Origin of the sequence: Aquimarina algiphila (genome assembly GCF_007489275.1) — a bacterium.
In the GTDB taxonomy this organism is placed as follows: domain Bacteria; phylum Bacteroidota; class Bacteroidia; order Flavobacteriales; family Flavobacteriaceae; genus Aquimarina; species Aquimarina algiphila.
Map to the genome: position 1 here is coordinate 1 of NZ_VLNR01000011.1, position 115,343 is coordinate 115,343.

General features: G+C 33.1%; 102 protein-coding genes, 1 tRNA gene and 1 pseudogene (1 of these 104 running past the window's edge). 56 read left to right on the forward strand and 48 right to left on the reverse strand.

What is annotated here, in order from left to right:
* The 11 genes and pseudogenes from FOF46_RS32505 to FOF46_RS06875 all read left to right on the forward strand — a co-directional run.
* A pseudogene (locus tag FOF46_RS32505) lies at positions 1-108 on the forward strand (IS982 family transposase); the annotation flags it as partial.
* 124 nt (positions 109-232) lie between these two features.
* Positions 233-1,297 carry a hypothetical protein gene (locus FOF46_RS06830; RefSeq protein ID WP_143915934.1) on the forward strand — a complete coding sequence of 355 codons (1,065 nt, stop codon included), beginning with the start codon at positions 233-235 and terminating at the stop codon, positions 1,295-1,297.
* Positions 1,298-1,406: 109 nt separating this feature from the next.
* Positions 1,407-2,072 (forward strand): hypothetical protein, encoded by a 666-nt coding sequence (locus FOF46_RS06835; RefSeq protein ID WP_208746760.1) that lies wholly within the window; start codon positions 1,407-1,409, stop codon positions 2,070-2,072.
* Between the two features lie 13 nt (positions 2,073-2,085).
* On the forward strand, positions 2,086-4,152 hold the full coding sequence (locus FOF46_RS06840; protein ID WP_143915936.1) for a flotillin family protein: 2,067 nt from the start codon (positions 2,086-2,088) through the stop codon (positions 4,150-4,152).
* 153 nt (positions 4,153-4,305) lie between these two features.
* The gene (locus FOF46_RS06845; protein WP_109435685.1) at positions 4,306-4,575 is read left to right on the forward strand and encodes a hypothetical protein; all 270 of its coding nucleotides are present in this window, start codon (positions 4,306-4,308) and stop codon (positions 4,573-4,575) included.
* Between the two features lie 4 nt (positions 4,576-4,579).
* Positions 4,580-4,882 (forward strand): hypothetical protein, encoded by a 303-nt coding sequence (locus FOF46_RS06850; protein WP_143915937.1) that lies wholly within the window; start codon positions 4,580-4,582, stop codon positions 4,880-4,882.
* An 18-nt stretch (positions 4,883-4,900) separates the two neighbouring features.
* The gene (locus tag FOF46_RS06855; RefSeq protein WP_109435687.1) at positions 4,901-5,263 is read left to right on the forward strand and encodes a hypothetical protein; all 363 of its coding nucleotides are present in this window, start codon (positions 4,901-4,903) and stop codon (positions 5,261-5,263) included.
* Positions 5,264-5,284: 21 nt separating this feature from the next.
* Positions 5,285-10,192, forward strand: coding sequence for a DNA repair ATPase (locus FOF46_RS06860; protein ID WP_143915938.1), 4,908 nt, complete (start codon positions 5,285-5,287; stop codon positions 10,190-10,192).
* A 47-nt stretch (positions 10,193-10,239) separates the two neighbouring features.
* A complete protein-coding gene (locus tag FOF46_RS06865) occupies positions 10,240-10,833 on the forward strand; it encodes a hypothetical protein (protein ID WP_143915939.1) in 594 nt (197 codons plus the stop codon).
* A 110-nt stretch (positions 10,834-10,943) separates the two neighbouring features.
* Positions 10,944-11,435 (forward strand): MarR family winged helix-turn-helix transcriptional regulator, encoded by a 492-nt coding sequence (locus FOF46_RS06870; RefSeq protein ID WP_143915940.1) that lies wholly within the window; start codon positions 10,944-10,946, stop codon positions 11,433-11,435.
* On the forward strand, positions 11,432-11,905 hold the full coding sequence (locus tag FOF46_RS06875) for a GNAT family N-acetyltransferase (protein ID WP_109435691.1): 474 nt from the start codon (positions 11,432-11,434) through the stop codon (positions 11,903-11,905). The genes FOF46_RS06870 and FOF46_RS06875 overlap by 4 nt, the downstream gene beginning before the upstream one ends.
* Positions 11,906-11,962: 57 nt before the next feature.
* Here the strand turns inward: FOF46_RS06875 and FOF46_RS06880 are convergent, their stop codons facing one another.
* Positions 11,963-12,802, reverse strand: a complete 840-nt coding sequence (locus FOF46_RS06880) for a carbohydrate-binding protein (protein WP_143915941.1) — start codon at positions 12,800-12,802, stop codon at positions 11,963-11,965.
* Positions 12,803-13,430: 628 nt separating this feature from the next.
* On the opposite strand from FOF46_RS06880, the gene FOF46_RS06885 reads away from it, so the two are divergent.
* From FOF46_RS06885 to FOF46_RS06935, 13 genes are all read left to right on the forward strand, one after another.
* Positions 13,431-14,219, forward strand: a complete 789-nt coding sequence (locus tag FOF46_RS06885; protein ID WP_143915942.1) for an AraC family transcriptional regulator — start codon at positions 13,431-13,433, stop codon at positions 14,217-14,219.
* An 82-nt stretch (positions 14,220-14,301) separates the two neighbouring features.
* Positions 14,302-14,469, forward strand: a complete 168-nt coding sequence (locus FOF46_RS31410; RefSeq protein WP_167571762.1) for a hypothetical protein — start codon at positions 14,302-14,304, stop codon at positions 14,467-14,469.
* A 35-nt stretch (positions 14,470-14,504) separates the two neighbouring features.
* Complete coding sequence (locus FOF46_RS31415; protein ID WP_167571763.1) at positions 14,505-14,675, forward strand: hypothetical protein; 171 nt, start codon at positions 14,505-14,507, stop codon at positions 14,673-14,675.
* An 81-nt stretch (positions 14,676-14,756) separates the two neighbouring features.
* Positions 14,757-15,776 (forward strand): grasp-with-spasm system ATP-grasp peptide maturase, encoded by a 1,020-nt coding sequence (gene gwsG / locus FOF46_RS06890; RefSeq protein ID WP_143915943.1) that lies wholly within the window; start codon positions 14,757-14,759, stop codon positions 15,774-15,776.
* Between the two features lies 1 nt (position 15,777).
* Positions 15,778-15,984: a hypothetical protein gene (locus tag FOF46_RS06895; RefSeq protein WP_143915944.1), complete on the forward strand. Its 207-nt coding sequence runs from the start codon at positions 15,778-15,780 to the stop codon at positions 15,982-15,984.
* Positions 15,981-17,000 (forward strand): grasp-with-spasm system SPASM domain peptide maturase, encoded by a 1,020-nt coding sequence (gene gwsS, locus FOF46_RS06900; protein ID WP_143915945.1) that lies wholly within the window; start codon positions 15,981-15,983, stop codon positions 16,998-17,000. Before FOF46_RS06895 ends, gwsS begins: the two co-directional genes overlap by 4 nt.
* An 8-nt stretch (positions 17,001-17,008) precedes the next feature.
* On the forward strand, positions 17,009-19,204 hold the full coding sequence (locus FOF46_RS06905; protein WP_143915946.1) for a peptidase domain-containing ABC transporter: 2,196 nt from the start codon (positions 17,009-17,011) through the stop codon (positions 19,202-19,204).
* A 440-nt stretch (positions 19,205-19,644) separates the two neighbouring features.
* Positions 19,645-20,343, forward strand: a complete 699-nt coding sequence (locus FOF46_RS06910) for a hypothetical protein (RefSeq protein WP_143915947.1) — start codon at positions 19,645-19,647, stop codon at positions 20,341-20,343.
* Between the two features lie 328 nt (positions 20,344-20,671).
* Positions 20,672-21,007: a hypothetical protein gene (locus FOF46_RS06915; protein WP_143915948.1), complete on the forward strand. Its 336-nt coding sequence runs from the start codon at positions 20,672-20,674 to the stop codon at positions 21,005-21,007.
* The gene (locus tag FOF46_RS06920) at positions 20,980-21,774 is read left to right on the forward strand and encodes a sensor histidine kinase (protein WP_143915949.1); all 795 of its coding nucleotides are present in this window, start codon (positions 20,980-20,982) and stop codon (positions 21,772-21,774) included. The genes FOF46_RS06915 and FOF46_RS06920 overlap by 28 nt, the downstream gene beginning before the upstream one ends.
* Before the next feature lie 179 nt (positions 21,775-21,953).
* Positions 21,954-22,592 (forward strand): response regulator transcription factor, encoded by a 639-nt coding sequence (locus FOF46_RS06925; RefSeq protein ID WP_109435696.1) that lies wholly within the window; start codon positions 21,954-21,956, stop codon positions 22,590-22,592.
* Between the two features lie 536 nt (positions 22,593-23,128).
* A complete protein-coding gene (gene rpoN / locus FOF46_RS06930; protein WP_143915950.1) occupies positions 23,129-24,589 on the forward strand; it encodes an RNA polymerase factor sigma-54 in 1,461 nt (486 codons plus the stop codon).
* The gene (locus FOF46_RS06935; protein WP_109435698.1) at positions 24,589-25,194 is read left to right on the forward strand and encodes a hypothetical protein; all 606 of its coding nucleotides are present in this window, start codon (positions 24,589-24,591) and stop codon (positions 25,192-25,194) included. Before rpoN ends, FOF46_RS06935 begins: the two co-directional genes overlap by 1 nt.
* On the opposite strand, the gene FOF46_RS06940 is transcribed toward FOF46_RS06935, so the two are convergent.
* The 11 genes from FOF46_RS06940 to FOF46_RS06990 all read right to left on the reverse strand — a co-directional run bounded on the left by FOF46_RS06940 (position 25,189) and on the right by FOF46_RS06990 (position 32,456).
* Positions 25,189-25,896, reverse strand: a complete 708-nt coding sequence (locus tag FOF46_RS06940; protein ID WP_109435699.1) for a porin family protein — start codon at positions 25,894-25,896, stop codon at positions 25,189-25,191. The genes FOF46_RS06935 and FOF46_RS06940 overlap by 6 nt on opposite strands.
* A gap of 123 nt (positions 25,897-26,019) precedes the next feature.
* Positions 26,020-26,499 (reverse strand): ExbD/TolR family protein, encoded by a 480-nt coding sequence (locus tag FOF46_RS06945; RefSeq protein ID WP_143915951.1) that lies wholly within the window; start codon positions 26,497-26,499, stop codon positions 26,020-26,022.
* A gap of 19 nt (positions 26,500-26,518) precedes the next feature.
* Positions 26,519-27,127, reverse strand: coding sequence for an ExbD/TolR family protein (locus tag FOF46_RS06950; protein ID WP_143915952.1), 609 nt, complete (start codon positions 27,125-27,127; stop codon positions 26,519-26,521).
* Positions 27,128-27,465: 338 nt separating this feature from the next.
* A complete protein-coding gene (locus tag FOF46_RS06955) occupies positions 27,466-27,948 on the reverse strand; it encodes an ExbD/TolR family protein (protein WP_109435702.1) in 483 nt (160 codons plus the stop codon).
* A gap of 22 nt (positions 27,949-27,970) precedes the next feature.
* Positions 27,971-28,579, reverse strand: a complete 609-nt coding sequence (locus FOF46_RS06960; RefSeq protein WP_109435703.1) for an ExbD/TolR family protein — start codon at positions 28,577-28,579, stop codon at positions 27,971-27,973.
* A gap of 2 nt (positions 28,580-28,581) precedes the next feature.
* Positions 28,582-29,055, reverse strand: a complete 474-nt coding sequence (locus FOF46_RS06965) for a hypothetical protein (RefSeq protein WP_109435704.1) — start codon at positions 29,053-29,055, stop codon at positions 28,582-28,584.
* 126 nt (positions 29,056-29,181) lie between these two features.
* Positions 29,182-29,985 (reverse strand): MotA/TolQ/ExbB proton channel family protein, encoded by an 804-nt coding sequence (locus FOF46_RS06970; RefSeq protein WP_109435705.1) that lies wholly within the window; start codon positions 29,983-29,985, stop codon positions 29,182-29,184.
* Between the two features lie 82 nt (positions 29,986-30,067).
* Positions 30,068-30,155, reverse strand: a tRNA-Ser gene (locus FOF46_RS06975).
* A gap of 67 nt (positions 30,156-30,222) precedes the next feature.
* A complete protein-coding gene (locus tag FOF46_RS06980; protein ID WP_143915953.1) occupies positions 30,223-31,257 on the reverse strand; it encodes an asparaginase in 1,035 nt (344 codons plus the stop codon).
* 40 nt (positions 31,258-31,297) lie between these two features.
* Entirely contained in the window at positions 31,298-32,086 is a 789-nt protein-coding gene (locus tag FOF46_RS06985) for a TatD family hydrolase (RefSeq protein WP_143915954.1), read from the reverse strand.
* An 82-nt stretch (positions 32,087-32,168) separates the two neighbouring features.
* A complete protein-coding gene (locus FOF46_RS06990; RefSeq protein ID WP_167571765.1) occupies positions 32,169-32,456 on the reverse strand; it encodes a hypothetical protein in 288 nt (95 codons plus the stop codon).
* Positions 32,457-32,808: 352 nt separating this feature from the next.
* Between FOF46_RS06990 and FOF46_RS06995 the strand changes: the two genes are divergently transcribed.
* From FOF46_RS06995 to FOF46_RS07020, 6 genes are all read left to right on the forward strand, one after another.
* Positions 32,809-33,246 carry a retropepsin-like aspartic protease gene (locus FOF46_RS06995; RefSeq protein ID WP_109435708.1) on the forward strand — a complete coding sequence of 146 codons (438 nt, stop codon included), beginning with the start codon at positions 32,809-32,811 and terminating at the stop codon, positions 33,244-33,246.
* Between the two features lie 419 nt (positions 33,247-33,665).
* A complete protein-coding gene (locus FOF46_RS07000) occupies positions 33,666-34,259 on the forward strand; it encodes a phage tail protein (protein WP_109435709.1) in 594 nt (197 codons plus the stop codon).
* Between the two features lie 115 nt (positions 34,260-34,374).
* On the forward strand, positions 34,375-34,965 hold the full coding sequence (locus FOF46_RS07005; protein ID WP_143915955.1) for an ABC transporter substrate-binding protein: 591 nt from the start codon (positions 34,375-34,377) through the stop codon (positions 34,963-34,965).
* A 5-nt stretch (positions 34,966-34,970) separates the two neighbouring features.
* Positions 34,971-35,552 carry an ABC transporter substrate-binding protein gene (locus tag FOF46_RS07010; RefSeq protein ID WP_244299586.1) on the forward strand — a complete coding sequence of 194 codons (582 nt, stop codon included), beginning with the start codon at positions 34,971-34,973 and terminating at the stop codon, positions 35,550-35,552.
* A gap of 88 nt (positions 35,553-35,640) precedes the next feature.
* The gene (locus tag FOF46_RS07015; RefSeq protein WP_143915957.1) at positions 35,641-40,395 is read left to right on the forward strand and encodes an Ig-like domain-containing protein; all 4,755 of its coding nucleotides are present in this window, start codon (positions 35,641-35,643) and stop codon (positions 40,393-40,395) included.
* 59 nt (positions 40,396-40,454) lie between these two features.
* The gene (locus FOF46_RS07020; RefSeq protein WP_143915958.1) at positions 40,455-41,339 is read left to right on the forward strand and encodes a PorP/SprF family type IX secretion system membrane protein; all 885 of its coding nucleotides are present in this window, start codon (positions 40,455-40,457) and stop codon (positions 41,337-41,339) included.
* A gap of 132 nt (positions 41,340-41,471) precedes the next feature.
* Here FOF46_RS07020 and FOF46_RS07025 read toward each other — a convergent pair whose 3' ends face one another.
* Positions 41,472-42,725, reverse strand: coding sequence for an ABC transporter permease (locus FOF46_RS07025; protein WP_109435713.1), 1,254 nt, complete (start codon positions 42,723-42,725; stop codon positions 41,472-41,474).
* A gap of 151 nt (positions 42,726-42,876) precedes the next feature.
* Here FOF46_RS07025 and purH point away from each other — a divergent pair, with 151 nt between their 5' ends.
* From purH to rodA, 6 genes are all read left to right on the forward strand, one after another.
* Positions 42,877-44,409, forward strand: a complete 1,533-nt coding sequence (gene purH, locus FOF46_RS07030; protein WP_109435714.1) for a bifunctional phosphoribosylaminoimidazolecarboxamide formyltransferase/IMP cyclohydrolase — start codon at positions 42,877-42,879, stop codon at positions 44,407-44,409.
* A 44-nt stretch (positions 44,410-44,453) separates the two neighbouring features.
* Positions 44,454-45,482 (forward strand): rod shape-determining protein, encoded by a 1,029-nt coding sequence (locus FOF46_RS07035; RefSeq protein WP_103069858.1) that lies wholly within the window; start codon positions 44,454-44,456, stop codon positions 45,480-45,482.
* A gap of 135 nt (positions 45,483-45,617) precedes the next feature.
* On the forward strand, positions 45,618-46,430 hold the full coding sequence (gene mreC / locus FOF46_RS07040; RefSeq protein WP_109435716.1) for a rod shape-determining protein MreC: 813 nt from the start codon (positions 45,618-45,620) through the stop codon (positions 46,428-46,430).
* 4 nt (positions 46,431-46,434) lie between these two features.
* Positions 46,435-46,941: a rod shape-determining protein MreD gene (gene mreD, locus FOF46_RS07045; RefSeq protein ID WP_109435717.1), complete on the forward strand. Its 507-nt coding sequence runs from the start codon at positions 46,435-46,437 to the stop codon at positions 46,939-46,941.
* A complete protein-coding gene (gene mrdA / locus FOF46_RS07050; protein ID WP_143915959.1) occupies positions 46,938-48,809 on the forward strand; it encodes a penicillin-binding protein 2 in 1,872 nt (623 codons plus the stop codon). Before mreD ends, mrdA begins: the two co-directional genes overlap by 4 nt.
* Entirely contained in the window at positions 48,809-50,062 is a 1,254-nt protein-coding gene (rodA, locus tag FOF46_RS07055; protein ID WP_109435719.1) for a rod shape-determining protein RodA, read from the forward strand. Before mrdA ends, rodA begins: the two co-directional genes overlap by 1 nt.
* Here the strand turns inward: rodA and FOF46_RS07060 are convergent, their stop codons facing one another.
* Positions 50,063-50,857 carry a DNA/RNA non-specific endonuclease gene (locus FOF46_RS07060; RefSeq protein ID WP_143915960.1) on the reverse strand — a complete coding sequence of 265 codons (795 nt, stop codon included), beginning with the start codon at positions 50,855-50,857 and terminating at the stop codon, positions 50,063-50,065. It abuts the gene before it with no gap.
* Positions 50,858-51,315: 458 nt separating this feature from the next.
* Between FOF46_RS07060 and FOF46_RS07065 the strand changes: the two genes are divergently transcribed.
* The 4 genes from FOF46_RS07065 (at position 51,316) to FOF46_RS07075 (ending at position 53,672) form a co-directional block, all read left to right on the forward strand.
* The gene (locus tag FOF46_RS07065) at positions 51,316-52,905 is read left to right on the forward strand and encodes a vitamin K epoxide reductase family protein (RefSeq protein ID WP_143915961.1); all 1,590 of its coding nucleotides are present in this window, start codon (positions 51,316-51,318) and stop codon (positions 52,903-52,905) included.
* A 48-nt stretch (positions 52,906-52,953) separates the two neighbouring features.
* Positions 52,954-53,160 carry a hypothetical protein gene (locus FOF46_RS07070; RefSeq protein ID WP_109435722.1) on the forward strand — a complete coding sequence of 69 codons (207 nt, stop codon included), beginning with the start codon at positions 52,954-52,956 and terminating at the stop codon, positions 53,158-53,160.
* A 102-nt stretch (positions 53,161-53,262) separates the two neighbouring features.
* Positions 53,263-53,430 carry a hypothetical protein gene (locus FOF46_RS31420; RefSeq protein ID WP_160114110.1) on the forward strand — a complete coding sequence of 56 codons (168 nt, stop codon included), beginning with the start codon at positions 53,263-53,265 and terminating at the stop codon, positions 53,428-53,430.
* Positions 53,431-53,468: 38 nt separating this feature from the next.
* A complete protein-coding gene (locus tag FOF46_RS07075) occupies positions 53,469-53,672 on the forward strand; it encodes a hypothetical protein (RefSeq protein WP_109435723.1) in 204 nt (67 codons plus the stop codon).
* Positions 53,673-53,750: 78 nt separating this feature from the next.
* Here FOF46_RS07075 and FOF46_RS31425 read toward each other — a convergent pair whose 3' ends face one another.
* The gene (locus tag FOF46_RS31425; RefSeq protein WP_160114111.1) at positions 53,751-53,912 is read right to left on the reverse strand and encodes a hypothetical protein; all 162 of its coding nucleotides are present in this window, start codon (positions 53,910-53,912) and stop codon (positions 53,751-53,753) included.
* A 111-nt stretch (positions 53,913-54,023) separates the two neighbouring features.
* Positions 54,024-55,724, reverse strand: a complete 1,701-nt coding sequence (locus FOF46_RS07080) for an AraC family transcriptional regulator (RefSeq protein ID WP_143915962.1) — start codon at positions 55,722-55,724, stop codon at positions 54,024-54,026.
* Between the two features lie 302 nt (positions 55,725-56,026).
* On the opposite strand from FOF46_RS07080, the gene FOF46_RS31430 reads away from it, so the two are divergent.
* Entirely contained in the window at positions 56,027-56,194 is a 168-nt protein-coding gene (locus FOF46_RS31430) for a hypothetical protein (RefSeq protein ID WP_160114112.1), read from the forward strand.
* 172 nt (positions 56,195-56,366) lie between these two features.
* Here the strand turns inward: FOF46_RS31430 and FOF46_RS07085 are convergent, their stop codons facing one another.
* Together FOF46_RS07085 and FOF46_RS07090 are read right to left on the reverse strand one after the other, a co-directional pair.
* Entirely contained in the window at positions 56,367-57,479 is a 1,113-nt protein-coding gene (locus FOF46_RS07085; RefSeq protein ID WP_143915963.1) for an ABC transporter permease, read from the reverse strand.
* 7 nt (positions 57,480-57,486) lie between these two features.
* Positions 57,487-59,622, reverse strand: coding sequence for a carboxy terminal-processing peptidase (locus tag FOF46_RS07090; RefSeq protein WP_109435726.1), 2,136 nt, complete (start codon positions 59,620-59,622; stop codon positions 57,487-57,489).
* A gap of 261 nt (positions 59,623-59,883) precedes the next feature.
* On the opposite strand from FOF46_RS07090, the gene surE reads away from it, so the two are divergent.
* From surE to FOF46_RS07110, 4 genes are all read left to right on the forward strand, one after another.
* Positions 59,884-60,666 carry a 5'/3'-nucleotidase SurE gene (surE, locus tag FOF46_RS07095; RefSeq protein WP_109435727.1) on the forward strand — a complete coding sequence of 261 codons (783 nt, stop codon included), beginning with the start codon at positions 59,884-59,886 and terminating at the stop codon, positions 60,664-60,666.
* A complete protein-coding gene (locus FOF46_RS07100; RefSeq protein WP_109435728.1) occupies positions 60,659-60,955 on the forward strand; it encodes a hypothetical protein in 297 nt (98 codons plus the stop codon). The genes surE and FOF46_RS07100 overlap by 8 nt, the downstream gene beginning before the upstream one ends.
* An 89-nt stretch (positions 60,956-61,044) precedes the next feature.
* Positions 61,045-62,157, forward strand: a complete 1,113-nt coding sequence (gene lpxB / locus FOF46_RS07105) for a lipid-A-disaccharide synthase (RefSeq protein ID WP_143915964.1) — start codon at positions 61,045-61,047, stop codon at positions 62,155-62,157.
* Between the two features lie 10 nt (positions 62,158-62,167).
* Complete coding sequence (locus tag FOF46_RS07110; protein ID WP_143915965.1) at positions 62,168-62,752, forward strand: C40 family peptidase; 585 nt, start codon at positions 62,168-62,170, stop codon at positions 62,750-62,752.
* Between the two features lie 12 nt (positions 62,753-62,764).
* Here the strand turns inward: FOF46_RS07110 and FOF46_RS07115 are convergent, their stop codons facing one another.
* Together FOF46_RS07115 and FOF46_RS07120 are read right to left on the reverse strand one after the other, a co-directional pair.
* A complete protein-coding gene (locus FOF46_RS07115) occupies positions 62,765-63,826 on the reverse strand; it encodes a bifunctional transcriptional activator/DNA repair enzyme AdaA (protein WP_143915966.1) in 1,062 nt (353 codons plus the stop codon).
* 1 nt (position 63,827) lies between these two features.
* Positions 63,828-64,583 (reverse strand): isocitrate lyase/PEP mutase family protein, encoded by a 756-nt coding sequence (locus FOF46_RS07120; protein WP_143915967.1) that lies wholly within the window; start codon positions 64,581-64,583, stop codon positions 63,828-63,830.
* A 160-nt stretch (positions 64,584-64,743) separates the two neighbouring features.
* Here FOF46_RS07120 and FOF46_RS07125 point away from each other — a divergent pair, with 160 nt between their 5' ends.
* On the forward strand, positions 64,744-66,792 hold the full coding sequence (locus FOF46_RS07125; protein ID WP_167571766.1) for a ComEC/Rec2 family competence protein: 2,049 nt from the start codon (positions 64,744-64,746) through the stop codon (positions 66,790-66,792).
* Positions 66,793-66,804: 12 nt separating this feature from the next.
* Here the strand turns inward: FOF46_RS07125 and FOF46_RS07130 are convergent, their stop codons facing one another.
* The 7 genes from FOF46_RS07130 to FOF46_RS07160 form a co-directional block, all read right to left on the reverse strand.
* Complete coding sequence (locus FOF46_RS07130) at positions 66,805-68,592, reverse strand: flavin monoamine oxidase family protein (RefSeq protein WP_143915969.1); 1,788 nt, start codon at positions 68,590-68,592, stop codon at positions 66,805-66,807.
* Between the two features lie 261 nt (positions 68,593-68,853).
* Complete coding sequence (locus tag FOF46_RS32945) at positions 68,854-69,084, reverse strand: hypothetical protein (RefSeq protein WP_167571767.1); 231 nt, start codon at positions 69,082-69,084, stop codon at positions 68,854-68,856.
* A gap of 4 nt (positions 69,085-69,088) precedes the next feature.
* Positions 69,089-70,129 (reverse strand): serine hydrolase domain-containing protein, encoded by a 1,041-nt coding sequence (locus tag FOF46_RS07140; RefSeq protein ID WP_143915971.1) that lies wholly within the window; start codon positions 70,127-70,129, stop codon positions 69,089-69,091.
* Positions 70,130-70,418: 289 nt separating this feature from the next.
* Positions 70,419-70,958, reverse strand: coding sequence for a thioredoxin family protein (locus FOF46_RS07145; RefSeq protein ID WP_143915972.1), 540 nt, complete (start codon positions 70,956-70,958; stop codon positions 70,419-70,421).
* Between the two features lie 95 nt (positions 70,959-71,053).
* Positions 71,054-72,619 carry a peptide MFS transporter gene (locus FOF46_RS07150; RefSeq protein WP_109435737.1) on the reverse strand — a complete coding sequence of 522 codons (1,566 nt, stop codon included), beginning with the start codon at positions 72,617-72,619 and terminating at the stop codon, positions 71,054-71,056.
* Between the two features lie 12 nt (positions 72,620-72,631).
* Complete coding sequence (locus tag FOF46_RS07155) at positions 72,632-74,023, reverse strand: peptide MFS transporter (RefSeq protein ID WP_143915973.1); 1,392 nt, start codon at positions 74,021-74,023, stop codon at positions 72,632-72,634.
* A gap of 17 nt (positions 74,024-74,040) precedes the next feature.
* The gene (locus tag FOF46_RS07160) at positions 74,041-76,212 is read right to left on the reverse strand and encodes a S9 family peptidase (protein ID WP_143915974.1); all 2,172 of its coding nucleotides are present in this window, start codon (positions 76,210-76,212) and stop codon (positions 74,041-74,043) included.
* Between the two features lie 249 nt (positions 76,213-76,461).
* On the opposite strand from FOF46_RS07160, the gene FOF46_RS07165 reads away from it, so the two are divergent.
* Positions 76,462-77,778 carry a hydroxymethylglutaryl-CoA reductase, degradative gene (locus FOF46_RS07165; RefSeq protein WP_143915975.1) on the forward strand — a complete coding sequence of 439 codons (1,317 nt, stop codon included), beginning with the start codon at positions 76,462-76,464 and terminating at the stop codon, positions 77,776-77,778.
* 93 nt (positions 77,779-77,871) lie between these two features.
* Entirely contained in the window at positions 77,872-78,795 is a 924-nt protein-coding gene (locus FOF46_RS07170) for a GYDIA family GHMP kinase (RefSeq protein WP_143915976.1), read from the forward strand.
* Between the two features lie 105 nt (positions 78,796-78,900).
* Here FOF46_RS07170 and FOF46_RS07175 read toward each other — a convergent pair whose 3' ends face one another.
* Both FOF46_RS07175 and FOF46_RS07180 read right to left on the reverse strand, forming a co-directional pair.
* Positions 78,901-79,698 carry an alpha-ketoglutarate-dependent dioxygenase AlkB gene (locus FOF46_RS07175; protein WP_143915977.1) on the reverse strand — a complete coding sequence of 266 codons (798 nt, stop codon included), beginning with the start codon at positions 79,696-79,698 and terminating at the stop codon, positions 78,901-78,903.
* Between the two features lie 23 nt (positions 79,699-79,721).
* The gene (locus FOF46_RS07180) at positions 79,722-80,954 is read right to left on the reverse strand and encodes a hypothetical protein (RefSeq protein ID WP_143915978.1); all 1,233 of its coding nucleotides are present in this window, start codon (positions 80,952-80,954) and stop codon (positions 79,722-79,724) included.
* A 277-nt stretch (positions 80,955-81,231) separates the two neighbouring features.
* On the opposite strand from FOF46_RS07180, the gene FOF46_RS07185 reads away from it, so the two are divergent.
* Both FOF46_RS07185 and FOF46_RS07190 read left to right on the forward strand, forming a co-directional pair.
* Positions 81,232-81,570, forward strand: coding sequence for a PadR family transcriptional regulator (locus FOF46_RS07185; RefSeq protein WP_109435744.1), 339 nt, complete (start codon positions 81,232-81,234; stop codon positions 81,568-81,570).
* A complete protein-coding gene (locus FOF46_RS07190; RefSeq protein ID WP_143915979.1) occupies positions 81,567-82,175 on the forward strand; it encodes a hypothetical protein in 609 nt (202 codons plus the stop codon). The genes FOF46_RS07185 and FOF46_RS07190 overlap by 4 nt, the downstream gene beginning before the upstream one ends.
* Before the next feature lie 31 nt (positions 82,176-82,206).
* Here the strand turns inward: FOF46_RS07190 and bshB1 are convergent, their stop codons facing one another.
* The 7 genes from bshB1 to FOF46_RS07225 form a co-directional block, all read right to left on the reverse strand.
* Entirely contained in the window at positions 82,207-82,923 is a 717-nt protein-coding gene (bshB1, locus tag FOF46_RS07195) for a bacillithiol biosynthesis deacetylase BshB1 (protein ID WP_143915980.1), read from the reverse strand.
* 97 nt (positions 82,924-83,020) lie between these two features.
* On the reverse strand, positions 83,021-83,902 hold the full coding sequence (locus FOF46_RS07200) for a helix-turn-helix domain-containing protein (RefSeq protein ID WP_143915981.1): 882 nt from the start codon (positions 83,900-83,902) through the stop codon (positions 83,021-83,023).
* Between the two features lie 115 nt (positions 83,903-84,017).
* A complete protein-coding gene (locus FOF46_RS07205) occupies positions 84,018-85,067 on the reverse strand; it encodes a flavin monoamine oxidase family protein (protein WP_143915982.1) in 1,050 nt (349 codons plus the stop codon).
* Positions 85,067-85,363, reverse strand: a complete 297-nt coding sequence (locus tag FOF46_RS07210; protein WP_244299583.1) for a carboxymuconolactone decarboxylase family protein — start codon at positions 85,361-85,363, stop codon at positions 85,067-85,069. The genes FOF46_RS07205 and FOF46_RS07210 overlap by 1 nt, the downstream gene beginning before the upstream one ends.
* A gap of 133 nt (positions 85,364-85,496) precedes the next feature.
* Positions 85,497-86,246, reverse strand: coding sequence for an SDR family NAD(P)-dependent oxidoreductase (locus FOF46_RS07215; RefSeq protein WP_109435750.1), 750 nt, complete (start codon positions 86,244-86,246; stop codon positions 85,497-85,499).
* A 289-nt stretch (positions 86,247-86,535) separates the two neighbouring features.
* A complete protein-coding gene (odhB, locus tag FOF46_RS07220) occupies positions 86,536-87,756 on the reverse strand; it encodes a 2-oxoglutarate dehydrogenase complex dihydrolipoyllysine-residue succinyltransferase (RefSeq protein ID WP_143915984.1) in 1,221 nt (406 codons plus the stop codon).
* A gap of 70 nt (positions 87,757-87,826) precedes the next feature.
* Positions 87,827-90,598 (reverse strand): 2-oxoglutarate dehydrogenase E1 component, encoded by a 2,772-nt coding sequence (locus FOF46_RS07225; protein WP_143915985.1) that lies wholly within the window; start codon positions 90,596-90,598, stop codon positions 87,827-87,829.
* 114 nt (positions 90,599-90,712) lie between these two features.
* Here FOF46_RS07225 and FOF46_RS07230 point away from each other — a divergent pair, with 114 nt between their 5' ends.
* Positions 90,713-91,252, forward strand: coding sequence for an alpha-ketoglutarate decarboxylase (locus tag FOF46_RS07230; protein WP_235010938.1), 540 nt, complete (start codon positions 90,713-90,715; stop codon positions 91,250-91,252).
* A gap of 56 nt (positions 91,253-91,308) precedes the next feature.
* On the opposite strand, the gene FOF46_RS07235 is transcribed toward FOF46_RS07230, so the two are convergent.
* Complete coding sequence (locus FOF46_RS07235) at positions 91,309-92,589, reverse strand: hypothetical protein (protein WP_143915986.1); 1,281 nt, start codon at positions 92,587-92,589, stop codon at positions 91,309-91,311.
* 523 nt (positions 92,590-93,112) lie between these two features.
* Here FOF46_RS07235 and FOF46_RS07240 point away from each other — a divergent pair.
* Complete coding sequence (locus tag FOF46_RS07240) at positions 93,113-93,511, forward strand: hypothetical protein (RefSeq protein ID WP_109435754.1); 399 nt, start codon at positions 93,113-93,115, stop codon at positions 93,509-93,511.
* Between the two features lie 18 nt (positions 93,512-93,529).
* Here FOF46_RS07240 and FOF46_RS07245 read toward each other — a convergent pair whose 3' ends face one another.
* Genes FOF46_RS07245 through FOF46_RS07255 form a run of 3 tightly spaced genes read right to left on the reverse strand, consistent with a single transcriptional unit; the run spans position 93,530 to position 95,491 of the window.
* A complete protein-coding gene (locus tag FOF46_RS07245) occupies positions 93,530-94,156 on the reverse strand; it encodes a hypothetical protein (protein ID WP_143915987.1) in 627 nt (208 codons plus the stop codon).
* A gap of 14 nt (positions 94,157-94,170) precedes the next feature.
* Positions 94,171-94,524: a hypothetical protein gene (locus FOF46_RS07250; protein WP_109435756.1), complete on the reverse strand. Its 354-nt coding sequence runs from the start codon at positions 94,522-94,524 to the stop codon at positions 94,171-94,173.
* Positions 94,517-95,491, reverse strand: coding sequence for a polyprenyl synthetase family protein (locus tag FOF46_RS07255; protein WP_143915988.1), 975 nt, complete (start codon positions 95,489-95,491; stop codon positions 94,517-94,519). Before FOF46_RS07255 ends, FOF46_RS07250 begins: the two co-directional genes overlap by 8 nt.
* Before the next feature lie 195 nt (positions 95,492-95,686).
* Between FOF46_RS07255 and FOF46_RS07260 the strand changes: the two genes are divergently transcribed.
* The 4 genes from FOF46_RS07260 to FOF46_RS07275 are packed head-to-tail and all read left to right on the forward strand — an operon-like array spanning position 95,687 to position 102,336.
* A complete protein-coding gene (locus FOF46_RS07260) occupies positions 95,687-96,286 on the forward strand; it encodes a TetR/AcrR family transcriptional regulator (RefSeq protein ID WP_109435758.1) in 600 nt (199 codons plus the stop codon).
* Between the two features lie 2 nt (positions 96,287-96,288).
* Positions 96,289-97,653: a TolC family protein gene (locus FOF46_RS07265; protein ID WP_109435759.1), complete on the forward strand. Its 1,365-nt coding sequence runs from the start codon at positions 96,289-96,291 to the stop codon at positions 97,651-97,653.
* 7 nt (positions 97,654-97,660) lie between these two features.
* Positions 97,661-98,827, forward strand: a complete 1,167-nt coding sequence (locus FOF46_RS07270) for an efflux RND transporter periplasmic adaptor subunit (protein WP_109435760.1) — start codon at positions 97,661-97,663, stop codon at positions 98,825-98,827.
* 8 nt (positions 98,828-98,835) lie between these two features.
* Positions 98,836-102,336, forward strand: a complete 3,501-nt coding sequence (locus FOF46_RS07275) for an efflux RND transporter permease subunit (protein ID WP_143915989.1) — start codon at positions 98,836-98,838, stop codon at positions 102,334-102,336.
* Positions 102,337-102,606: 270 nt separating this feature from the next.
* On the opposite strand, the gene FOF46_RS07280 is transcribed toward FOF46_RS07275, so the two are convergent.
* From FOF46_RS07280 to FOF46_RS07315, 8 genes are all read right to left on the reverse strand, one after another.
* On the reverse strand, positions 102,607-103,755 hold the full coding sequence (locus FOF46_RS07280; protein WP_143915990.1) for an IS4 family transposase: 1,149 nt from the start codon (positions 103,753-103,755) through the stop codon (positions 102,607-102,609).
* 83 nt (positions 103,756-103,838) lie between these two features.
* A complete protein-coding gene (locus FOF46_RS07285; protein WP_143915991.1) occupies positions 103,839-105,218 on the reverse strand; it encodes a protein kinase domain-containing protein in 1,380 nt (459 codons plus the stop codon).
* A 250-nt stretch (positions 105,219-105,468) separates the two neighbouring features.
* On the reverse strand, positions 105,469-106,872 hold the full coding sequence (locus FOF46_RS07290) for an ATP-binding protein (protein WP_143915992.1): 1,404 nt from the start codon (positions 106,870-106,872) through the stop codon (positions 105,469-105,471).
* A 209-nt stretch (positions 106,873-107,081) separates the two neighbouring features.
* Complete coding sequence (locus tag FOF46_RS07295) at positions 107,082-108,692, reverse strand: contractile injection system tape measure protein (protein ID WP_143915993.1); 1,611 nt, start codon at positions 108,690-108,692, stop codon at positions 107,082-107,084.
* Between the two features lie 11 nt (positions 108,693-108,703).
* On the reverse strand, positions 108,704-111,163 hold the full coding sequence (locus FOF46_RS07300) for a hypothetical protein (protein ID WP_143915994.1): 2,460 nt from the start codon (positions 111,161-111,163) through the stop codon (positions 108,704-108,706).
* A 69-nt stretch (positions 111,164-111,232) separates the two neighbouring features.
* The gene (locus tag FOF46_RS07305) at positions 111,233-112,339 is read right to left on the reverse strand and encodes a hypothetical protein (protein ID WP_143915995.1); all 1,107 of its coding nucleotides are present in this window, start codon (positions 112,337-112,339) and stop codon (positions 111,233-111,235) included.
* Positions 112,340-112,407: 68 nt separating this feature from the next.
* On the reverse strand, positions 112,408-113,493 hold the full coding sequence (locus FOF46_RS07310; RefSeq protein WP_143915996.1) for a phage baseplate protein: 1,086 nt from the start codon (positions 113,491-113,493) through the stop codon (positions 112,408-112,410).
* A gap of 180 nt (positions 113,494-113,673) precedes the next feature.
* Positions 113,674-115,343, reverse strand: the final stretch of a protein-coding gene (locus FOF46_RS07315; protein ID WP_143915997.1) for a baseplate J/gp47 family protein. Its footprint extends 2,530 nt past the window's final position; the window shows 1,670 of its 4,200 coding nt (coding positions 2,531-4,200); the start codon falls outside the window, past its right edge; it ends in the stop codon at positions 113,674-113,676.

Here is a 115,343-nt window from a genome sequence, read left to right on the forward strand (position 1 = left end):
TTTAAAAATAGAATCTTATCAAAGATCACAGCAATGACCATTATTCAATATATCAATAGGTTTGAATTCAACAGAAATATAAACAACCTAAAAATTAATATTAACTAAATGCACAACGGGTTATATATAAATCAATATAATCAACCTAATCTCAAAATCTGGGGAGATGTAGCAAAAGAAGAATGGGAATCGTTAAACTGCGGTTCTTGTCATAACTAAAAACTAAATAACAATGTATTTTGAAGGAATTATAACCATCGATCCGTCTCAAATTACCAAAATAAATTATGTTAAGCCAACTAAAGCTTTTAGAAAATTTTTACATAGCATAACATTAGGCTCTGTATCTGACAAAGAAGAACGTGAAACATTTACCGCAGTAGCTATTCTTCAACAAATTAATGCTTGCTTTAGAAATATCGGAGTAACTAATGTTATTAAAATTTCTCACGATGAGATTGATTTTTATCATGATAAAGAAGGGAAAGAAAATGATTTAAAACTGGCTTTAGATAAATATGAAATAGAGGTCAATGAAGCGATGTCAACTCATTTTTCTAAGCTTACTTTGGTTTTAGAACATAAAGATGAAACCTTTAAATATCTTTTTGAAATCAACATTAATAGAGATCATAAAATTGGAGTATATCCAATTGAAATTAAAGTTTCAGGACTTCTTAATAGGTTTGCAAAAAACAATCCTAAAGACGAAATCCAAAAAGTAGTAGAATATCAAGAAGTATTTGATCTATTTAAAAAACAAAAAAGTGAAGAATTTGAACGTTTTCTTGATGAAATAAAATTCGAACTTAAGCGGCAGATAGAAACAGATGATATTAAAATTTTCACAAAAACAAAATACGTTCTTCCTTCAAAGACAATTAACAAAGAAGGTCCTTTGCCAAAAAATCCAGAAAGAGGGGGTGTTTATGGAGGGTATTATGGTTTTAATGATTATCTATACTACAACTTGATTTGGTCTGATGTAATGCATCACTGCGGAAGTACAATTACTCATTCTCATTTTGAAAATGAAAACGGAGAGTTTCTAGGATATGCAGAGGAAATCAATGCTCAGGATTCTATTTTCAATAGTGATTTAAATGATCAAGAATCAGTAAATCAAACGCTTGAAGAAGACCCAATAATAGTAAACGAAGAGCCTGTTGAAGAATCTTCTGGCTGGTTTGATTCAGATAACTGGAGTTTTTTTGATTCTGATGATAGTTCCTCTGGTTGTAGTTCTTGTTCTTCTTGTTCTTCTTGTTCGAGTTGTTCTTCATGCGGAGGAGATTAGAAAATAGAGTTAAACATTATTTTAATAACAAACATAACTTAAATAGTAACCTTTGAAAGAACTTATAGACATAGCATTTTCATCAGTAAACATGGTATTAACCATCCTTATGATCTTATTGATCTTATATTGGTTATTCACTATGATTTCGGGAGTTGACTTTGATGTTGACGTGGATGTAGATATAGATATTGACATGGATACCGATCTTGACGTAGACACAGATGCAGGTATAGAAGGCGGGAATCTTGATTTTCAAGATATTGCTAATACTGAAGTCAATAAAGAAGATGTGGTAGGGAAAAAACGAAAACCACTGAAATGGTGGCAAATTGTACTGATCTATTTCAACTTTGTGGGACTTCCTTTTATGTTCACCTTTACATGCTGGATTTTTATATGGTGGTTGTGTACTGTAATAACTACAAGTCTAACTTCAACTTATAATAACAGTCTTGGTTATATCATTTTCTTGGCTGCAATTTTACCTTCTTTACTACTAACAAAGATATTTACAACTCCTTTTAAAGGGTTCTTTAAAAATTTAAATAAAGATGGTGATGCGCCAATTGATTTAATCGGACGAAAAGGAACTTTACAATCAACCATTTCTGGGAACAAACTTGGTTCTGCAGAAGTTATCGCAGAATCAAACCCACTTTCAATCTATGTTAAATCATTGAATGGAGAACAAATAAATTATCATCAAAAAATTCTGATCATAAAACAATCAGAAGATAAAAATTACTATTTCGTACAATCATATAACGATTAATTAACTTAAAACTATGAATACTATATTACCATTTATTGGAATTGGAATAGGCTTAATACTATTCTTGATTATTGTATACTTTGCGATCATCGCAATGTTCTATAAAAAAATCCCTCAAGGACAGGCTCTTGTAAGAACTGGGTTTAAGGGGACTAAAGTTGCTACAGATAAAGGGCTTTATGTTGTTCCTGTATTTCATAAAGTTGAAATCATGGATATTTCTGTAAAGAAAATTCAAATCGAAAGATTAGGAAATGACGGGCTTGTATGTAAAGACAACATGAGAGCTGATATCAAAGTAGCTTTCTTTGTAAGAGTAAATAGCGAAGTTGACTTCATCAAAAAAGTTGCACAAACTATTGGTTGTGAGCGTGCTTCAGATATCTCAACTTTAGAAGATCTTTTTGAAGCCAAATTCTCTGAAGCGTTAAAAACTGTTGGGAAAAAATTCGAATTTACTGAGCTTTATGAAGCCAGAAGAGAATTTAGAGATGAAATTGTAGATATTATCGGTACTGATCTTAATGGATATACATTAGAAGATTGTGCAATTGACTACCTAGAACAAACACCTGTAACATTCTTAAAATCAGATAATATATTAGATGCAGAAGGAATCAAAAAGATTACCGAATTAACTGCCGCTCAAAATATGAAATCTAACCTCATCAAACGAGATGAAGAAAAAGTAATTCGCAAACAAGATGTTGAAGCACGTGAAGCTATTTTAGAATTAGATAAGCAACTTGCTGAAAAAGAGGAGCAACAAAAACGCGAAATTGCCAATATCAAATCTCGTGAAGAGGCAGAAACCCTTAAGGTATCAGAAGAGGAACGTCTCAAATCTGAAACTGCTCGTATCGCAACTGAAGAAAAAGTAAAAGTTGCAGAAGAAAATATGCAGCGACAAATCATCGTTGCTTCTAAGAATAAAGAACGTACAGACGCTGTAGAAACAGAAAGAGTAGAAAAAGACAGAATGCTAGAGGCTACAGAACGCGAACGTATTGTAACCTTAGCTCAGATCGAAAAAGAAAAAGTAGTAGAAGTTGAGAAAAAGAACATCCAGGATGTGATTCGCGATAGAGTAACCCTAGAAAAAGGTGTGGTTGAAGAGCAAGAGAACATGAAAGATATTGAGGCTTTCAAAACTGCTGATCGTGAGAAACAAGTAAAAATTACCATTGCAGAAGCAAATGCAGAAGAAGCATTGATTAGAACAATCAAAGCTGCAGAAGCACAAAAAGAAGCCGCTAAGCAAAAAGCAGAAGAAATTAATATCGAAGCTCAAGCACAGAAAGAAGCTAGTGAAAAAGAAGCAGAAGCTCGTAAAACATTAGCTGAAGCACAAGCAAAAGAAGAAGCTACATTAGGTATGTCTGAAGCACAAGTAATGCATGCTAAAGCAGATGCGCATGAACGTGAAGGTCTTGTTGAAGCTACTATTATCGAGAAGAAAGCAAAAGCTGAAGCAGCAGGTATCTTAGCAAAAGCTGAAGCGATAAAAGAAGAAGGGCTAGCAGAAGCAGATGTAATCAAACAAAAAGCACTTGCAGATGCAGCAGGAATTGAAGAGAAAGCAGAAGCAATGAAGAAACTTGATGGTGTTGGTAAAGAACATGAGGAATTCAAGCTGCGTCTGGATAAAGAATTACAAGTTGACTTAGCTCATATCAATATCCAGAAAGAAATTGCCGATGCACAAGCAGAAGTAATAGGAGAAGCGCTTAAAGCAGCTAATATTGATATCGTTGGTGGTGAAACTATGTTCTTTGATCAGATAGTAGGTCAGATCACAAAAGCTAAAGGAATTGATAGATTGGTTCAGCATTCTGACAACATTCAGGATGTAAAGGATGCAATCTTAGGAAGCGAAGATGTAAAAGGTAATCTTTTAGAAAAAATAAAAGATTTTGCCACTCAATATGGAATCTCTTCTGAAGATATTAAAAATCTAACGATCGCCAATATATTAATGGATTTGAAACAAAAAACTACAGATCCATCAGAAAATGATTTATTCACAAATCTATTTAACCTTGCTAAAGGATTAGGGTTATCAGACAAAAAATTGAAATAAAAACTGAATAATACTCCTCCTTCTTTTTAATCAAGAAAGAGGAATTCAGAAACAATAGAATGAATATCATAACTACATTTTTAAACCCATAAAAGTCTTCCCATCCTGGGGAGACCTGGGATGGGATTTGTTTAACTTTTAATACGGTTTAATATGGGGTTTGGAGGATCAACAGCTGCGATGATTACATCGCTAAAAAATAATAGTAGAAGGAAAAAACGTGAAGCTTTTGATGGATGGACGAGTTCTGACAAAGAAAGCCAAGGAATTAAGACAGAACCTGTTTCTCAAGAAACTTTAGCAAAGATTCGTAAAAAGATGAGGAAACAGAATCGAGTGAATACCATAAAAGGTGTAATCATCATTTCGATAAGTATAGCGATAACAGCTTGGTTGTTTTTTAGGTTAACTTATAGAATGTAATCTTATGGGAGGATTTGGATCAGCTCAAGGAATGATTACTGCAATCAAAAACAACAATCGTAGAAAGAAAAGAGAAGCTTATGATGGATGGACTGAAAGTGACAAGGAAAGTCAAGGCATCAAAGTAGAACCCGTTTCAGAAAAAACTTTATCTGAAATAAGGAAGAAAATGAAAAAACAACAGCAAGTTACATTTATAAAAAATTTTATTATTGCAATAATTGGACTCATTGCTTTTTTCTTTTTCATACAATTAGTCTTCTTATATTTTGAAAATGACCCTGGAATTGGATGGAATCCATATTAACATATTAATCTTAGAAAAATGAATAAAAAATTTATAGGATTACTCACCGTATTATTAATAAGCATCAGTGCACTCGCATTAAATACGCATTTCAAAAAAAAGAAGTTAAATGCTAATGGCGTAATCGCAACGGCAGTGATCGAGAAGATAACATCAAATAAATACGAGAATGAGATAGGCACTCCTGTAGATAACATTCATATTACGTATAAGTACATCGTTCATACCAAAGAAATTGTAAAAACTCAGGAGATTCTTAGACACGAACATGATCAATATTTTGAGACCAATACCGTAGTCGGGGATTCGATTAGTATCAAATACGATACTAAAAACCCTAGTAATTCAAGGATTGAGAAAATTGCGCAATTATCAAACTAAAAGAAGAATTTTAGTACAACTATGCAAGAAGAAAACGCAAACAACATACAACTAGACGGGGGAACCTACGAGATTATCCAAAATCGTTTACAAAAACAAAAGGGTGAACTCCAAAATCGTCTAACACAGCTTAATGAAGCCCGTAAAGAAGTTTTTGGTAATGTAGAAACAAAGCTTATTGCCAATAATCGAATCAATACAGAACATAATTGTATTGCCCGAGACATTGTAACCATTGGTGAATATTGCCTTTTTGGGTACAATGTACATTTTGGACTTCGTACAGAGATTACGTTAGCAGATGTATTTAGTATATACACGTATACAAATGATCATTTTACTATTAAACCATTAGATCTCATAAACGATTCGATATTTATAGATGATTTTACTAATCTCTATAAATACTATCGTAATACCATATTTTCAAAATTTGCTATTGTTGGAAATTACTTGCATATGGTATTTCAACTTAGTGAAAGCGTTTCTGATATTAAAACCTTTAAATGGTTAATCAATGAAGGTAAACTTACCTATATTGATAACCGTAGCGAACATGAGTTTAAATTCCCAAGACAACATGAATTTAATTGGACCGAAGTTACTCGTGACATGCATCGTTATGGTACACATCCACATATCTCCATTCTTGATAAAGTATTCGTCGAAACTGTAGGAGGAGATTTAACCATTAAAATAGAAGACAATACTGATGATGGAAAAGGAATTTTGGATGAAGCTGTAGAGCATATAGACCAAACACTAGATGATGGTCAGTATCGATTTGCAGATATCGGAAACTTAATCGCTTTAGAAATTAAACCTTTTCAGGAAGCACCTCGCTATTTTGTATATAATCACAAAATGCAGGAAGTCAAAAAAATAAGTTGTATCAAAGATGCCTGTGTATTGCTTCCTGATGATCAAGGGATTATTTATCCTAATGGATATTACCTACAATCAGGTGAATTTAAATTATTTACTAATGAAGTAAATGATGTAAAATTTCAGGAAAAAATTAGTTCTCCTAATGGTGAAGATTTTCTTTATGTTTTTTACGAAAGTGAAAAAGGGTTATACACTCTTATGTCATACAATGTAATCGAACAAGAAGTAACAACCCCCATTATATGTAATGGTTTTACAATACTAGAACAAGGAGAATTATGCTATTTCAAAACAGAAGATGAACAAACCAAACATCATGTTATTCAGATATGGCAAACGCCTTTTATAAAAGGTAACACGATACCATCAGAACACACTGACACATTACTTTATAAGATTGGAAACAAAGACATTGTTAAAGCAATGGCAGAGAGCAATGCCCTAATTACTCTTCTTAACAAAGAAGATAATTATGATGGTTTGTATGATGATATTTCCAAATTTTCAAATGATATTGTCGACAGCTACTATTGGATTCGTGAGGATGACACGTTTAGGTTAGATATTCCTCTCGAAGAAATTAATGGCGCTGCCAATGCTGCAATTGATGAATTCGAAAAAGTAGTTCAGCTTAGAAGAACTGCAACAAATATCACCAAAGAAACTAAAGATAAAGCCGAAGGTATTTTTGGCAAAATCAAAAGCAGTTCTTTTAAATCCATTGATGACTTTGTCCTGGTATTATCACAACTACGTACCTTACGTGGCGAAGTAATAGGCTTGAATGACATTCGGTATGTAGATAAAGTATTTATCGAGAAATTAGAAGCTGAAATTGCAGAACAAACTGAAAAAATTTCACAACGATGCGTTCAGTTTTTACTAGACGATAAAGCACTACTACCCTATCATGCTCGTGTAAAAGAAAAACAGGAGTTATTAGAAAAGATTAAAAAAGTAATTGATGCCAAAAAATTAGAAGAAGAGGTAAATCAGATCGCTATCGACCTCGAAATGTTAATTGATATTGTTTCTAATTTACAGATTGAAGACACCTCCCATTCTACTAAAATTATTGATAACATCTCTTTGATTTTTGCTACAATAAATCAGCTTAAAGCAGGAATCAAAAACAAAATCAAATCTTTGGGTAGCAAAGAAGCTACTGCAGAATTCGCTGCACAACTCAAATTGGTAGATCAAAGTATTATCAACTATTTGGATATTGCCAATACTCCAGAAAAAACAGATGAACTGCTCAATAAAGTATCGGTTCAATTAGAAGATCTCGAAGGACGATTTGCCGATTTTGAAGAATTCATCACCCAGATTATTGAGAAAAGAGAAGAGGTATATAATGCCTTCGAAGCTCGTAAAAATGGTCTGATCGAAGCTCGAAACAAGAAAGCAGTTGCTTTAGAAAATGCTGCCAATCGAATTCTGAAAGGTGTAAATAAAAAAGCATTAAGCTTTGGTTCTGTTGTAGACATCAATGGGTATTTTGCATCAGATCTTATGATCAATAAATTGAGAGATATTGTTAATCAATTACAAAAACTAGATGATGTAGGTAAAGCAGAAGCTATTGAGACTGCTATAAAAGTAGCCAAAGAAGATGCTACGCGTAAACTTAAGGATAAGCAAGATCTATATGAAGATGGTGAGAATATCATCAAACTTGGAAAACATAAATTTGGAGTAAACAAACAACCTCTTGATCTAACTATTGTATATAGAGATGGTAGTTTGAATTATCATCTTACAGGAACCGATTTTTACCAGGAAATTACAAATGAAATCCTGTTAAAATCAAAAAAATACTGGGATCAGGAACTCATTTCTGAAAACCAAGAAGTTTACCGCGCTGCTTATCTGGCTTATAAAATATTCAAACATCATAATACTGTAGATTTAAATGCACTTAAATCTATGGACGATGAAGGACTATTAGCCCTTATAAAATCCGAAAGTAGTAAAAACTATGCAGAAGGGTATGTAAAAGGAGTTCATGATATAGATGCTGCCAAAATACTAAAGGTACTAGTGACCAAGGATCATGATTTAGGATTATTACGCTTTACACCCAATACACGAGCTTTTGCACAATATTTCTGGCATAGTTTAGAAACAGAAAAACAAAACTATTGGAATGAGACAATCAAAGCCTCTGGTGAAGTCCTGGCTATTTTTCCTGATAGCAATGAATATCATAAAGTACTTTCTCATTTAGAAAAAGAGATCAGAAATTCATTTTCTTCTTTTCTCGTTGGAATAGAAGGATATTCAGATAACATCTCTAATAAAGTTGCTGAGTATCTGTTTACAGAATTACAAAACGATCATACGTTCTGTATTAGTCAAACAGCAAATGAACTTTATGACACTTTTATTGCAGAATTGCAAAAGAAAAAGGGATTTACAAAACTAAAGAAAGCACTTCAGCTGGATACTAAACCTCGCTCAAATGGCAATGTGGATTGGAACAACAGAATCAATCTTGCCATACAGTGGGTAGCCTCATATCTAAAAACAAATCATCATACATATACGGAGTATAAACATGAGATCGTTTGTATTTTATTATTTAAAAATGAATCTACTTCAGAAGTGATTCATATGAACCCATCACAAACCATTACAGAATTAAATGGTAGTCATAGCTTAATTACAGATAATATTTTCGAATTTAATTATCATGATTTTATTTCAAAAATGGAACAATTTACAACTATTGAAGTTCCGGCCTTTGAAGCGTATAGAGAAGCAAAACACTCCGTTACCGAAATTCTAAAAGACGATCTTAAGCTCAATGAATTCAAACCAAAAGTACTTTCCTCTTTTGTAAGAAATAAATTAATTGACCAAGTATACTTACCACTATTTGGAGATAACTTATCCAAACAATTGGGAAGCGTTGGAGACAATAAGCGTACTGATCGAATGGGGATGTTATTACTAATATCACCTCCAGGATATGGTAAAACAACTTTAATGGAATATATGGCTAATCGACTGGGGTTAGTATTTATGAAAATCAATGGTCCGGCAATTGGTCATGAAGTAACTTCTGTAGATCCTATGGCAGCCAATAACGCTTCTGCAAGAGAAGAACTCAAAAAACTCAATCTAGCTTTTGAGATGGGTAATAATGTAATGTTATATCTAGATGACATACAGCATTGTAATCCCGAGTTTTTACAGAAGTTTATTTCTCTGGCAGATGGTACCAGAAAAATTGAAGGTGTCTACAACGGAAATCCTAAAACTTATGATTTAAGAAGTAAGAAATTTTGTGTCATTATGGCTGGGAATCCATATACAGAAAGTGGAGAAAAATTCCAGATTCCGGATATGTTAGCTAACCGAGCAGATATTTATAATCTAGGAGATATCATTGGAGATACAGCAGATCTTTTCAAATTAAGTTTGATAGAAAACGCTATGACTTCTAACCCTGTTTTACACCAATTAAGTAGTACATATTTTGAGGATATCTATCAATTAATAGAAATTGTTGAAACAGGTTCTCAGGAAGGTATAGAGCTTAAAGGTAATCATACAAAACAGGAAGTACAAGATTACTTATCTGTATTAGGAAAAGTGGTTACTATACGTAATACAGTGCTAAAAGTGAATGAAACGTATATTAAATCTGCTGCCATGGAAGATGCATATCGCATAGAACCTTCTTTTAAATTACAAGGATCATATCGTGATATGAGCAAACTTGTTGCCAAGGTAGTCCCAATTATGAATGAAAAAGAGCTACAGACTCTACTCCTATCTCATTATGAAAATGAATCTCAGACATTAACCAGTGCTGCAGAAGCCAATTTGTTAAAATATAAAGAAATGACCAGCACAATTTCTAAAGAAGAAACTACACGTTGGGAAACCATCAAGGAGGCTTTTGTTAAAAATAACAAACTCAAAGGTTTCGGAGATAAAAATGAAATGGCTCAGGTACTAGCTCAAATGATGCAATTTAGTGACCATCTAGCGGGGATACAAGAAGTATTAAAAAAGGGATTAGACAAGTAATCCAATTCATTATATTCGTTAAAACGCATTCATAAAATCACATTGAAATGAAAAAGAAAATTGATCCTAATCTATTAATAGCTATCGGAGTTCTTATTGCAAGTTTTTCTGCACTTTTTGTATATATGAGGCAAGCTAGTATTATGAGTAGGCAAACAGAAATTCTTCTAGAACAAACCAAAGCTAACGCCTGGCCCAGATTATCTGTCAATGCTCATCTAAATTGGTCAGATAAAAAACTAGAAACGTTACAGGTCAAAATCCATAATAAAGGCACAGGGCCTGCTATCATAGAAGGAGTAAGAGTTTTATATGATGGTAAGTATGTAACACATTGGCAAGATTTATTTTTAAAAACTAAAATTCCAGATTCTATTAGTAAAAGCATTTCGAATAAAAGTGTCAACAATTCTGTAATGTCAGCCAACGAAAATTTCTATTGGGTACAGTTTATTAATGATCCAAATCTAGCAAGTTGGATGTACAAAAATCGTCAAAAAATAACAATAGAAATTTGTTATAAGTCCGTTTTTAATGACTATTGGCTATTGCGAAAAGAAGGGTTCGATAACGATACGACTATACAAAAATTAGGTACTCAAGAATGTACTATACCATCAAATGAAGTTTTCAAAACATAAAGTTGTAGAGATTGCTTTACACCTAGTACAAAATTAGGATAATCCTACTCCTCTATTTTTAATATCAAAAAATATTTTATACTTTTACATAAGCACTTATATAAATACTTATGCAAGATCATTTGCAACAGTTTGGAGAATTAGGTTTAGGATCCAGGTTAAAGCGGTTAAGTGAATTTATGATGAAAGAGATTCAACTTGTATATACAACCTGTGGTATTGATTTTGACCCATATCTATTCCCTATATTCAAGGTGATTATTGATCAGGAAGTTGCAACTACAACAGATATTCAGGAAAAACTACAATACACACAACCTGCTATTACACAAGCCTTGAAGAAATTAATTGACAAAAAATTAGTTGATTATAAAATTGACTCATCAGATAAGCGAAAAAAGTTTTTTAGATTATCTAAAAAAGGAAAGGAAATGCATCAAAAAATGATTCCGCTATGGGTAGTGATCGATCAACAGATCAAATGGCTTACTGAAGGAAGTGCAATAAGCTTACTACATCACCTTACCCATCTCGAAAATCAATTACACATAAAATCACTAAGCAAACGAATTCTTGAAACGTATCAAAACAATTCTTTATGACTATTATAAAAGACATATCAATAATTCCATTTGACCCAAAATACGCAAAAGACTTTGCTAGTCTTAATGTAGAATGGCTAGAAAAGTATTTTGTGGTAGAACAACTTGATGTTGAATTATTAGAGCGATGCGAAGAAAACATTATCAATAAGGGCGGATATATTTTCTTTGCCAAAGTTGAAGAGGAAATTGCAGGAACTTTTTCTCTCATCAAAGTAGAAGATAACATATATGAATTAGGAAAAATGGCAGTCTCCCCAAAGTTTCAAGGTCATAAAATAGGACAACAACTACTACAATTTTGTATTCGTTTTTCAAAAGATCAGGGATGGTTAAAACTACTTTTATACTCAAACAGGATACTAGAGAATGCCATTTACATATATATAAAATACGGTTTTAAAGAAATTCCGATAGAAAAAAACCCGCTTTATAAACGAAGTAATATCAAAATGGAACTTACATTATAAGTAAAGTCCGTTTCATACCATTAAATTATGAAACGGACTTAGCAGTAAATCCCCTTTTTACCAATTATAAATCTTTTTGGTTACCGTATAATTCTTCCCATAATTATTATCCCAGTATTCCAGACCATTTACTCGGTAAACTATAGCATACTCAACAGTATCTATTGATTTATCTATTTGTACATTTCCTGTCCATCGCTCTATTCCAAAGTTATTTGGACTTTCGACTAGAAACAAGGGCCCATTATTCCAAAATGGTCTATATCCTAGTGAAAAATAACCTTGCGTCTGCCATCCGTCGGTAGTATATACAACTCCTACTTCCTTACTTGGCGCAAGATTTCTTATGTCTACGGTAACAAACATTGAATTTTGATCATAATATGGATTATAAGATACACTTACATAGTCTTTATCAACACTCACATTAAGATTAGGATCAGCAAAAAAATAACCCTCCTGAATGGACATAGCATAATTTTTTTCTCTATTGTTATCCCAATAAGTAGTACCATTTACCTCATATTTGATAACAAATTCATCATCATAAACTTGAGTTGAAGTACTGAGATTTCCAACCCATATCTCATTTTCATCATCAATATTGAAATCATAAGATAACTGGATTTCTTCCCAATTCCCATCTGTTTTTTTATGAAATACACTTACAGTTTTATCAAAACCTAGATTGGCTACTTTAACTGTAAATTTCTTTGAATATGTAGTAAACCCTCTATAATTACCATAAGCTGTCCATGCTTTGATCAAATGTACTGGGGTAATATCATCTTTTGCAGATATTCCTGATACTGTTCTCTCTTTATGTTCTATAAAATCATCTTCTGTTGCACAAGAGAAAATGATTAAACTCAGTAGTAAATAAAAATACTTTTTCATTTTAAATCGGTTTTTGGTTAATGTGTTTAAGTTTTCGAAAAATTTAGTATTCGATTATAAAGTCAAACTGAAGTACGTTAACAAGACCTTAACACACAATTTGCAGTCTGAGATTTAACTTTTTTTTTACCAAAAACGTTTTCGATGGAGTAAAGTTTTAACTCAAAATTAAGCTCAAAAAATAGGAATTATAGCATCCTTAAAAACATGAGATTATAATTTTTAAAATGATTTTAATAGCGAAATTTTTAGGCATTTGATCACGAAAATTATAGTAGTCATTTTTAATCAAAAATGTGTTACGAAAAGCTTTTCAGAGGTTTCTTTGAAAACTAAAGGACCTTTTTTTCGTGGATAATGGTATAGATATAAATATTCACAATAGTTTAACACCAATCTATTATTATAAAAAAAGACTTGTAAAAACAGGCAAATCATTAGAAGTGATCCTTAAAGGCATTAATAAATCTTACTTACTACTTCTTTATCTCTGTAATAGTTCTAAAATTCAATCGTATTATTTTATGCAGAAAATATTGGACGTTGATTTAATTATTTATGGCATTTAGAAAATCATAAAAAAAGTTAATATGTGTAACAAAACAATTGCGATCGACATAAACAAAGTATGAACGTAAAAAACCAAGATTCCTCCTTTGTTAAAAAAACAGGCAGTGAAAAATTAGAAGTATTATCAATAAAAGGACAATCATTGTCTTTTCCTAAACATTTTCATGAGTCATATTGTATTACGCTTGTACTTCAAGGGATACAATGCACAAAACTAGGGAGTAATACTATATTTACATCTCCAAATAATTTATCTATAATTAATCCTTATGAGGTGCATTCGAGTTCTTTTTTGCATCCGAATGCACATTTCTATACCATATACATAAGCCCTAAAACAATAGAATCTTACTCAAATAACTTGATACAATTTCAAAATGACCCAATATATGATATTGATCTAAACTCAACATTCATTGATATTATAAAGAAAATAAAAGTTAATGATGTAATCTCTACATCAAAAGTTTTAAATTACTTTATTGAAAATCTAATTAAATATAAAAAAACCATTAATACTAGTCCGACATTTACCATACCATGGCAAAATGTCTCGGATTTTATAAACAACAATCTAGAAAGTTCTATAAAAGTATCAGATCTCGCGACAATAGCAGGTATTAACAAATATAATTTTTCAAAACAATTTAAAAATACCTCTGGTATGTCCCCTATGCACTATATCCTAATGAAACGAGTTTTTGAAGCTAAGAAGAAAATTAAACCATCGACAAACCTTTCTCAACTCGCTTACGAGTATAATTTTGTAGACATGTCTCATTTCTCCAGGCATTTTAAACGCTTTGTCGGGCTTTCTCCTAAACAATACCAAAAAGTATTATTCTAACATTACCAAGATTGTACAAGTATTTATTGTTTTTTATAGTTTTCTTTAAAGAGAATTAGTATTAATTTAAATCATATACATCATGAAAAAACAAAAATCGATGGACTCGCTACTAAGCAGTCTAGAAAATCAAAAAGAAGCAGTTGTGCTAAATGAAGAAGGAAAATCTATACAATACTGGTGTGGTGTAGGGGCATATGCGGGTGATGAATTTGGAGGACATCCACCACAAGTACTTCCAAACCCTTAATCCTAATATTGTTTAATTTTTAAATCATACAAATTATGAAAAAACAAAAATCGATGGACTCGCTACTAAGCAGTCTAGAAAATCAAAAAGAAGCAGTTGTGCTAAATGAAGAAGGAAAATCTATACAATATTGGTGTGGTGTAGGGGCATATGCGGGTGATGACCTAGGAGGTTCTCCTCCTTATGTAATTGATCCAATCGGATAGATTTATTTATAAAAGTATAAAAATAAAAGCTGTTACTTAACTTAGTGTAACAGCTTTTACCATTCACCACAAATTCAATCAATGCATCTCATTTTTTCTGAACACCTAGACTTTTCTGTAAATAGAGTCATAGATTGGTTATCCTACTATAACCAACAGTATGATAAATACATAGGGCATTCAACTGTAGATGATCATTTTGCTTTTAATGACAAAATGATTACTATGAGTTTTGGTGGTACCGATAAAAAAGAATCATTTATTGTTAAAAATGACAACCAAGAAATTGATTTCGATTCTATATGGTTTAGAAGGCCTAGTAGTGATATCAGTCCATTTTTATTAGATTTTGAGCATAAAGCAACCTATCCCAAAGATTTTCTAGAATACACTATACAAAAAAGAATTAAGGTCTTTTGGGATTTTCTTGGATACAAATTAAAAGAAAAACTACATCAAGGTTCTTTTAATACCACAGGATTAAACAAGCCCATTGTTCTACAAGAAGCTCAAAATCTAGGACTAACCATACCCAAAACATTACTTACTAATGATAAAGAAGAACTCAAGAAATTCTTTGAGCAATGCAACAAAAAAATCATTACCAAATCAATAGATGGATTGATCCCACAGCATAAAGAAAAAATTACAGACAACAACAAACACCTGTTAGCCTATCAACTGACTACTCTTATAGACAATATAGAAAATACTCCTGCAACCTTTGCTCCATCTCTATTTCAGGAATGTATTGATAAAGAGTATGAGATCAGGACCATATTTCTTAATGGTACATTATATTCTGCTTGTATATTTAGCCAGCTTAATGAGCAAACCAAAATAGACATGCGTAACAGGGATGCAAACCACCCTACCCGATATATACCTTATCAATTAGATAACAAAATAGAAACCAGTATAATCAAACTCATGAATACCTTAAATCTTGATTATGGTGCCATTGATATTATAAAAGGGTTGGATGGACACTACTATTTTTTAGAAATTAATCCCGTGGGGCAATATGGGGACGTATCTTTACAATGCAATTACTATCTCAATAAAAAAATTGCAGAACACTTAATTAATGTGCAGCCTTGATATGAAAGACGAATCAAAGAAACATAAAGACTTTTTTAATATTCCAGAACATACCTCTATTCCTTTTGACTTACACTATATCTGTGTGTCTGAAAAAGAAAACACAGACGATATTAAAAAGTTTCATTACATGAAAAAATACAAATCAAAAGGTGTTATATTGGATTTTTATAAAAAAAACTCTAATATTCTAGAGATTGATATATGAGTACACAAGAAACTAATTTATTTTTTCTATTATTTCCTGCATGTATACCGATAAAAGGTGATCAATCCAGTATCATCATGGATCTTGATAGAGCATCTTATTTAGAAATTCCAAATTTATTATTTGACATACTCTCTAACGATCTTCAGAAAAAAGAGGTTAAAGAAATTAAGAGAATATATAAAAATGAGTATGATGACGGTATCGACAAATATTTTAACTTTTTGGCAGATAACGAATATGGTTTTTTCACCAAAACCCCTTCTCCTTTTAGAAAACCGAGTACCGAGTTTTATTCACCATATAAAATAATCTCATCAATACTAGAAATCGATAAAGATTCTAATTATAATATGTCAGAAGTTTTTAGGCAACTTGATACCCTATCATGTCAACTAATCCAAATCAGGATATACGATAGCTGCAATTTAGAAGAACTAGCTGTACATGTAGCAGTATTAAATGAAAGTTCTGTAAGAACAATTGAAATCTACATTCCTTATAATGATGACATTTTAGAAAAAGATCTGTTACATTTTATTCATCAATTTGATCGTGTACATCTTATCATCTATTCTTCTAAGATAAACAAGAAAGTTAAGATTTCGAGAAATTCAACACAAAAAATCATTTACACCTCAAATAAATTAACAAAACAATCTAAAGAGATATATGCTTTAAAATCATTTACTATTAGTCATCAAATGTATTATGAATCTTTACATTATAATACTGGATTATTTAGAAAAACATGTATCGACAGCAAAGGTAATATCAAGAACTATCTTTCTCATCAGGAAATATTCGGAAATGTAGCTCAAAATACTATTGAAGAAGTTGTTACCAAAGAGGTTTTTCAAGAAAAATATATACTACATAATGACCTAATCGAAAAATGTAAAGATTGCCAGTTTAGGCATATGTGTCTAAGCAATTCTGACATAAAATTTGACAATAATAAATATTACAAAGTAGACACTTGTGGTTTTGATCCATATACTAATTCCTGGAACTAATCTAGTACATGTCAAAAAAGTTCAAACATTACAGACAATTAAACATGATGGATTGCGGTGCCACGTGCATACGTATGATTGCAAAACATTATGGAAAGAATATTTCAATTAAAAAATTGCATGAGTTTACTGACACAACGAGAGTAGGTGTTAATATGCCCATGCTAGCAGAAGCAGCAGATAAAATCGGTTTTAGAACCATTGGTGTTAAAATAGACGCTGTGACTTTTTTTAATGAAGTACCTTTACCTTGCATAACATACTGGAACAAAGATCATTTTGTAGTAGTTTATAAGGTGACCAAACATTCAATTTATGTTGCAAACCCAGCCTCTACAACCATTCGTTATAGCAAAAAAGAATTTATCCAACATTGGATTGGTATTGATGCCAACGAAAAAACAAAAGAAGGATTAGCACTTATATTTCAGCCAACTCCAAGACTACATGAGACAGAAGAAGATATTGAGGATAACAAACAAAACTTCAGGTATCTATTTAAATACTTATTTGTACACAAAAAGTTTTTAGCACAATTAGTAATAGGAGTTATTACAGGAAGTGTAATTAGTCTTATTTTACCATTTTTAACCCAAAGTATTGTCGATATTGGGATTCGAAATCAAAATATAAATTTTATATATCTTGTATTATTAGCTCAAATATCTCTATTCATTGGTAAAATAAGTATCGAGATTATCAGGGGATGGATTTTATTGCACCTAAGTACCAGAATTAGCATATCCCTTATTTCTGATTTTTTCATAAAATTGATGAATCTTCCTATATACTTTTTTGACACCAAACAAACGGGAGACATTTTAGAACGCGTAAGTGATCATAAAAGAATTGAGAATTTGTTAACCAATTCACCATTATCTGCGCTCCTTGCCATTATTAATATTGTTGTTTTTGGGTCTATTCTGGCATATTATAGTCTAACTATATTTGGTGTTTTCTTTATTGGCAGTATATTATATTTTTTATGGATCTTACTTTTTTTCAAAAAAAGAAAAATCATAGATACCAGACATTTCTATTTAATGAGTCATGAAAATGAAAAAATCATAGAACTTATTAATGGAATGCAGGAAATTAAACTACATAATGCAGAAAGAGTAAAACGTTGGGGATGGGAGTTTATAAAAGTAAAGTTATTTAAAGTTGCTATTAAACGACTTTCACTCGAACAACTTATCAATATCGGCACCTCCCTAATTAATGAACTTAAAAATATAATCGTTGTATTTGTATCAGCAAAATTAGTGATTCAAGGTGATATTACTCTGGGGATGATGCTGTCTATAATGTATATAATAGGGCAACTTAATGGCCCATTACAAGAAATGCTAAAGAACAGTTATTCTGTACAAGATGCCAAAATAGCTTTAGAACGATTATATGAAATTCATAAACAACAGGATGAAATAAACATTAATCAAGAAAAAATAGATGTTACAGATATTAATCATGATTTACAAATTGAAAATTTATCTTTTACATATCCCGGTAAAAAAGAGCCAGTTCTCAAAAACATAAACCTTACTATCCCGACCAATAAAACCACTGCAATTGTTGGGGTAAGCGGAAGTGGAAAAACAACCTTAATAAAATTATTATTAAAATTTTATAATCCAAAAACCGGAAGAATATTATTAAAAGAGCAAAGTTTGGATCATATTTCTCAAAATTCCTGGAGAGATAAGTGCGGCGTAGTCATGCAAGATGGTTATATTTTTAATGATACCATTGCCAAAAACATTGCTATAGGACAGCAAGATATAGATAAGAAAAAACTAGCTCAGGCTGTTGAGATCGCAAATATCAAAAAATTCATAGAACAACTACCACAAACGTATAACACAAAAATCGGTAATGATGGAGTTGGATTAAGTGGTGGAGAAAAGCAGAGAATCTTAATCGCAAGAGCAGTATACAAAAATCCTGATCTTATGTTTTTTGATGAGGCGACCAGTGCCCTAGACACTAACAATGAACGTGTTATCGTAAAAAATTTGAATCTTTTTTTCCAAAACAAAACAGTTGTCATTATTGCACATCGGTTAAGCACTGTGAAAAATGCTGATCAAATTATCGTCCTGGATAAAGGGGAAGTAGCAGAAATTGGAAATCATGAACAACTCACCAAAATGAGAGGAAAATATTATAACTTGGTAAAAAACCAATTAGAACTTGGAGTCTAGTACAATTCTTTAATCTAGCTAAACAAATAGAGTAACTGCAACACAACAGTCAAATCCCTTTTTTAAAAAGGGGCAAAAACCCCTTTTTTCATGCATTCAAACTTACCCTTTATCATATCAAAAACCCGTTAAACATGTTTATTACCAGCCACTTGCGCTTATGTGGTTTTAACAAAATGCGTGTTTACTTTTTTAAAACTACAGAATAATAGTATTTTTATTTGCAGATAATACTTCTAAATGCATACGGGAGATATCAAAAAATTATCATTTTAGTAAAAATTGGAATTTAATAAAACTCTTTTATCTATACTAAACCAGTCAAAGTGTTGAACTGTGAATAAAGACGAAAACAAAAAAAGTAAACTATAATCAAAACAACCCTAATCAAATTTCTGGTAACTACCAGAGTCACGTAAACATCTTAAAACAACTAAAAAATGGACAGAAAAACCAATTCAATCGGATACCTTCCTGTAATCATTATCACAGCGATCATTACGGCAATCATTATGTATATCATATTATGTAAACTGAAGCCCGATCCACCAATTGTTGAAAAACCAGAAGAGATCATTTCTATTAAAGATGCTGTAGAACTTCATCTGAGTTATAGAAAAAATCGTTCTTGTATTATTAAAGCTTACGAAGGTCAAGACAGTACAATAACATCACTTTGTTCGACAAGAAGAAAACCTGACCCAAATTTTGTTCCTTCTTTAGCTTTTGATCTGGATAAAAAATTTCTGGAGCAATATATTGCATATGTTAATCAGATTACCCCCGATACTACTGATATTACAGGATATCGTTTGTATATTGGTAATTATCCTGATTCGACATACTTTAGAGACGGTAAACCAATACCAGACCGAAGAAGAAATACATTTTTTATCGCACCGACAACCTTAGTTGAAAACGAAACAAGAGGATTTACTTTTGTAGACAGAAACAACGATGGAGAACAAGAAATCCTTTTCCTGGAGGATGAACTTGAGTTAAGAACATCAACACCAAGTCAAAATCCTCCTAAAGCAAAGGTTAATACGGCAAGTTTCTTTTCGTTCACCAGTCAAGGTGGCGGTGATCAGAGTACTTTAGCAAATGAAATTGGAGGACATCCACCTAACGCACAATAATACGTCTAACATTATTATGAGCTACCTATTAGAATTAAGTATATTTATTTTATTTTTTCAATTAATTACAGCTTTAGTTGGGTCTATATACTTTTATAAATATAAAAAAACCTTTTTAAAATATTTTTTAATTTTCCTTTGGTATGTAGCTATTAATGACATAATCGGTTATATTTTAAATAATAATTCAATTGAAGTAGCTTGGCTATATAATATATACTATTTGATAGTTTTCAATTATCTAATGTTCCTTTTCAGGAATTATTTATCAAGTAATAAACATAAAAAATGGATAATAGTTCTAATTATTTTATACAACTTATCCATTTTGATAAATAGTTTTTTTGAAAACTATATTAACGAATATGCAACAATGCCATATATCATTGGCGCTAGTTTTGTAATCATTAGTATTATTTTTTATTATATAGATATCTTAAATTCAGAAAAAGTATTATATGTCCATAAAAACATCCTTTTTTGGATCAGTATTGGATTATTAATCTATTATTCAGGGAATATTCCTTTTAGAATTGTACGTAATTATGCTGGAGAACTTTTGAATGCCAAAGTTCAATTTTTAGTTCTTTGTATTTTATCTATAGTAATGAATCTTTGTTATATTAGAGGTTTTATATGGAGCAGCAAGAAACGGCAATATTAATAGCGAGTATTGTTCTTGTCGTAATCATTATTTTATTGATTGCATTATTTAGCATTTTTCAAAAAAGGAAGAATAGCTTGCTATTACAACAAAAAGAGGCTGAGAAAAAATTTGAGACCGCTATAGCAGAGACTCAAATCGAGATCAGAGAAGAAACCCTGCGAAACATTAGCTGGGAGTTACATGATAATATTGGCCAGCTACTCACGCTGGCCAAAATACAAGTAAATATAGCTCAGGATGATCCAGGCAAATTAGAAGAAGTTACCGAGACCATTACCAAAAGTCTCACCGAGTTACGGTCATTGTCAAAATTAATTAATCCAGATGCACTAAAAAGTCTTAGCCTCACAGAGGCCATAACGTTAGAAATAGAACGATTTAATCGCCTCCAGTTTATAAAAGCAACTATTACCAGCAATGAAGAAGTAGAGATTTTAGATGATAAAGTAGAGATTATTATTTTTAGAATCTTACAAGAGTTTTTTACCAATACGATAAAACATTCTAAAGCCTCTACCCTAGATGTTAACGTGAATTATGATGAGGAAAAAATAATTATACATGCAAAGGATGATGGCGTTGGTTTTGATAGTACAGATATGACCACCAGACAGGGCATTGGCCTATCTAATATGCAAAACCGAGGAAAATTAATAGACGCTAATGTTGCCTTAACTTCTGAAAAAAGAAAAGGAACAGCAATCACATTGACCTATCATTATAAAAAAGAAAGTTCGGCTACATTAGATGATGAAGTTGATTAACTTTGTAACAACAACAAATTGGTGTCATGCTGAACTTGTTTCAGCATCTCATAATGTGTTTCAAAATACTATTTTGTAGTTTGAGATCCTGAAACAAGTCCAGGGTGACAAGCAAATTATTATGTTTGCAGTAATTTGATTATTAAAATAATATAGAGCAAAGCAATACAACACAAGTCATGAAATACTCAGTAGTTATAGTAGAAGATCATATCTTACTATCTCAGGCACTATCTGGTTTAGTAAACGGATTTGCAAAATTTAAAATTTTATATATCTGTAAAAATGGGAAAGAACTTTTAACAAGGTTCAAAGATCCAAAAAACATTCCTGATATCGTTCTTATGGATATTAATATGCCCATTATGAATGGGATTGAAACTACAGCTGCCTTAAAAGAGCAATACCCACAAGTTAAGGTACTAGCTCTATCTGTAGAAGAAGATGAAAAAACCATTCTTAAAATGCTGAGAGCAGGAGCTAAAGGATACCTTTTAAAAGACACTGAAAAAAGCATCCTCGAAAATGCACTTGTCGAAGTACAAGAAACAGGATTCTACCACACCAAAGATGTTACTAATTTGTTATTGGGTTCACTAAATCCAAAAAAAGAAAATACTGTTGTACTTAAAGATCGAGAAGTAGAATTCATTAAGCATGCGTGTACAGAAAAAACATATAAAGAAATCGCAAATGATATGTGCTTAAGTCCTAAAACCATTGAAGGTTACCGAGATTCTATTTTTGAAAAACTAAACCTTAAAAACAGAACAGGTCTGGTTATTTATGCTATTAAAAGTAAATTATTTATTCCTTAGCATTTTCTTTTCACTCTACTTTATTGCCCCAACTCTTCGATTATGTGTGTATTGAACTTACCGAAGTGCTCAGGATCAAATAAAAGCTGGGGTTTACCATAATCATGATCTTGTATTGCAAGTTTTTTATTCAGTAGAAATCACCAAAAACAAGGCTATAAATAAACTATCTAAATATTTTTAGCACAATCCTATTCTATTTTATAAGGATTTGTAAATACAAAAAACTACCTTTATACATATTATAATTACTTTTGGCGCGTTTATTGATGAAAGCAAAAAAACAAACAGGAAAGCCAGAAAATTAATTCCTATAAGACCATAGTGCAAATAGCTACTGAACCTAATTTTCTGACGCTCTTGCTTATACCTTTTGTTGTTTGAATTTACTGGAAAAGAAAATTAAGATTTTTTACTTAAGTAAACTCAGAAGGCAAAGGGTGTCAATAGCTTTTTAAACGAACTAACCATCTTGTACTTCAATAAAAACAGTATACTTGTTTATTTTTGTAAGTATAAGAATATTGATATTTTTTATGCTAAAACAACAACTAAATTTTAAATTATCTCAGAAACTTTCTCCACAACAAATTCAGTTGATGAAGTTAATTCAACTTCCTACTCAAGCATTCGAACAACGTTTGAAGCAGGAAATGGAAGAAAACCCCGCTCTGGATGATAGTAAAGAAAAAGCAGATGAATATGAAGACACATTTAGCAATGAAAGTACGGGAGATGATGACTATGGTACCGAAAAAATTGAAGCAGAGATCAATGTAGATGAATACCTTAGTGATGATGAAATTCCAAGCTATAGACTAAGTACCAACAACTATAGCACAGATGATGAAGAAAAAAGTGTACCCTATGCTTCTGGAACATCTTTTCACCAACATCTTATTAATCAATTAAACACCTATAGATTTGATAATGAAGAAAGAGAAATAGCAGAATTTCTGGTAGGTAGCATAGACGAAAGTGGTTATATCAGAAGATCTTTATCTGATATCCTGGATGATCTTGCGTTTACACAAAATGTATATACAACTGAGGAAAAAATAGAAAGCATCTTACAAATTGTACATCAATTAGACCCTGCAGGAGTTGGTGCTCGTAATTTACAAGAATGCCTTTGGCTTCAGTTGGACAGAAAAGAAACAACTATACCTATAAAACTTGCGTCGAATATACTTAAAAAGGCATTTGATCATTTTAGCAAGAAACATTATGATAAACTTTTGGTGAAATTTGATATCACCGAAGATGATTTAAAAGATGCAATTGAAGAAATTGAACATCTCAATCCCAAGCCAGGAGGAGCATATGCAGGCAATAATCGCCTAATTGAACACGTAGTCCCTGATTTTACTATTAGAATTGTAGAAGGAGAATTAGAACTTACTTTAAATGGTCGTAATGCTCCAGAATTACATGTCTCAAGAGAGTACAACAACATGCTTCAAGGCTACAAAGCGAGTAAAGAAAAATCAAAATCACAAAAAGACGCAGTACTATTTATCAAACAAAAATTAGATGCTGCAAAATGGTTTATTGAGGCTGTAAAACAGAGGCAACAAACACTTTTTATTACCATGAGTGCAATAATGCACTATCAAAAAAGTTATTTCCTTAGTGGAGACGAACGAAATCTTAAGCCGATGATCTTAAAAGACATCGCAGATGAGATCGATATGGACGTAAGTACCGTTTCTAGAGTGGCAAACAGCAAATATGTTGATACCCCATATGGAACAAAACTTATCAAAGAATTCTTTTCTGAATCAATGACCAATGATCAAGGAGAAGAAGTCTCTACCAGAGAAATTAAAAAAATACTGGAAATAACTATAGGCGACGAAGACAAGAAAAAACCATTAACGGATGAAAAACTTGCCAAGATACTTAAGGAAAAGGGATATCCTATAGCCAGAAGAACTGTAGCTAAATACAGGGAGCAATTAGACATTCCCGTTGCCAGGCTAAGAAAGAAAATTTAATGAACTTTTTTCTAAGAAGCGTTTCATACATTTTACACCCATTATTGATGCCTCTAGTAGGCGCAATAATTTATTTTAAAACAGCTCCAAGGTTTTTTCCAGATGAGATTATTCGAGCCAAAGTCTTTGGTTTAGTCGTTCTTACGATCTTAATACCAATTGTATTATACTTTTTATTAAAAAGCCTAGGCACTATTAGCTCTATACATCTTGAAAATGTAAAACAACGTAAAATACCATTATTACTGCAATCTATTTTATTGATTGTAGTAATCAAAATGATCATTGATATTTACCACTATCCAGAACTGTATTTTTTCTTTTTGGGAATTTTGTTTTCGTCTTTAAGTGCTGTTTTTATGGTACTGTTCAACATTAAAGCAAGTTTACACATGATCGGAATAAGTGGAATTACTATGTTTACGATTACATTAAGTATTCATTTTGGAGTTAACTTAACACTACTCATTGCTGCTTTAATGATTTCTAATGGACTGGTTGCTACATCAAGGTTACACTGCAAAGCACACAGCAATCTAGAACTCATTCTAGGGTTTTTGATTGGTGTAATCCCTCAGCTCACTTTAGCCAACTTCTGGTTATAAAATATAAAACATCAAACCTATTTTAGCCGTATTGAACCCAACAGATTCTCCATTAACTACCGCATCATCATTAAACAATGTGTTTATACTGTAATAGAAGTGAAAATTGAAAGTATTCCATCCAAAAGTAAAAGTAGCTCCAATTCTCCATCGGTTTAACTCTTCAACTTTTGTTTGCTTTACCTCTCCAATAGCTCCCTTAAACCTTGATTGAAAAGAATACAAATATCCCATTCTAATGCCCGTATAAATTCTATAAAACTTGTGCGTTTCTGGCGTTGAAGTACGCCACCTAAACTCTAAAGGAGCTTCAACTAAATGTGTTGTAAATCTATTGGTACTAAAATCGATATCGTCCAGACTACTAAAAACACCTCGCTCTGTTTCCTCTTCTTCTCCTATAAATAAATCTTGATTATAAACATTTAACGAATACCCTAAACCCAAGCCAATTGCAATATTTCGTCTTTTATTTATTGGCATATCTCTGATAAATCCCAAATGAAGACCTCCTGAAAAACCTGACTGACTAATACCTCTGGGCTTATTTAACAGTAAATTATAAGTTACTCCTACGTAAAACTGATCTTCTCGATATAAGGAGTCTATTTCTATTTCTTGATCAGTATCCTGTTCTGTTTCTTGTCCTAAAGAAACAAACATACACGAGAAACAAATGACAAATACAAGTAATCTTTTCATAGAGTTTACTAAAATAAATCTATTTCTTTAAAAATTAGACAAACTTGATAAAAACAAGATCTAAATTATAAAAAACCCTGCCCAAAGACAGGGTTTTATTTTAAATTGAATACACTTCTTGTTTTATCGATTAAAATTATCTTTAGCTTCTCCTCTATTGGTAGTATAATTAATCTTAAGCGCCTGCACTTCTCTTAATTCCTTTTTTATATCCCCAACGAGTCCCATCTTTGTTTCTTTATCCACTTTTAAGGAGGTGATAAGAAAAGGAACCTCTCCTGGTCTTTTAAGAGCTCTTTCAGCCAAGATAAAAGCTTTTATATCCTTTATGTCGGCAAACTTGTCATTAAGCTGAATTCTTGCCTCAGACCCCATATCTCTATATCTTGAATTAGGCTTCCCTGCATAAATATTCATAATGAGCTTAGTATCCAATTTTTCAACTTGATCTGCGTAGGGTAACATATTTTGTATCATTAAAGTGTCATTGCGCATTACCGTTGCTACCATAAAGAAAAAGAGTAGCATAAAAACGATATCTGGTAATGAAGCTGTTGAAATTTCTGGTAATTGAGTGTTTTTCTTATTTTTAAATTTAGACATAACTATAAAAATTAGGTTATTACTGATTTCTTGGTTCTGCTTCAGAAAGTTTCTCTGGAAACATCGATTGAATCTTTTTAACCCGATCCCTTAATTCTTCCTTATTCCCAACATAACGTCCATCTTTTAAATTTTCTTCCATCTCTATAAATGAAACACCATACAATCGCTCTGCTTCTCGATTACGTAATTCTGTATAGGCGGATACTAATTCATTTTGTACCGCTATATAAGTCTCATAATTAGTTTCACGGCTATTAATAAGAGATATAATTGCTTTACTTGGGTGATCAGAAGATTCTATATCCTTATCCCCTTTACAATAGTCACATGCTAGGTCACCTGACCCACCTCCATTATCCAAAAATGCAATCGCTGCCTTCTTAAGGTCTTGAATTTCCATCAAATTACCTTCTACTGATAGTTGATTAAGTTGATTTAATTCAACTTGAAAAAGATTCTTTTTTTTGAATACAACTTCTGGAGAATCTTCGATCAAAGGAGGTAATTTTCTCATTATTCCATAATCTGTTTCTATAGTGGTAGAAACCAAAAAAAAGATGAGTAATAAAAATGCGATATCTGCCATAGATCCCGCATTAACACTAGGTGCTAATCTTCTTGCCATAATAAAAAATATTTAATTAATAATTACTTACAAAATCAGCAAACGGTGATTATAAGCGACAAGAAGTATGTAGAAGAAAAATGTAATCGAGCTGCAACTCTTTTATCTAAATATTCAATATCGCTTTTGGAAGGTTAGATATCGATTTTTATAAAAATTAAATCACAGTTATCACAAAATTTGGATCAATTGTCATGCCAACATTTTAGTAAGACTAAAAAAAGAAATATGGATTTATATATTTTTAAAGGACAAATATTAAGAAAAGCTTATAAACTAAAAAATCCCGCCAAAAGGCAGGATTTTTTTATCTAATTAGAATATTTTCTATAGCGCTTTTACCTTAGATTATCCGTTGCTTCACCAGTTCTGGTAGTGTAGTTAATCTTAAGTGCCTGAACATCTCTTAATTCGCTTTTGATATCTCCAACAAGTCCCATATTGGTCTCACCGTCAACTTTTAAAGCTGTTGTTAAAAAGGGAACTAATTCCTCTCTTTTTGATGCTCTTTCTGCCAAAATAAATGCTTTTATATCAGCTACTTCAGCAAATTTATCATTAAGCTGAATTCTTGCCTGAGTACCTGCACTTGCAGCATATCTCGAACTAGGCTTTCCAGCATAAATATACATTACCAAATCTTTTTTATCTAATTTTTCAATTTGATCTGCAACAGGTAATCTATTTTCTATCATCAATGTATTTTGACGCATTACCGTTGCAACCATAAAGAAAAATAATAACATAAATACAATATCTGGTAACGAAGCCGTAGAAATTGCAGGTAATTCACCGCCGCTTTTCTTTTTAAACTTAGACATAAGAATTTTGTTTTACGTTATATTATTTTTTTGGTTCTGCTTCTGAAAGTTTTTCAGGAAACATAAATTGTATCTTCTTGATATCTTCCTTTAACGTTTCTTTACTTCCAGTATAATTAACATCTTTTACATCTTTTTCCATTTGAACAAAAGATTTACCAAAAAGACGTTGAGCTTCTCTATTACGTAACGTTGTATATGCCGCTACCAATTCATTTTGAACTGCAATATATGTGGCATAGTTAGTTTCTCTATTATTACGCAATGAAATTACTGCTTTTGTTGGATTATCTGACGATGATGGATTTTTAGCTCCTTGACAGAATGTACATCCATCGGCTCCTTTTCCTCCACCATTATCCAAAAATGCAATTGCTGCTTCTCTAAGATCCTTCAACTCCATAGGAGCTTCCTCAACCAATAAGTCATTATTCTTATTCAATTCTACAACAAAAATATTTTTTTCCTTTAGAATTGGTGGCTCCACATTATCCTCTTGTGGAGGCGGAAGTTTACGGCTAATACCACTATCAGTTTCGATAGTTGTAGTAACCAGGAAGAATATAAGAAGTAAGAATGCAATATCTGCCATAGATCCTGCATTTACCTCTGGTGCTGCTCTTCTTGCCATAATTATTTACCTATTAATTTTTTAACACCCGAAAGAAACATTAATCCAACTGCAATCGCAGCCAAGAAATAAAATGTATACAATCCGGTTCCTACCCACTTAGATCCACTTGCAGAAAGTATTTCTCCATCTTTTAGCGGGGTTTCAACGCCATCAGCCAATACAAAACCAATTATTGCAATGACAACAAAAGCGACAATTCCTATTGCAGTATTTTTAAGACTTGATGGATTTTTGGCCATAGTCGAAAACACAGCAATTAAAGTAGCTATAATAGTGATAACAAAAACCACCAAAGTAAGCATATATAATGGAGTTACCGAAGGTGCTGCTATTTCTAAAGGAAGTTCTCTAGCTTCAGAAACACCATTTTCGTCCATTAAGGTGCCTATTGAACTACTCATAAGATACCAAAGGATTATCCCTAAGACTCCTACTCCTAGCACAACATATGATAATATTTTAGAAATTTTCATGTGTCTGTTTTTTTAAATTTAGAATACATATCATTAGTATTCCGTTAAACAATAATAATATATAAATAGATGTATAAAATCAATCCTTATACATAGAAGTTTTACACTCCTATTTCTATTATCTTATTATTTCTTGTTTTTGTAAGCTACTAGCATATCGATTAAAGTAATCGAAGCATCTTCCATATCATTTACTATTCTATCAATCTTAGCTACGATGTAGTTATAAAATATCTGAAGAATAATTGCCACAATAAGACCAAATACTGTTGTAAGAAGTGCTACTTTAATACCACCTGCTACAAGAGAAGGCTGCATATCACCAGCTGCTTCAATCTTATCAAAGGCTTGGATCATACCAATTACCGTTCCCATAAACCCAAGCATCGGAGCAAGAGCGATAAATAATGATACCCAAGATACGTTTTTCTCTAATTGTCCCATTTGAACACCACCATAAGCAACAACTGCTTTCTCTGCCGCATCAATACTTTCGTCTGCTCTATCAAGACCTTGATAGTAAATCGATGCAACAGGTCCTTTTGTATTTCTACAAACTTCTTTTGCTGCTTCAACACCACCACTATGTAATGCATCTTCTACATTTTGTTGTAATTTCTTAGTATTCGTTGTAGAAAGATTTAAAAAGATAATTCTTTCAATTGCTATCGCAAGACCTAAGATCAAACATAGAAGTACGATACCCATAAATCCTGGTCCACCTTCTATAAAACGCTTTTTAAGCTCTTGATGGAAGGATAATTCTTCAGCATCAGCAGATTCAGGTGCTTCTTGAATTGTTGTCGTAGTAAGAGGAGCAATTAATAATTGCACATTTGCCGTTAATAACTGGGCTGGTGCAGTAGAAGCTTGTAAGTTTCCAAAAGTCATAACTGCTGCGATTGCCAGAATAGAAAATAATCTTTTCATTGCGCTTATTCTTAATTTTAATTAGTTAAAGGGTTAAAGATATAAAAATAATATAAAATCTATCAAAAAATTAAATATATTGCAGAGAGGAAGGGATTCGAACCCTCGATACGCTTTTGACGTATACACACTTTCCAGGCGTGCGCCTTCGACCACTCGGCCACCTCTCTCTGGTTTCCCCTAAAATTAGGGATCGGCAAATAACAAAAAAAATGTTAACTACTAAAATTTGAGGCGTTAATTTTCAGACATTTCACCTCGTAGCGAAGTTTCATAAATGGTTTTGAGCACTTTAAGTGGTAATTTTTCTCCTAACAAATACATTAATTTTGCTACTGCAGCCTCTGTAGTAATGTCTTTTCCTGATATTACTCCGGCTTTTTTAAGCGCAACACTGGTATCATATTTCCCCATTTCAACACTTCCTCCTGCACATTGAGTAACATTAACTATCGGAACACCTCTTTTAATTGTTTCAGAAATAAGATGTATAAACCACTTTTTTGTAGTTGTATTTCCTGCTCCATACGTCTCTATAATTATCCCTTTTATGGTTTCTGAAGAAAAAATATCTTCAAGAATTCGTTCATTAATTCCTGGAAACATTTTTAGAATTAGAATATCATTATCAAAATGAGTGTGATACACCATTTTTTTTCGTCTGTTTACCGTTCTTAAAAAAGTAGTATTGACTTTAAGATGAACACCAGATTCTACCAACGCGGGATAGTTCATAGATTGAAAAGCTTCAAAATGCTCTGCATTTATCTTTGTAGTTCTATTAGCTCTAAGTAATTTATATTCGAAATAAAGTCCTACTTCTGTTATCACAGGTTTTCCTTTTTTCTGTAATGCAGAAATCTGAACCGCTGTGATCAGGTTCTCTTTAGCATCTGTTCTTAAATCTCCAATAGGCAATTGAGAACCTGTGAAAATAATTGGTTTTGTAAGGTTTTCAAACATAAAACTAATAGCAGAAGCTGTGTACGACATGGTATCACTACCATGAAGCACTACAAATCCATCATAGTTTTCATAATTCTCATTAATGACATCTCCAAGTTCTTTCCATCTATCAACATTCATATCAGATGAGTCAATAGGAGTAGAAAAACTAACGGTATCTATATTACAATCCAATTGCTTAAGCTCAGGGATGTTTAACAACAATTCATCAAAATCAAAAGCAATTAAAGCCCCTGTCTCGAAGTCCTTTATCATTCCGATAGTTCCTCCGGTATAAATAAGTAATATATTCGGTGACGTATTCATATAGCAAATGAACAAAATTTTTGATGATATTTAAATTTATCTAAACTCCAAATACATCTTTAGAATTTTTGGTAGTAATCTCTGCTATTTCTATGACAGGCTTCTCATATATACTCTGGAGTTTTTCGAGGACATTAATTATATAGGAACTCTCATTTCGTTTACCTCTATAAGGAGTAGGCGCCAAATATGGTGCATCAGTTTCTAATACGATATGATCCAAAGAGATCTGATTTAAAAATGTATCAATTTTACCATTTTTAAAAGTGACCACGCCTCCTATGCCTAATTTCATATTATACTCAATAGCACGACGAGCATCTTCTAAAGTTCCTGTAAAACAATGAAAAATCCCAAATAGATCATCCGATTTTTCTAACTCTAGTACTTCAAAAACTTCTTCAAATGCTTCTCTGCAATGTATAACGATGGGTAACTTATGCTTTTTTGCTAATTGGATTTGATATCTGAAGGCCTCTTGTTGCTCAGTTAAAAAGCTTTTATCCCAATACAAATCTATTCCTATCTCCCCTATTGCATAAAACTTTTTACCTTCTTTATTACTCAAACGGCTTTCAAGTTCTTTCTCAACATGTGCAAGCTCTTCTTTGTAACTCTCTTTTACATGAGTAGGATGTAAACCTGTCATTAGAAAAACATATTCTGGATATTTCTCTTCGACAGCATACATTGCTTTGGTATATGTAGAATCAATAGCGGGCACAAAGAAACGAGTCACTCCATTTCTTATGGCTCGTTGCATCATTTCATCTTGATCTTCATCAAAGGCTTCGCTATAAATATGTGTATGGGTATCGGTTAGTATCATGCGGCAAAAATAATTAAATTTTATGCGCATTAATTATTCTTTTTAGAATATTAATTGCTAATATCTAACCTACGAATATTTCTTAGTTCACACTAATAATACGCTCTAAAGGAATAACTGTAGATTGTTTCAGGATAACCGATTTTTCAGTTATTCCCCATACGGTAGTTTCTACTGCTTTAGAACCTTGGTCATCTGCAAAAATGATTTTTACTTTTTGGTGTTCTAGATTACCTAGACTCATTGCTCTTTTCAATTTATAACGTCGATCTTGTTTTTCTCTTTTACCCTTTAATACTTCTTCATGCGGGAAATGTAAAAATTGTATTTGCTCTTTTTCTATAGCTTGTATTTTATTATGCATTCTCATGACATGTGCTCTTTAAATTATTCTAAAAGTTTAGTAGCATTTTCTCAATAAAAATTACACTTCAGCACGTTACCAGTCCCAAAACACCATATAATTAACAAACTTTATGATATTTCAATAAAAACACAACACCTAGTAAAGAAACAAAAACCAGAAAACCTTATCTCAAACTGGCAAAACTTTAATCTAAATAAAATCACTTCACAGCTTTAGCATTTATTTTAAGCCTAAAATAATATCTCTATTATCTATAGTACAAGAATCTACATAAGTTCTAAACCAGCCATTTCCAGAGTTAACCTTATTTCTATTAATTATACTATTTTTACGGCAAGTTTCTTCAAAACAAAACATGAGTACACTCCGAAAATTTTTAACGCAAAAAGCATATCAACGAATCAAACTTGTTTTTACAAAAACAAATCATTTTGAAGTTAAAGCGATCCTAAATGGTATTGAAGGAAATTTCATAGTAGATACAGGAGCCTCTAATTCTTGTGTTGGATTTGAAGCTGTCGAGAAATTTAATCTTTTTGCTCAAGACAGCGATGTAAGAGCAGCTGGAGCTGGAGCTACAGACATGCTCACTCAACTTTCTCAAAAAAACTCAATACAAATAGGAAGTTGGTCCAAAAAAAGAGTATCTCTTGTTCTCTTTGATCTTAACCATGTCAATGCTGCACTTATAGCACATCATGCAGAACCGGTAGACGGTATTATCGGAGCAGATATTCTAAAAAGGGGTAAAGCTATTATTGATTACGAAAGAACTTGCATGTATTTGAAGTAAAAAACTAACATTATCATGTAATATATTTTATCAAATTTTCCTCTTCAAAAAATATAGTTGCAAAAAAACTCTGAGATTTCGGGTTTTAAACAAATATTACTTAAATTTAATAAATCAGATCTTGTTATTTCTAATGATAATAAGCAATTCATTTATATAATGAAATATGATGAAATATTTCTTAGCGTATTTCATCATTAAGTTTACTTACAGAAGTACCATTAGAAAATCAACTTACCCCAGAGATCTAAATTGAAGTTTTAATATTACTTATTACCAACACATCTGTCAAGACATACATGATACCTCAAATTTATTCTTTGTTAACTTTTGTCACGTTTTATAGAACAATAAACCGAAGTTAAAAGAATACAATCGTATCATATTCTAATGAATTATTAATTAAAACAATTAAAATTATGGAATTTTACCTTTCTCAGATCGTGTATTGGGCGTGCAATTTTGCGCCTAGAGCTTGGGCTTTTTGTGCTGGTGCACTACTCCCCATATCCAGCAACACCGCATTATTTTCACTTATAGGAACAACTTATGGCGGGGATGGCAGAACAACTTTTGCCTTACCTGATTTAAGAGGGCGAGCGCCTATTGGTTTTGGCAATGGGCCTGGCTTATCTGATTATCGATTAGGATCAAAAGGTGGTCAAGAAGTAGTAACCTTAAATATATTACAAATACCATCACATAATCATATTATCGATACTTCTGATCTGAATATTGCTGTACAAATGAGTGTAAATAGTGGTCAGGCAGATACACATACTCCTACTAGTGGCGTATCAATAGCCGCTCCTTATGATGCTAGTAATTTAGCTGAAATTTCGGGATATAATTCAACAACTCCAGATATACCCATAGCAGGTGCTATAGGTGCAATTACCGGAAATGCAACGACTCTAAATACGGGAGGAAGTCAATATCACGAAAACAGAATGCCATATCTAACATTGAATCCTTGTATTTGTATTCAAGGCCTTTTTCCTTCTAGAAGTTAAGCATTCGTATGAAAAGCAAGGTCTATTCCATTTCAGATAAGAACTTGTATTGCATATCACCTAGTGTGTTGTTTGAAAAAATAATCAAACAACATACTTTTTATCTTAAAAAATTATGAATCCTATCAAAATTGGTTTTCTAACTCCATACTCTAGCATTTATCCCAATTTCTTTCCTCATCTTGCTACAGGGTTCTATCTTGGTCTTGATCAAAAACCAGGAAGAAGAGCAGATATAGAATTAATACCTGAATTTGCAGGTTCGGGAGGAATACCTTCTGTAGTAGAGGCTACCAAGAAACTACTCAACTTTAGTAATGTTGATATCATTTCAGGAATGATTAGCTATCGATCTCTTCCCGACCTAATTCCACTTATTGATAGCAGAAAAAACGCTATAGGTTTCTTTTTTGACATGGGAGAAATGTTGCCTACTTTTGACTATCATAGCCCGAACATATTTTTTAACTCTCACCAATTATATCAAAGTCAATATGCATTAGGCTATTGGGCTCAAAAAGAATATAAAGCACCTGGATTTATAATTACACCTATATACAATTCGGGATACCAACTACACACCTCTTTTCAAGCAGGTGTTCGGGATGCTGGAGGTAACACTATTTTACAAGCTGTTATTCCTTATGACAACAACAATCCTCATCATCTTAATATTGAAGATATCTTAATATTGAAGATATCTTAGAAAAGATAAGAAAAGAAGCACCAGCATACGTACACGCACTCTTTGTTGGCCCTCAAGGCAACGAATTTCTGAACCTATGGAAATCAAAATCATGGACAAAAGATATCCCACTACTTGTTGCTGAAAACATGTTGTATCCCGATATGTTAGATGATGTAAAACATTTAGGATTAAATCTATATGGAGCCATGTTATGGAACCCGGATATAGAATATAAAATAAATAAACAATTCGTAAAAAAATTCAAACAAAACTCTGGTCAATCTCCTAATCTTTATGCACTACAAGGGTATGAAGCGGGACTTATGTTTAGAGAATTATTACATCCTCTAAAAAAACGACATTGGGATATTGTAAAGGAAAAATTACAAAACACAAATATTGAAGGGCCTAGGGGTGTCAAAAACTTCTGTTCCAAAAGAGGGTTCTTAACACCAGATATTGATATTGTAAAAACAAGAACAGATAGCTCAGGAATTTATAATACCGTCATCGCTATTGGAAAAAAAATGAACAGCAATGTAACAACAACTCTTCTTCAGGAAGAGATAGATTCTGGATGGGTAAATCCATATTTATGTATTTAGAATTAAAACAATGTTATAACACTATGAAATTTATCCAACACAAACTAATAACATAGTCTATACATATCGTCATTAAAACCTTTACCTAATGAAAAGAATAATACTTTTATGCTTCATATCCTTTAGCTTCTTTAATGTAGTTATAGCTTATGCACATAGTAAAAAAAATACGTTATCTATAAAAGAGACGAATCACACTACAGCTTTTGTTTCTGATTTTTTCTCAACATTAGATTTTGGAGCTGATCCAATAGATGCGTATACCATCACAAAAAAAATAAACGAGCTAAGTTACTATGTACCGACAACTCCTAGTACTCCAGGTACAGCAACTACATTTACAGGAACAGATTTTTTTCTAGAACCCTCTGCAGTAGCACTAAGCAACACTCAATTTGTAATAGCGTATAGGTCCTCTGCTTCTGGCACGCCTGGAGAAGCCATTGTAGGAACACTTTCTGGAAATGCGATCAGCTTTGGGAACAGAACACAATTTGCTAGTACCGTAGGCGCTACACATACTGCTATTTCTGCTATAAGTGCCACACAATTTATCGTTGCTTTTGAAGATGAACGCGGAGTTGCTGACGTAGGAGAAATGAGAATAGGCACGGTATCTGGTAATACTATTTCTTTTGGTAGCTCATTTGATTTTGCACCCGGAGATGTTGATGCAATAGAGATGGAGGCTTTATCTTCAAGCAGTCATATAGTAGTCTATCGAGATGTCGAGGATAGTAATCGCGGAAAAGCAAAAATAATTACAGTAAGTGGAGCAACGCTATCCTTTGGAACAGCAGCAACTTTTTTAACAGACGCAACGATCTGGACCGGTCTGGATGTATTGTCTCCTAGCACTTTTGTAGTTGTTTATCAGGCAACTACTGCTGGTTCTGAAGGAGGAGCCGTTATAGGGTCAGTCAGTGGATCAACCATTATTTTAGGTAGTGCAAACATTTTCGAAAGTAATTGTAGACAAGTTGATGTAGTAGCTATTTCATCCAATAAGTTTGTAGTTTCTTATGACGACGACGATGATGGAAATGGTTATGTACAGGTAGGATCCGTTAGTGGGACAACAATAACAGGATATGGAACACGCCAGCAATTAGTCACAACCGTGGGAGGAGTACGATTAGCTCCTTCCTCTTCTGATAAATTTATAGCTATGTATACTCCTACAAGCGGTACTGATCCAACATATGCTAAGGAAGGTGAAGTTATAGGAACAGATATTACATTAAGTGCTCAAGCAACTATACATAGCGGCAATAGCGACATTCAAGCTATGGAAGTTGTCCAACTTGATAATGGGAAACATATCTATATCTATCAAGATGAATCTAATGGTAGTGTAGGAAAAGCTATTTATGGCGAAGCTTCTTCACCTACTCCTACCCCAAATCTTACAGCTACCCTCACAGATGCTTTACTAATTGATAACATATCTAATGGATTAGTAAATCCAGGAGAGACACTAAGATATACCACAACTATTACAAATAGTGATGCAGATGCAACTGGAGTCAACTATACGATTTCTACAGATGCGTTAACTACATTGGTAGTTGGGTCTGTCACCACCACGCAAGGCACTGTGACTACAGGAAATACAGCAGGAGATACTTCTACCGCAATAAACATAGGCACTATTACAGATGGATCATCAGTAACCATAACATTTGACGTTATCGTAGAAACTCCCGTAGCAAGCCCAGCAACGATAAGCTTGCAAGGAACTATAAGTGGAACTAACTTCACAACATTTGACACTAATGATCCTGCTACCGTAGCTGCAGCAGACGCCACAGAGATTTCTTTTGATGGAGTTGCACCAACAGGATATTCGGTATCTATTAATCAAAGTCCAATCAATGCCGGAAACACCAATGCAGTGAGTTACACTTTCTCTGCTGCAGAAGTAGGGGCAACATACAACTACACCTTTAGTAGTTCTGGGGGAGCAGGAACAGTAACGGGATCAGGAACTGTGGCGAGTGCAACAGCAACAATATCAGGAATTAACCTAAGCGGCTTAGCAGACGGAACAATAACACTAAGTGTAACACTAACCGATGTAAATGGTAATACCGGTAGTGCTGCAACTGACACAGAAACTAAAGACACTCAAGCACCAACAGGATATACTGTAGTAATTGACCAAAGTCCTATCAATTCTGGAAATACCAATGCAGTGAGTTATACATTCTCTGCTGCAGAAGTAGGCGCAACATACAACTATACCTTTAGTAGTTCTGGGGGAGCAGGAACAGTAACAGGTTCAGGAACTGTGGCAAGTGCAGCAGCAACAATATCAGGAATTAACCTAAGCGGCTTAACAGACGGAACAATAACGCTAAGTGTAACACTAACCGATGTAAATGGAAATACTGGTAGTGCTGCAACTGACACAGAAACTAAAGAAACTGTAGCTCCAACAGGATATTCGGTATCTATTAATCAAAGTCCAATCAATGCCGGAAACACCAATGCAGTGAGTTACACTTTCTCTGCTGCAGAAGTAGGGGCAACATACAACTATACCTTTAGTAGTTCTGGGGGAGCAGGAACAGTAACAGGATCAGGAACTGTAGCAAGTGCAACAGCAACAATATCAGGAATTAACCTAAGTGGTTTAGCAGACGGAACAATAACACTAAGTGTAACACTAACCGATGTAAATGGAAATACTGGTAGTGCTGCAACTGACACAGAAACCAAAGAAACTGTAGCTCCAACGGGATATACCGTAGTAATTGATCAAAGTCCAATCAATTCTGGAAATACCAATGCAGTGAGTTATACATTTTCTGCTGCAGAAGTAGGCGCAACATACAACTACACCTTTAGCAGTTCTGGGGGAGCAGGAACAGTAACAGGTTCAGGAACTGTGGCAAGTGCAACAGCAACAATATCAGGAATTAACCTAAGCGGCTTAGCAGACGGAACAATAACATTAAGTGTAACACTAACCGATGTAAATGGAAATACTGGTAGTGCTGCAACTGATACAGAAACTAAAGAAACCGTAGCTCCAACGGGATATAGTGTAGCAATCGATCAAAGTCCAATCAATGCCGGAAATACCAATGCAGTGAGTTATACATTTTCCTCGGCAGAAGTAGGGGCAACATACAACTATACCTTTAGTAGTTCTGGGGGAGCAGGAACAGTAACAGGTTCAGGAACTGTGGCAAGTGCAACAGCAACAATATCAGGAATTAACCTAAGCGGCTTAGCAGACGGAACAATAACATTAAGCGTAACACTAACCGATGTAAATGGAAATACTGGTAGTGCTGCAACCGATACAGAAACCAAAGAAGCCCAACCACCATCTGGATATAGTGTAGCAATTGATCAAAGTCCAATCAATGCTGGAAACACCAATGCAGTGAGTTATACATTTTCTTCTGCAGAAGTAGGAGCAACATATAACTATACCTTTAGTAGTTCTGGGGGAGCAGGAACAGTAACAGGTTCAGGAACCGTAGCAAGTGCAACAGCAACAATATCAGGAATTAACCTAAGCAGCTTAGCAGATGGAACAATAACATTAAGCGTAACACTAACTGATGTAAGTGGTAATACTGGTAGCGCAGCTACTGATACAGAAACCAAAGATACCCAAGCACCAACAGGATATACTGTAGCAATCGACCAAAATCCTATCAATTTTGGAAATACCAATGCAGTGAGCTATACATTTGCCTCGGCAGAAGTAGGCACTACTTACGACTATACTTTTAGTACGTCGGGTGGAATAGAAACAATTACTGGATCTGGGACTATTGTTACAACCACTGATCAAATCACCGGTATAGATCTAAGCGGATTAAGCGATGGTACAGTTACTCTATTAGTTACACTCACAGACCCTGCAGGAAATGAAGGTCTGGAAACTATGGATACTGTAAACAAAAATGCTTTACCTCCAGCAGCTAGTATCGTCATAAGTGATACCGCACTAACCATAGGCGAAACCGCTATAATTACCATCACCTTTTCTGAGGCTGTGACAGGGTTCGACAATACAGATTTAGCTGCACCTAATGGAACACTTACTACAGTAACCTCTTCTGATGGAAATATTACATTTACAGCAACCTATACCCCCACAAGCGATATTGAAGATGATACTAACATCATTGTTCTCGATAATACCGGAGTAACTGATAGTGCTGGTAATACCGGAACAGGAACAACAGATTCTCTTAACTTTAGTATTGATCTAATACAACCTACAGTAACAGTAGAAATTGATAACAATCAATTAATGACAGGTGAGACTGCTACTGTAACCATTACTTTTTCTGAGGCAGTAACAGGCTTTGATAATACAGACTTAACAATACAAAATGGAGTTCTTACTGATGTAAGCTCTTTTGATGGTGACATTACTTTTACCGCAATTTTCACTCCAACTCAAGATATTCAAGATGACACCAATATCATTACTATTGATAACACAGGGTTTACAGATATAGCTGGAAATTCTGGCATAGGGACTACAGACTCAGTAATTTTTAGCATCAATACCTTGGCCCCACCAGCAACTACCTTAACTTTTAACAATGGGTTTTCACCTAATGGTGATGGAATAAATGATACTTGGGTCATCGAGGGATTAGAAAATTTCCCAAGTCATAAAATTCAACTTTTTAATAGGTCTGGAAATCGAATTTTTGAAGCAGTAGATTATCAAAACGATTGGAACGGGGAAGCCAAAGTTAGTTCATCATTTGGAAACGGAAGACTTCCTGCAGGTTCATATTATTATATTATTGAAACAGGTACAGCAGAAGTAGCTCCATTCACTGGTTGGATATACATCAATTACTAACTCTATTTAGGCTTGGAAAAAGTTCCAGCTTCCAACTATTAACTATAAAAGAAGGATCAATGAAAGATTTCAAATACAAATACATTTTAATACTACTACTATTCACTTCAATTTTGGGTTATACACAGCAAGACCCTCATTTTAGCTTATATAGATACAATATGAATATAATTACTCCTGCATATGCTGGTTCGAATGAGCATCTTGAAGCAGTTTTCTCAGTACGAAGTCAATGGATTGGAGTACAAGATGCTCCACAAACATTTAACTTTAATGTAAATTCTCCTATAGGTAAAAACGTTGGTGTTGGATTAACAATTGTAAATGATCGGGTTTTTGTATTAGATGAAACACATGTATATGCAGATTTTTCATATAAACTTAAAATAGCAGATAAATTAGACCTATATTCTGGTATAAAAGCAGGCGGATCTTTCTTAAAAATAGATCTCAATAAAGTCGGTATCACCGATGATCCATTATTTAGTGAAAATGTAAATACGTTTAACCCCAATGTTGGAGTAGGCTTTTACCTTAAAGGAGAAAAATATTATGTAACCCTTTCTGCTCCTGGAATCCTATCAAATGACAGGTTTGAAAAAGATGGTGTTAATCCAGTATCCGCTAGTGATGATCAGCAGTTTTTCTTAGGCGGAGGCTATACTTTTAATCTTACTAACGATTTTAAATTACAACCTTCTGTATTAACCAGAGCAGTAACAGGAGTTCCTCTTACTATTGACATGACCGCTTCTGCCTGGTATAAAGAAAGAATAGAACTAGGTACAAACTATAGAATAGACGAAAGTGTTACTATATTTTTAACCACCACTTTTATTGATAAAGCATTACAATTTGGATATGCTTATGAACATACTACAGCGAACACAGGATCCTTTAATAATGGAAGTCATGAAGTAATGCTAAAAGTTAGTTTGAACTAAAACAAATACTCCCAAGTCTTTATTGTTTAAAGAAATCAAAACAATATAATCATCGATCTAAATTCTCTTAAGTTTTAAAAGCTTTATGAGGATTTATAAGTACCCGGAAATCAAAAGTCATTTTATCAAAAATTACATCCCAGTTCTAATAGCTTCAACAGGATCTAGTTTTGAAGCAGATATCGCTGGTAAAATCCCAGCAACTAAACCAATCATGGTAGAAGAAAACATTCCCCAAAACACATTGGAGCCAGAAAGAATAAATTCAAAATCACCTGTAAATTGAGATGCAAAAATAGAAATCAACCACACCAACACAAGCCCTATTAAACCACCAAAAATAGCTAAAATAACAGCTTCAAATAAAAACTGAAATAGTATAAATCTTCTCTTAGCACCAAGTGCTTTTTGAATCCCTATAAGATTGGTACGTTCTTTTACACTCACAAACATAATATTCGCAATTCCAAACCCACCAACCAATAATGAAAACATCCCTATAAAACCTCCAATCTGGGACATTGTACCGGTGATATTATCTATAAAATCAGTAAATCCCTGTAGTTGATTTACAAAAAAGTTATCGATCTCATCAGGTTTCAATCCACGATATGTCCTCATTTTTTGTTTTAACCCTGCAACAAATTCGGGAACATCAATACCAGACTCTGGCTTAATAATAATTGCGGGGAAAGCAGATTTATTATTATCTCCATAGACTCTTCTTACCAAGTTGACCGGGAGAATAACCATAGTATCTTTACTATTCCCAAAAAGTCCCATTCCTTCTTTTTTTAGCACTCCGATTATAGTTATTTTTCTTCCGTATAGACGTACTTTCTTACCAATAGGATCTCCAGAACCAAATAAATTATTAGCAATTTCGTCTCCTATAACTGCCACAGGAGCACCAGATGCAGATTCTTGTTCATTATAAAATCTTCCTTTCACCACCTGTAATTCTTCTATTTCATAATAGTCACTTGTAACGGGTACAATTTCTACATTGCTAACATTATTATCTTCATATTTTACGGTCTCAGGAGCAACATTTAAAATAAAACTAGCTGCTTTCATGTCAGGTAAAGACCTATTTATATATTGATATTCTTCGAATGTTACATCAGGAAATTGTTCTCGTTTCCACTGCGGTATATCTGTTGGACCAAATGAGAAACGCATGAGGTAAATTGTACTATTATCCAGAGAGCTAATACTTCCTTTTATTTCCTGCTTCAAAGAATCTACTGCTGCTAACACTCCTATTATAGAAAATATCCCAATAGTTACACCCAACAACGAAAGAAATGTGCGTAACTTATTGTTTATAAGCGCACTAATAGCAAAATTAAAACTTTCTTTTAGTACTCTAAGGTAGATTAACATGCTCTATTTTTTGAACTAGATTTTAAATTATTTAAAGATAGGACGTTTTCCTTATATTTTTGTTACAATTTCTTTCAAACAATTACACATAATTGGTTGTCTAATTGATTACTAAATTGCTACTTTTGCGTTTTACTAACTAAATTTTCTCATGAGCAACACAAAAACTGCTAAATCTGCTTTGATTTCTGTATTCAGTAAAGATGGATTAGCACCTATCGTAAAAAAATTAGATGAACTTAATATTACCATTTATTCTACTGGTGGAACAGAAAAATTCATTAGAGATTTAGGAGTTAATGTTATACCTGTCGAGGATGTTACTTCGTACCCTTCTATTCTTGGGGGGAGAGTTAAAACGCTTCATCCAAAAGTTTTTGGAGGAATTCTTAATCGTCAAAATAACGATAGTGATGTTGCAGAACTGGAACAATATGAGATTCCTCAAATTGATATTGTTATCGTAGACTTATATCCTTTTGAAAAGACCGTAGCTTCTGGAGCTCCAGAACAAGATATTATTGAGAAAATAGATATTGGAGGAATTTCTCTAATTAGAGCAGCTGCCAAAAATTTTGCTGATGTTACTTGTGTTGCTTCTGTTGATGATTATTCAGAATTTTTGTCTGTTATTTCAGAAGGAAACGGAAATATTTCTATAGAAGATCGTAAACGTTTTGCTGCCAAAGCTTTTAATGTATCTTCTCACTATGACTCTGCAATATTTAATTATTTTAATAGTGATCATGAAATAGCTTCTCTTAAAATAAGTGAAACCAAAGGAAAAGTATTACGATATGGTGAAAACCCACATCAAAAAGGATTTTTCTTTGGGGATTTTGAAGCTATGTTCGACAAAGTACATGGTAAAGAATTATCGTATAACAACTTACTTGATGTAGACGCTGCAGTAAATCTAATGAATGAATTCAAAAATGACGCACCTACATTTGCAATATTAAAACATAATAATGCCTGTGGTTTAGCACAAAGAGAAACTATTCTTCAAGCTTATATTGATGCATTAGCAGGCGATCCTGTTTCTGCTTTTGGAGGAATCCTAATTAGTAATACCGAGATCGATAAAAACACTGCTGACGAAATTCATAAACTTTTCTGTGAAGTGGTGATCGCTCCTTCTTTTAGTGATGAAGCTATAGAAATACTTAAAGGAAAGAAAAATAGAATCATTTTAGTACAAAAAGAAATCGATTTACCAAAAATGCAAGTACGATCTTGTCTTAATGGTGCTTTGCTTCAAGACAAGGATCTTAAAACGGATGCCAAATCAGATTTGAGTACTGTAACAAAGACCGCTCCTACTTCTGATCAAATCGAAGATCTTCTTTTTGCCTCAAAAATCTGTAAACATACTAAATCAAATACTATAGTTTTTACTAAGGGTAAACAATTATTAGCAAGCGGAACAGGACAAACTTCTAGAGTTGATGCACTTAAGCAATCTATAGAAAAAGCAAAATCATTTAATTTTGATCTTAATGGTGCGGTAATGGCTAGTGATGCATTTTTCCCATTCCCTGATTGTGTAGAGATAGCAGACCATGCAGGCATAAAAGCTGTGATTCAACCAGGTGGTTCTATAAAGGATCAATTGAGCATTGAATACTGTGATCAAAACGGAATTGCAATGGTTATGACCGGAACACGCCATTTTAAACATTAATTTTATTACATTTACTGAATTTTAACCCCTTTTTTTGACTTTTTATGGGATTTTTTGACTTCTTTACCGAAGAGATTGCAATAGATTTAGGTACCGCTAACACATTAGTAATTCATAATGACAAAGTCGTAGTGGATAGTCCCTCTATTGTAGCCAGAGATATTATGACTGGTAAAATTATTGCTGCTGGAAAAGAGGCGGCTATGATGCAAGGAAAAACTCATGAGAATATCAAAACTATCCGACCATTAAAAGATGGAGTAATCGCAGATTTTGATGCCAGTGAGAAAATGATAAGTATGTTTATCAAAGATATCCCGGCATTAAAGAAAAAACTCTTTGCTCCTGCTCTGCGTATGGTAATCTGTATTCCTTCTGGGATTACTGAAGTAGAAATGCGAGCCGTAAAAGAAAGTGCAGAACGCGTAAATGGTAAAGAAGTATATCTTATTCATGAACCTATGGCTGCCGCAATTGGTATAGGAGTTGACATTATGCAACCTAAAGGAAATATGATTGTAGATATAGGAGGAGGTACAACAGAAATTGCTGTTATTGCTCTAGGAGGAATTGTTTGTGATAAATCTGTAAAGATTGCAGGGGATGTATTTACTAATGATATTATATATTACATGCGTACACAACATAATTTATATGTTGGGGAACGTACTGCTGAAAAAATAAAAATACAAATTGGTGCTGCTACAGAAGATCTTGAGTTACCACCAGAAGAAATGAATGTCCAAGGACGTGATCTACTCACAGGAAAACCAAAACAAGTTCAAATTTCTTTTAGAGAAATGGCTAAGGCACTAGATAAATCTATTTTACGAATCGAAGATGCAGTAATGGAAACTTTATCACAAACACCGCCAGAACTTGCAGCAGACATATACAATACAGGAATATATCTTGCCGGAGGAGGTTCTATGCTTCGAGGGCTGGATAAACGTTTATCACAAAAAACTGATTTACCTGTTTATATAGCAGAAGACCCATTAAGAGCAGTTGTAAGAGGAACAGGAATTACACTTAAAAATCTAAACAGGTATAAAAGTGTACTTATCAAATAGTATTTTTAAAAAAATATGACCTGAAATATACCTAAATTTCTGATTTTACGTTATCCTGCTTTAATATTTATTAAGTAAAGGCAAAAGCCACTTATAACAGTACGTTTAACTAAAGAGATTATCACACGCTAAAGTATGCAGCAGATTATTAATTTTTTAATAAAGAATAAACATTCTCTGCTATTTCTTTTGTTATTATTTTTATCCTTAGTCCTGACAATTCAATCTCATTCTTATCACAAAAGTAAGTTCGTAAGCTCTACGAATTTTTTAAGTGGAGGGTTATATGGCTGGCAACATTCGATAACTAATTATTTTGGACTAAAACAGGAAAACAAAAGATTACTAGAAGAAAATGAATGGCTACATAACCAGCTTAGTGCATTAGGTGTAGATTCTATTGTAAAACGAGAGATAGATACAATATCATTTGATAAACCTTATACGTATACCAAAGCCAGAGTAATCAAAAATGATTATAGTAAGATTGATAATTATATTCTTATTGATAAAGGAGAAAAAGATAGCATTTTTCCTGATATGGGAATAATAACAGATAAAGGTATCATAGGGATTGTAGAAAATACTTCAAAAAACTATAGTAGAGTCATCTCTATTCTTAATAGTAATTCCCGAATTAATGCTGGCTTAAAAAAATCTAATCAATATGGTTCTTTAACCTGGAATGGAAAAGATCCAAATATTGTACAATTAGAGACTATTCCGAGGCAAGCTATTTTTAAAGAAGGAGATACTATTATTACACATGGTCGTTCGACCATTTTCCCTAAAGGAATCGGAATTGGAACAATTTCAAACTACAAGTTAAATCAAAACAAAAGCTACTACTTAATCGATGTTAAACTATTTAATGACATGAGTAATATTGGTTTTGTATATGCCATAAAAAGTAGAGATATAGAAGAAATTAAAAGTTTAGAAAACTAAATTTATGAATAGGGATACACTATTACATATTGTGAGGTTTATAGTTTTAGTTTTGGTTCAGGTAACGATTCTAAACCATATTAATTTCTTAGGGTTCCTTAACCCTTATATTTATATTATTTTCATACTCCTTGCTCCTATAAACATCAACAAAAGTCTTTTCCTCGTTATAAGTTTCATATTAGGGTTAATCATAGATATGTTTGGAGATTCTGGAGGTGTACATGCAGCCGCTTGCCTTGTCATTGCATTTTTTAGACCAGTAGCATTGCGATCTGTTTTTGGGCTTAGTTACGAGTTCCAAACAGTAAAACTAAGTCAAGTTGGATTCGGAGAACGATTTGCCTATGTGATCCTGATGGTTTTAACACATCATATTGTACTTTTTTCATTAGAAATTTTTAACTTCTCTCACATACTATTGATCGTAAAAAAAACGTTATTCTCTAGTTTATTCACAATAGTGATTACCATGCTAGTTCTGGTGTTGTTTAGAAGAAATGATTCATGAGAAAGTTATTACTATACCTTATAATTGTAACTACCGGTGTTGTATTTATTGCAAGGCTTTTTTACTTGCAGATTTATAATACTTCGTTTGCTTCATTATCAGAAGATAATGCAATTAAAGTAATTTACGATTACCCTCAAAGAGGAGCAATCTATGACAGAAACGGAAGGTTACTTGTAACTAACCAACCATCATATGATGTAATGGTTATACCAAGAGAGTTAAAACCTTTTGACACATTAGAGTTTTGTTCTATTCTTAATATCAGTAAAGACAAGCTTATAAAAAGTCTTAAAAAAGCAAGAGTTTATTCTCCAAGGGTACCCTCAATAATTGTCCCTCAATTAACAAAAGATGAATATGCTTATCTGCAGGAAAAAATGCGGAAATTTGAAGGTTTTTATATTCAAAAACGTTCATTGCGAGATTACCAAACCGAAGATGCTGCAAATGTATTGGGTTATATAGGAGAGGTGAATGAAGCATTGATTCAGAAAAACCCTTATTATCTCTCAGGTGATCTTATAGGTATTGATGGTGTAGAAAAACAGTATGAAAATTATCTTAGAGGAGTTAAAGGAGTAAAGCGTATCCAAAAAGATAGGTTCAACAGAGATATGGGAGCTTACAAAGAAGGAAAATTTGATACCTTACCCGTAAACGGAAAAGATCTTACGGTTACTCTTGACACAAAACTTCAGGCATATGGGCGCTTGCTTATGAAAAATAAACGAGGAGGTATTGTGGCTCTCGAACCATCGACAGGAGAAATATTAGCTCTTGTTACAGCTCCAAGTTATAAACCTGAACTACTTGTAGGAAGAAAAAGATCTCCAAATTTTACTAAATTAGTGTATGACACTATTGCCATTCCTTTATTTGATAGAGGACTAAAAGCAGAATATCCACCTGGTTCACCATTCAAAACCATAAATGCATTAATAGGATTACAGGAAGATGTAATTGACACTAGAGAAAGTGTTTCTTGCAGAATGGGATATTATTATGGAAAAAGAGGTCAAAAACTAGGGTGTCATTCTCACAGGAGCCCTTTAAGCATGATTCCCGGAATTTCAAATTCTTGTAATGCGTATTTTGCTACAGTGTATAGAAGAATTATCGAAAAATATGACACCCCGCAGGAAGGTATAGATAATTGGAAAAAACATGTGCAAAGTTTTGGGTTAGGAAATTATCTGGGAAACGATTTACCAGCTGGGAGACCCGGTAAAGTACCTTCTTCTGAATATTATAATAAAATCTATCAATATCCAACTTATAAATGGTATGCTTCAGCAACATTATCTAATGCCATAGGACAGGGAGAAGTATTAGCAACTCCAATCCAGTTGGCTAATATGACTGCTGCAATTGCCAATAGAGGTTATTATTTCACTCCTCACATTATAAAAGCAATAGATGGTAAGCCCATAGAAAATGAAAACTATACTGTACCAAAAATTACAACAATTGACAAAGAGCATTTTGAACCTGTAATTGAAGGAATGTATCAAGTATATACTCAAGGTACTGCAAGTTCTTTACAAGTAGAAGGAATAGAAATTTGTGGAAAAACTGGTACTGCCGAAAATTTTACCAAAATAGACGGAAAAAAAACACAACTTACAGATCACTCTGTATTTATTGCATTCGCCCCTAAAAACAATCCTAAAATTGCAATTGCAGTCTTTGTAGAGAATGGATATTGGGGTGCTAGATATGCAGGAAAAATAGCTTCTTTAATGATAGAACAGCATATAAATGGTAGTATTACCAGAACTGATTTAGAAAAATGGCTTCTCACTCATAGTCTCGAAGAGGAATATGCAAAACCTTATAGTGGCGAACCTTTTAAAATTAATCAATAATGGCAAAATCCAGTGTAGCTGCTATAGATTGGATAACGGTCCTATTATTTTTACTTCTAGTTGGGTTTGGATGGGGAAATATCTATTCTGCATCTTATGAAAATGAAGCGTTCTCTTTTACAGATTTTTCTGAAGTATATGTAAAACAAGGGTATTGGATTTTACTTAGTATAGTTTTGATTGTTATTACTCAAGCGGTAGAAGTAAAATTTTATGAACGATTCGCCGGATTAATTTATGTAATATCCTTGCTCTCTCTTTTAGGTCTTTTTGTACTCGGTAAAAACATAAACGGCGCTACATCCTGGTATGCTTTTGGACCAGTTGGATTACAGCCTTCAGAATTTGCAAAGTCATGCACTGCTTTGGCATTAGCCAAATATTTAAGTGACATGCAAACCAATATTAATCTACTTGGACACCAGGTAAGAGCATTTTTGATTATAGCAATACCCGCTGTAATTATTATACCTCAACCTGACCCCGGAAGTGCATTAATATACGCTGCCTTTTTCTTTCCTTTATACAGAGAAGGGTTAGCTGCAATATATCTTATTGTAGGAGCTTCTGCTGCCGCATTATTCATTCTAACTCTGCTTTTTAATCCTATTTGGGTAGTGCTTGCTATCGCCACAGTTATGCTATTGATATTAATTAAAAATAGAAAACAAAAACCCAAATACTCAAGGTATCTCCTTACAATTATCGTAGTAACTGGCTTCTGTTTTTCTGTAAACTATATTTTCAATAATGTATTCGAACAACGACATAGAGATCGATTTAATATTGTATTAGGTAAGGAAGTAGATACAAAAGGAATTGGATATAACACCAACCAAAGTGAAATCGCAATAGGTAGTGGTGGCTGGGTTGGCAAAGGATGGAAAGAAGGAACGCAAACCAAAGGTGGTTTTGTACCAGAACAGCATACAGATTATATATTTAGCACGGTTGGAGAAGAATGGGGTTTCCTTGGAGCAACTTTGGTTATCATTTTGTTTATTTCATTATTAATTAGACTTATTCATTTAGCAGAAAGGCAAAAAACACAATTTAGCCGTGTGTACGGCTATAGTGTTATTGGTATCTTATTTATTCACTTTGCTATTAATGTTGGTATGGTTACAGGACTAATGCCAACCATTGGAATTCCCCTTCCATTTTTTAGCTATGGAGGATCGGGATTATGGGGATTCACCATTTTACTTTTTATTTTTATTAAACTAGACTCCAATAGAGTTAATGAGTGGTAATTAAAATTTCCAACCTTTTGTACCCGAAGAAGCTTCTAATTGATTTTCTATTTTATCATCTAACTGTGGAAAAAAATCTATTCCGGTTAGCTTTTCGATTTTATCAACCGGTACAACAAATTGCTTCAAAGATGTATTAGACTTCTTGTGAGGCATTAAAAAAGCAATCATTTTGGAGTTTTTTGCATTTTCCTTTAATATAACTTTGTAAAAATATCTTGGTACAGATACAGCTTCATAACCAATATCATCCAGATCATCAGATAACACTCCCCCAGTAACCACGTAGACTCCATCATATAGTTGCGCCCAATATCTAGTTTTTTGTTCTAAGGCATTCCATATACCGCTATTAAATTCACGATTCTGTGGACTCACATTTGAAGTAAAAAATGTTTCCTCAAAAGCTTCATAAGTAAATCTCCTGTCTCCTGCGGGGCATAAGTGCCCTCTTTCATAGCCAGATTTTTTATAATTACGCCAATCTGCAGAAGATGATCTCACTTTTTTATCCTGTTTGAAATATGGTCGTTTAAAATTGTTATCTGACAAATGTTCTTTTTTTAATTCGTAAGCAACCCACTCCGCCTGTTCGTGCTTTTCAGAATACGATAATGAATAGTGATCATGAGTTATTATAGCCCCTGTAGTAGATGTCGGTAAGTAAAAAAAACCATACTCAGATACACCATCTCCATTTTGTTCTGTCGTATACTCTCCTTCATACTGCTCGACGTAGTAAAATCCAATAGTAACAATAATAATTAATATAGGGTAAAGATATTTTCTTTTCAATGTTTTATTTTTTAAGAAGACAAAAATAGTAAAATGATTATGTCATGTCTTTTAATTACTTCTAAAAGTAGATTACACAATTACAATCAATACTATATTTATCTATTTTCCATAATATTAAAAGAATATTTCTTTTTTTATTGAAAACTTTAACACTAATGTTCTTCTTTTTTAATTAAGTCATAAAAAAACCAATTCAACCCTGATTTACAGATAGATAACCCAACGAATCAACCCTAAAACTATCCAAATTACGGATATACCATTGTATTTTTGAGCTATATACATATTGACATACCGTTTTTAAAGTTTTATTTTAGTGAAGTTAACTTTTGGAGGTCAACACCCAACGGAAATTAAATTATACCTAAATCAAACAGTTACCATTTCTAGTAATCAGATAACCTTCAGTAAATTAATTTTTTACAGTTCTTAAACAAATCATTTTTAAAAAGTCTATGAAAAATAATATCGAAAAAATTGTTGAAACCGTTTTGGTTCAAAATCGAATAGGCAACTATGAAAAAAAAGACTTAGAACTTCAGTTACAAATACACCCTAATTACCCAAGTTTTCAATCGATTACTGATACTCTAGATTATTTTGATATCGATAATATTGCGGTAGAAGTTCCTCTAGATGCTTTGGATCAACTACCAAAAAGTTTTGTAACTCTGGTTAAAACGGCAGAATCTTCTGAAGAAATTGTCACTGCTATTAAAAAAAATCAAAATATAGAAATTAAGCACAGTAGCTTAAAGAAAAAGAAATTTACTCTTGAAGAATTTAAAGAAATTTGGATTCCCAAGGTTATTGCTGTAGAATACAATTCAAAACAAAGTCTTTTATCCAATGGGTCGTTTCTTCAGAATCTTCTTGCAATAACATTAATCGCCGGTTTAGTTTTATTAGCTATCAGTAGAGTCTGGACAATTGATCAAATTCTTTTTCTGATTGTATCTCTTGTAGGTGTGACCTTTAGTTTTTTTGCACTTCGCGAAAGTTTAGGTATTCAATCTCAAACCATTCATCAGTTTTGTACTTCTGTTGGGAACACAAATTGTGGAGATGTCATAAATAATAACAGTGGTAAGCTCTTCAAGAATTTTTCACTTGCTGATGCTGGCATTGTATTTTTTAGCGCACTTACACTATATCAAATTTTTTATGGTTTCACCAGTGTATTGCTTATTCCAGCACTTGCAGGAATTCCATTTGTATTATATTCTATCTATTCTCAAGCTTTTATTATAAAAAAATGGTGTGCAATATGCCTTGCTATGGTAGCTGTTTCTATTGGATTAACAATAATAGCATTACGAAGCCTTCAGTTTGATATTGATATTTCTCAAATCTCAGGGTTTTTAATTGTTACTACATTATTTACTTCAATTTATTTATTTGCAAAGGAAAAAATGGTGGAAAACAAGACTTTTAAAGGTGACAATTTAAAGTTAAATCACTTCAAAAGAGATAGTCAGATTTTTAACCACTTACTCAGTCTTTCAGAAAAAATAGAAGATAATTCGACTATAGAAAACGAAATCGTATTAGGTAATCCAAATGCTCCATTTAAAATCATTAGTCTTACCAACCCTATGTGTGGATATTGTAAAGATGCGTTCGAAGCTTACACTCGTACTTTAAAGGCTATGGGAGATCAATTGCAGATCATTATTCGTTTAAATGTAAAAACTGATGATCTAGAAAATAAAGCAACGCAAATAGCCTTGATTCTTTTTGACATCTACCAAAACAAAGGAGCTGATGAATTTATAATAGCATACAACAATTGGTTTGCCGACAGAACACATAGCAAATGGATAAAAAAATATGGTCTTCCTGCAAAGAATCCAGGCTATATATCAGTTTTAGACAAACAATCAGAATGGGCAGAAAAAAACAACCTTTACTATACTCCCGCTTCACTAATAAATGACACAATTTATCCTAAAAAGTATAGCTATTCAGAGTTTTTTCATTTTATGAATATTATGATCGAAAATCATAATGATGTTATCGAAAACCAAGAACCTGTTGAAATTTAATATTTAATGTAGTGTATTCAATATAGTTTAACTTAAAATCAATATAATATGTTACCAAAAATTTTGAGATTAAAAAATGTTAGACAACTTAATAAAAACCAACAACGTACCATTAAAGGAGGATTCACCCTTCCTGGATCAGATGATTGTGGATGTATTGTAATGGGACCCAGAGGTTTCTTAGAAATTATAGCTGTATCATGCAGTAGCACTTGCCCAGACGGGACCGATCCCATTGGAGGATTAGGTTTTTGACCAAAACCAAATAAGATATTGTAAGATGAACCATAGCATGTCATTTTGAATATGATGATGATTGAATTTTGATAAATATGTTAATTCTTAAAACCTAAAATTATGAAAAGAATCAAAAAATTACATGGAGCCAAAGTGCTTTCAAAAAAAGATCAAAGTACTATTATTGGCAATGGTCTTGTTATCTGCTTGGTATTCTGCCCTACATATTGTGTATGTATAGGTGATCGATGTGAATATCGCGATGGAAGAAATTGCTCTGCTCTATAAAATTATTAGTTGAATCATAATCTTAAAACCAAAAACAGATGCTAAAGAAAATTTTAAATTTAACAGATACCAAGAAAATTGAAAAAAAAGATCAAAAATCAATTTCTGGAGGCCGGATTCCTACATTAAACAAATGTTATCCAAGTAGTGATCCAGAATGTTGTGGAACTGCTCAGTGGCAATGTGGTATTGGACCTCACAGTGGTGGGTTATTCAACGGTTATTCTTGTGACTGTTTTTAGAACTAAATTAAAATTAAAAAAGTCCAACTCTTATTCTTATTAAAGTTGGACTTTTTTTATAGTTAACGACGCTGTACTTTAGAGAATAGCTTCAAGCCAGCAAGGTATACTAGATCTTACAGGTTTTGTATCAGTTATTGTAGGACAACTTTTAGTGAACTCTTCTCCTCCCTTAATTGATGACATGTTATTTAATTTTGTTACCCTAAATTTTTCAATTCCTAATTTTGATTTTTTCATGTTGAGTTCTTTTTATAATTATATCATTTTAAAAGTACATAATTATTAAAAATGATAGATTACAAAAATCCAAAAGACTCTACGTTTTCAGGAATTCGTATCAAAAAACAACTACATTTCTTCATTAGTCATTTCTCCTATTTTCTTAACAAAATAAGAGGGATGAATTCCTGTGCTTTTATAAAAAGCTTTAGAAAAAGCTTGAGTAGTATTAAACCCAACTTCTGAACCTATTGCTTTAACAGTATAATTTCTAAATTTCCGATCCAATTTGAGTTTCTCTACAACACAATTGATTCTTAAATCATTAATATAATTGCTAAAGTTTTTATTTTTATATGTATTTATAATCTTGGATAGGTATTTAGAATTGGTATCAAACTGTTTTGACAGGTCATTAATAGTAATGCTTGGATTCAAAAACGCATCACTATTTTCAAATTGCTCCAATCGTTGTAAGACATCATTAACAATATCACTAGATATACCAATAGCCCCCGAATTTGCTGTAGTTTTCTCAGAATTATGTTCAATTTTCGAATTCATTACTTCATTAAATCGACGCTTTAATGTTTTTTGTCTTCTATAATAATAGATCAATCCCAATAGACTTACTCCCAAAAGTATTGAAACCAACATTAACTGATTAGAGACTTTTACATTCTTATTCTCTAATCCAGATATTACTCTTTCTTTTTCTTTTAACAACTTAGGCGTATCATATTCTCTTGCTAGCTTTTTACTTAGATATTTATAATTACTATATAGTATACTATCAACTTTTAGGAGTCTTTCAATATATAATAACTGATTTTTATCATCATTTTTAGATTTATAATAATTAATCAAAAACTCATAAGTTTCCCTAGATTTAGGATGAATATCGTTTGTGATATTAAATAAAGAATCTACTTTCTTAAAATTTACTATTGCACTGTCTATTTCTTCTTTTTCTAATAATGTTTTTGCATAATAATAGTAAGCCAATATTAAGTTCGGCCTATCTATTTTCATTCTAAAGTTTTTAATAACTTTAGAAATACTATCATATGAAACATCATATTTTTTTAGGTAATATTTATTAATCCCTTCATTTAATACAAAATCATAGTATTTTACATTATTTCCTGAAAACAGTGATTCTTCTATCCCTAATCTATTATAAAACGTGGCTGAATCATTCTTACCAACTTTAACATAACCATCTGCTAACGAAAGTAAAGTGATTAAATAATTGTTATTATCTTTTTCTTTAAAATTTCTTTCATTAGCATACATCCAACTTTTTTTAAAAATTTCAAGAGCTTCTTGATATTCTCCTACTCTACTTTTTAATAAACCTATACTGTATTCCGTTATATAATTAAGTCTAGGCAAACTATCTACATATAGTTTGGCTGTTAAAAAATTATCCAAAGATTTATCAAATTCTCTCTTTTCATAAAAATAAACACCTTTGTTTAAGAAACTCATTCCCAAAAATCTAGAGTTATTTATCTTCTTAGAAATTTTAATTATACTATCAGAATAAGAAAGAACATTATCATTATTCTCGTTAATAGTTGATAAAAAGAAAAAGCCATTTAAAATTTGAATTGTGTCTCTTTCTTTTTTGCCTTTTTTCAAGATAGCTATAGCATAAGAAGTAGACTTAATAGAATCTTGTATATTCTTTATTAGTGAATTTTGAAGTTGTTTGTATGTTTTATTACTTAAAGAATCTGACTCAACTTCTTTTTGAATTTCTTGTTTAGCATAAGACTGTAATCCAAGACACAATACAGCGATTATAATGGTAATCTCTTGTTTCATAAGCTAATCTTACATTGAATTTGAACTAGTAAACATGAATTAAAAAACCAACCTAGCTTATAGTCCTGAATTTGTGCAATTGTATAGAATATAAATATAATATTTTTTGATGTTAGGCTTCTTCAAAAAACAAAAATTACACCTTCATTATAAGCCAGAGTTTTATCACATAATATACTCATACGGATTCGCGGAATTCATAGTACGTTTTCATGAATGCTTATTTACTTCCTTTGTTTTACCCTTATCTGCTGATCTATATTTGAGTTGAAAAATTAATCTAAAAACAAAATTTTATCATTATGAAAAATTCAAGTTTAGAAAGCCTTAGGTCTTTTGAAATGTCAAGAAGTGTAGCAATAACTGTAAATGGAGGCGGTCCTAGAAGAAAATGTATTAGAACTGCTAGGTTAAACGGAAACCAATTTTTAATACCACTTTGTAAAGAGTTACCAAAAGGAAATTACTAATTTCCGAAAAGTTCGTAATTAAAATCTTCTGGAGAATTATATCAAAGTATGCATTCAGAAGGTTTTTTTATTAACCATAATTACGCCCGCTAATAATGGATTTCAATACATCTAGACTACACTCTATGTGATAGATTAAAAATATTAGCCCTTTTCAGGATCATCTTAAACCTTAATTTTTCACATCCAAGGCATCCCTAAGTGCATTTCCTATTAACATAAAGGCCATCACCAAACTCATAATGCCTAAACCCGGTATAATAGCGAGATAAGCTTTACCCAAAATAATATAAGAATAATGATCCTTGATCATAGCACCCCAACTCGGCATTGGAGGCTGAGCTCCTATCCCCAAGAAACTGAGTCCGCTCTCGATAAGTATTGCGCCTGCAAAGTTAGCCGCAGAAATCACAATTACAGGAGCTAAACTATTAGGTAATATATGTCGCGTTATGATTCTAAAGTTTGTAAATCCAAGCGCTTTGGCCGCTGTTACATACTGCATTTGTTTTACACCTAATACCTGTCCTCTAACTACACGAGCTACTTCTACCCACATGGTTAAACCAACAGCAATAAAAACTTGCCAAAATCCTTTTCCTAATGCCAAAGTAATAGCGATTACAAGTAGCAAAGTGGGAATTGACCAAGTAACATTTATCAACCACATAATCATAGCATCTATTTTACCTCCAAAATAACCAGCAATTGCTCCAAGTGATATTCCTAAAATCAAAGAAATCAATACCGCAACAAAACCTATTGAAAACGAAATACGAATACCGATCAACATTCTACTTAACAAATCTCTCCCGTATTTGTCGGTACCTAATATAAACCTTTGGTCTGCAATATATTCTTTAACTATTTCTTCTTGTGTCAAGCCTTCTGGAAAACGCCCTAATTTGATGTCTTTTGATAATTCTATCACTTCTCCTTCACTATATGGAGAAATCTTTAATACATCATCTTCAAAACTATATCGTTCTATAGGGAGCTCTGTATCTGAGTTTTTTTCTCCAAAAAAAACTTTATCCAAAAATGATTGATCAGAGACATCCTGAGAAGGAATAGTAAGCATTTTAACCTTAAACCCTGGAGGTTTTGAATGAATCGATAAGTGCATCTGATTAGCATATTGCGAATCATCAGGAGCAAAAACATAAGCAAAGACAGCTATAATAGCACAAAAAACAATAAAGTAAAAACTCAAAACGCCCCAAAAATTCTTTTTGAATTTCTGGAGCGCTAGTGTACTTAAAGAGTTTGACTTTGCTTTGGGCATTAATACATTAATTCTTTACCGTAAGTGGGTTTTTAGATCTTCTAATATTATTGATCTTTAAATCCTCAAGTACGCTAATTGCCTCTTCTACATAAACATCTTTACTAAGGCTCTGATGCCATCTTTTTCTCTTCTCTGCCAAAACAGAATCTGCACTCATTAGATTCTTTTCATAAGGTAAAGATTCAAAAGTAAGATTAGTTTTATAATCATTTATCTTATCAAACCGTTCTGCTTGTTTCTCATTAAGAGCTATGTTTAATTTATACTTACTGTATTGTAAAGAATAATTGTTTATATCTCTTTTTTGACTCACCCATTTTGCGTTTTCGTCTATCAACTTTAATTGATCATTCTTTGACATACGTTCTTTACTATTATTGATCGTTTGATCAAAATCAATATAGCCATCCCAAATTGAGTAATCAGCTGCTGCTATTTTATCCCAAGGAAGTGGATTCTCCTGATCTTTTTCACCAATATCAATATAACTATAACGATCTGGAACTACTACATCACTTTTTACTCCCTCTAGTTGCGTTGATCCTCCATTAACTCTATAAAATTTCTGAGTAGTAAGTTTTAACGCTCCAAGATCTCCAAAATCATTGCTTCGCATCCAACGGTTAAGATCCATTACATTTTGAACAGTTCCTTTACCATAAGTTTGCTTACTCCCAATAATAATGGCTCTTTTATAGTCCTGCATTGCTGCTGCCAAAATCTCTGAAGCAGAAGCTGACAATTCATTTACCAAAATTACTAATGGACCATCCCAAAGAATATTCCTATCCTTATCACTTAACACTTCTGGAGATTCTCCTTTTGTTCGTACTTGAACTATTGGTCCTTTTTCTATAAATAAACCTGCAATATCGACAACAGTCTGTAATGACCCTCCCCCATTATCACGCAAATCAATCACCAAACCATCCATGTCTTGTTCTTTAAGACGGATAATCTCTTGTTTTACATCTTTGGCAGCATTACGTTGATTATAATCTTGCATATTAAAATAGAACTTAGGAAGATTAACAATTCCATAAGTTTTATCATTTTTCTTTACTACAGATGATTTTGCATAGGTCTCTTCCAGTTCTACAACATCTCTAACAATATCTATAATTTCAGTAGTACCGTCTACTTTCTTTACTGTTAATGTTACTTTTGTTCCTTTAGGTCCTTTTATTAGACTAACTGCATCATCAAGGCGCATTCCAACAATGCTTACTGGCTCTTCTTCTTCTTCCTGCTTTACTTTCATAATAAGATCTCCCACTTCAACTTCATTACCTCTCCATGCCGGACCTCCAGAAATAATTTCTACAATCTTAACATTATCATTTTTTTTCTGAAGTCTTGCTCCTATACCTTCTAATTTTCCAGACATCGCGATATCGAACCTATCTTTATCTTGAGGAGCAAAATAAAACGTATGCGGATCAAATTCTTCTACAATAGAATTTATATAAATAGAAAACCAATCTTTTCTTTCCAGGTCATCAGCAAACTCAAAATATTCCTTCAAAGAAGTTTTGGTAATTTCTCGAGCCTCACTTTCTAAAACAATAGATGTTTTACGATTGTAATCACTGTTTTTGGTAACAGAATCTATTTGTTCTTCTACTTTATCATAATAGCTGGATAACGCATTAAATTTAAGTTGCAGCCTCCATCGATCTTTCATTTGATCTTTAGTTTCTACATAAGGTAGATTTTCATAATCTGTATTGATTTCTTCATCTTTTTCAAAATTGAAAGGATGTTCCAAAATCTCCTTATGCAATCTTCTTGCATCAGCCATTCTGTCTTGCAAACGATCATATGTCAGATTAAAGAAAGTAATTTCCTTATTTCTAATTTCATCATCAATCAATTTTTCATATTTCTTAAACTCTTCAATATCACTCTTAAAGAAATAACGCTTTAAAGGATCTAAAGCATCAATATAATCAGTGAAGACTTCTTTAGAAAAATCATCATTTATATCTTTTGCATCATAATGCCCTTTACCTAAGACATAACTTATTAAATCAATTAGTAATTTGTCTTTATCCGGATCGTTTTCAACCTTAGAAGTAAAACTACAAGAAGCCGCCGAAACGATTACGGTAAGCATCAAAATCAAAAAACTCTTTTTCATACGCTCATTTAATTTAGGGATTCAAGGCAAAATACATTAAAAATCGTGCCAATAACTCGTAATATTACTAAATTTTTCTTAAATGAACTAATATTATTTCTCTCTCTTCAATCCCTTACTGTTTCATTGATTTATCCATATCAATTTTATAAGGATTAAATCAAATTTGTTAATTCTCATTTTATGCACCCCGAACTTTACTAAACTATCTTATTTCATATAAAAAAGTGTATTTTTACCAGTACAAAAAAGACCTTTTCTATGACTCAAAAAAGACCCTTGATCTTAGTAACTAATGATGATGGAATTAATGCCCCAGGGATACGAGCATTAATACAAGTGATGAATGAAATTGGAGAGGTGGTCGTTGTCGCACCGGATAGTCCACAAAGTGGAATGGGGCATGCCATTACTATAAACAGCACCTTATATTGTGATCCTGTTATTGTTAATAAAAATTCACCACAAAAAGAATATAGCTGTTCTGGAACTCCAGTAGATTGTGTAAAAATGGCAGCTCGCCAAATTCTTGATAGAAAACCAGACTTATGTGTCAGTGGTATCAATCATGGTTCAAACTCTGCTATTAATGTCATTTATTCTGGGACAATGAGTGCTGCTGTTGAAGCTGGTATCGAAGGGATTCCTGCTATTGGTTTTTCTTTACTTAACTATGCAATGGATGCCGATTTTGAACCTTCAAAGAAATATGTGAAAACTATTGTAGAAAATGTACTCAAAAATGGGTTACCAAAGGGAGTAGTCCTTAATGTTAATATTCCTAAATTATCCAAAAACGAAATAAAAGGAATCAAAATATGTCGACAAGCAAATGCACATTGGGTTGAAGAATTTGACAAGAGAACAAATCCTATGGGACGAGAATACTACTGGCTTTCTGGTAAATTTATTAATGAAGACGAAGGTGAAGATACTGACGAATGGGCACTAGGACAAGGATATGTTTCTGTAGTACCTACACAATTTGACCTTACTGCGCATCAATTTATAAAAGAACTAAACAATTGGCCATTACATGATTAAAAAAGAAATTCTTATCGGTGTTCTTACCGGTTTATTTGCTAATAGTATAGGGTTTATCTTATGCGTATTTATTTTTTCTGCATTAAGCGCCCAAACATTATCATTTTCTGAAACTATAAAAGCTTCACTACAAAATGACTCCTTTGGAAGTTTGATTGTTCTTGGAGCAATCCCAAACCTGGTTCTTTTCTTTCTATTTTTAAGAAAAAACAGAATATATCGATCTCGTGGCGTGCTTCTTGCTACACTTATTGCAGCTATTTGTATTGCAATTAGTAAATTTGGTTAATCTTAAAAAAACACAATAACAATTTACATAAGACCTAATGCATATTAACCCATTACATCTGATCATTAAAAAAGAAAAAATATAACCAGATGAAATACTATATTATAGCAGGAGAAGCATCTGGTGACTTACACGGTGCAAATCTCATGAAATCTATTCTTAAAGAAGACCCAAAAGCAGAATTTAGGTTTTGGGGTGGTGATCTCATGCAGGCTGTTGGCGGATCAATGGTAAAGCATTACAGAGATCTTGCATTTATGGGTTTTATAGAAGTTCTTCTTAACTTATTTACTATCCTAAAAAACATAAAACTTTGCAAAAGAGATATTCTCGAATATCAACCAGATGTCATTGTTTTTATTGACTATCCCGGTTTCAATTTACGAATTGCAGAATGGGCAAAAGAAAAAGGGTTTAGAACACACTATTATATTTCTCCTCAGATATGGGCATGGAAAGAAGGTAGGATAAAAAGCATCAAAAGATGTGTGGATATGATGTATGTAATTCTTCCTTTTGAAAAATCTTTTTATGAAGACAAACACGAATTTCCCGTCCAATTTGTAGGACACCCATTGATTGATGCAATTGCAGATCACAAACAAATCCTACCCGAAGTTTTTAAAAAGAAGCATAACTTAGATGATCGACCAATCATTGCTATATTACCGGGAAGCAGAAAGCAAGAAATTAGAAAAATGCTTGAAGTAATGCTAACTGTGGTAGATGATTTTCCTGATCATCAATTTGTAATTGCCGGAGCTCCCAGTCAGGATGCATCTTTCTATTCTCCTTTTATTAAACAACAAGGAGTTCATCTTATCATGAATCAAACTTATGATCTGTTAAGTTTAAGTAATGCCGCTTTGGTGACCTCGGGAACAGCTACCCTGGAGACTGCTTTGTTTAAAGTACCTGAAGTGGTGTGCTATAAAGGAAGTTATATTTCATATCAAATTGCAAAACGAGTAATTAACTTAGATTATATATCTTTAGTAAATCTCATTATGGATAAACCTGTAGTAACAGAACTTATACAGGATGATTTTAACACTAAACGTCTAAAAGAAGAGCTTAGCATCATTATTGATGATTATAAAAGAGCTGTTATGTTTTTAGATTATTATGATTTGGAAAAGAAACTTGGAGGAAGAGGTGCAAATGACAAAACCGCCAAGTTAATTGTCGAGTCTATACAATAAAACACCCCAAATGAAAAAGACATTCTACTACCTACTAGTTTGCTTAAGTTTTATACTGTATTCTTGCGGAAGTTCATCTGGAAGAAGTTCATCAAAAAACAAAGTTGTTATCTCTGGAAAAACAAAAAGTACTTCCAAAACCAGAACAACTAGTAATCCAAATGAAAAAACAAAAAACACTTCTAAAACCAGAGTAACCGGAAGTTCCAGCAATAAGAAGATTAAAAGCATTATTAAACATGCCAAAACCTTTAGCGGAACCCGTTATAAATATGGGGGAACTACAAAAAAAGGGATGGATTGTTCTGGTTTGGTATATACTTCTTTTAAAAAAGAAAACGTTGTCCTTCCCAGAACTTCAAGAACTATGGCAACACAAGGTAAAGCCGTTTCGTTAAAAAAAGTTGTTGTTGGAGATTTATTGTTTTTTAAAACCAACAAAAGAAAAAATGTAATATCTCATGTTGGACTAGTTGTTGAGACTAAAGGAGCTATTAAATTTATTCATGCTTCTACTTCGAGAGGTGTTATTATATCAAGTCTGAATGAAAAATACTGGAATAAGTCTTTTGCCTGGGCAAGAAGGGTATTATAAATAAAAACAAATCTAAAATGAGTTTAGATGCTCTAATTCATGATTTATAAGCCATTGTTTTCTTTCTATTCCACCTCCATAACCCATTAACTTTCCGTCTTTACCAATCACTCGATGACAAGGAATAAGTATGGAAATCTTATTAAAACCATTTGCTAATGCTACTGCTCTAATTGCTTTTGGATAATCAATTTTATTCGCTTGTTGCTGATAGGTAACTGTTTCTCCGTATGGGATATGTTTTAAAGTATCCCAAACTAAATTTTGAAAACTAGTTCCCGGAGTATGAAGTTGTACTTCAAAGCATTTTCGACTTCCGTCAAAATATTGGGTAATCTCATTCTTTGCTTGTTTTATATGCTTGTTTTCTCCAAGAATAATCTTAGCATCCAGTCGTTTTTGCAAATCTTTGAATTCTGTTTCCAACATTTTTCTATCTACAAACTCTAGTAAGCAAACTCCTTTATCTGTTGCGCAAATAAACATAGGTCCCAGAGGTGTTGTTAATCTGTCAATCAAAATTATATTTTTGTTCATACTCTTCTGAGGAGAATCACCTAAGAGTTTTTTAAATGTATACCCAAACCCACTTAATGACTCGTAACCCGTATCAAAAGCAGTAGCTGTGGTGTTTTTGCCGTTTTTTAATTCTTGGAAAGCATTATTGATACGATACATTCTTTGATAAGCATGAAAAGTCATTCCATAATTTTTATTGAACCATCTACGAACTATTTCAGGACTAATCTGATGTTGGCGAAGAACAAAATCTGTTACTTTTTCTTTTGGATTGTTTTTCACCATTTTAATCGCAACTTCCACTTGTTGTGGAGCTTTAGAAGTATTTTCTGTTGGTTTACAAATTTTACAAGGTCTATACCCATGGTCTAAGGCTTCCTTAAACGTAGTATAGAACTCCACATTTTCCCGTTTAGGTTTTCTTGCTCGACAAGTGGCAATGCAAAAAACCAATGTTGTTTTTACCCCGACATAAAATATTCCCACAAAACTTTGTTCTCTATTTAATAGGGCTTTATAAAAAATATCTATTTTTTTCTTTTCTGTAATCAACATATTAAAAAATGGATTTAAAGGATTTTTGAGCTTTTATCAAAGCTATCATCTTTTCATAATTTGTATACATTTCATCAAATAGGAAATTCCCCATACTTATACGCTTCACTCCCAGCATTTTTAAAGTTTCAAAATCTGAAAGATTAGGCATACACATAACATTAACAGGCAATCTCGTACTCCTTACTATGCTAGATACATCCTCTTCCTTTTCTATACAAGGTATAAAAATTCCATCTGCCCCAGCATCCTCATAAAGCTGAATTCTTTTCTTAGTTTCCTCTATTGTATTGGGGCATTTTAATAAAAACGTATCTGTTCTAATATTCAAAAACACAGATATATTATCCTTTTTTAGTCTTTTTTTGATTTCTAATATAACTCTGGAAAACTGACTTGCATCTACTAATTTTCGGTTTTTAAGCACAACGCTATCTTCAAGATTCACTCCTACTACACCAATAGTATACAATTGCTTTATATGCTCTGCAATTTCTACAGGATTTTGGCTATACCCAGATTCTAAATCTACTGACAAAGGCAGTACCGTATGTGCTTTTATTTGTTTTACGATACGCTCTAGTTCTAAAAAACTCATCTCTTCTCCATCACTGTATCCTAATATTGCTGCCATAGCGGCGCTAGAGGTTCCTATCGCTTCAAACTTCATTTTTTCGGCACTCTTTGCACTTGGCACATCCCAAACATTACACATTAGTAAAGGGTTATTTTGTTTATGCATTTCTTCAAAACTCATCACTTTTATTTTTAATCAAAGTACTGAAGTTGAAATTAAACCTACAACCGAAAAATGAACATGTATTTTTTATTTGCATTAGAAATCTATAAATAAAATATTTCAGTTCCGAAAAATGAAACTGACATATACTATACTTGTCTTCAACAAAACGCCAAACGTGAAATTTCTTAATATCCCTTTTTTAATTCTCACTATATCAATAGTTATTGGAATTTTAATTGGTTATTATTCTAATATCTCTCTACATCTCATATTGGTTTCATTATTAATTTCCATTCTAGGATTAACAATTACCTGGTATAGATCAAAAAAAATGTTTCGTAAAGGATTTTCCTTTTCATTTTTAATGATTATCGTCTTTATTCTCTTTGGGGTAACCTTGGTTCAAATACATAATCCAAAGAACCACACAAGTCATTATAGCAATCTATTACAATCGCAGGATTTTGAAGATCATAAAGTGGGAGTTCAATTTTCAATACAAGAACGATTAAAACCTACATCCTACTACCACAGATATAAGGTTTCTATTTTACTTTTAAGAAATCAAGTTGTAAAAGGAAGTATACTTCTTAAGATCCCAAAAGATAGTCTACATCATATTTTAGATATTGGCAACAGATATACGACATTTACCAATTTGCGAAGTATTACTCAACCATTAAATCCTGATCAGTTTAATTATGCAAACTATTTAAACAACCAGTACATATACCATCAAATTATTATAAAAACTGATCAACTTATCAAAAATCAAAAAACAGACTGGTCTTTATATAATCTTGCAAATCAAATTAGAAAAAGTATTAATCTTAAGTTATCTGAGTATACTTTTGATGCAAAACAGCGATCCATAATTAACGCATTACTTCTTGGACAACGACAGGATATTAGCCAAGAGACTTTTGCTCAATATCGAGATTCTGGAGCTATTCATATTCTTGCAGTTTCTGGACTTCATGTTGGTATATTATTAGTAATTTTAAATCTTGTATTGAAGCCTTTAGAAAGATGTGGAAGAAAAGGTAAAATATCTAAATTGGTATTCATCATTTTTTTTCTTTGGGGTTTTGCTATAATTGCAGGACTATCTCCATCGGTTCTTAGAGCTGTTACCATGTTTTCTTTTCTTGCGATAGGGATCCAAATCAGGTCAGTAACAAGTATCTATAATTCATTATTCATTTCTATATTTATATTACTTTGTTTTAATCCTTTATTATTATTTTCTGTTGGCTTTCAACTCAGTTACATAGCAGTTTTTGCTATTATATGGATACAACCTATCATTGCATATCCGTATCGCCCAAAAACTTATTTCTCTAAAAAACTTTGGGAAACGTTTACTGTCACTATCGCTGCACAATTTGGGCTATTGCCACTTACTTTATTTTATTTCCATCAGTTTCCACTTTTATTTTTTGTTTCCAATCTGATTATCATTCCCTTTCTGGGAGGTATTCTTGGATTTGGTATTACCATAATTACATTGGCTTATTTAAATATCCTTCCACAATCTATAGCAACACTATTTGGTAATTGCATAGATCTGATGAATGTGATTGTAAGTTGGGTGGCTCAGCAAGAGGAATTTTTAGTTACCGATATTACTTTTTCGTGGAGAATGCTATTAGCACTATACCTCATTATTATATCTTTGATTATACTATTTCAACACTATAAAAACATTAAAGTTTTATGGGTAACAATAGCTCTAATTATGATGTTTATCGTTATGATTTTTGAAAAGCATCTACATACCCACAAACAAGAATTTATCGTTTTTCATCATCATACCAATACTGCTTTGGGAGTTTTAGAAAACAAGAGATTAAAACTCTATAGTAGGGATACTATCTCTAATACAACCCAACGTTTTTTATTTGGCAATTACCTTGTTAATAACCAAGCCACTTTAGATAGTTCTTTATCATTAAAAAACGTATATACATACAAGGAACAGGTTATTCTTGTGATTGATAGTACAAGTATATATGCTATACCTAAAATAGAGCCAACTATTATCTTGCTATCTGATTCTCCAAAGATACATCTTGACAGAGTTATAGACAGTCTTCATCCCAGGCAAATTATAGCAGATGCAAGTAATTACAAAAGTTATATCGATCAATGGGAGATTAGTTGTGAAAAACAAAATATCCCTTTTCATCGCACAGATAAAAAGGGAGCTTTTATATTAAAATGATTTCCTTAAACATTAACGTCCTTCAACCAATACTCTTGCGCTAGGCACACGATATAGTTTAAGTGGAAATATATGATCTGGATATTCTAGTAAACCATATATCTGCAATGCTGAAGCAATAGCTCCTTCTTGCCAACCTGGTAGTTTAGACACCTGATCTCCTGTTATAAAAAAACCATTATCCTGTTTTTGCAATTCATTATAACACCACGCAGAACTTCCAATTTCTGGCTCGATTTCTAAGGGCATATTTTTTACCCTTTCATAATTAACCCAATCTTCTGTTTTGAATGTTTCTAATTCCTCATCAACTTTTTTCCAATCTACCCAACCTCCTTGTTGATATTCTATATTTTGCCATGCAATACTTAATCCATGTCTAAGTTGCCTTGAAAATTCCTCTCCATGTAACTTTGCTGCACCAATACGAGCTTCTTCCATACGTTTTTCAGGAAGCTCCTCTTCCCATTCTTTGGCATTAATACCATAATTATATGCCCCTGTAAGAATTCCTGTATTATCATTATAATCATTTGAAGGGTACCACATTTGTTCCATACGATTAGGGCTAATACGAGAAATCCCTCCAAAAACAGGAACGGTCTGCTCGTCTAACGGGTTTTGCCAATATTTGCGATCACTTTGCCATCCAACTTTGCATGTAGGTCTTAAGAAATCTTTTGTCTCCATTACTTTACTAAGTGCCTTCCAATAATTAGCGCTAAAATCCTCTTTTATTACTTTTCCTGAAAGTAAGGGAATTGGAATATTGCTCACGCAAATATCTGCAGCAATTGTCTTCTTATCTCCATACATTATATCCCATTGATTATCCGTTCTTTTAATATTATGAACAGGGGCATTAAGATGAATAGTTCCTCTATTCCTTCTTACTTCACGCTCTAATGCATGCACAATTTTATCCATACCTCCAACAGGCTGAAAGGAGGTGTCTTGCCATAGGAATTCTTCTGGTTGATAAAAATTTAAGTCCCAAAACACAGACTTTAATATATCTTTAAAAGGTAGTGGAGGTTCTATAATTCCCTCTCCTGTTCCTGGTAATTTTTTATATCCAGAACGAGAAGAACCTTGATACTTCCCTTCTTTATCTAATGCTCCATATTCGACAAGCCATTTTTTTAAATTTTCAATATCATCATTATTTAGCTTCTCTTCATCCGAACGTCTATCATTCATGTAGTTCAGAAAAGCTGCTCCGTTCTGGTATAAGTATTCTGCAAAATACCCTCTAGGGTCATTTGCTAAACGCCTATCTGTAATAGTAGTACCACCAAAACCTTCTATAGTTTTCATAAGATTAGAACGACTTTCCATCACATATACTTCTAATTCGACATTTAATGCTTTGCAATAATTAATGACATTGCGATGTCCCGATGGAATACGTCCTGGACCAGCATTAAGATATGGTACTCCTGTTACACCATTCGTATCGAATCTACATGTTTGCTCTATGCCATTGGTGAATTCTCGAAAAATATCTCCAGGCCTTAAGGTTAAACATCTTCCTCCCAAATAATTTTCTGCTTCCAAAATGGTAACATTATAGTTGGGCTGCTTTAATAATTCGAAAGATAACGCAAGGCCTGCAATACCACCACCAAGAATTACAACATTAGTGCGCTTCTTTTCTTTTTTGGGTTCGTCTATTGTTTCCACCTTTAAATCATGCTTTCCTTCTTTTGTAACTGTTGGTGTAACGAGTTCTAATCGCCCACCTTTTTCACCGGTTTGACGTAAAAAACTTTGCTGATTGTTCTTACTTGAATCTTTCATTTTAAAGAATTTAGATTAATACCTCTCTTAAAAATTTATGAAGGTTTAATTTCTCATTAAGCCTTTAGACAAGGTCTAAATTCTATGTGATTTAATCCATACGTATTAACACGTGAAAAACATGTAATATTTACGGGAATAGTGTGGTAAAATATACTATAGATAAAGGCACTTGTTTAAAATCTATAGAATAAACATAAAAGCTCCATTTTTATCATATGATAAAAATGGAGCTTTTATGTTAAATAAGAATATTGAATTCTATAACAAAACCAAAGATTCTTTTAAGTCCTTCTCTACAGGTGTTTTCATAATCCCTTGTATGATTTTATGCAAATCGGGGATACAGGTTCTGGCAAGACTATTTTGGCTATTAAAAAGTACACAAATTCCTAAATCTTCTTCGGGAAAAATTGCAATTTCACTTCTATAATTGTTTACACTACCTCCATGATGAACAATTGTAGTTGGTTCATTAGTTTGAGTATCCACAAAATTATGTACTCTCCATCCATAGCCGTAGAAAGATGATGAATATCCAGACCACCTTTGATAATATTGTCCTTCTTCCTCCAACCTGAATTTTGGGAGTAAATACATCTTGTATTGAACCTGGCATCATAACTTCAGGGTTATTTCCTAATAGAAATTTCATCCACTTACCCATGTCTTTAGCACTCGCATTAATTCCTCCTGCTGCAATGGCATTATTATAATATTTTTTATTGATTTTCATTGGCCTCCACCCATGTCTTACACGTTGATGAGGCTCTGCTACATTATTAGATTGTTCTAAAGCTTCATAACTAGCAGATGCAGAAGACATATGAAGAGGATCAAAAATCTTTTCTTGAAGCACTTCTTTAAAAGATTTACCTGTGACTTGTTCTACAATGGTTCCACTTAATGCAAACACTGCATTCTGATAGCTATATATTCCACCAGGTTTAGCAATAGGAACTAGCTCCTTAAAATTACTTGCTATTGTTCTAATTGGTATTCCATCCTCTACAAGGTTAGTAAAACTATGATATGGCAAACCAGTAGTATGGGATAAAACATGTGATAATGTAACACTTTCGGTTTGCTTTTTACTTGAGAGTTTAAAGTCAGGAATATAATCCTTAACCTTATCCTCCCAATTTATCAATCCTTCTTCTACATGAATTCCTGCTAATATTCCTGCAAATCCTTTGGACACAGAACCGATTCTAAATATGGTTTCTTCGTTAATTGTATCTTTTGATCTCGAATTTTTATTTCCATAACCTCCTAGATAAATAATAGAGTCACACTTTACGATCGCAACTGAGGCGCCAACAATTTGATTTTGGTCTAAAGCCTGATCAAAATAGGTTTGAATTGAAGCTATTAATTGTTGTTTCTGTGATGCAGGAAAATGAATATCAGGTAGTGTTTCAGGTACTTGAACAACTTGAGGTTGTTGAGATAATTCTGAATGCTCTCCAGAAGCAAAAGAGAAAAGCAAAGCAACAAATACCATAGATGGGGCAACTATGACTAGTAATTTTTTCATAAGTAGGTTTATTACGACAAACAAAGTAAATTAAATCCATAAAAGCAACAAAAATCACTTCTAAAGACACACTTACTTTAATACCGTAATCAGATTTAGGGTATTATTTTAGGTTTATGTATTAGGTAACGCATACTTAATCAATTAATTGTGCACTAAATCCGAGTTTTATATCAAAAAGTACTTGTCTTTTCAAGATATACATAAAAAAAACCTCCTTTTACTACGATATAGTAAAAGGAGGCTATTTTATAATTTAAAATTAAAATCTTTTGATTCAACTACATGTTTAATTGGTAAAGGTACTTACAAAAGAGCTTTCATACTTCTTCCAGGCATCTGCACTGGTTAATTTCTTGTAATCATTCTTATGAATCATCTTAAGGTAAATCTCTAATTGTTTAGGAGTTTTATATCCAACTACAGGAGCGATAAGATTTCCTTTTTCATCAAAAAACACCATACTTGGATATCCAGTTATCTTTAATGCATTAGCAAAAAAGTGCTGACTATTTCTTCCCTTCTTATCTGGATTATGATTAGGATTAGTGTATGTAAAATCATTATAATGAACCTCTTCTGTGCCTTCTGCATTAAATTTTACTGCATAATAATTGGTGTTCACATAAGATACTACATCTTTATTATGAAAGGTTTTCTTATCTAAAAGCTTACAAGGTCCACACCAGTCTGTATAGACATCCATAAAAATCTTTTTAGGTTCTTTTTTTTGAGCCTCTAAAGCTTCGTTCATTGACATCCATTGGATTTCTTGTGCCTGGGTAGAAAGGCAAAACAAGAACGCTAACAGAAAAAGTAGGTTTTTCATCTTTTTTATTTTTTTATAACTAGTCGGAAACAAAAACTGTTCCTTATTTAAAACTTCACTTATCTTGGGAAACGAGTTTAGCTATATATTATTATTTATCGCACTCCATGCATTAATTTCTTTAACACTGGATTAAGTAATATCATTAAAACTCCTGCAGCAGCAGGCACAACTGTAAATATTAAAAAGAAGGTGGTTAATGAATACTTAGAAGTAATTTCATCAATCATACCTCCTAATTGACCAGCAGACCAATTTCCTATAAAAATTGCCAAGTACCACACTCCAAACATTAAACCAATTAATTTGGCAGGGACTAATTTACTAACATAAGACAATCCAACGGGAGACAAAAATAATTCACCTAAGGTATGAAATAAATAAGCCAAAATTAACCACATCATACTTACCGTTGCCGTCTCTGCACCTTGTGGAATCGAAATAGCTCCAAATGCTAACAATGCGAAACCAAAACCCAAAAGGATTAATCCTAAACCAAACTTTACAGCTGCAGAGGGATTATATTTACTTTCCCATAATTTGGAAAATAACGGAGCAAAAGAAATTATAAATAACGAATTTAAAATTCCAAACCAAGAAGCTGGGACTTCTGTTGTATCTGCATTAAATTCACGATATAACTTCCATATTACTATTGCCCATATAATAGTAAAACTTCCTCCCAATATAATATTAGAGAGTGAGATTTTTTTAAATGTTTGAACAAATAATTTATAAAGTACCCAACTAATAATCAGTAAAGGTGCTATAGTAATCACTGCATCAATAATTTTAAAAGCACTTGCGGCATTTCCTACTAAAACCCGATTAGTATATTTACTAGCAAAAATAGTCATCGAACCGCCTGCCTGTTCAAAAGCAGCCCAAAAAAACACAGTAAAGAAAGCTAAAATCCCTACTACAATATATCTATCATTTTGAACTTTAGTACTTACTTTTACTTCTTCTTTTATTTCCTCTACAGCATCTTCAATTTCGTCATCTATATCATCTAACTCATATTTATCTTTTGGAGGTAATCCAACATTTTCCAAAATACTTCTTCCAAACCAAAATTGAAGCATTCCTAAAAACATGAAGATCCCTGCTAAACCAAACCCGAAGCTCCAGCTAACCTTTTCCCCAATATAACCACATAACATTATACCTAAAAAAGCACCAGCATTAACTCCCATATAATAAATAGTATATGCCCCATCTTTCTTTTCTTCATTCTTATCATAAAGTCCGCTGACAATAGATGTTAAATTTGGCTTAAACAAACCATTTCCTAGAATTAGACAAGCTAATCCTATATATAAAAATGTAGGAGTTTCTAGAGCCATTGAAGCATGACCTAAAGTCATTAATAAAGCTCCAAATGCTACTGCTTTTCTATATCCAAGAAACTTATCGGCAATAAAGCCACCCAATATTGGTGTAAGATATACCAAACCTGTATACCATCCATATAATTTTAAAGCATCTTCGTTACTCCAAGCCCAACCACCGTCAATTATTTCACTTGTTAGAAATAGAACAAATAATGCACGCATTCCATAATAGGAAAAACGCTCCCACATTTCTGTGAAAAAAACCATAAACAATGAAGGCTTATGTCCTAATAAAGTAAATACTTTAGAATCATTTTTCGAAGTCATACCAAAAAGTTTTTAGTGGTTATCCGCTAGTTCAAAACCTTCAGCTTCATCATGGATAACACCTTCTTTATCTTCTACTCCATGCGTAAGTACTTCTAATGGTTTTCTGAACAGCATAACAATCAACCCAAATATCACACAAAAAACTGCTATCCCTGTAAATATTGCAAATTCTCCTTGACTCTCAGCCCATTCTCCTAATAATCCAGCCAATTTATTTCCAAAACCAGTCATTGCAAAATATACCCCCATCATTAAAGCTCCATATTTAACAGGGGCTAATTTGGTAATAAAAGACAAGGCTACCGGCGAGATACAAAGTTCTCCAATAGTATGAAATAAGTATGCTAACACTAACCAATACATCGCAGATGAACCGTCAGCATTAAACTCCATAGAGGCAGCTGTCATAAAAAAGAATCCAGTACCCATTATAATAAGGCCTACAATCATCTTAAATAAAGAGCTGGAAACTTTTCCTTTTAACTTTCTATTTGCCCAGAATAAAGCTACAGTAGTTCCTAAGAAAATTATAAACATTGCATTTAAAGACTGAAACCAAGAAGCAGGAACTTCCCACCCCATAAGCATTCTATTGGTTTTTTCTTTGGCGTAGATATTCATTAATCCTCCGGCTTGCTCAAAAGCTCCCCAGAATACAATCACTAACAAGAATGAAATAAGAAGTACTACGATTCTATCTTTTTCTATTTTGGTTAATGGTTTTTTCATTGCTTCTTTATCTTCTGTTTTTTCAGAAGTTCCTAAGAAGTTTCCAACAGTAGCAAGATATTTTTGCCCTAAAAGATATTGTAATAATCCTAGTGCCATTCCGATTCCAGCTAACCCAAAACCATAATGCCATCCATGTACTTCTCCTACATATCCAACTATTAAACTAGACAAAAAGGCTCCAAGGTTAATCCCTATATAGAAAATTGTGAATCCTTTATCTCTTCTTATATCTCCTTGTTTATACAAACCTCCAACCATGGTTGAAATATTTGGTTTTAGCATTCCTACTCCGGCAATAATTAAACCAAGACCAGAATACCAGGCCCACATTTGTTCAACTGCTAAAATACTATGTCCAGCAACTAGTAAAACCCCTCCTACTAAAACAGATTTCTTTTGTCCTAAGAATTTATCTGCAATCCATCCTCCAGGGATAGATGCCACATATACTAACATCGTATACCATCCATATAGCGCTAAAGCTTCTCCTGAAGACCATCCTAAACCTGCGTTTTCATCCACAGTTTTTGCTGTTAGATATAATACAAAAATCGCTCTCATACCATAATATGAAAAACGCTCCCACATCTCTGTAAAAAATAATATGTATAGTCCCACCGGATGCCCAAAAAGTTCTTTTTGATGAGCTGCTTTAACTGTATTTGCCATTATGTAAGTTTAATTAATTATAAGTTATTTTTAATGAAGTTAGTCATCTTGTTGTATAAGTGTAATCGTGTTTTACCTCCATAGATTCCATGGTTTTTATCAGGATAAACCGCCCAATCAAAATCTTTATTTGCTTGCACTAATGCTTCAACCAATTGCATTGTGTTTTGCACATGTACATTATCATCTGCACTACCATGTACTAATAAAAATTTTCCTTTTAATCCATCTACAAAATTGATGGGCGAATTATTATCATATCCTTTGGCATTTTCCTGTGGAGTCATCAAATATCGTTCCGTATAAATGGTATCATAAAACCTCCAACTAGTCACCGGAGCAACAGCGATAGCCATCTTAAAGGTATCTGGTGCCTTAAACAAGCAATTACTAGACATAAAGCCTCCATAACTCCATCCCCATATTCCTATTCTGGAAGCATCAATATAATCTAATGCTCCAAAATATTTGGCTGCCGCAATCTGATCTTGTACTTCAAGGTTTCCTAAATCATTCTGAGTAGCCTTTTTGAATTTAGCTCCTTTAAACCCGGTTCCTTTTCCGTCTACACAAACCACTATGTATCCTTCTTGTGCTAACATCATATACCAGTAATCATTAGCTCCATACCAGGAGTTTCTTACCGATTGAGATCCCGGACCAGAATATTGATACATAAACAGTGGATATTTCTTTTTAGGATCAAAATCCTTAGGTTTAATCATCCAGGTATTTAGCGTTTCTCCATTAATTTCGATTGTCGAAAATTCTTTTGGTCTTACATCATATCCCGCTAATTTCTCTAGCAGCCCTTTATTATTTGTGATTTCACGTACTACCTTCCCTGTTTTCCCATTATTTAGAGAATATTCATAAGGTGTTGTTGCATTCGAGAAATAATTAATATAAAAACTAAAATCAGCACTAAATTCGGCATCATTACTTCCTTCTTTTTGACTTAATCGTTTTTTATCTTTTCCATCCAAAGTGATCGAATAGATATCTCTATTTATATTTCCATTTTCTACACTTTGATAATATATCTTCTTGTTCTTTTTATCATAACCATAGTAATCGGTTATTTCCCAAGTACCTTTGGTTACCTGACTAATCAATTCTCCAGTCTCAGCATAATGATAAATATGATTGTATCCATCTTTTTCACTAGTCCAAATAAAGCTATTATCATCCAGGAACGTTAGATTATCAGTAATATCGATATAGGCTTCATCTTTTTCATTAAGCACTACTTTTGGTGTCTTGGTCTTGGCATCTACAAAAATTAAATCCAGATTATTTTGGTGTCTATTCATTACTTGTACACTCAAAATATCTGGATTGGACGTCCATTTTAATCTAGGAATATAAAAATCTTTATAGGTTCCTAATTTGACCTCATCTAATGCCATTGCGCTAATATCTGCAATAAATAAAGAGACCTTGGCATTCTTCTCTCCTGCTTTAGGGTATTTAAAAACCTGTTGTTTTTGATATAAATCCTTACCATATACATCCATAGAAAACTCAGGCACTTCTCTTTCATCAAATCTTAAAAATGCAATTTTATTACTATCTGCACTCCAATCAAAAGCTCTTACAAAAGAGAATTCTTCTTCATATACCCAATCTGTTATTCCATTAATGATTTCATTTTTCTTGCCATCATCTGTGAGTTGAACTTCTTGTCCTGTTACAAAATTCAACATATAAATATTATTATCCAGAACGTATGCTATCTTATTACCATCTGGAGATAGCATTGGGGATTGAATTTTTTTATCGCTAACTTTAAAAATCCCCTTAGAAGGAACATCATATATGTGATAAATCCCTTCTGAAGAACGACGATATATTTGTTTTAATTCACTAGAAAGTAAAATTCTATTTTCATCCTTACTAAATGAGTATCCTTGGAATGTAGATAAATCTCCTAAAGAAGAAGAACTCACCAATGTCTTCGTTTTTTCTCCAGTTTCATAGCTATATACTTCTATATTGGTTGTCCCCGAAACCTGATCTTTTTCTAAAACAGAATACTCTGTTCCACTCTTCATTGAATATAAGGATTGTAATCCTTCTGTTCTAAAAGCTCCACCCCATATTTCATCCAGAGTAAAAGCTTTGTCTTGTGCATATGTTGTAAGCCCAATAAAAAATAAAATTCCAAAAAACAATTTTGTAATTTTCATATTATAATTTTAAAAATTGTTAACGCCAAGAATACTAAAAAATCCGTGAAAAATACAACAATTGCTGTTAAATACAATAAAATCATAGCCGCATAAGTGATTTTTTTTAACATATCATCAATAATGTTTCAACTCCATCTCTAAATCAAATTACAGAAAAGTGTTTTTACTCTTTCAAATTTCATTCGACTGTGTAAGTATGACAAAACAGAATAGTATATTTGAAGGCACTAAATAATAATAAATACAATGGCACCTGTAGTTTCTGGGTTTTCTAAACTCTCTAAAGCTGATAAAATCAAATGGCTAGCAGAGCATCACTTTAATAACGATCAAAATGCAATAGACACTTTGGTAACCTATTGGAATTCTGATAACCGACTTCAGCAACTTCATGATGAGTTTACAGAAAATACGATTTCTAATTACTATCTCCCTTTTTCGATCGCTCCTAACTTTCTAATTAACAATACGAGATACACCTTACCGATGACCATCGAAGAAAGTTCTGTGGTTGCCGCTGCAAGTAAAGCTGCTAAATTCTGGCAAACACGAGGAGGTTTTAAGGCAGAAGTCATATCTACTATAAAAGTTGGACAGGTACATTTTACATATACAGGAAATCCAGCCAAGCTAGAAGCATTTTTCTCTAATATTAAAACAAAACTTCTTTCTTCTGTATCCCATATGACTACAAATATGGAGAAGCGTGGTGGTGGAATTGTAGCAATTGAACTTCGGAATAAAACTACAGAAATTGATAACTATTACCAGTTGCATTGTACATTTGAAACTGTTGATGCCATGGGAGCTAATTTTATTAATTCATGTCTAGAACAGTTTGCTAAAACTTTACAATCAGAAGCAAAAAAATACTCCGATTTTTCTACAGCAGAAAAAGATATTGAAATCATCATGAGTATTCTCTCTAACTATGTACCAAACTGCTTGGTAAAAGCTTACGTATCCTGTCCTATAACAGATTTACCAAATACTAAAGAGCTTTCTTCTGAGCAATATGCAGAAAAATTTGTTAGAGCAGTACGCATCGCAGAAGTAGAGCCGTATCGTGCCGTAACCCACAACAAAGGTATTATGAACGGCATTGATGCTGTAGTATTGGCAACAGGAAATGATTTTAGAGCCATTGAAGCCGGAGCTCATGCTTATGCATCAAGAAATGGTAAATACAGTAGTCTTACTCATGCCGAAATAAAGGATGAAATATTTACATTTTCAATTGAAATTCCTCTTGCTTTGGGAACAGTAGGCGGATTAACTACCTTACATCCACTAGTAAAACTAGCATTGCAAATTCTAGAAAGACCTAACGCCAAAAAATTAATGCAAATAACTGCAGTAGCAGGATTAGCACAAAATTTTGCTGCTATAAATTCATTGATCACAACAGGAATTCAACAAGGTCACATGAAAATGCATCTTATGAATATTCTCAATCAATTTGAAGCTACAGAAATTGAAAAAAAATATCTCATTACATATTTTAAAACAAATCCAGTTACTCACAGTGAAGTAGTAGCTCAAATTGAAAAATTAAGACAATAGGATTAAATGTAAACTATTAGGTATTTCTATTTTTAGATAAATTTATTCTAGAATTCTACAAGTATATTATATTTACAGTATATACACGTATTCATGAAAAAATCATTTTATAGTCACGGCAAACTATTGCTCACTGCTGAGTACCTGGTACTTGATGGAGCTAACGCTTTGGCCATACCCACAAAAAAAGGGCAATGGTTATTTATTGAGGAAAGTGACAAGCCTGCTCTTCACTGGAAAAGTTTTGATGAAGATGGAAATCTCTGGTTTGATACAAACTTCATAGTAGAAGAGAATACCATTTGGTCTGTAAAACCCAATGAACAAGAAAACAAAATAGTCCAAACATTAATCAAGATTCTAAATACTGCGAGAGAATTAAACCCTAATTTTCTGTCTCCTGAAAAAGGATACAACATAGAAAACAGATTAGAGTTTCATCGTAAATGGGGTCTTGGATCTTCTTCAACATTGATTAATAATATTGCACAATGGGCCAAAATAGATGCTTTTAGTCTTCTTGATAAAAGTTTTGGAGGCAGCGGATATGATATCGCATGTGCTCAGCATGATTCTCCCATACTATATTCACGTAATGAAGGGAAACCAAAAGTTGTAGAAGTTGATTTTAACCCCTTATTTAAGGAGCATCTCTTTTTTGTGTATCTAAACCAAAAACAGGATAGCAAAGCCTCTATTAAACATTATCAATCTTTACCGTTAAAAGATTTTGATAAAGCTGAGGCAGCTGCCAACGAAATTACTTCTAAAATATTAGACTGTACCTCTATTGATGAGTTCGAATTATTAATTAACGCCCACGAAGAAATTATCTCGAAAATTATAAAGACGCCTACAGTAAAATCTACATTATTTAAAGATTACCCAAGAAGTATTAAGAGTCTTGGTGGCTGGGGAGGGGATTTTATACTTGTTACAGGCACTCTATCTGAAGTAGAATATTTTAGAACTAAAGGATATTCTACAATCATTCCTTATGGTGAAATGATTTTGTAAGAGAGATTACATAGAAATGGATTGTTTAACGTCATGAATAAGAATAGGTATTATAATTCCTAATATTTTTATACATGCTATTAGGTACAGTCATTTTTGTAAAACTTATATATCTTTTGGAATAATTGTATCAGCTTTACTCAGTGTATAATTAATTTGAGGGTAAATAAAATTTACATTTTTATTCTCTTCTCCCCGCAATTTATAGTATTCGATTTTTTGATTATCAGTTGCTAACTCTAATAATTTACCATTAGCAAAATAGGGTAAGTTATTCTTAAATTGAATAAATGTTTTAGATTCTCTAAAGGTTATTCCTAACCACTTATTCTCTGTTTTGAGAGGTTTTTGTTTTGGTATGGATTCTAAAACAATTTTATGAAAATACTTTGAATTTGTTGGTAATGAAAACAAAATAAATGAATTATGAGTTAAAGAAATCGCAAATTCTTCATTCGTTATTTTGTTCTTAATTTTAAGTTTTCTTATGTTTTGTTCTGTTAGTTCATCAGGTCTTTCATAGCATGAAAAAAGTCCGATATAAGAGTTAGAAATCAAATCTAAACATTGGTCTGAATGATATTTCATTTTAGTGTATTTAGAATCATACACCTCTATTAAAGCATTATTGAAATTTATTGAAGGCAAATATTCTAAATTCTCATTTTGGATATTATCTTTTATACTATCTACAATCATATTATGTATTGAAGAAAAATTATGTGCAGGAATATTATATTTTGTAGTTGTTCTGACAATTGGAATCCCAGAATCACAAACTTTAACTAAATGATTTCCTATTCTACCATTTCCAATATTTTCAAATTCTATTGTATTAAATAATTTATTAAACAAATTTTGACCAAAGGGTAGAGTAATTTTATAAAAGTCAGTATTATTCATCGATAATTCTAAATAAGTTCAGGTTAATATATTGGTTTTTCATAGTCTCCCGAATTCATACTAAAATGAATTTTACCGTAATCCACTATTTTTTCCGTTTTATTTTCTTCGTAATATGTATTTCGTAAATCCTCCATCGACTCATTATTCATTTGCTCTAGTTTTATGAGTTCACCATTTTCTTTAATATATGTTTGATTATTCATATAAGTAGCCTCCAGGTTTGAACAACGAATTACATACCCCATTCTTGTAGGAATTTTATCAATATTTAACACAGAAGGTCTTATCTCATGAGTATATAGCCTATTTGTCGAAAGGGGTATTAAAAATGCAGAATTTGGATATAGAATTACGCTAAACTCTTTTTCTAAAGAGTCATCATTAACCGAAGGTTTTAGCTTGAAATGAAGTCTTGTTAATCCACTTGCCTTTTTATAGCACCAATCAAATTTGTCAGTTTTTGAAGGCATCAATTTTTCGAAATTGTCTTTATCATAAAATGTACAAAAGACTATAAGCCCTTCTTTTGGCATATCCTTAGTTTTATCAGAATGTGCTTTGATTTTTGCTTTTACTTCTTTTGAATTATGTCCACTTTTCTTTTTGTTTTCATAAATCTGTGCCAATACATGATTCAATTTAGTTTCTTTTTCAAAATCAAATTTTATAGCATCATTTAATGAGTCTACAATATGGTGGTCGGTTTCACGAAAATTCTCTGTTGGTCCTGTTAAGTTACTAGAACATCTCAAAAGATGGAAATGTAATTTTTCTTTTTCGCCTTCGGCCTCCTCTTTGGTAATTTTGGTCAAATATATTCCTTTTCTTAACGCTAATGATTGCTTATTTGACTCGGTTAAATGTTGGAATTTATGTTCCGATTTAATTTTAGTGAAATAGTCATCATTATTGAAAAAATTTCTATAAAAAACTCCAGCATTATGAACATTTATTGGGACTTCACCAAGTTTTACTATTTGAAAATTTTCTTTATTTATGTTTTCATAATTATATGAGAGTTCTTCAATTATAAAATAAGTATTCTGTTCATTTTCAATTTGCTTAATATCTCCAATTGCATACACTCTAATTTTGTTTAGGGTATTTGGAATTTCTGAGATACTTTTCTGAACTACACCACAGAAATTATTTATTAGATATATCAAATCATCAGAATTATCATTTTCATTAGACAAGTCTATTAGAATGTTTTTATTCTTAGATATACTATTCTCAATATTTAATTTACTCATAATCTGTTCGAATATTCGTTGTTTTCTTTAAGAGTACTTTTTCTGTTTTACTGTAGTCATTCAACATTATCACCAAGGTAACTATATATCTCAAATATAAAGAATATAGTTACTTTTTTTGGGTAACTCTCTTTATTTACTATAGTCATTAACCCACAATAGCTTTTAAAATATACTTATGTTCATCTTCATCCTAAGTTAAAAAGTTTCCTGCATGCAATTTTAAAAATTTATACATAGAATTATGATGTATTGTTATTTTATGTATATTTGAACTATGTATTCAAAAGAACTGCTTAAAGGAACACTTTCTGTAATCATTTTAAATTTATTAGCAGAAAATGACAGAATGTATGGCTATGAAATTTTTAAGAAAGTCAAAGAACTATCTGATGAAAAGATCTTACTTAAAGATGGGTCTCTATATCCTGCTCTACAAAAAATGACTAAAGATGGATTGCTATCTTTTGAAGAAGTATACATTGGAAAAAGAGTGAGGAAGTATTATTTCTTAACTCCAAAAGGAAAAAAAGAAAAAATAATACATGTCCAGGAACTTATTGATTTTATAGCCACTTTAAACAAAGTCATTTTCAATCCATTAAAAACAATATGAAATTAACCTCTGAACAAGAAGATAATATACGTGATTATGTAGATAAGCAGGGATTAAAAATACAATCCTTACACGATGATATTATAGATCACTTATGTTGCGTCATAGAAAGTCAACTTGGAAAAGGAAAACAATTCGATCATTTATTAGAAGAAGCCATAAGAGAATTAGCTCCTAATGGCTTAACTGATATTGAACATAAAACATTTTTTTTACTAAACTCTAAACGAATATTACTTATGAAAAAATTAATGTATTTAATCGGTTTTATTGGCTCAGTAACATTAACAATAGGTGTTACCTTTAAACTACTCTGGTATCCAGGCGCCAATGTACTTCTAATGACTGGTTTTTTAGCGCTTTTACTTATCTTCATGCCTCTTTATGCTTTTGACCGTTATAAAGTTGCAATTTCTAAAGCAATTTCTGAACGAATGAAAATTATATTAGGTCTAACTGCTGCAATAATTACAGGACTATCTGTTTTGTTTAAAATAATGCATTTACAAGGGACAGAAATATTATTACTCATCGGGGCTTTTGTTTTTGCCATTGGTTATCTGCCATTTTTCTTTTTTACAATGTATAAGAAATCTATTGCTTAAAAGTTACTTGTTTTGAGTAATCATATAAAGACTAAATCAAATCAAAAACAGAATCTACAGCTACATATCGTTCTGTAGTAAAAGCCTCAGCATATTGCACTCCCGCAATCCGGCCTAAATCATAGGCTTTATACTTTATGCTTTCTCTATACATTTTAGTAGAGATAGGAATTTCTGGCTCAGTACTAGACGGATCATAAAATTGTGAACGATACGCAAGAATACTTTCCATTTTCACATCCATATAATCACTTATATCTACTATAAAATCAGGCTTTATATCATACCACTGGATATAATGGTATACATGCTTGGGTCTCCATGCTTCCTGTTTTTCTTCATTGACTAAGGTCTCTATTCTCCTTAATCCAGATAAAAAACAAGAATCACTCACCAATTTACTTCCTTTTCCGTGGTCTACATGGCGATCATGCACAGCATTACACAGAACAATTTCTGGTTTGTATTTTCTTATGATCTTAATAACCTCAATTTGATGTTTCTCGTCATTAACAAAAAAACCATCTCTAAATGCAAGGTTTTCGCGTACTGAAAGATTTAGAATTTCTCCAGCTGCTTTAGCTTCTGTATCTCTTATTTCTGCAGTACCTCTAGTACCTAATTCTCCTCTTGTAAGGTCAAGAACACCTACTTTTTTACCTTTAGCAATTTCTTTGGCAATAGTTCCCGAACATGCCAATTCTATATCATCAGGATGTGCACCAATTGCCAACATATCTAATTTCATGTATTTGATTTTAAAACTTTATGTATACTCTTTGTCATAAGTAAGAGAAGAAAATTACATTTTAATAAACCACTAAAATGTAGTACTCAGATAATAATTAATGAGTGACCTCATTTCTATATCCTCCTGGAGAATTCCCCACGTGTCTTTTAAAAAATTTTACGAAATAAGATGCATCTTCAAAACCAACTTTAAAAGCAATTTCTCCTATTTGTAAGGCTGTAAACCTAAGTAATCTCTTAGCTTCGAGAATAATTCGTTCTGATATTAATTGGGATGCTGATTTACCTACTACATTTTTAGTAATTGTTGTTAGGGTTTTTGATGATACATTGAGCAGTTCTGCATACTCGCTAACCGATAATCCCTTCTCATAATTCTCTTCTATGAGTTCTTTATATTTAGCAAACTGAAGTTCATAATGATTATTAAATTGAAGACTTGTATCTCCTTCAATTCGATGAATACGTTCCAAGTTTATAAGTAGTGATTTTAATGAAAACCGAACAATATCTTCATAACCAAACATATCTCTTTGTGAAAGCTCTTTTCTAATTAAATCCATATAGGAAGAAGCTGTTATTGCAGTTTCTTTATCAATTACATAACAAGGGTTTTCTTGAGAATTAAATATATTATACTTTAAAAAAACATCTACGTCGTTATGCATAAAAAAGCTTTCATTAAAATGAATGAGCCACCCTTTTACATCTAGATTATGATCAAATGCATGAATATGATCTTTGGGTATAAACAGAATTGTATTTTTTTTAATCACATAGGTTTTAAAATCTACAACATGCTCTCCCCCGTCTTCAAAAAACCAAATAATCTGATAATAACTATGAGAATGAGCAACAGCAGCTTTTTCTCCGCTTTTTTGACGATACTCATTTAGATCATACACCTCAAACTGAAGTTTTTCTGGATGCGCTTTATGAAGATGGTACTTTTCTATCTTAATATTTGAATCTTTCACTTGATTATCTATAAACGGTTTCTATCAAAAATACAATTACTATTTTATAGAAATAAGACACCTCTATACCTAAACTAAAAAAAACAACAATTAAAATGCTTATTTTGTTTTTACTTTAGAAACTACTTATTATTTTTTTTGCTGCAGAAATACCACTATATATAGCTCCATCCATATACCCTCCATAAACAGGAGAGGTTTCTGCTCCCGAAAAAAGTACTTTTCCATTCATATAAAAATGTTTAAAATTTGAATCTCCGTATCTGGGACTCATATAAATAGATTTGATGCTATCACAAGATGTATTCCTATCTAGTGACCAATCTTTTTCTTGATATGTAATATATTCGAGAACCTCTTTTCCCAAGTATTTTTGTAAATGGTCTAGAATTCTTGTCTTTCGTTCTTCCTTAGACACATCACGCAATCCTTCATTTACAAACCCCATTAATGAATATTTCTTTTCATTTGCATCACTATGGTCATATAATTCTGTAACTGCTCCTACTTGACCTATGAGTGTCCCCGAAAAGTTTTTATGTCTCCAAAATGGAGTCTTAAATGTCATTCCAACTTTTATTGCATTACTCATCCAGGTATGTGTATTTTTCATTGTTTTTACAAGCAGTTCTGGAAGTTCGGGAGAGAATAATATCCGTGTCGCGATACGAGGTGGTATCGTGACAATTACTTTCTCTGCTTTAAACACCCCATTATCCGTAACTACCTTAACTCCATCGTCATCTTCTTTAATTTCAGAAATAGTTGTTGATGTTCTTATTTTATTTTTATTCACCATTGCGAGTGATGCAATCACTGCATTGGATCCTCCTTCAATTCTAAAAGCAGATGGAGAGTTGGGGTCATTCTCAAAATAATGTGCTGGTGCCATTGTATTATAGACCAACACACTTTTTCCTTTACTATATTGATGAAATTTACCTACCTGTATATCATTAAGTAAATCAATTACGTTTTGATGATGATTCTGAAACCAGGTAGCTCCAAAATCAACCCCATTTTCTGTTAAGATACGACCGCCAATACGGTTTCTTGATTCTAAGATAAGGAAATCGGTCTCCCCCAGCTTATCTAACATATAAGCCGAGGTAAGACCTGAAAGACCTGCACCAACTATAATATATTTAGCGGTGTTATTTGCCATTATTTATCCATTAAATGAGTCCCATGTACTACTGCCGCACCAGCTCGTAAAGCTGCAGCTACAAAAGTAACTTCTGCCAATTCTTCTTGTGTGGCTCCTGCAGCAATAGCATGATCTTTATGTATCTCAAGGCAATATGGGCATTGTGTTGTTAACGCTACCGCTACCGCCATAAGTTCTTTATATTTTTTTGGTATAACACCATCTGCAAGAGCAGCTTGATCTAATGCCTGAAAAGCCTTCATAGCAGATCCTGCATTTTTTCCTAAAGCACCTAATTGCTTTAGATTATTCATATCATACATACGTCTATAATTTAAAGTTAATAAAAATAGAAGCTACCTTGAAAATAAGGTTCTACAACAAACTCCCAATCGATTGAAGTCTAACAATATTTACACAAAGGACAGCTTCAGAATATTGCACTATTTAGTTTCTTCCTGACATTACACCCCCATCAGTATCCCAGATAGCACCGGTTACCCATCCCGCTTTATCAGAAAGTAAATATGAAATCGCATCTGCAACATCTTGTGCTTTTCCGTTTCTACCTATCGGATGAAATCCATGAAAGTTCTGTAGTGCATCATGTGCTTCTTGTTTTCCTCCAAAAACACCTTCATAAACTGGAGTCTCCACAACTGCAGGAGAAACCGCATTTACTCTAATCTTGTGATCTGCTAATTCCATAGCAAGGTGTTGTGTTAATGAATGCAACCCAGCTTTTTGCATAGAATATGCAGAAGAAGGCGTAGCTTTTACAGCTTGCTTAGCCCACATTGATCCTACATTTACAATAGAACCACCTTCTGTTTTACTCATTTTCTTAGCAGCTGTTTGGGTAATAAAAAAGAATCCTCTATTAAGATCTTGATATGAATCATAGTCTGCTACAGTGTGATCTAAAAATGGTTTTGGACCAAAAATACCAGAAGCATTTACTAGATAGTCCAGATTATCAAATCCTTCTATTTTCTGATTTAATGCAGCTACTTCTGAGCTGTTTGTAATATCCACTTTGTGAGTATGCAGATTACCTGAAACCTCTTTTTTGAATGCTTCAAGTTTACTGTCATTAGTACCTACAACATGTACCTCAACACCTTCTGTTAGTAAATTTTGCGCAGTTGCTCTTCCGATTCCACTGCTTCCACCTATAATTAATGCTCTTTTACTCATAATCTATTTTTCTAAATTGTTTAAATTATTAATAACAAGGCAAAGATATTTTGATCCTGTAAGGATATATAGTGTAAAAAAGAGAATGAATGGTAATTTTAGGAAACCGGTACTTATCCTAATTTAATAACAACGTTGTTTTTAATTTTTTCTAGATTTTAAAAACTATCGAGAATATTTTCAAAAAAAAAGATTTTATAGCACTTCTCATATGAAATTCTCTATAATCAAAAAGCCCCAAAGATTCTGAAACCTTTGGGACTTTTTTGTATTACTATATAAATTGTGACTACATCTCTAATGCCTTAGCCACATTATTATCCATTAATAATTCTTCTGGATTTTCTAACGCTTCTTTTACGGCTACCAGAAATCCTACAGATTCTTTTCCATCAATAATTCTATGATCATAAGATAACGCAACATACATAATTGGTGCAACTACAATCTGACCATCTCTTACTATCGGACGCTCAACAATATTATGCATTCCTAAAATAGCACTTTGCGGAGGGTTGATAATCGGAGTGGATAACATACTTCCAAATACACCTCCATTAGTAATTGTAAAAGTTCCTCCTGTCATTTCATCTACAGTAATCTGACCATCACGAGCTCGTATTGCTAATCTCTTTACTTCTGACTCTACTCCTCTGAAGCTTAAATTTTCTGCATTACGTATTACTGGCACCATTAATCCTTTAGGGCCAGAAACTGCTATACTAATATCTTGAAAATTATAAGAAATCATTTCTTTACCATCAATCATAGAGTTCACAGCAGGGAACAATTTCAATGCGCGTACACAAGCAAGAGTAAAGAAAGACATAAACCCTAAACTTACTCCATGTTTACTTTTAAAATCTTCTTTGTATTGACTGCGAAGATTAAAGATAGGCTGCATATCCACTTCATTAAATGTGGTTAGCATTGCAGTCTCATTTTTAACAGAAACCAAACGCTCTGCCACCTTACGACGAAGCATTGACAATTTCTTACGCTCTTCTCCTCTACTTCCTAGTCCGGGAGTTCCCAAAGAAGGTTTAGCATCTATTGCATCTGCTTTGGTGATACGGCCATCACGACCTGTACCTTTTACCTCTGCTGCATCAATACCTTTCTCTGCCAACACTTTTTTAGCTGCAGGAGAAGCAGTTCCTGTTGCATATGTTTCTGTCTTAACAGGTGCTGCTGCAGGAGCAGGAGTATCTTTCTTCTCTTCTGTTTTTGGAGTTTCTGCAACTGGAGCCGTTGCACCACCTTCAGGTTTAGGTGCATCTGTATCAATAAGACACACGACCTGACCCACAGCTACTGCATCACCTTCTTCAGCCTTAAGTGTAATAATTCCACTCGCTTCTGCTGGTAATTCTAGTGTTGCTTTGTCGCTGTCTACCTCGGCAATTGCCTGATCTTTTTCTACATAATCACCAGTTTCAACAAGCCATTGAGCTATTTCTACTTCTGTAATAGATTCTCCCGGTGATGGGACTTTCATTTCTAAAGCCATAATTCTGAATTTATCCTTTATATAATTTCCCTTGGAAAGGTTTTAATCTATAATTATTATTAAACTTCAATTATCTCTGATTATTCTTTGTCTTATCAAAAACATAATCGATTACTTCCTGGTGTCTTCGTTTAGATCTGGTTGCAGATCCTGCTGCTGGTGCCCCATACGCTCTTCTGCTTGCAAATCTAAATGTTTTTGCGCTGTCGTAGTTCATTATCATATGACTTAATGCACCCATATTACGTGGTTCTTCTTGCGCCCATACCACCTCATCGGCTTTATATTTCTTTATCAGTTTATCCATTTCGGCAGCTGGTATAGGAAAGAGTTGTTCTACTCTTACTAAAGCAACATCTTTTCTATCTTGCTTTTCTTTTTCTTCTAATAAATCATAATAGAATTTCCCAGTACAAAAGACCAATGATTTTACATGTGTAGCCTTAGCATCTGCATCATCAATAACCGTTTGAAAACTTCCAGTTGCAAATTCTTCTACAGATGAAACCGCTTTAGGGTGACGTAACAAGCTCTTTGGAGTAAACACAACTAATGGTTTACGATATTTTGCTTTCATTTGTCTACGAAGCAAATGAAACATATTAGCTGGTGTAGTCACATCAGCAACAAACATATTGTCTTTAGCACAAAGTTGTAGGTATCGTTCCATTCTGGCAGATGAATGTTCTGCTCCCTGTCCTTCATAACCATGAGGCAATAACATTACAAGTCCATTTTGCAATTTCCACTTATCCTCTGCCGAAGAGATATATTGATCAATCATGATTTGTGCACCATTACTGAAATCTCCAAATTGTGCTTCCCAAATCATAAGTGTATCAGGACTAGCCATGGCATAACCATAATCAAATCCTAATACTCCATATTCTGAGAGTAGGGAGTTATAAATATAAAAATCTCCCTGATCTCCTTTTAGATTATTTAATAGCAGTACTTCTTCTTCACTATCCTCTACTTTGATAACAGCATGTCTATGTGAAAAAGTTCCTCTTTCTACATCTTGCCCGCTCATTCTTACATCATAACCTTCTTTGAGTAAAGAACCATAGGCTAGTAATTCACCCATCGCCCAATCTAATTTATTATTTTCAAAGAACATTTTATGTCTTTGATCAATTAATCGCTCGATTTTTCGAAGGAATTTTTTATCAGAAGGAAGTTTTGTTATTATCTCTGCTATTTCTGTCAATTTATCTTTAGGGTACGCAGTATCAACCGTGACCATCATTTCATCTTCCTGTACTCTTTCAAAACCAGCCCATTCATCTTGCATAAATGGTGTTATCACCGTTTTTTCCTGTTTACGAGAATCTTCTAATTCCTCTTCCAGCGATGCTTTATATTCTTTTTCGAGCTTAGATACATAATCTGCATCAATGATTCCTTCTGTAATTAATTTTTCTGCATAAATATCTCTTGGATTCTTATGCTTTGCTATTGCTTTATACAATTTTGGTTGTGTAAAACGTGGTTCATCTCCTTCATTATGTCCATACTTACGATATCCAAGTAAATCGATGAATACATCGCGCTTAAAGTTCATTCTAAAATCTAATGCGAAATTTGTAGCATGAACCACTGCCTCTGCATCATCTGCATTCACATGTAATACTGGAGACAATGTTACTTTACCAACATCGGTACAATATGTCGAGGATCTCGCATCAAGATAATTTGTTGTAAATCCTATTTGATTGTTTACCACAATGTGAATAGTACCTCCTGTTTTATAACCATCTAACTTAGCCATCTGTACAATCTCGTACACCAATCCTTGTCCGGCTACGGCAGCATCTCCATGTACAATTATCGGAAGTACTTCTGATGTATTTTCTTGATAATGTCGATCTTGTTTTGCTCTGGTAATTCCTTCAACTACAGCACCTACGGTTTCCAAATGTGATGGATTTGGAGCTATATTCATATTTATATCCTTACCCGAATCGGTTTTACGCTTTGATGTCCATCCTAAGTGATATTTTACATCTCCATCGAAAACAGCTTCTTCATAATCCTTACCATCAAATTCGCTAAAAATATCTTTAGGGCTCTTGCCAAAAATATTGGTAAGTGTACTCAAACGACCACGGTGAGCCATTCCCATTACAAATTCTTTTACTCCAAGATTTGCAGCTTTTTCTACAAGAGCATCCAAAGCAGGAATAAGAGATTCACCTCCTTCAAGAGAGAATCGTTTTTGGCCAACATATTTGGTATGTAAAAAACTCTCGAAAGAGACCGCTTGATTTAGTTTTTTAAGAATATGTTTTTTCTGATCAACAGAAAACTTAGTTCTATTAGAATTAAAATTAATCCTTGCCTGAATCCACTCTCGTTCTTCTGGGTTACGAATATACATATACTCAATACCCACAGAGTCACAATATATTTCTTCTAAATGAACAATTATATTACTCAGTGTATTAGGACCTATCCCAATAATTTCTCCTGCATTAAAAACAGTATTAAGATCAGCCTGACTAAGGCCAAAATTTTCTAAAGCTAATGAAGGTGTATATTTTCTTCTATCTCTTACCGGATTTGTTTTGGTAAACAAATGGCCACGAGTTCTATATGCGTCTATTAATCTTACAACCTGAAATTCCTTCTGTACATTCTCGGGAACGGTAACAGTTTCTTCAGATGTCTTCTCAACATATATGGTCTCTCCTGATCCATCAGTATTTTCTACTCCAAAATCAAAACCTTGAAAAAATGCTCTCCAACTAGGTTCTACACTATCGGGGCTTTGCAGATACTGATCGTATAAATCTGCAAAAAATGCGGTATTAGCCGCATTTAAAAATGAATATTTATCCATATGTAAGTATTCAACTGTCTTTTAAATAATAAAACGCCACAAAAATACAACAATTACGGTATATTAAGTATTGAATTATTTATATTTATCTTACAATTTTTTATAAAATTAACAATGAAAGTAAACAGTTATCAAAATATTAGAATTCTTACGTTAGTGCTTTTTATTTTTTTTTCCTTACAAAAAGGTACTGCTCAATATGACGATTTTTGGTCTAATGTACGATTCGGAGGTAATTTGGGGATTGGGTTTTCTAATAATACTTTTAATGCAGTGATTGCACCTGCGGCTGTTTATGAATTTAATGAATGGTTTAGTGCTGGAGTAGGATTAAATTTTGGATACAGTAGTTTTGAAAATGATCGTTTTAATGAAGAAGGAAACAGCACTAACTATGGAGGCAGTGTAATTACTTTACTTAGTCCTTTTCCTGAATTGCAGCTTTCTGCTGAATTTGAAGAAATGGGAGTACATCGACGGATTGAGTTTCAGGACCAAACAATCACTGATGACTATTGGTATCCTGCACTATTTGTTGGTGCTGGGTACAGAATGGATTTTGTAAGTATTGGAATTAGATATGATGTTTTATACGATGATGATAAAAGTATTTATGGAAGTGCTTATGCCCCTTTTGTAAGGGTATTTTTTTAAGAAACAAAGGCTGATCTAAATAACCAGCCTTTTTATCTATAATTTTTATATGTTATCTAAAATTCTTCTGTGATTATTGTTAATCTTGATGTCGCAGAAGTACCATTTGCAAAAATTGCCTGTATACTTACCGAATCATATGGGTTAACATCACTATACAGATATAAATCTATAGCATTAACATCCTTAGGCAATTGTGCATACAGCGTTTCATTTACATATACAGCATAGTTAAAATCTTTACCATCAGGAGCACTAGGTGGATTCCATTCTAATCTAGCAATACCTTGATTAGCTGAAGCTTGATATGCATAAAATGAAATACTATTATCCTCTACTGGCTGTCCCGACAATCTAAAATCTGAATGTTTAGCCAAACGAGTACTATAAAGTTGATTACCTGCAATGGCTTCTACTATCACATGAATATCAAGAGATATTGGTGTTATATCATTAACTTGTATCGAAGTTTCTGTCGTAAAAAACTGCTTAGAACCAACAACAATTCGATACTCTAATTCTGATGTATTTGTTACAACAGGAGCTGTCCAAGATATGGATAAGCCATTAGTAGAAATATTATTTAGTGTCATATCAAAATTAGATATTGTAATGGCCTTAGGGGTTCTAAATGAAACATACCTAATTCGTAGTGAACCATCATCTGATTTTGCTATAATCTTTACTGCATAAAATGTATCTTGTTCTAATCTTCTAAATACATAAAGCGCCCGAGGATCATTTAAGTTTTCTTCTATTTTCTCACCTTGTAAAAAAATGTCATATCTAAAACCTGCAAAAGCAGTTCTGTCCCATCTTGCTGTTGCATATCGATCAGTAAGACTTGAAAACTCTATTTCAAAATTACTTGACTGTTGTACAGCATATCTAACTTCCATATAGGGTAACCAAGCCTTAGTATCTGTATTTTGAATATAAGCTAAAGCCAGATTATTAATACTCCAAGTAGGTAATGCAATGAGTTGATTGTTAGAAACATTTGTAATATAAGTATAATTTATACCCTCTAATGATATTGGAAATGTCCCAATCACACTACCTTGATTAGGATTTTCTAACACCGAGTTTCCTTGTTTTTCAAAATACGCTCCTTCGACGGTTCCCCAGGTAGCAATATTGTCTCCTAATGCCTTATTAGAGCTGAAAGATGAAGATTCAAAAGATTTTTCTTTTAATTCCTCTAAAGAAATCGGCAGAGGCGCCTCTGCTAACTGATTAAGCGGTTCAATTTCAGGATCATCACTCTCACAAGAAGAGAAAAATAATACTGCTATAAAAGCGCAGATTAATACATTGATTTTTTTTGTTGTTATCATGATATTTAAAATGATTTGTTAATAAAGAATATTGTCATAACAAACCTAAATCATCAAGAATATATAGGAATCACTTTTTGTAGGTAAAATAAAATCCCTGTTTATGGGGTATAGGTTTTAGCTTAATATTTCAAAACAGAGAATAAAATTTAAATTACACACAACAAGAAACCCTTACAGAGGTGTTCATGCTCTGTTTACAAGAGTGTTTTTTAATACTAATACTAAATTTCTTCTATATATTTTATTTTTTATATTTTTGAATCTTATTAAAAACCTCTACGCTCATAATATTGCTTTATGTAATTCTTATGTATCAAAGACGGTAGGGTTTTTCATTATATATTCGTTAGATATATACAAAGTATATACATGGTCCTTGGGATGGACTTATGCCCTAATAAATATATACTTTTCTTCCCCTAGTGTTTACTATACAGTTATGTAACTGTATAGTATTAAAAGCACCTAAGAAATGCTTTTAAGTGTATGAACTCAATACCTAAAACACAAACTATAGAAAATGAAAAACTTTACACTATTATCTTTTTTAACGACCCTTGCTTGTCTAATTTTTATCTCTTCCTGTTCTGGACCTAAAGAAGTTTTATCTGCAGACCCCAGTGCCACAAGCAAATATTATAAAATAAAGAAAAAAGAGAGTCCAGCTATAATCGTTGACAATAAGTCAAATCCTGATGAAATAGCGATACAAGTAAACCATATTATCGAAAAATATACTGGTAATCCAATCAATAATTTTGCTCTATCTAAAATTATGAAAACCGAGAACGGATACCATTGGAGATTTTTAAATGTAAAAACTGGAAAAAGCTATATTGGTTCTGCAAATAACAAATTTAAATCTGTTATTATTTACGAGAAACCTAAAGAAAAAAAACAAATTATTACTAATTTATAATACTCTGTTTTAATACCATTACCACATATGAAAAATACAAGCTCGTTTTCTGTTAGAATAATTCTGTAATCTTGTTTCAGCTTTTCTGAGCAATCTATATTTATAACGTATATCCTCTACATCTTCAATACAATTACCTTTTTCAAAAGCTAAGGCTTCAAAATACTCTTGATTCCATTCACTCATTTTTTCTCCATGCCTTCTTTCATAACATACCGTAACAAGATCCTTTTTAAAAAACATTCTGTTTTCGATAACTTCTACAACTTTTTCTATCGTAGTTGACGATGACCCTTGCGAACTTTTTAGATAAAGAGAGTTTAAATGTATAATTTCAGAAATTGAAGTCTTTAATCTTAATGTATCTTTTTCTATAAAATAATTTTCCAAAAACACATCATTACCAAACCCTTGCTTATAAATATGTTGTATCAGTCTTAATTCTTTTTCCTGAAAGTAAAATTCAATTCTTCCTGAAAAACTTTCAGAACACTCATAATATTTAGTCCTATTTTTAATCAACGTATCTTTCTTAGCTAATCTACTCAGAAACTCTTCATATGAATTATTTACTTTATCAAAAGTATCCTGACCATAACCAAAAGTCAAAAAGAACAAAAATAGAATACTAGCATATCGTTTCATAAGCCTTATGGATTTTATAACATATTTCGGTAACACACCTTTTGCCATTCTCGTTTTAGTATTAGATATGCAGCATATTCTGCAATGGCATTACTATCTTCTAGATTGGTATTTCTGATCTTTGCTTCAGAGACATCAACTGCGTATAAGAGATTTATATAATCATTAAATGTATTTTGTAATTTCTCGCTAAGCAAATCTCTTATTTCATGAAACACCTTTAATGGTTCGGTATTTTTAATACTATAATCTATACCTGCTCGATTAATATCTTTCTGTATTTGAACCAAAAATTGCGGATACAACTTAGAATTAACCACTTCATCCAATAATTGCTTTGCAGATGTTAAATTATTCTTTTTAGACACTTCTATTCATTAATGATGAGCCAAATAACTTAAGTATTGATTTTTTATCATTTGTAATCGACAAACCATCTAAAACATCAAAAGCTTCTTTAGTATATTTCTCAATTTCTAATCGCGTTTTATCTTTTGCTCCAGTAGTTTCAAAAAGATGTTTTACTGTACTTATTTTCTCTGAAGGATCATCTGGGTTAAGAGAAAATAATCCTTTTAATTGTTTTTGTTCATCTTTACTAGCAAATTCCAAGGCTTTTAGATATAAAATAGTCTTTTTATTTTCAATAATATCCCCTCCCACTTGTTTACCAAAAGTTTCAGGATCACCAAATGCATCTAAATAATCATCCTGAAGTTGAAATGCAAGCCCTAGTAATCTGCCAAAATCATAAATCGATGATTTATTATCCTTACTTACTCCGGCAACTATAGCTCCCATTTGCATTGCAGCTCCTACCAAAACAGCAGTTTTATATTCGATCATTTTGATATATTCGGGAATGGTTACATCATCCCTAGTTTCAAAATCAATATCATATTGCTGACCTTCGCATACTTCTATTGCAGTTTTAGTAAATAATTTAGCTAATTCCTTAAAAGTATCTCCTTCATAATTCTCAAACAATTGATAAGCATTAATCAACATAGCATCTCCAGAAAGAATTCCTGTATTTATATCCCATTTTTCATGAACAGTCTCTTTACCCCGTCTAAGAGGGGCATCATCCATAATATCGTCATGGATTAATGAAAAGTTATGAAAAACTTCTATGGCCAATGCCGCATCCAAAGCATCCTTATATGTTCCTCCAAAAATTTCGGAAGCCATTAACACCAAAGTCGGTCGTAATCGCTTCCCTCCTAAATTAAGAATATAAGAAATGGGGTCATAAAGATTCTTGGGTTCTTTAGTAATTGTTTTCTTAGATAGGTATTCTAAAAAGTACCCTTGATAATCAGAAATTGTATGCACAGTGATTTTTTTGTGCTAAAGTAATTCAAACTTTTTAAAAAAGTAAAACCAATCACCTCTCTGATTTAAAACATTTTGTTAACACAACATGACCAAACCCCATTTCAATGTTAAAAAATTGTGAAACTTAGGAAACTATTATTGTTTTTTTAGTTTCCATGTGTATTTTTGACCTCAAAACAAGCTCAACCTCTTATGAAAGAGAAAATAATAGAAAAAGCCAATGACCTGTTTTTGAACCTAGGTTTTAAAAGTGTAACGATGGATGATCTAGCCTCAGAAATGGGAATTTCCAAAAAGACTATATACACCCATTTTCAGAACAAGACTAAACTTGTAGAGGCTACAACTCATCATTTGTTCTGTACTATATCTAATGGTATTGATGATATTTTAAACGAAAATTTTGATCCTATAGAAGAATTATATGCCATAAAGGCCTTTGTAATGCATCATCTTAAAAATGAAAAAGCAGCACCATTATATCAGTTAGAAAAATATTACCCTAAAATACATAAAGGATTAAAAGCAAAACAATTTGAAGTTTTTAAAGAATGTGTAGTGGATAACCTCAAAAGAGGAATCGAAACAGGTGTTTTTAGAAAAAACATAGATATCGAATTTATATCTCGAATATATTTTATCGGTACCAATGGAATAAAAGACAAGGTAATGTTTCCCGATCAACTATTTCCGGTAGCTCAACTTATGGACAACTATCTGGAGTATCATATTCTTGGCATTACCACAGAAAAAGGACGTACAATTTTAAACAATCTTATTAAAGAACAATAAACATGAGAAACAACCTTTGGTTAATTTGTTTAGGTTGGCTATTCAGTGTCACAATACAGGCACAGCAACCACCAGTCAATTCTACATATTCATTCACATTGGATGAAGCTATCGAATTTGCACTTGAGAATAGCTACCAATCTATAAACGCCAGACGAGATGTTGCAAAAGCATTGAAAAGAAAATGGGAAGCTACCGCTAGTGGACTTCCTCAAATTGAAGGTGTTATAGATTATCAAAATCAATTAAAACAACCCGTTACTTTAATTCCTGGCGAAGTAGCTGGTGGAACTCCCGGTACTTTCGTTCCTGTAGTTTTTGGAACCAAACAACAGGCATCTGCAACTGCAACATTAAGACAACTTATTTTTGATGGCTCTTATCTTGTAGGCATTGAAGCTGCAAAAAGTTTTCTTCAATACAGCGATGATATTGAAGAAAAAACACAACTCGAAGTCCGCAAAGGAGTCATAAACGCTTATGGCAGTGTACTTGTTGCTCAGGAAAGTGTACAAATTCTTAAAAATAATGTAGAAGCTCTTGAAAAAAATTATCAGGAAACCAAAAAGATTTTTGAAAATGGGCTTGCAGAAGAAGAAGATGTAGAGCAACTTCAAATTACTTTGTTACAAATTAAAAATCAATTAAGTAATACAGAACGTCTAGAAAAAATTGCACTGCAAATGTTTAACCTTACCTTAGGAGTAGATGTGAATTCAAACACTGTTCTTTCTGAAGACTTAGATAGTTTGGCAATGAAAAACATGGATCAATCTGTAATCACTAAACCTTTTATTTTAGAAAATAATATAGATTACAGGTTAGCCTACCTTCTTACCGAACAAACACGATTAGAATTAAAATTAGAAAAGAGTAAAGCCCTGCCTAAGTTATCAGCATTTGTAAACTATGGTACTTCAGCATTTGATGATGATTTTGTTTTCTTTGACAGCCAGACGAGATGGTTTCAATCTTCAATATTAGGTGCAAGCTTGACCATTCCAATTTTTAGCTCATTAGGTAGAAGTTCTCGAACTCAACAAGCCAAAATAGCAGATGAACAATCAAAAACTGATTTTTTAAGAACTCAACAAGAAATTAAACTTAAATATGATACTGCTGTAAGTGATTTTAAATTTTCGATAGAAAGTTATGATACTGCAAAACAAAATTTAACCCTTGCAGAACGAATCGAGAAAAAGAATCAAATTAAGTACTCAGAAGGTCTAGCCACCAGTTTCGAATTAAGACAAGCACAATTACAATTGTATTCTTCACAGAATGATGCTTTAAATGCCATGCTTGATATTATTAACAAAAAGGCTGAATTAGAAACGATTTTAAATACACCAAATACTAATAATTAACCATATTATGAAAAAGATACTTACCATACTATCCATTTCTCTTCTTATCATTTCATGTGGACAAAATAGTGCCAAGTCAATCGATAAAGTCATAGAAGGAGGTGATTTGGCCGCAATTAGAGCTAAAAGAACAGAAGTTGTAGCAGAACAACAAGCCGTTGCTGATAAATTAAAGCAACTGGATGAAGCTATCTCTGCTTTGGATTCTGTAAAAAAACTTCCGTTGGTTACTACAATTATGGCAAAGGACACTTTGTTTAACCACTATCTAGAATTACAGGGAAATGTAGAAACTAAAAAAAATATTGTACTCTATCCTGAGATGAGTGGTATCCTTACACGAGTTTATGTTAAAAAAGGACAAAAAGTATCCAGAGGACAGATATTAGCCAGAATTGATGATGGTGGATTAAGTCAACAATTATCGCAAATAGAAGTACAAACACAATTGGCAAAAACTACTTTTGATCGTCAAAAAAGACTTTGGGATCAGAAAATTGGCTCAGAAATACAATATTTGGAAGCTAAGACTAATTATGAGGCACAGCAAAATGCTGTAAATCAAATCAAACGTCAATTGGCAAAAACAACAGTTAACGCTCCTTTTTCTGGAGTTATTGATGACGTTATCACTGAACAAGGAAGTGTTGCTGTTCCAGGACAAACAGCATTAATTCGTATCGTCAACCTTGATGATATGTATATCGAAACCGAAGTTCCTGAACGTTATATCCCCAATATTACTAAAGGTAAAAATGTAGAAGTATATTTCCCGGTTCTAGGAAAAACGATTACTACAAAAATCCGTCAGGTGGGTAATTATATTAACCCAAACAACCGTTCTTTTATGGTAGAAGTGGGTATTCCTTCAAACGGAGGAACTGTTAAACCTAACCTTACAGCCAAAGTAAAAATCAATGATTATACAAATGAAAAAGCCATATTGATACCACAAAGTATTATTTCTGAAAATGCAGAAGGAGATCAATATACGTATGTTACTTCTGGAAAAGATGCACAAAACATAGCACAAGCCAGAAGAGTAATCATAAAGACCGGAAAAACACAAGGAGACCTAATAGAAATTATAGAAGGTATTAATAATGGAGACGCTATTATTAGTGAAGGTGCCAGAAGTGTTAAAGACGGTCAAAAAGTTAAAATTTTAAACTAACATACCCTATGGAAGTTAATAAGAAAAAGGTAGATAAAGAATTTGGGTTAGCGTCTTGGGCGATAAACAATCCTACTACCATATATGTAATGATCGGTATATTCCTGGTCTTAGGGCTTTCGGCATATTTCTCTATGCCAAGAGAGAACTTTCCTGAGATCAACGAAACCAAGATTTATGTTAGTGTCCCTTATCCCGGAAACACAGCAGAAGATATAGAACGATTAATCATCGACCCTCTTGAGGACAAGTTAAAAAATGTAAGTAATGTTGTAGAAATTCTTTCTACTTCTCAGGAAGATTATGGGATTATCACAATAGAATTTGAAGAAGAACTTACAGTTGCAGAAGCCAAACAAAAGGTTAAAGATGAAGTAGATTCTGAAAAAGCAAACGAAGACTGGCCTACTTTTAATGGAGCCAAGGTAGAACCTAATGTTTTTGATTTGAGTATCTCTGAAGAGACTCCAATTATGAACATTAATATTGCTGGTGATTACCCTGTTGAAAAACTGAAAGAATATGCAGAATATCTTGAAGATGAAATTGAAGATCTAAAAGAGATTAAAAAAGCTGAAATTCGTGGAGCACAGGAAAAAGAAGTAGAAGTCGCTGTAGATATCTATAAAATGATGGCTGCAAAGGTGAGCTTTGACGATGTTATTAATACCATTCGTAACGGCAATATGACTGTTTCTGCCGGTAACATGATCACCAGTGGGCAACGTCGTACCATACGAATACTTGGAGAAATAGATCAACCCAAACAATTAGACGGTTTTGTTGTAAAATCTCAAGATGGAGCGGTCTATTTAAGAGATATCGCTACGGTCAATTTTAAAGAAGAAGATAAAACTACATATGCCAGAGAATTTGGACACAGTGTAGTGATGTTGGACGTTATGAAACGTTCTGGAAAAAACATGATCGAAGCTGTAGAAAAGATCAAAGTTATTATTGCTGATGCAGAAGAAAATATATTCCCACGGGATCTTGATATTACTGTGGCAAATGATCAATCAGAAAAAACAAATAACCAGGTAAGTGATTTGGTAAACAATATCATCTTTGGTATTGTCTTAGTTGTTGGTGTTTTGATGTTCTTTTTAGGCTTTAGAAATGCACTTTTTGTTGGATTTGCTATCCCAATGTCGATGTTTATGTCCTTTATGATTTTATCTCTTTTGGGGTATACTATGAACACCATGATCTTATTTGCCTTAATTATGGGATTAGGAATGTTGGTGGATAATGGTATTGTAGTTGTTGAGAACGTATATCGATTAATGGAGGAAGAAGGCATGTCTCGTATAGAAGCTGCAAAAAAAGGAATTGGCGAAATTGCCTTTCCTATTATCATTTCTACAGCTACTACCGTAGCTGCATTTATACCTCTGGGGATGTGGCCTGGTGTAATGGGACAATTTATGATCTACTTCCCAATTACACTTTCTGTAGTACTGGGGTCATCACTTTTTGTTGCCATTTTTATCAACTCAATGTTGGTTTCTCAATTTATGGAAATCGGAGAAAAGAAACTTACTCTTAAACAACTGATTCGTTTAAGTATTATTTTAGGAGGATTAGGTATTTTTATTTTGGTCGTTGGTGGACCTGTACGTGGCTTAGGAAGTTTAATGATTTTTACTGCCATTATGTTTTGGATATATCGATATGTATTGAAAGGTGCTGCTAATTTCTTTCAACAAAGAATATTAGCGTGGCTAGAAAATAGATATCAACGTTTTTTAACTTTTGCCTTAAAAGGCTGGAGAGCATACACCTTCACCATTGGTACTTTTCTATTACTATTTGTGGTATTTGCCATGTTTGGGGCTTCTGTAGGTAGTCAACGTACCAAATTTGAATTTTTTCCAGATAACAAACCTAATCAAATTGTGGTTTATGTCGAATATCCTCAAGGAACCGATATCGATAAAACGAATGCGATCACCAAAGAAATAGAACAACGAGTATATGCTGTTGTAAACGATTCAGAATATATTGATAAAGGCGATGACTTTAATTTTCTTGTAGAATCTGCAGTTTCTCAAGTTGGCGAAGGTGCAGGAAATCCACAGACTGATGGGGGAAGTAGTGCAGAAATGCCGCATCGTTCTAAAATTACCGCTACCATGCGCGAGTATAAATATCGAAAAGGGAAAGATTCTGAGGTGTTGCGTCAAAAAGTACAAGAAACTCTTAAAGGAATTTACCCTGGTATAGCGATTTCTGTAGAAAAAGATCCAGTTGGCCCACCCGCTGGATACCCTATAAATATAGAAATCGAAGGGCCCGATTATAATGAGTTGATTAATATTGCAGAACAAATGCGAAACTTCATCAACGAAAAAAATATTCCTGGTATTGAAGAACTCAAAATTGATGTAAATAAAGGGAAACCTGCCATGCAAGTGGTAGTTGATCGTGAAAAAGCCGGAGAATTAGGCGTTGCAGCTGGACAAGTTGGAAATCAGTTACGTCGTTCTATTTTTGGAGAAAAAGCGGGAGTTTATAAAAAAGATGGTGAAGATTATGATATCTATGTTCGTTTTAACGAAGAAAACAGATATAATACGAGTGCTCTTTTTAACCAAAACATCACTTTTAGAGATCAAGCAACTGGACGACTAAAAGAAATCCCTGTTTCGGCAGTGGCATCGCAAAAAAACACTTCTTCTTTTAGTGCTATAAAACATAGAGATACCAAAAGAGTAGTTACTGTATATTCTGGTTTAGAACCAGGTTTTGTAGACGCAGCGGCCATTGTTTCACAAATTCAAACAGAAATGGCTAGTTTTCCTAAACTTCCAAGAGGTGTAGACATTGATTATACTGGTCAAATTGAAGAGCAAGATAAACAAATGAAATTCTTAATGGGCGCTTTCTTTTCAGGATTAGGTCTTATTATGTTAATTTTAATTTTTCAGTTTAGTTCGGTTTCTAAACCTACTATTATTATGATTGCCATCTTCTTGAGTTTTATAGGAGTATTTGGTGGTATTTTGATTACCGGTGCCTCTTTTGTAATCATGATGACCATGATGGGTATTATATCCCTTGCTGGAATCGTTGTAAATAACGGGGTAGTACTACTCGATTACACACAACTCCTGATTGATCGTAAGAAAGTAGAACTTAATGTACCTGAAAAAGATCTACTCCCAAATGATGAAGTGATGAAACTTATTATCAAAGGAGGACGAGCACGTTTAAGACCTGTACTACTAACTGCAATTACTACCGTATTAGGGTTAATCCCGTTAGCAATTGGGTTTAATTTAGACTTTTTCTCGTTATTCAGTACTGGAGATCCTAAAATATATTTAGGTGGTGATAATGTAATCTTCTGGGGTCCATTGGCATGGACCGTCATCTATGGATTGATTATAGCTACCTTCTTAACCTTAATTATTGTACCATGTTTATTCTTTATCGTGAACAGAGTCAAAGTAAGGTTCAGTAAAAAAAACGTTGTAGAAGTACCCGTAACTCCTGCGACAGTTTAGTGTTATGTAAAATTGATTAGAAAAACGTCGTACAATGTGTACGGCGTTTTTTGTTTACTACCTTTCTGTAGATACAATTATTCTTTCTTTTGAATATATTAATAATCACAAATAAAATCTAAATTTTTCTGTGTTGATCATATTAATTCTACCTTTAATATAATAGTATTAACCATTTAAATATTACATAATGAAGAAAAAGAAATTCTCAGGATTGAATTTGGATAAACAAACTATTTCCAAATTCCAAAGCATAAGTGTTCGAAACCTTTATGTTGAGTTTATTATTTCATTAATTTTATTAGGATCTCCGCCACATTTTAGGATGATATCTTTGATTATTAATACTTCCAGTTCATTTGCAAATTTTAATTTTGGAATTTTATATCCTTTTAAATTGTTTAATTTTTTATAAACTGTTATCAGAATTGCTATAATTAATGTCATATACATAATAACCTTAATCCCATTTGTTGTTCTAGATAATAGATGATTAAAATTTAAGTTTTGTTTGATAAATTTGAAAAAGACTTCTATTTCCCATCTTTGTTTATAGATTTCTACAATCTCTTTTGAGGTGAATTCTTTGCTATTACTTAAAAAATAAAAAACTTCTCCATTTTGTTTTTCTTTTGTAATTATCAAACGTAAATAAGAGATAGTTTTTTTATTATGCTTATTAAATAAGCTCACCTCCAAATCTTGCTCTATTAGTAATCTATCTGTTTCATTTTCTTTAATTTTTAACTCCTTGATTATTTCAAAGCGGGTGTAATTATTAAGTCTAGTTACGAAAATTAGATTCGATTTGTTAAAATCATCAAATGTAGCTCTTGATTGGACTCCTCTATCAAAAACTAAAATATTATTATGACTAAATGAACACTGATTTATAAGTTCTTTTAAAGCAAAATCTTCTGAAACAAATCTCTGTTGCATAAATATTTCTGAATGCAATGGAATATTAGAAAAAGCCATACTAAATTTTACATACTTCTTACTACCTTTCTTATTAATTCGCATTCCTTGTTTTAATAACTTGGATGAAACGGCCACTAAAGTCGAATCAAAAGAAATGATATTGTGTTTCTTTTTTAAATATTTCTTTTGAAATTTTAAAAGACAGCTATTAAATATAGCCTCAAAATAATCAGGGGTTATTGAAACCAATCGGTCTCGTATTGAATTATATCTTACTCCTTTAAAGCTAGTATTTGCAATGCTTTTAAAAGCTAGAGAATGATAAAATTCTTCCATGACTCGCAAACTATTCTGCTTTACATTTAGCATGGAAAACAACAATAATTGAAACATGGTCTGACCATCAAGCTTCTTAATTTGATAATCCACTTTATAGTCCAATGATAATTTTTCTAATTCATCCTTTGGAATATAATTTAAAACTTCTGAAACCTTCATAGTTTCTCCCTAAATTACATAATTTTAAGGTTTCGAACACTTATGATTCCAAATCTGCTCCATCGGATAAGAGTATATAACTTTTAGTTATGTACTCCGTTTAGTATGGTAACAAACTCTATACAGTCTTTCTTATTTGGTTGAACCTTTTCTAAGATTTTCATTAGTACCTCTAATTTTTTAACTGATAAATAATCTCTCAAAGAACGCCTCAAATCATTTATACCTGTATTATTGATTATTGTATCTGAGTGAGCATCTCCTGTATTACCTAATAAAATATTGTACGCAGTTTTAATAAATGATTTATAGTCGTCTTCAGTGAATTCTGTCTCAAAAACATTAGTTCGATGATCAACAACAGCGGCTCCAAAGTCTGTAATCTTTACGTCACCATTCTTACTTAAAACATTTTTCTGTGAAATATCATTATGAATAATGTTATTAAAATGCAACTTCGAAAGTCCATTCCATAAACCTCTAACCAAAAATATCCTTTCAACTAACTCATCCGGTAACTCCTTATTTAATGAGTGGTCTGCTTTCTCTAAAACTATAACCTCTTTTTCTTCATTATAACCGATCCCAGATATCCAGTTTTTACTCTTTATGGCAGACTTTTCCATCTTCTCTAGTGCGTCCTTCTCTTCATCAAAACTATTATCTCTGATCACTTTCACTATTACGTCTCTATCATTAAAAGAACCAATGTAAATGTCTCCATTAGCCCCTGCACTTATCTTTTCGAAATAAAAAAAAGATACATCCCCTATATTAGTATCATTATGGAAAGATTTTATTGACACTTTATTTGGGGTATTGTCCTTTACAAATTTCTTTGCGTCTGCCCAAGTGTGATTCCCTTCCCCCATAGTATCCATTATTCCTCCTATACCAATACATTGGGCCACTGATGAATTCTTTTTTATTTTTGTCTTAGTCGTTCTTTTTTTTTGACAATTCTTATTTTGTAAAGCTTTAGCCCCCATTACATCCGCTTCTCTTTCTAATCCTGCATCATCATTAATGTTCACTTTACTTTTTAGCTGTCTTGTGGGCTTTACTCTTCCTTGTTTCTGCTGTACCACGTGCCAGGCTTCGTGAGGTAAATGTTTTTCTTGACCGGATGCTAGGTGAATATCCGTTCCTTGTGCATAGGCATGCGCTTGTAGCTGTAAGGGTTTGTTGGAGTTGTAATGTACCTTAACATCATCCATACTGTATCCTGATAGGTTTTCGATACCAGATTTTAGATGATCTGGTAGTCCTGTTTTATTGGTTTTTCGCTGTACTGGATTTGTGTTACTCATAGAACTATTTATTGCACCTTGTAACTTACGCTGATCGATAGTAGAGGCACGGTTATCCATAAGTTGGGCCGTGCCTCTGGTACTAGGCTCACTAGCAACACTTGGGGTAATCGGATTTTGAAGTTCTTGTGTTTTATCTGCTTGTATTTTCATGTTTTTTCATTTTTAAACTTGAATACTAATATTATACTACTTTGTCATGCTGAGCCTTTCGAAGCAAACTATATTTAAAAACCCCTTCGACAAGCTCAGGGTGACAATCAGAATGGTATGCGATGGTGGATCCCGATACCTTTTTCTACAGGTATTCCTCTGCATACTTTATAATCAGTACCGGGATAATTCCCCCTTATTCCCCACCATCTATTAAAATATTTATGTTTCTTACATAGTATTCTATCGTTTAGTTTAAAATAATCCCTTCCTTCTGTAATTCCTTTCGTATAGCCGTTTCCAGACTTTGCTGAGTGATCGTTTTTTCGTTATTAGTTACAGCTTGTAGCGTACATTTGCGCACTACATTCATCATTAATCCACCAGAAATACCATAATTCTCGGCTATCTGCCATAGATCAGCTTCTTCGTCCAGTGGTAATTTCTCAGCAAAGGATTGTTTCCAAAGTTGATAGCGTTCTTCTACGCCTGGCATCATAAACTCTATCATCGATTGAAATCTTCGGGTAAAAGCATCATCTATATTATCCTTTAGGTTACTTGCAAGGATCACTACTCCGGGAAAATCCTCGATACGTTGTAATAAATATCCTATTTCCTGATTACCATAGCGATCATTAGCACTGCTTACCTGAGTACGTTGCCCAAATAAAGAATCTGCTTCATCAAAAAACAAAATCCAATCGTGTTGCTGTGCCTGATCAAATACTTTTGCCAGGTTTTTTTCGGTTTCTCCAATGTATTTGGAGACCGTCATGCTCAGGTCTATTTTATAGACTTGTCTACCGGTACTTTTGCCTAGTAAAGCAGCAGCCATACTTTTACCGGTCCCCGGCGGACCAAAGAACAGGCTTTTATAGCCCGGCTTTAGTCTCTTGCCCAGTTTTAGTGCTTCTAAAACAGTTTGTCCATGAGTCACCCAATCCCTGATTTCCTGTAAGCTACGGGCTGTGGATCTAGAGACGATGAGATCCTGCCACGATAACTTCGTATGCAACTGTTGCGCAGGAAAATCAGGGCTATACATTGCTTGATAGGGTGTGCCAGTTAATATATTGGCTACATATTCGTTAGCAATCATCCAGATACTACTCAGTAACGGGTTATTCCCTTTGGTTCTGGATACGTTGATCATTCCTTGTCGTATTGGTAAAAAGTCCTGCGTAATCAAGGTATGATATTGTAGACGCTTGTTAAGATCATCTCCAGCTAGTAAGAACATTGCAGTTTCTGCTGTAGGAATCAAGCCTAAATGTCCTTCTAACAATAATCCTCCGAATTCACTATATCGGCGGTCATAGTCTTTGTTTTTTGTCAGTAATATGTCCAGAACTTCTGGTTTAATATGAGGAACCAATGCCAGAATCAGTAACAATCTTTCTGCAACCTTGAGTTTGTGTTGTTGTATAAAATGAGCGTAGCTTCCTTCTTTACCTGATAGGTTTGGCGGCACTAATTCCTCTATAGACGTATATGGGGTTTCTTGCTGAAAATGTAGTTCTAAACGAGTTTGAAGCACTAGGCTTAGCCATGAGAGTTCTGCTACTAATACCTCAGCATTATAATCACTAATATGCCTATCAGTTGACTTCTTTATATCATTGTTTTCAGCGATGACCATTTGTTTTTTCATAGTGCTGTTTTTTTGTTATTTCTTTTATATTGTCTACCCTTCGACTCCGCTCAGGGCAGTACCCTCAAGGGACGGAAACAAAAAGGCTATTTCTATTAGGTCTCGATGTCAGTCTGAGCTTGTCGAAGACCTTTTTAAACACATATTTTACTTACGTTTTATAGCACTTCGACAGGCTCAGTGTGACATTCATTTTTTATACATTTTATTTATAACCATTCTACTACAATAATATCTTGCATCCAGGGAAGCTTTACGGTATGAAAACCCCAAGGCAATTTTTCTAACGTAATATCATGAGTTTCTCGTTGTACTTGCAATAACCAATGTCCATCTCTGGTGCGTAAGGACCCCGGGCGACATAGATAGGAAGTTCTAAAACCATCTATAGATAAGTTTTTCCAATGCGGTCCTTGTCCTATCACCGCGGTTAGCAGTCCTTCTGCAATTGCTGTTTCTTCTTTAGATAGTGTGATTGGCGATATAATTTCTTCTATAGCGACACCACATAACAATTTGTTTAATGGTAGTACTCCTTCAAACAGTTCCTGATCATCTCCTTCACACAAATACTGCAATGCACATATGGCAGTATGACGAGTCGTTTCATTAATAAAGGTTTTATCGGTTATCAGTTCCAAATTCTCAAAAAAGCGTTCTAAAAATGGCCAAAAGAGTACCAACCCTGCGTTTTTTATGGGAATAAAATCAGTGTCTTCAAAAGGAGAGGACAACTGTTCTATCTCCATTAATGTCGGTTTTGATGCTACTTCTTGCAGTTCTTTTTGTATTCTCTGTATATAGGTTGCTAAGGGTTTTAATACAGTATTGGCATCTACCGTTTGCTCTTGTGTGTCACCTATATCTTTTAGCAGTTGTATGCATTGTTTCATCGTATTAACAGGCAACTGATCGAAAAAAAGATTGTTTATGATGGTTGATAGTTGTCTAAAAAATTCTTGCCATACGATATTCTTAGCTTGCCTGGTTGTATAGCTAGCTACTAAAGATTTGATCTCATAGATATCCTGTGCTTGATATTTTTTGCTACTTCCTTGATGATCTATTCCTAATGATACCAACGTAGCTTGAAAACACTCTTGTTCAAACGACTTATAGTCTTTGGTTGTATCAAACTTCTGAAACGCTGTTTTCCAAAAAGTAGCCTGTATCTTTTGCGCTGTGATGCCGTATTTTTTGTGAATTCTATGTTGAAATTTTTCTAAAGCAGTCACTATTTGTTGTACAGGAATCTCCGAAATCAACTGAAAAGATTGAAGCAATTGTGTCGCCGTACTTATATGTACAAAACGTTCTAGCTGCTGGGTACTCCATCTCAATTGTTTTAGCAAGGTGATGAAAGTGGTGTTCGGCTTTTGCAACAATTCTTCTAATTGTTCCAAAACATATGCTTTGGTTGTGTCCTTTGCCCACCACGGCAATATCCCGGTTTTCAGATAATATGCTACTGTTCTAATAAGTGTTTTTTCTTTGAGTTGACTGACCTCATCTTTTTGTTCCACTTCATCAGATTGCTGATATCCAGTGCATACTTCTTGAAGTTTTTCTTGTAATTCTTCCTCAAAAACAGTCGCGAAATCTTTTACAGATACCTTTCCTAAATCTAATGTAAGTCGATCAATCTGCAACGGTTGATCACCCATATTATTAGTAGTATTCCCAAATATACGATCCATAACCGTTGTTAACTGATGCCGACACAGCGCACTTAGTTCTTGCTGTACAGCAAAAGTATCTGCAGTAGAAGGCAAGTGAATTTCTAGAATCTGTTTATTAATGATATGTTTTTGCTGTGTCATAATACTAATTATCAATTGTTGATTTCTTCTAGAAAACGATGATGGGCATGGTCAAATCGTTGCATTTCTTCTTGATCCAACCATTGAATATTGGTCTTGATATGTACCGGGGTCTCCTCACGTATCGTTAATGCAATGAATTTCTTAAAATCTTCATCTTGATATTGTTCTATCCACGCTGGCAGTACAAAAGTTAGTTGTAATGAATACGGATCTTTTGGAGCGGTTGTATGCATCCATCGACCTACTTTCTCCTCTTCTATAAAAGGCTCTGCGATTTCGAACCCATCTTCCAATATTGAAACTACGCTATGTACCCCATTATAATTTTTGGTTCTGGTAATTTCTATCTCATCTCCTACTCGTAACGTATGTGTTCCTGTTTTGTAAAATATGTGATCTGATGCTGTAGAAGACTTTTTAATACCATAGATACAAGAAGATTGTAGATAATATCGAATATCGGGCGTACGTTGAAATAAACCTCCAGTTTCTGACTCTTGAAAAGGAGCCTTGATTTCAAAAAAATCATCTCCGATCGCTAACACAGTATAAACCCCTTCGAATTGTGCATTACCAGTGATACGTATTTCTTCTCCAAGTTCTAAGGTATGATTTTCGACGATGCATCGTGTAAATTCCTCTGTGATGGCTACTTCGGATCTTTCGATTTGTAATGGAATATACGTTGCGGTAAACGAATAAGGATATTTTTTTCTAGGTCGTAACAAGATATGTTCTACCATATGTATTCCTGCAGTATTGCTATTACCTAAGTTTCTACTGCTATAGTCCTCGATCCCTATTTTTAATGCAATTCGCTTTTCTAATCCCGAAATGTTTCGAGTATCCCAAAAGTCTTTTGTGGTATCATACGCTTTTGCTCTACAGGCACTCACCACAGGATATTCTTTAAGAAATCGGGCTTTATCCTTGATTAACTTTTTATCCGTACTAGACTCATTATCCGTAAGATCTTTTAATACCATACCATAGCCTGTAAATTTCTCTGCAAATCGTGCCAACAAATGGTTTTGAAACTTATTTTTTCGTAATAATCCGGCATTAGCATCAGCTGTCATTTCGCTTAAATATCCTTCATAACTTTCTTTGCTTCCGATCACTTCAGATACTCCGGGAACACAATCTAACAAGGACTGATTAAAATAGGTTCTGGTATCTTCTCCATCAAAACTCATCAGTTTTTTAAAGTGCGCTAACTGCGAAAAATAATTGGCCAATGTCTGTTCAAAAAACAACAAATACCCACTTAACTGCTTTGCCTGTGCTTTTCTTTCGGGAGTAGCTGAATCCGGGAGTCCTATTTCGCCAATCCCATAATTAGCAGGGAACTGATTTTGTATCGAATCATAGTTTTCTAGTTGCTGTGCTTGAGTTTCTGGCATGATCATATCCAGTTCTTTACCTGATACAGCTCTGGAAACACTTTCAACTCTTTTTTGATTGTATAGTGTTTTTATTCTTTCTGTATCGATGCCTACGGCAAGTCCTTTAGAGGTAAATGATAGTTGTGATAAGGTGCCTTCGATATCCAAAATTGGAGTTTTGGAAGTATCCAATGGTAACAACCAATTTTTTACTGTATTGGTTCCCGTAGCCAGTGCGATTTTGTCAATCGCTAATACTTCGGTTTGATCCATAATTTCTTTAATCACATCCGAAGTCTGGATTTCTTTTTTTCTATAGTGATTTATGAGATCCTGATCATCAATAAAACCATTTAATAGTCCTGGCCCATCAAAAATTTCATCGGTTCTTTTTCCTTTTTCTAGCTGTTGTTGCAAAGTATAGAAAGGAATACGAGGTGAAAAATGTGTTCCCACACTACACAAAATATTAGCTACCATCTCATTAACATCATCTACCGTATCCGCAATTTCGATAACACCATGTAATCGGATTCCCTGCGTATCTAATAATTTTATTTCTTCGAAATCCTCACAAATCGTACGACATCCGTAGAGCCTTTCTTTTACATCCTTAATTATTGTACTCCCAGGGATATCAAACAACCCATCTTTTTCTATAAAAACTCGGTACAATCCTATTGGTGTACTATCCGTTTCTGAGATCTCACCAGCTCTTTTTTGGGTTACTTTTTCAATCCAGGCATTTTTGACCCCATCCACATCAATCGCTACTTTACGAATATCCAATACCGTTACTGGATTTGTGGTTAAAATGGTAGCGGGACTATAGAGGTTTTCATAAGTGCTGGTGGTATCACTACCTATGATATCCTGAATATCATAGTCCATCCGATACGCTAGATCAGTGACTGCATAACATACTTGCTCTAAAATCGTAATACCAGGATCATGGATATTATGATCGGTCCAGGTATCTCCAGCCATTTTTTGGATCAGTTGCATTCCTTCTGCTCTAAGGAATTCATAGCTTAATGCACTGTTTTGAGGTACTTCTTTAGGTATGGTGATTGTATCTGTCATTGTAAAAGGTAATTGTTGTTCGTATTTCTACAAAATAATATGTATCTATTGCTGTAGCTTTTGAAATGATTATAATTTCATGATGTATGCCAGAACGAAATATGGAGGTCGGTTTTCATGAGCTTTATTGCCACCTGTTGATTGTAAATTTGCTTTGGCAGTTTTAATAGAAACACCTGTTTTATTGCTCTGAATTGTTCCAAAATTATTTAAGGCAAACTCTCTACCACTGCCAGTATTATTATCCATTGTATCCGTGGTATCCTTATTGGTAAATCTTACTAATCCATTAAAATTTCCATGATTATGGTTATGACCTGGATCATTTACTCCATGTGTATGACCATTATCTAAATGAGTATGACTTGGCATTTGTGCTTGAGTAAGGGTTACTTCATTTGCTCCTCCTTTTTTCCCAATTTGGTATTCTGGATTGTTCTTTTCCATTCCCACAATAAATCTCCCGGATAAATCTGGAGTGTTATTAGTTCCATCACACAACACCCAACCTTTTGGGATATCTTGTCCAGACCACATAGAAATGAGACCTTTAGGTAAACGTGTATCTACATATGTTTTTACTGCTTTTTGTGTGGGAAGTTTATCATGACTAGTTGCTGTATTATCTAGTTCGTCGTTATCAGAAATATTAGATGCTTTTAGATCTCCTTCTACTTGCAAAGTACCTTTTACAGCAACTCCTTCTTTTTTAGAAACTTTAAAAATAGTAGTAGGCGTATTTGTAGTATCAGTTATAGAAATTAATGGAGTTGTATCTTTTCCCTCAATTGTAAGTTTGGCAGTTGGTTCTATGGTTCCTACACCAACATTTCCATCTCCTGATTTAATAAACAGTCTACTTTGTCCAGTTATATCTTTGATATTAAAACCTGGTTGATTGCTATTGGGCGCATCAGAATTTACTCGAGGATTTAAGTTAATAGACCATTGCGGATTATCATCGCTTAAGTTTTCATATATATCCAGCACCTCTTGTGTACCTACAGTCTCTCCTTCTGCTTGTACAGATAGCGGATTGCCCTGTACTTTGGCAATACCATCCTCTGCCTGGTTAAGCCCTGCTTCTATAAAATCAGCAAACTCTTCTTGTGTAGGTTTGTCATTGATCTTAAAATATGATTTGAGCTCTGTTCGGTTTTTCTTATTGATTTCCACGATGTATATCTATTTTGATTTATGACTATTTGATTGCAGGGATCTGATTTTATATTTTTTTAGTGTCACTATAACTTCATGATATATGCCAAAACAAAGTAAGGAGGTCGGTTTTCGTGAGGTTGATTTCCTCCGGTTTTGTTTGTAGTAAATGAATGTTTGTGTTTACCAGCAGATTTGGTTTTAGTATTTAATGTGCCATGTGTTTCCCCGTCCATAGTAATTGTTTTAAGACCATTACCGCTATCATTTCCTGAAGCTGGGTGCGATATGTTATGTACGTGATCTCCAATTTCTGAAGTGTTTCCTGTATGATTGTGGGCAGGCATTTGACTTGCATTAAGTGTTATTTCATCCTTTCCTCCTATTTTACCCACTTGGTATTCCGGATTTTCCTTATCGAATCCAACAATGAATCTACCTGATAAATCAGGGGTTCCCTGGACTCCATTACATAAAGCCCATCCTGTGGGGATGTTTACTATATTTCCTGACCACATAACGATGACACCTTTGGGCATCCGAGTATCTACATAGTTCTTTACGGCCATTTGCGTAGGAATTTTTTCGTGACTTGCTTCTTCTTTATCCAGGTCTACACTTGAAGAAATATTATCTGCCTTTAGGTTTTTTATGGTAATATCACCTTCTACCAATAAAGCTCCCTTTATAGTAACCCCTTCTTTTTTTGAAACCTCAAAAATTGTAGTACGATTGTTTGTAGTATCAGTTACCGATAATAATGAAGGTATATTTTTCCCTTCTATGGCAAGTTTAGAAGTTGGTTCCAAGGTTCCAACACCTACATTGCCTTCTCCTGATTTGATAAATAATCTACTTTGCCCGGTTGCATCTTTAATATTGATTCCGGGTTGATTGCTTGTCGGTTCATCAGAATTTACTCTGGGATTGAGGTTAATAGACCATTGCGGATTGTCATCTGCAAAACTTTCATATAGATCTAGTACCTCTTGCGTACCTACCCGCTCTCCTTCGGCCTGTATGGATATGGGATTTCCCTGCACTTTCGCTATACCGTCCTCTACCTGATTTAATCCGGCTTCTATAAAATCGGCAAACTCCTCTTGTGTAGGTTTGTCATTGATCTTAAAATATTCTTTGAGTTCTGTTCGGTTTTTCTTATTGATTTCCATCAGGTTATTTTTTTTATTCTTTCTATTTTTTTATCAATTATCCATTGTTTTAAAGTTGATAAAACAAGTCTAATTTAATTTTTGACTTTTCTTCAAAATATCTTCGGCAGCAATTCGACAAGCTTAGTGTGACAAATCAGACTAAGACGAGCATTTTCTATTTTTACCTACTTAATAATTTTATCGAACTATAAAATCTTTATTAATTTCCATATAGTTAATTCCCTCGAAACTGTCTTCTTCAAATCCACCTTCATTCACTACGTATACTTCGTGTATTTGCGCAGCAACCATGATCATATTAGGTTTGGAGGGGATAACAATAGTTTTTCCGTCATTTAGGCTTCGTACATCGTTAAAGGTCTCTCCATCCTCACTCTGAAACAATTTAAGATTAGCTACATAATCGATATACGGTCTTTCTGCAATAAAATTGATGATCACACTGGCATGAAGTGATCCTCCGATCTGTATATCTCTATCTTCACCATATGCCCATGGTGACATAAAGCGTTTGATCTCTTCTATCAACTTGTCTTTATAAAAATCTTCATCGTATCCTTCGTAAAATTTCACAATACACTCTGTAGATACTTGCAGGTACAAAGGATTTGTTACTACTATATCTGCATAGCTAGGCGCATGCATTTGTGCATATTTTTCAATCTGAAACAGGGTGTCAGCCGCTACCTTTGGAGCAAAGGGGTCGAAGGGTAATTTTCCTTTAATATCTGGTACCACAATCACATCTACTCCTCCTGTTCTATCTTCTGTCGGAAGACACTTGGTTTTGTATATCTGAGGAAACTGATTCAATATTAAATGTTCATAATCCCACATTGTAAGTGCCCTGTTTTTATGTCGTAACCGTTCGCTAACACGTTTGTATAATGCATCTCCGTTTTCGGCTGGTTTTCCTTTGCTAGAGGTAAAGGGTTGTGTAATCTTGGCAACCTCCCGTATTGGATTAAGCACTTCTGTAATCGTATCGATGGGTAAGGGATTTTCGAAATGTGCGGGATCTACTTCTACACCAGAAAGTGTAGCACTTAATACTTGACTTCTAATATCAATAGTATCCGATATACCATTTATATCTTTAAAAGCACATATTTTAATCCAATGCAAGTTGTTAGGCATTAAGGTACCACCAGTAGTCGTATCTGAAGGTATTTTTATTTTTACGACCCCTGTATTTACTAATCCATTAGTTGTATCTTCTAAAATTTCAGTAGGTGTTAAATCAATCCATTCATTATTTCGAATATAACTCCACTGCAATTCAGGTTTTTGAATATCGGGATCAGCACTCCCTTCTGCCATCTGAAACAAAATAGATAGTATCTGTGGCGCTTTCAATTGATCGATTCCCAGATACAACGAACCTTCATCTGTATAAACAGGTATTAGATTTGCCTCGTTTCCTGGGGATATAAGGTCATATCCAAACGGATGTATATGCCAGATCTTGTTTGTGCTTTTTGAAGACTGTACATCTGCTGTGATATCTGCACAAGCTATATAAGAAACTCCTAGTTTTTTTAGCTTAGGCTGATATGGCAAATTAATCCGTAAATTTTTTATTTCTTCTTTTCCGGATAATGCTTGCTTTGTAAATAAGGTATTATATGCTGTATGCTGAAAATTTACAGGTGTTAGTTCTATTCTAAAATATCGCTCCCACGATACTACCTCCTCTTCATCCATCTCGATATCAAAACGCTCTTTGTATTCATAATCCGGACTTGTTTCTTTCATTCTAGAAGGTATATCCGTAATCGGAATGGCACCTTCTTTTGTAAACAAAGGGAAACCTTCTGATACTTTATTTCCTTCAGTATTTTCTATCA

Coding starts and splice junctions, on each gene's coding strand:
- FOF46_RS06955 (WP_109435702.1), bottom strand. CDS start 27,948: ATGTCTAAGTTTAAAAAGAAAAGCGGCGGTGAATTACCTGCAATTTCT.
- FOF46_RS07085 (WP_143915963.1), bottom strand. CDS start 57,479: ATGCCCAAAGCAAAGTCAAACTCTTTAAGTACACTAGCGCTCCAGAAA.
- FOF46_RS07215 (WP_109435750.1), bottom strand. CDS start 86,246: ATGAGTAAAAGAGCATTAATTATAGGTGGAAGCAGTGGAATCGGAAGA.
- FOF46_RS07145 (WP_143915972.1), bottom strand. CDS start 70,958: ATGAAAAACCTACTTTTTCTGTTAGCGTTCTTGTTTTGCCTTTCTACC.
- FOF46_RS06970 (WP_109435705.1), bottom strand. CDS start 29,985: ATGAAAAGATTATTTTCTATTCTGGCAATCGCAGCAGTTATGACTTTT.
- FOF46_RS06925 (WP_109435696.1), top strand. CDS start 21,954: ATGAAATACTCAGTAGTTATAGTAGAAGATCATATCTTACTATCTCAG.
- FOF46_RS07080 (WP_143915962.1), bottom strand. CDS start 55,724: ATGAAACAAGAGATTACCATTATAATCGCTGTATTGTGTCTTGGATTA.
- FOF46_RS06870 (WP_143915940.1), top strand. CDS start 10,944: ATGCAAGATCATTTGCAACAGTTTGGAGAATTAGGTTTAGGATCCAGG.
- FOF46_RS07115 (WP_143915966.1), bottom strand. CDS start 63,826: ATGTTGATTACAGAAAAGAAAAAAATAGATATTTTTTATAAAGCCCTA.
- FOF46_RS07260 (WP_109435758.1), top strand. CDS start 95,687: ATGAAAGAGAAAATAATAGAAAAAGCCAATGACCTGTTTTTGAACCTA.
- FOF46_RS07175 (WP_143915977.1), bottom strand. CDS start 79,698: ATGAATAATACTGACTTTTATAAAATTACTCTACCCTTTGGTCAAAAT.
- FOF46_RS07225 (WP_143915985.1), bottom strand. CDS start 90,598: ATGGATAAATATTCATTTTTAAATGCGGCTAATACCGCATTTTTTGCA.
- FOF46_RS07025 (WP_109435713.1), bottom strand. CDS start 42,725: ATGTTAATCTACCTTAGAGTACTAAAAGAAAGTTTTAATTTTGCTATT.
- FOF46_RS07185 (WP_109435744.1), top strand. CDS start 81,232: ATGTATTCAAAAGAACTGCTTAAAGGAACACTTTCTGTAATCATTTTA.
- FOF46_RS06875 (WP_109435691.1), top strand. CDS start 11,432: ATGACTATTATAAAAGACATATCAATAATTCCATTTGACCCAAAATAC.
- FOF46_RS06910 (WP_143915947.1), top strand. CDS start 19,645: ATGGACAGAAAAACCAATTCAATCGGATACCTTCCTGTAATCATTATC.
- FOF46_RS07035 (WP_103069858.1), top strand. CDS start 44,454: ATGGGATTTTTTGACTTCTTTACCGAAGAGATTGCAATAGATTTAGGT.
- surE (WP_109435727.1), top strand. CDS start 59,884: ATGACTCAAAAAAGACCCTTGATCTTAGTAACTAATGATGATGGAATT.
- FOF46_RS07005 (WP_143915955.1), top strand. CDS start 34,375: ATGAATCCTATCAAAATTGGTTTTCTAACTCCATACTCTAGCATTTAT.
- FOF46_RS07075 (WP_109435723.1), top strand. CDS start 53,469: ATGCTAAAGAAAATTTTAAATTTAACAGATACCAAGAAAATTGAAAAA.
- FOF46_RS07015 (WP_143915957.1), top strand. CDS start 35,641: ATGAAAAGAATAATACTTTTATGCTTCATATCCTTTAGCTTCTTTAAT.
- bshB1 (WP_143915980.1), bottom strand. CDS start 82,923: ATGAAATTAGATATGTTGGCAATTGGTGCACATCCTGATGATATAGAA.
- FOF46_RS06855 (WP_109435687.1), top strand. CDS start 4,901: ATGAATAAAAAATTTATAGGATTACTCACCGTATTATTAATAAGCATC.
- FOF46_RS07290 (WP_143915992.1), bottom strand. CDS start 106,872: ATGAAAAAACAAATGGTCATCGCTGAAAACAATGATATAAAGAAGTCA.
- FOF46_RS06965 (WP_109435704.1), bottom strand. CDS start 29,055: ATGAAAATTTCTAAAATATTATCATATGTTGTGCTAGGAGTAGGAGTC.
- FOF46_RS06905 (WP_143915946.1), top strand. CDS start 17,009: ATGTCAAAAAAGTTCAAACATTACAGACAATTAAACATGATGGATTGC.
- FOF46_RS07020 (WP_143915958.1), top strand. CDS start 40,455: ATGAAAGATTTCAAATACAAATACATTTTAATACTACTACTATTCACT.
- FOF46_RS07295 (WP_143915993.1), bottom strand. CDS start 108,692: ATGACACAGCAAAAACATATCATTAATAAACAGATTCTAGAAATTCAC.
- FOF46_RS31420 (WP_160114110.1), top strand. CDS start 53,263: ATGAAAAGAATCAAAAAATTACATGGAGCCAAAGTGCTTTCAAAAAAA.
- FOF46_RS06940 (WP_109435699.1), bottom strand. CDS start 25,896: ATGAAAAGATTACTTGTATTTGTCATTTGTTTCTCGTGTATGTTTGTT.
- FOF46_RS06985 (WP_143915954.1), bottom strand. CDS start 32,086: ATGATACTAACCGATACCCATACACATATTTATAGCGAAGCCTTTGAT.
- FOF46_RS07245 (WP_143915987.1), bottom strand. CDS start 94,156: ATGAAACGATATGCTAGTATTCTATTTTTGTTCTTTTTGACTTTTGGT.
- FOF46_RS06950 (WP_143915952.1), bottom strand. CDS start 27,127: ATGGCAAGAAGATTAGCACCTAGTGTTAATGCGGGATCTATGGCAGAT.
- FOF46_RS31410 (WP_167571762.1), top strand. CDS start 14,302: ATGAAAAAACAAAAATCGATGGACTCGCTACTAAGCAGTCTAGAAAAT.
- mreC (WP_109435716.1), top strand. CDS start 45,618: ATGCAGCAGATTATTAATTTTTTAATAAAGAATAAACATTCTCTGCTA.
- FOF46_RS06830 (WP_143915934.1), top strand. CDS start 233: ATGTATTTTGAAGGAATTATAACCATCGATCCGTCTCAAATTACCAAA.
- FOF46_RS07130 (WP_143915969.1), bottom strand. CDS start 68,592: ATGAAAGATTCAAGTAAGAACAATCAGCAAAGTTTTTTACGTCAAACC.
- FOF46_RS06850 (WP_143915937.1), top strand. CDS start 4,580: ATGGGAGGATTTGGATCAGCTCAAGGAATGATTACTGCAATCAAAAAC.
- FOF46_RS07280 (WP_143915990.1), bottom strand. CDS start 103,755: ATGAAGGTTTCAGAAGTTTTAAATTATATTCCAAAGGATGAATTAGAA.
- gwsG (WP_143915943.1), top strand. CDS start 14,757: ATGCATCTCATTTTTTCTGAACACCTAGACTTTTCTGTAAATAGAGTC.
- FOF46_RS06845 (WP_109435685.1), top strand. CDS start 4,306: ATGGGGTTTGGAGGATCAACAGCTGCGATGATTACATCGCTAAAAAAT.
- FOF46_RS07070 (WP_109435722.1), top strand. CDS start 52,954: ATGTTACCAAAAATTTTGAGATTAAAAAATGTTAGACAACTTAATAAA.
- FOF46_RS06895 (WP_143915944.1), top strand. CDS start 15,778: ATGAAAGACGAATCAAAGAAACATAAAGACTTTTTTAATATTCCAGAA.
- FOF46_RS07205 (WP_143915982.1), bottom strand. CDS start 85,067: ATGGCAAATAACACCGCTAAATATATTATAGTTGGTGCAGGTCTTTCA.
- FOF46_RS06835 (WP_208746760.1), top strand. CDS start 1,407: ATGATCTTATTGATCTTATATTGGTTATTCACTATGATTTCGGGAGTT.
- rodA (WP_109435719.1), top strand. CDS start 48,809: ATGGCAAAATCCAGTGTAGCTGCTATAGATTGGATAACGGTCCTATTA.
- FOF46_RS07160 (WP_143915974.1), bottom strand. CDS start 76,212: ATGAAAATTACAAAATTGTTTTTTGGAATTTTATTTTTTATTGGGCTT.
- FOF46_RS07155 (WP_143915973.1), bottom strand. CDS start 74,023: ATGGCAAATACAGTTAAAGCAGCTCATCAAAAAGAACTTTTTGGGCAT.
- FOF46_RS07100 (WP_109435728.1), top strand. CDS start 60,659: ATGATTAAAAAAGAAATTCTTATCGGTGTTCTTACCGGTTTATTTGCT.
- FOF46_RS31415 (WP_167571763.1), top strand. CDS start 14,505: ATGAAAAAACAAAAATCGATGGACTCGCTACTAAGCAGTCTAGAAAAT.
- FOF46_RS06880 (WP_143915941.1), bottom strand. CDS start 12,802: ATGAAAAAGTATTTTTATTTACTACTGAGTTTAATCATTTTCTCTTGT.
- rpoN (WP_143915950.1), top strand. CDS start 23,129: ATGCTAAAACAACAACTAAATTTTAAATTATCTCAGAAACTTTCTCCA.
- FOF46_RS06840 (WP_143915936.1), top strand. CDS start 2,086: ATGAATACTATATTACCATTTATTGGAATTGGAATAGGCTTAATACTA.
- FOF46_RS06935 (WP_109435698.1), top strand. CDS start 24,589: ATGAACTTTTTTCTAAGAAGCGTTTCATACATTTTACACCCATTATTG.
- FOF46_RS07150 (WP_109435737.1), bottom strand. CDS start 72,619: ATGACTTCGAAAAATGATTCTAAAGTATTTACTTTATTAGGACATAAG.
- FOF46_RS07310 (WP_143915996.1), bottom strand. CDS start 113,493: ATGGAAATCAATAAGAAAAACCGAACAGAACTCAAAGAATATTTTAAG.
- FOF46_RS06960 (WP_109435703.1), bottom strand. CDS start 28,579: ATGGCAAGAAGAGCAGCACCAGAGGTAAATGCAGGATCTATGGCAGAT.
- FOF46_RS31430 (WP_160114112.1), top strand. CDS start 56,027: ATGAAAAATTCAAGTTTAGAAAGCCTTAGGTCTTTTGAAATGTCAAGA.
- gwsS (WP_143915945.1), top strand. CDS start 15,981: ATGAGTACACAAGAAACTAATTTATTTTTTCTATTATTTCCTGCATGT.
- FOF46_RS06885 (WP_143915942.1), top strand. CDS start 13,431: ATGAACGTAAAAAACCAAGATTCCTCCTTTGTTAAAAAAACAGGCAGT.
- FOF46_RS07270 (WP_109435760.1), top strand. CDS start 97,661: ATGAAAAAGATACTTACCATACTATCCATTTCTCTTCTTATCATTTCA.
- FOF46_RS07090 (WP_109435726.1), bottom strand. CDS start 59,622: ATGAAAAAGAGTTTTTTGATTTTGATGCTTACCGTAATCGTTTCGGCG.
- FOF46_RS07065 (WP_143915961.1), top strand. CDS start 51,316: ATGAAAAATAATATCGAAAAAATTGTTGAAACCGTTTTGGTTCAAAAT.
- purH (WP_109435714.1), top strand. CDS start 42,877: ATGAGCAACACAAAAACTGCTAAATCTGCTTTGATTTCTGTATTCAGT.
- FOF46_RS31425 (WP_160114111.1), bottom strand. CDS start 53,912: ATGAAAAAATCAAAATTAGGAATTGAAAAATTTAGGGTAACAAAATTA.
- lpxB (WP_143915964.1), top strand. CDS start 61,045: ATGAAATACTATATTATAGCAGGAGAAGCATCTGGTGACTTACACGGT.
- FOF46_RS07170 (WP_143915976.1), top strand. CDS start 77,872: ATGAAAAAATCATTTTATAGTCACGGCAAACTATTGCTCACTGCTGAG.
- mrdA (WP_143915959.1), top strand. CDS start 46,938: ATGAGAAAGTTATTACTATACCTTATAATTGTAACTACCGGTGTTGTA.
- mreD (WP_109435717.1), top strand. CDS start 46,435: ATGAATAGGGATACACTATTACATATTGTGAGGTTTATAGTTTTAGTT.
- FOF46_RS07165 (WP_143915975.1), top strand. CDS start 76,462: ATGGCACCTGTAGTTTCTGGGTTTTCTAAACTCTCTAAAGCTGATAAA.
- FOF46_RS07275 (WP_143915989.1), top strand. CDS start 98,836: ATGGAAGTTAATAAGAAAAAGGTAGATAAAGAATTTGGGTTAGCGTCT.
- FOF46_RS07110 (WP_143915965.1), top strand. CDS start 62,168: ATGAAAAAGACATTCTACTACCTACTAGTTTGCTTAAGTTTTATACTG.
- FOF46_RS07000 (WP_109435709.1), top strand. CDS start 33,666: ATGGAATTTTACCTTTCTCAGATCGTGTATTGGGCGTGCAATTTTGCG.
- FOF46_RS07300 (WP_143915994.1), bottom strand. CDS start 111,163: ATGACAGATACAATCACCATACCTAAAGAAGTACCTCAAAACAGTGCA.
- FOF46_RS07265 (WP_109435759.1), top strand. CDS start 96,289: ATGAGAAACAACCTTTGGTTAATTTGTTTAGGTTGGCTATTCAGTGTC.
- FOF46_RS07240 (WP_109435754.1), top strand. CDS start 93,113: ATGAAAAACTTTACACTATTATCTTTTTTAACGACCCTTGCTTGTCTA.
- FOF46_RS06995 (WP_109435708.1), top strand. CDS start 32,809: ATGAGTACACTCCGAAAATTTTTAACGCAAAAAGCATATCAACGAATC.
- FOF46_RS07235 (WP_143915986.1), bottom strand. CDS start 92,589: ATGATAACAACAAAAAAAATCAATGTATTAATCTGCGCTTTTATAGCA.
- FOF46_RS06990 (WP_167571765.1), bottom strand. CDS start 32,456: ATGAGAATGCATAATAAAATACAAGCTATAGAAAAAGAGCAAATACAA.
- FOF46_RS07190 (WP_143915979.1), top strand. CDS start 81,567: ATGAAATTAACCTCTGAACAAGAAGATAATATACGTGATTATGTAGAT.
- FOF46_RS06865 (WP_143915939.1), top strand. CDS start 10,240: ATGAAAAAGAAAATTGATCCTAATCTATTAATAGCTATCGGAGTTCTT.
- FOF46_RS06980 (WP_143915953.1), bottom strand. CDS start 31,257: ATGAATACGTCACCGAATATATTACTTATTTATACCGGAGGAACTATC.
- FOF46_RS07285 (WP_143915991.1), bottom strand. CDS start 105,218: ATGAAAATACAAGCAGATAAAACACAAGAACTTCAAAATCCGATTACC.
- FOF46_RS06860 (WP_143915938.1), top strand. CDS start 5,285: ATGCAAGAAGAAAACGCAAACAACATACAACTAGACGGGGGAACCTAC.
- FOF46_RS07120 (WP_143915967.1), bottom strand. CDS start 64,583: ATGAGTTTTGAAGAAATGCATAAACAAAATAACCCTTTACTAATGTGT.
- odhB (WP_143915984.1), bottom strand. CDS start 87,756: ATGGCTTTAGAAATGAAAGTCCCATCACCGGGAGAATCTATTACAGAA.
- FOF46_RS07230 (WP_235010938.1), top strand. CDS start 90,713: ATGAAAGTAAACAGTTATCAAAATATTAGAATTCTTACGTTAGTGCTT.
- FOF46_RS06945 (WP_143915951.1), bottom strand. CDS start 26,499: ATGTCTAAATTTAAAAATAAGAAAAACACTCAATTACCAGAAATTTCA.
- FOF46_RS07140 (WP_143915971.1), bottom strand. CDS start 70,129: ATGAAAAAATTACTAGTCATAGTTGCCCCATCTATGGTATTTGTTGCT.
- FOF46_RS06920 (WP_143915949.1), top strand. CDS start 20,980: ATGGAGCAGCAAGAAACGGCAATATTAATAGCGAGTATTGTTCTTGTC.
- FOF46_RS07210 (WP_244299583.1), bottom strand. CDS start 85,363: ATGAATAATCTAAAGCAATTAGGTGCTTTAGGAAAAAATGCAGGATCT.
- FOF46_RS07180 (WP_143915978.1), bottom strand. CDS start 80,954: ATGAGTAAATTAAATATTGAGAATAGTATATCTAAGAATAAAAACATT.